This window comes from Xylanimonas protaetiae (assembly GCF_004135385.1).
Taxonomy (GTDB): domain Bacteria; phylum Actinomycetota; class Actinomycetes; order Actinomycetales; family Cellulomonadaceae; genus Xylanimonas; species Xylanimonas protaetiae.
This window is the reverse complement of record NZ_CP035493.1, coordinates 1-115,343: the sequence shown is the minus strand read 5'-3', so window position 1 is coordinate 115,343 and position 115,343 is coordinate 1. Positions and strand designations below refer to the sequence as shown.

The 115,343-nt window shown below is 72.1% G+C and carries 100 protein-coding genes, 3 tRNA genes, 3 rRNA genes and 5 pseudogenes (1 of these 111 running past the window's edge); 57 read left to right on the top strand and 54 right to left on the bottom strand.

Features of this window, described 5'->3' with window-relative positions; translation table 11 throughout:
* Positions 1-529 carry the end of a tRNA 2-thiouridine(34) synthase MnmA gene (gene mnmA / locus ET471_RS00545; protein WP_129186120.1) on the top strand. 623 nt of this gene lie to the left of the window's left edge, so only the last 529 of its 1,152 coding nucleotides appear in the window; its start codon lies off the left edge, out of view; it ends in the stop codon at positions 527-529.
* Complete coding sequence (locus ET471_RS00540; protein WP_129186119.1) at positions 526-1,578, top strand: uroporphyrinogen decarboxylase/cobalamine-independent methonine synthase family protein; 1,053 nt, start codon at positions 526-528, stop codon at positions 1,576-1,578. The genes mnmA and ET471_RS00540 overlap by 4 nt, the downstream gene beginning before the upstream one ends.
* 185 nt (positions 1,579-1,763) lie before the next feature.
* Here the strand turns inward: ET471_RS00540 and ET471_RS00535 are convergent, their stop codons facing one another.
* A complete protein-coding gene (locus tag ET471_RS00535) occupies positions 1,764-3,917 on the bottom strand; it encodes a prolyl oligopeptidase family serine peptidase (protein WP_129186118.1) in 2,154 nt (717 codons plus the stop codon).
* Between the two features lie 116 nt (positions 3,918-4,033).
* Between ET471_RS00535 and ET471_RS00530 the strand changes: the two genes are divergently transcribed.
* Positions 4,034-4,663: a ScbR family autoregulator-binding transcription factor gene (locus ET471_RS00530; RefSeq protein WP_165350339.1), complete on the top strand. Its 630-nt coding sequence runs from the start codon at positions 4,034-4,036 to the stop codon at positions 4,661-4,663.
* Here the strand turns inward: ET471_RS00530 and ET471_RS00525 are convergent.
* Both ET471_RS00525 and ET471_RS00520 read right to left on the bottom strand, forming a co-directional pair.
* Entirely contained in the window at positions 4,635-5,594 is a 960-nt protein-coding gene (locus tag ET471_RS00525) for an AfsA-related hotdog domain-containing protein (protein WP_129186116.1), read from the bottom strand. The genes ET471_RS00530 and ET471_RS00525 overlap by 29 nt on opposite strands.
* A gap of 235 nt (positions 5,595-5,829) precedes the next feature.
* Entirely contained in the window at positions 5,830-6,354 is a 525-nt protein-coding gene (locus ET471_RS00520) for a hypothetical protein (protein ID WP_129186115.1), read from the bottom strand.
* Between the two features lie 68 nt (positions 6,355-6,422).
* On the opposite strand from ET471_RS00520, the gene ET471_RS00515 reads away from it, so the two are divergent.
* From ET471_RS00515 to ligA, 4 genes are all read left to right on the top strand, one after another.
* The gene (locus tag ET471_RS00515; RefSeq protein WP_129186114.1) at positions 6,423-6,971 is read left to right on the top strand and encodes a hypothetical protein; all 549 of its coding nucleotides are present in this window, start codon (positions 6,423-6,425) and stop codon (positions 6,969-6,971) included.
* Positions 6,972-7,120: 149 nt separating this feature from the next.
* Positions 7,121-7,771: an HAD family hydrolase gene (locus tag ET471_RS00510; RefSeq protein WP_129186113.1), complete on the top strand. Its 651-nt coding sequence runs from the start codon at positions 7,121-7,123 to the stop codon at positions 7,769-7,771.
* Between the two features lie 252 nt (positions 7,772-8,023).
* Positions 8,024-10,759, top strand: coding sequence for a bifunctional acetaldehyde-CoA/alcohol dehydrogenase (gene adhE, locus ET471_RS00505; RefSeq protein ID WP_129186112.1), 2,736 nt, complete (start codon positions 8,024-8,026; stop codon positions 10,757-10,759).
* Positions 10,760-11,999: 1,240 nt separating this feature from the next.
* A complete protein-coding gene (gene ligA, locus ET471_RS00500; RefSeq protein WP_242496356.1) occupies positions 12,000-14,573 on the top strand; it encodes an NAD-dependent DNA ligase LigA in 2,574 nt (857 codons plus the stop codon).
* A gap of 16 nt (positions 14,574-14,589) precedes the next feature.
* On the opposite strand, the pseudogene ET471_RS00495 reads toward ligA, so the two are convergent.
* A pseudogene (locus ET471_RS00495) lies at positions 14,590-15,773 on the bottom strand (ROK family protein).
* Positions 15,774-15,897: 124 nt separating this feature from the next.
* Between ET471_RS00495 and ET471_RS00490 the strand changes: the two are divergent.
* From ET471_RS00490 to ET471_RS00470, 5 genes are read left to right on the top strand one after another with little or no spacing between them, the layout of a single operon-like run.
* Positions 15,898-17,418, top strand: coding sequence for a sugar ABC transporter ATP-binding protein (locus ET471_RS00490; RefSeq protein WP_129186111.1), 1,521 nt, complete (start codon positions 15,898-15,900; stop codon positions 17,416-17,418).
* Positions 17,415-18,410 (top strand): ABC transporter permease, encoded by a 996-nt coding sequence (locus ET471_RS00485; RefSeq protein WP_129186110.1) that lies wholly within the window; start codon positions 17,415-17,417, stop codon positions 18,408-18,410. The genes ET471_RS00490 and ET471_RS00485 overlap by 4 nt, the downstream gene beginning before the upstream one ends.
* A 39-nt stretch (positions 18,411-18,449) precedes the next feature.
* Positions 18,450-19,505, top strand: a complete 1,056-nt coding sequence (locus ET471_RS00480; RefSeq protein ID WP_129186109.1) for a substrate-binding domain-containing protein — start codon at positions 18,450-18,452, stop codon at positions 19,503-19,505.
* A gap of 29 nt (positions 19,506-19,534) precedes the next feature.
* Positions 19,535-20,677 carry a Gfo/Idh/MocA family protein gene (locus ET471_RS00475; RefSeq protein WP_129190580.1) on the top strand — a complete coding sequence of 381 codons (1,143 nt, stop codon included), beginning with the start codon at positions 19,535-19,537 and terminating at the stop codon, positions 20,675-20,677.
* Positions 20,678-20,733: 56 nt separating this feature from the next.
* Positions 20,734-21,735, top strand: a complete 1,002-nt coding sequence (locus ET471_RS00470) for a sugar phosphate isomerase/epimerase family protein (RefSeq protein WP_129186108.1) — start codon at positions 20,734-20,736, stop codon at positions 21,733-21,735.
* 5 nt (positions 21,736-21,740) lie between these two features.
* Here the strand turns inward: ET471_RS00470 and ET471_RS00465 are convergent, their stop codons facing one another.
* Positions 21,741-22,328, bottom strand: a complete 588-nt coding sequence (locus ET471_RS00465; RefSeq protein WP_129186107.1) for a GNAT family N-acetyltransferase — start codon at positions 22,326-22,328, stop codon at positions 21,741-21,743.
* Positions 22,329-22,899: 571 nt separating this feature from the next.
* Between ET471_RS00465 and ET471_RS00460 the strand changes: the two genes are divergently transcribed.
* The 3 genes from ET471_RS00460 (at position 22,900) to rrf (ending at position 28,260) form a co-directional block, all read left to right on the top strand.
* A 16S ribosomal RNA gene (locus ET471_RS00460) occupies positions 22,900-24,415 on the top strand.
* Positions 24,416-24,912: 497 nt separating this feature from the next.
* Positions 24,913-28,028 (top strand): 23S ribosomal RNA (locus tag ET471_RS00455).
* A 115-nt stretch (positions 28,029-28,143) separates the two neighbouring features.
* Positions 28,144-28,260, top strand: a 5S ribosomal RNA gene (rrf, locus tag ET471_RS00450).
* The 16S, 23S and 5S rRNA genes sit together here, the layout of an rRNA operon.
* A gap of 86 nt (positions 28,261-28,346) precedes the next feature.
* Here the strand turns inward: rrf and ET471_RS00445 are convergent.
* Together ET471_RS00445 and ET471_RS00440 are read right to left on the bottom strand one after the other, a co-directional pair.
* Positions 28,347-29,978 carry an IS1634 family transposase gene (locus tag ET471_RS00445; RefSeq protein ID WP_129186106.1) on the bottom strand — a complete coding sequence of 544 codons (1,632 nt, stop codon included), beginning with the start codon at positions 29,976-29,978 and terminating at the stop codon, positions 28,347-28,349.
* Between the two features lie 113 nt (positions 29,979-30,091).
* Positions 30,092-30,985: a fibronectin type III domain-containing protein gene (locus ET471_RS00440; RefSeq protein ID WP_129186105.1), complete on the bottom strand. Its 894-nt coding sequence runs from the start codon at positions 30,983-30,985 to the stop codon at positions 30,092-30,094.
* A 124-nt stretch (positions 30,986-31,109) separates the two neighbouring features.
* Between ET471_RS00440 and gatC the strand changes: the two genes are divergently transcribed.
* The 15 genes from gatC to cimA all read left to right on the top strand — a co-directional run bounded on the left by gatC (position 31,110) and on the right by cimA (position 49,385).
* A complete protein-coding gene (gene gatC, locus ET471_RS00435; protein WP_129186104.1) occupies positions 31,110-31,406 on the top strand; it encodes an Asp-tRNA(Asn)/Glu-tRNA(Gln) amidotransferase subunit GatC in 297 nt (98 codons plus the stop codon).
* Position 31,407: 1 nt separating this feature from the next.
* Positions 31,408-32,910, top strand: coding sequence for an Asp-tRNA(Asn)/Glu-tRNA(Gln) amidotransferase subunit GatA (gene gatA, locus ET471_RS00430; RefSeq protein ID WP_129186103.1), 1,503 nt, complete (start codon positions 31,408-31,410; stop codon positions 32,908-32,910).
* Between the two features lie 16 nt (positions 32,911-32,926).
* A complete protein-coding gene (gene gatB / locus ET471_RS00425; RefSeq protein WP_129186102.1) occupies positions 32,927-34,423 on the top strand; it encodes an Asp-tRNA(Asn)/Glu-tRNA(Gln) amidotransferase subunit GatB in 1,497 nt (498 codons plus the stop codon).
* A 67-nt stretch (positions 34,424-34,490) separates the two neighbouring features.
* The gene (locus ET471_RS00420) at positions 34,491-35,090 is read left to right on the top strand and encodes a GNAT family N-acetyltransferase (protein WP_129186101.1); all 600 of its coding nucleotides are present in this window, start codon (positions 34,491-34,493) and stop codon (positions 35,088-35,090) included.
* Between the two features lie 58 nt (positions 35,091-35,148).
* The gene (locus tag ET471_RS00415) at positions 35,149-36,672 is read left to right on the top strand and encodes a peptide MFS transporter (RefSeq protein ID WP_129186100.1); all 1,524 of its coding nucleotides are present in this window, start codon (positions 35,149-35,151) and stop codon (positions 36,670-36,672) included.
* A 90-nt stretch (positions 36,673-36,762) separates the two neighbouring features.
* The gene (gene ilvD / locus ET471_RS00410) at positions 36,763-38,625 is read left to right on the top strand and encodes a dihydroxy-acid dehydratase (protein ID WP_129186099.1); all 1,863 of its coding nucleotides are present in this window, start codon (positions 36,763-36,765) and stop codon (positions 38,623-38,625) included.
* A gap of 95 nt (positions 38,626-38,720) precedes the next feature.
* On the top strand, positions 38,721-40,430 hold the full coding sequence (gene ilvD / locus ET471_RS00405; protein WP_129186098.1) for a dihydroxy-acid dehydratase: 1,710 nt from the start codon (positions 38,721-38,723) through the stop codon (positions 40,428-40,430).
* Positions 40,431-40,463: 33 nt separating this feature from the next.
* Positions 40,464-40,766 (top strand): 4a-hydroxytetrahydrobiopterin dehydratase, encoded by a 303-nt coding sequence (locus ET471_RS00400; RefSeq protein ID WP_129186097.1) that lies wholly within the window; start codon positions 40,464-40,466, stop codon positions 40,764-40,766.
* Positions 40,767-41,020: 254 nt separating this feature from the next.
* Complete coding sequence (locus tag ET471_RS00395) at positions 41,021-42,862, top strand: acetolactate synthase large subunit (RefSeq protein WP_129186096.1); 1,842 nt, start codon at positions 41,021-41,023, stop codon at positions 42,860-42,862.
* Positions 42,863-42,869: 7 nt separating this feature from the next.
* The gene (gene ilvN / locus ET471_RS00390) at positions 42,870-43,394 is read left to right on the top strand and encodes an acetolactate synthase small subunit (RefSeq protein WP_129186095.1); all 525 of its coding nucleotides are present in this window, start codon (positions 42,870-42,872) and stop codon (positions 43,392-43,394) included.
* A 66-nt stretch (positions 43,395-43,460) separates the two neighbouring features.
* On the top strand, positions 43,461-44,486 hold the full coding sequence (gene ilvC / locus ET471_RS00385; protein ID WP_129186094.1) for a ketol-acid reductoisomerase: 1,026 nt from the start codon (positions 43,461-43,463) through the stop codon (positions 44,484-44,486).
* A gap of 103 nt (positions 44,487-44,589) precedes the next feature.
* Positions 44,590-45,144: an ASCH domain-containing protein gene (locus ET471_RS00380; RefSeq protein WP_129186093.1), complete on the top strand. Its 555-nt coding sequence runs from the start codon at positions 44,590-44,592 to the stop codon at positions 45,142-45,144.
* Positions 45,145-45,227: 83 nt separating this feature from the next.
* Positions 45,228-46,271 carry a 3-isopropylmalate dehydrogenase gene (locus ET471_RS00375; RefSeq protein WP_129186092.1) on the top strand — a complete coding sequence of 348 codons (1,044 nt, stop codon included), beginning with the start codon at positions 45,228-45,230 and terminating at the stop codon, positions 46,269-46,271.
* 118 nt (positions 46,272-46,389) lie between these two features.
* Positions 46,390-47,523, top strand: coding sequence for a branched-chain amino acid aminotransferase (locus ET471_RS00370; RefSeq protein ID WP_129186091.1), 1,134 nt, complete (start codon positions 46,390-46,392; stop codon positions 47,521-47,523).
* A gap of 260 nt (positions 47,524-47,783) precedes the next feature.
* Positions 47,784-49,385 carry a citramalate synthase gene (gene cimA / locus ET471_RS00365; RefSeq protein ID WP_129186090.1) on the top strand — a complete coding sequence of 534 codons (1,602 nt, stop codon included), beginning with the start codon at positions 47,784-47,786 and terminating at the stop codon, positions 49,383-49,385.
* On the opposite strand, the gene ET471_RS00360 is transcribed toward cimA, so the two are convergent.
* Entirely contained in the window at positions 49,386-50,318 is a 933-nt protein-coding gene (locus ET471_RS00360) for an EamA family transporter (RefSeq protein ID WP_129186089.1), read from the bottom strand.
* A 129-nt stretch (positions 50,319-50,447) separates the two neighbouring features.
* Here ET471_RS00360 and lplB point away from each other — a divergent pair, with 129 nt between their 5' ends.
* Entirely contained in the window at positions 50,448-51,524 is a 1,077-nt protein-coding gene (lplB, locus tag ET471_RS00355; protein ID WP_129186088.1) for a lipoate-protein ligase small subunit, read from the top strand.
* 5 nt (positions 51,525-51,529) lie between these two features.
* Here the strand turns inward: lplB and ET471_RS00350 are convergent, their stop codons facing one another.
* Positions 51,530-52,303 (bottom strand): YggS family pyridoxal phosphate enzyme, encoded by a 774-nt coding sequence (locus tag ET471_RS00350; RefSeq protein ID WP_129186087.1) that lies wholly within the window; start codon positions 52,301-52,303, stop codon positions 51,530-51,532.
* 88 nt (positions 52,304-52,391) lie between these two features.
* Between ET471_RS00350 and ET471_RS00345 the strand changes: the two genes are divergently transcribed.
* On the top strand, positions 52,392-52,763 hold the full coding sequence (locus ET471_RS00345; RefSeq protein WP_129186086.1) for a YccF domain-containing protein: 372 nt from the start codon (positions 52,392-52,394) through the stop codon (positions 52,761-52,763).
* A gap of 52 nt (positions 52,764-52,815) precedes the next feature.
* Here ET471_RS00345 and ybaK read toward each other — a convergent pair whose 3' ends face one another.
* On the bottom strand, positions 52,816-53,316 hold the full coding sequence (ybaK, locus tag ET471_RS00340) for a Cys-tRNA(Pro) deacylase (RefSeq protein WP_165350338.1): 501 nt from the start codon (positions 53,314-53,316) through the stop codon (positions 52,816-52,818).
* A 40-nt stretch (positions 53,317-53,356) separates the two neighbouring features.
* Here ybaK and ET471_RS00335 point away from each other — a divergent pair, with 40 nt between their 5' ends.
* Complete coding sequence (locus ET471_RS00335; protein WP_129186084.1) at positions 53,357-54,112, top strand: sulfite exporter TauE/SafE family protein; 756 nt, start codon at positions 53,357-53,359, stop codon at positions 54,110-54,112.
* Between the two features lie 17 nt (positions 54,113-54,129).
* On the opposite strand, the gene ET471_RS00330 is transcribed toward ET471_RS00335, so the two are convergent.
* Genes ET471_RS00330 through ET471_RS00315 form a run of 4 tightly spaced genes read right to left on the bottom strand, consistent with a single transcriptional unit; the run spans position 54,130 to position 60,030 of the window.
* The gene (locus ET471_RS00330) at positions 54,130-55,614 is read right to left on the bottom strand and encodes a DUF2809 domain-containing protein (RefSeq protein ID WP_165350337.1); all 1,485 of its coding nucleotides are present in this window, start codon (positions 55,612-55,614) and stop codon (positions 54,130-54,132) included.
* 14 nt (positions 55,615-55,628) lie between these two features.
* The gene (locus ET471_RS00325) at positions 55,629-58,307 is read right to left on the bottom strand and encodes a DEAD/DEAH box helicase (RefSeq protein WP_129186082.1); all 2,679 of its coding nucleotides are present in this window, start codon (positions 58,305-58,307) and stop codon (positions 55,629-55,631) included.
* Positions 58,308-58,318: 11 nt separating this feature from the next.
* The gene (locus ET471_RS00320) at positions 58,319-59,077 is read right to left on the bottom strand and encodes an aminoglycoside 3'-phosphotransferase (protein WP_129186081.1); all 759 of its coding nucleotides are present in this window, start codon (positions 59,075-59,077) and stop codon (positions 58,319-58,321) included.
* Between the two features lie 53 nt (positions 59,078-59,130).
* Positions 59,131-60,030 (bottom strand): 3-methyladenine DNA glycosylase, encoded by a 900-nt coding sequence (locus ET471_RS00315; protein WP_129186080.1) that lies wholly within the window; start codon positions 60,028-60,030, stop codon positions 59,131-59,133.
* Between the two features lie 156 nt (positions 60,031-60,186).
* Between ET471_RS00315 and ET471_RS00310 the strand changes: the two genes are divergently transcribed.
* Together ET471_RS00310 and ET471_RS00305 are read left to right on the top strand one after the other, a co-directional pair.
* Positions 60,187-60,786: a TetR/AcrR family transcriptional regulator gene (locus ET471_RS00310; protein ID WP_129186079.1), complete on the top strand. Its 600-nt coding sequence runs from the start codon at positions 60,187-60,189 to the stop codon at positions 60,784-60,786.
* The gene (locus ET471_RS00305; RefSeq protein ID WP_165350336.1) at positions 60,783-61,397 is read left to right on the top strand and encodes a GNAT family N-acetyltransferase; all 615 of its coding nucleotides are present in this window, start codon (positions 60,783-60,785) and stop codon (positions 61,395-61,397) included. Before ET471_RS00310 ends, ET471_RS00305 begins: the two co-directional genes overlap by 4 nt.
* Here ET471_RS00305 and ET471_RS00300 read toward each other — a convergent pair.
* Positions 61,394-62,515: an FAD-dependent monooxygenase gene (locus ET471_RS00300; protein WP_165350335.1), complete on the bottom strand. Its 1,122-nt coding sequence runs from the start codon at positions 62,513-62,515 to the stop codon at positions 61,394-61,396. The genes ET471_RS00305 and ET471_RS00300 overlap by 4 nt on opposite strands.
* A 10-nt stretch (positions 62,516-62,525) precedes the next feature.
* On the bottom strand, positions 62,526-63,719 hold the full coding sequence (locus ET471_RS00295; RefSeq protein ID WP_129186077.1) for a heparan-alpha-glucosaminide N-acetyltransferase domain-containing protein: 1,194 nt from the start codon (positions 63,717-63,719) through the stop codon (positions 62,526-62,528).
* Positions 63,720-63,939: 220 nt separating this feature from the next.
* On the opposite strand from ET471_RS00295, the gene ET471_RS00290 reads away from it, so the two are divergent.
* The 7 genes from ET471_RS00290 to ET471_RS00260 all read left to right on the top strand — a co-directional run bounded on the left by ET471_RS00290 (position 63,940) and on the right by ET471_RS00260 (position 70,429).
* The gene (locus ET471_RS00290) at positions 63,940-64,752 is read left to right on the top strand and encodes a methyltransferase domain-containing protein (protein WP_129190576.1); all 813 of its coding nucleotides are present in this window, start codon (positions 63,940-63,942) and stop codon (positions 64,750-64,752) included.
* 35 nt (positions 64,753-64,787) lie between these two features.
* Entirely contained in the window at positions 64,788-65,570 is a 783-nt protein-coding gene (locus ET471_RS00285) for a fumarylacetoacetate hydrolase family protein (RefSeq protein ID WP_129186076.1), read from the top strand.
* A gap of 5 nt (positions 65,571-65,575) precedes the next feature.
* Complete coding sequence (locus ET471_RS00280; RefSeq protein WP_129186075.1) at positions 65,576-66,046, top strand: hypothetical protein; 471 nt, start codon at positions 65,576-65,578, stop codon at positions 66,044-66,046.
* Positions 66,047-66,055: 9 nt separating this feature from the next.
* On the top strand, positions 66,056-66,700 hold the full coding sequence (locus ET471_RS00275) for a methyltransferase domain-containing protein (RefSeq protein ID WP_129186074.1): 645 nt from the start codon (positions 66,056-66,058) through the stop codon (positions 66,698-66,700).
* A gap of 349 nt (positions 66,701-67,049) precedes the next feature.
* On the top strand, positions 67,050-67,931 hold the full coding sequence (locus tag ET471_RS00270; protein ID WP_129186073.1) for a hypothetical protein: 882 nt from the start codon (positions 67,050-67,052) through the stop codon (positions 67,929-67,931).
* Between the two features lie 241 nt (positions 67,932-68,172).
* Positions 68,173-69,603, top strand: coding sequence for a glutamate--tRNA ligase (gltX, locus tag ET471_RS00265; RefSeq protein WP_129186072.1), 1,431 nt, complete (start codon positions 68,173-68,175; stop codon positions 69,601-69,603).
* The gene (locus ET471_RS00260; RefSeq protein WP_242496354.1) at positions 69,596-70,429 is read left to right on the top strand and encodes an HAD family hydrolase; all 834 of its coding nucleotides are present in this window, start codon (positions 69,596-69,598) and stop codon (positions 70,427-70,429) included. Before gltX ends, ET471_RS00260 begins: the two co-directional genes overlap by 8 nt.
* 286 nt (positions 70,430-70,715) lie before the next feature.
* Here the strand turns inward: ET471_RS00260 and ET471_RS00255 are convergent, their stop codons facing one another.
* The 4 genes from ET471_RS00255 to ET471_RS00240 are packed head-to-tail and all read right to left on the bottom strand — an operon-like array spanning position 70,716 to position 74,435.
* On the bottom strand, positions 70,716-71,903 hold the full coding sequence (locus tag ET471_RS00255) for an ABC transporter permease (RefSeq protein WP_129186071.1): 1,188 nt from the start codon (positions 71,901-71,903) through the stop codon (positions 70,716-70,718).
* Positions 71,900-72,565 carry an ABC transporter ATP-binding protein gene (locus ET471_RS00250; RefSeq protein ID WP_129186070.1) on the bottom strand — a complete coding sequence of 222 codons (666 nt, stop codon included), beginning with the start codon at positions 72,563-72,565 and terminating at the stop codon, positions 71,900-71,902. The genes ET471_RS00255 and ET471_RS00250 overlap by 4 nt, the downstream gene beginning before the upstream one ends.
* Positions 72,562-73,734: a peptidoglycan-binding domain-containing protein gene (locus tag ET471_RS00245; RefSeq protein WP_129186069.1), complete on the bottom strand. Its 1,173-nt coding sequence runs from the start codon at positions 73,732-73,734 to the stop codon at positions 72,562-72,564. The genes ET471_RS00250 and ET471_RS00245 overlap by 4 nt, the downstream gene beginning before the upstream one ends.
* Positions 73,731-74,435 (bottom strand): hypothetical protein, encoded by a 705-nt coding sequence (locus tag ET471_RS00240; protein ID WP_129186068.1) that lies wholly within the window; start codon positions 74,433-74,435, stop codon positions 73,731-73,733. Before ET471_RS00240 ends, ET471_RS00245 begins: the two co-directional genes overlap by 4 nt.
* Positions 74,436-74,536: 101 nt before the next feature.
* Between ET471_RS00240 and ET471_RS00235 the strand changes: the two genes are divergently transcribed.
* From ET471_RS00235 to ET471_RS19050, 3 genes and pseudogenes are all read left to right on the top strand, one after another.
* Positions 74,537-75,307 (top strand): response regulator transcription factor, encoded by a 771-nt coding sequence (locus ET471_RS00235; protein WP_207207304.1) that lies wholly within the window; start codon positions 74,537-74,539, stop codon positions 75,305-75,307.
* Between the two features lie 149 nt (positions 75,308-75,456).
* Positions 75,457-76,515: pseudogene (locus tag ET471_RS19055) on the top strand (HAMP domain-containing protein); the annotation flags it as partial.
* Between the two features lie 374 nt (positions 76,516-76,889).
* Positions 76,890-77,093 (top strand): ATP-binding protein, encoded by a 204-nt coding sequence (locus ET471_RS19050; RefSeq protein ID WP_425356585.1) that lies wholly within the window; start codon positions 76,890-76,892, stop codon positions 77,091-77,093.
* On the opposite strand, the gene ET471_RS00225 is transcribed toward ET471_RS19050, so the two are convergent.
* Positions 77,062-77,817 carry a class I SAM-dependent methyltransferase gene (locus ET471_RS00225; protein ID WP_129186067.1) on the bottom strand — a complete coding sequence of 252 codons (756 nt, stop codon included), beginning with the start codon at positions 77,815-77,817 and terminating at the stop codon, positions 77,062-77,064. The two genes, ET471_RS19050 and ET471_RS00225, sit on opposite strands and share 32 nt — an antisense overlap.
* 169 nt (positions 77,818-77,986) lie before the next feature.
* Between ET471_RS00225 and ET471_RS00220 the strand changes: the two genes are divergently transcribed.
* The 3 genes from ET471_RS00220 to ET471_RS00210 all read left to right on the top strand — a co-directional run bounded on the left by ET471_RS00220 (position 77,987) and on the right by ET471_RS00210 (position 78,318).
* Positions 77,987-78,058 (top strand) — tRNA-Gln (locus tag ET471_RS00220).
* Positions 78,059-78,142: 84 nt separating this feature from the next.
* Positions 78,143-78,215 (top strand) — tRNA-Glu (locus ET471_RS00215).
* 30 nt (positions 78,216-78,245) lie between these two features.
* Positions 78,246-78,318 (top strand) — tRNA-Glu (locus ET471_RS00210).
* A gap of 100 nt (positions 78,319-78,418) precedes the next feature.
* Here ET471_RS00210 and ET471_RS00205 read toward each other — a convergent pair.
* From ET471_RS00205 to ET471_RS00200, 3 genes are all read right to left on the bottom strand, one after another.
* Positions 78,419-79,273 carry a PH domain-containing protein gene (locus tag ET471_RS00205; RefSeq protein ID WP_129186066.1) on the bottom strand — a complete coding sequence of 285 codons (855 nt, stop codon included), beginning with the start codon at positions 79,271-79,273 and terminating at the stop codon, positions 78,419-78,421.
* 32 nt (positions 79,274-79,305) lie between these two features.
* A complete protein-coding gene (locus ET471_RS17815) occupies positions 79,306-79,473 on the bottom strand; it encodes a hypothetical protein (RefSeq protein ID WP_165350334.1) in 168 nt (55 codons plus the stop codon).
* A gap of 120 nt (positions 79,474-79,593) precedes the next feature.
* The gene (locus ET471_RS00200) at positions 79,594-80,313 is read right to left on the bottom strand and encodes an IclR family transcriptional regulator (protein ID WP_129186065.1); all 720 of its coding nucleotides are present in this window, start codon (positions 80,311-80,313) and stop codon (positions 79,594-79,596) included.
* 98 nt (positions 80,314-80,411) lie between these two features.
* On the opposite strand from ET471_RS00200, the gene leuC reads away from it, so the two are divergent.
* Both leuC and leuD read left to right on the top strand, forming a co-directional pair.
* Entirely contained in the window at positions 80,412-81,935 is a 1,524-nt protein-coding gene (gene leuC / locus ET471_RS00195) for a 3-isopropylmalate dehydratase large subunit (protein WP_129186064.1), read from the top strand.
* Positions 81,936-81,966: 31 nt separating this feature from the next.
* Positions 81,967-82,608 carry a 3-isopropylmalate dehydratase small subunit gene (leuD, locus tag ET471_RS00190; protein ID WP_129186063.1) on the top strand — a complete coding sequence of 214 codons (642 nt, stop codon included), beginning with the start codon at positions 81,967-81,969 and terminating at the stop codon, positions 82,606-82,608.
* 96 nt (positions 82,609-82,704) lie between these two features.
* Here leuD and ET471_RS00185 read toward each other — a convergent pair whose 3' ends face one another.
* Positions 82,705-83,565 carry an LLM class flavin-dependent oxidoreductase gene (locus ET471_RS00185; RefSeq protein WP_129186062.1) on the bottom strand — a complete coding sequence of 287 codons (861 nt, stop codon included), beginning with the start codon at positions 83,563-83,565 and terminating at the stop codon, positions 82,705-82,707.
* Between the two features lie 72 nt (positions 83,566-83,637).
* Here ET471_RS00185 and lpdA point away from each other — a divergent pair, with 72 nt between their 5' ends.
* Together lpdA and ET471_RS00175 are read left to right on the top strand one after the other, a co-directional pair.
* Positions 83,638-85,041 (top strand): dihydrolipoyl dehydrogenase, encoded by a 1,404-nt coding sequence (lpdA, locus tag ET471_RS00180; RefSeq protein WP_129186061.1) that lies wholly within the window; start codon positions 83,638-83,640, stop codon positions 85,039-85,041.
* Positions 85,042-85,226: 185 nt separating this feature from the next.
* Complete coding sequence (locus ET471_RS00175) at positions 85,227-86,513, top strand: tyrosine-type recombinase/integrase (RefSeq protein WP_129186060.1); 1,287 nt, start codon at positions 85,227-85,229, stop codon at positions 86,511-86,513.
* A gap of 55 nt (positions 86,514-86,568) precedes the next feature.
* Here ET471_RS00175 and ET471_RS00170 read toward each other — a convergent pair whose 3' ends face one another.
* Genes ET471_RS00170 through ET471_RS00155 form a run of 4 tightly spaced genes read right to left on the bottom strand, consistent with a single transcriptional unit; the run spans position 86,569 to position 88,792 of the window.
* Complete coding sequence (locus ET471_RS00170) at positions 86,569-86,769, bottom strand: helix-turn-helix domain-containing protein (protein WP_129186059.1); 201 nt, start codon at positions 86,767-86,769, stop codon at positions 86,569-86,571.
* A gap of 42 nt (positions 86,770-86,811) precedes the next feature.
* Complete coding sequence (locus ET471_RS00165; protein WP_129186058.1) at positions 86,812-87,828, bottom strand: class I SAM-dependent methyltransferase; 1,017 nt, start codon at positions 87,826-87,828, stop codon at positions 86,812-86,814.
* The gene (locus tag ET471_RS00160) at positions 87,828-88,346 is read right to left on the bottom strand and encodes a hypothetical protein (RefSeq protein WP_129186057.1); all 519 of its coding nucleotides are present in this window, start codon (positions 88,344-88,346) and stop codon (positions 87,828-87,830) included. Before ET471_RS00160 ends, ET471_RS00165 begins: the two co-directional genes overlap by 1 nt.
* Positions 88,343-88,792, bottom strand: coding sequence for a single-stranded DNA-binding protein (locus ET471_RS00155; protein WP_129186056.1), 450 nt, complete (start codon positions 88,790-88,792; stop codon positions 88,343-88,345). The genes ET471_RS00160 and ET471_RS00155 overlap by 4 nt, the downstream gene beginning before the upstream one ends.
* 141 nt (positions 88,793-88,933) lie before the next feature.
* Here ET471_RS00155 and ET471_RS00150 point away from each other — a divergent pair, with 141 nt between their 5' ends.
* Positions 88,934-89,191, top strand: a complete 258-nt coding sequence (locus ET471_RS00150; protein ID WP_129186055.1) for a hypothetical protein — start codon at positions 88,934-88,936, stop codon at positions 89,189-89,191.
* Positions 89,188-89,655 carry a hypothetical protein gene (locus ET471_RS00145; protein ID WP_207207303.1) on the top strand — a complete coding sequence of 156 codons (468 nt, stop codon included), beginning with the start codon at positions 89,188-89,190 and terminating at the stop codon, positions 89,653-89,655. The genes ET471_RS00150 and ET471_RS00145 overlap by 4 nt, the downstream gene beginning before the upstream one ends.
* Before the next feature lie 145 nt (positions 89,656-89,800).
* On the opposite strand, the gene ET471_RS00140 is transcribed toward ET471_RS00145, so the two are convergent.
* Genes ET471_RS00140 through ET471_RS00130 form a run of 3 tightly spaced genes read right to left on the bottom strand, consistent with a single transcriptional unit; the run spans position 89,801 to position 93,203 of the window.
* The gene (locus ET471_RS00140) at positions 89,801-91,582 is read right to left on the bottom strand and encodes a type IV secretory system conjugative DNA transfer family protein (RefSeq protein WP_207207363.1); all 1,782 of its coding nucleotides are present in this window, start codon (positions 91,580-91,582) and stop codon (positions 89,801-89,803) included.
* 44 nt (positions 91,583-91,626) lie between these two features.
* A complete protein-coding gene (locus ET471_RS00135; protein WP_129186053.1) occupies positions 91,627-92,160 on the bottom strand; it encodes a hypothetical protein in 534 nt (177 codons plus the stop codon).
* Positions 92,157-93,203 carry an ArdC-like ssDNA-binding domain-containing protein gene (locus ET471_RS00130; RefSeq protein WP_129186052.1) on the bottom strand — a complete coding sequence of 349 codons (1,047 nt, stop codon included), beginning with the start codon at positions 93,201-93,203 and terminating at the stop codon, positions 92,157-92,159. Before ET471_RS00130 ends, ET471_RS00135 begins: the two co-directional genes overlap by 4 nt.
* Positions 93,204-93,393: 190 nt before the next feature.
* Here ET471_RS00130 and ET471_RS00125 point away from each other — a divergent pair, with 190 nt between their 5' ends.
* The gene (locus tag ET471_RS00125; protein ID WP_129186051.1) at positions 93,394-93,897 is read left to right on the top strand and encodes an excisionase family DNA-binding protein; all 504 of its coding nucleotides are present in this window, start codon (positions 93,394-93,396) and stop codon (positions 93,895-93,897) included.
* Positions 93,898-93,900: 3 nt separating this feature from the next.
* The gene (locus ET471_RS00120) at positions 93,901-94,464 is read left to right on the top strand and encodes a PIN domain-containing protein (RefSeq protein ID WP_129186050.1); all 564 of its coding nucleotides are present in this window, start codon (positions 93,901-93,903) and stop codon (positions 94,462-94,464) included.
* 136 nt (positions 94,465-94,600) lie between these two features.
* Here ET471_RS00120 and ET471_RS00115 read toward each other — a convergent pair.
* From ET471_RS00115 to ET471_RS00065, 11 genes and pseudogenes are all read right to left on the bottom strand, one after another.
* Positions 94,601-94,846, bottom strand: a pseudogene (locus ET471_RS00115) (transposase); the annotation flags it as partial.
* Positions 94,847-94,993: 147 nt separating this feature from the next.
* Positions 94,994-96,358, bottom strand: coding sequence for an IS1380 family transposase (locus ET471_RS00110; RefSeq protein WP_425356557.1), 1,365 nt, complete (start codon positions 96,356-96,358; stop codon positions 94,994-94,996).
* A gap of 157 nt (positions 96,359-96,515) precedes the next feature.
* Positions 96,516-98,510, bottom strand: a complete 1,995-nt coding sequence (locus ET471_RS00105) for an ABC transporter ATP-binding protein/permease (RefSeq protein WP_129186048.1) — start codon at positions 98,508-98,510, stop codon at positions 96,516-96,518.
* Entirely contained in the window at positions 98,503-99,675 is a 1,173-nt protein-coding gene (locus tag ET471_RS00100) for a peptidoglycan-binding protein (protein WP_165350333.1), read from the bottom strand. The genes ET471_RS00105 and ET471_RS00100 overlap by 8 nt, the downstream gene beginning before the upstream one ends.
* 121 nt (positions 99,676-99,796) lie before the next feature.
* Positions 99,797-100,660: a hypothetical protein gene (locus tag ET471_RS00095; protein WP_129186046.1), complete on the bottom strand. Its 864-nt coding sequence runs from the start codon at positions 100,658-100,660 to the stop codon at positions 99,797-99,799.
* Positions 100,661-100,724: 64 nt separating this feature from the next.
* Positions 100,725-101,123 carry a peptidase inhibitor family I36 protein gene (locus ET471_RS00090; RefSeq protein ID WP_129186045.1) on the bottom strand — a complete coding sequence of 133 codons (399 nt, stop codon included), beginning with the start codon at positions 101,121-101,123 and terminating at the stop codon, positions 100,725-100,727.
* A gap of 128 nt (positions 101,124-101,251) precedes the next feature.
* Entirely contained in the window at positions 101,252-101,638 is a 387-nt protein-coding gene (locus ET471_RS00085; protein WP_129186044.1) for a hypothetical protein, read from the bottom strand.
* Between the two features lie 20 nt (positions 101,639-101,658).
* Positions 101,659-102,309 (bottom strand): hypothetical protein, encoded by a 651-nt coding sequence (locus ET471_RS00080; protein WP_129186043.1) that lies wholly within the window; start codon positions 102,307-102,309, stop codon positions 101,659-101,661.
* Positions 102,293-102,814, bottom strand: coding sequence for an RNA polymerase sigma factor (locus ET471_RS17810; protein ID WP_162616409.1), 522 nt, complete (start codon positions 102,812-102,814; stop codon positions 102,293-102,295). Before ET471_RS17810 ends, ET471_RS00080 begins: the two co-directional genes overlap by 17 nt.
* Positions 102,815-102,879: 65 nt before the next feature.
* A complete protein-coding gene (locus ET471_RS19045) occupies positions 102,880-103,095 on the bottom strand; it encodes a hypothetical protein (RefSeq protein ID WP_425356581.1) in 216 nt (71 codons plus the stop codon).
* Between the two features lie 530 nt (positions 103,096-103,625).
* A pseudogene (locus ET471_RS00065) lies at positions 103,626-104,668 on the bottom strand (ISL3 family transposase); the annotation flags it as partial.
* Between the two features lie 376 nt (positions 104,669-105,044).
* On the opposite strand from ET471_RS00065, the pseudogene ET471_RS00060 reads away from it, so the two are divergent.
* Positions 105,045-105,493 (top strand): annotated as a pseudogene (locus tag ET471_RS00060) (transposase); the annotation flags it as partial.
* Between the two features lie 164 nt (positions 105,494-105,657).
* Here the strand turns inward: ET471_RS00060 and ET471_RS00055 are convergent.
* The 11 genes from ET471_RS00055 to ET471_RS00005 all read right to left on the bottom strand — a co-directional run bounded on the left by ET471_RS00055 (position 105,658) and on the right by ET471_RS00005 (position 114,968).
* Positions 105,658-106,224, bottom strand: coding sequence for a hypothetical protein (locus ET471_RS00055; protein ID WP_129186039.1), 567 nt, complete (start codon positions 106,222-106,224; stop codon positions 105,658-105,660).
* Positions 106,225-106,666: 442 nt separating this feature from the next.
* On the bottom strand, positions 106,667-108,115 hold the full coding sequence (locus ET471_RS00050) for an SCO6880 family protein (protein ID WP_129186038.1): 1,449 nt from the start codon (positions 108,113-108,115) through the stop codon (positions 106,667-106,669).
* On the bottom strand, positions 108,112-109,404 hold the full coding sequence (locus ET471_RS00045) for a conjugal transfer protein TrbL (RefSeq protein ID WP_129186037.1): 1,293 nt from the start codon (positions 109,402-109,404) through the stop codon (positions 108,112-108,114). The genes ET471_RS00050 and ET471_RS00045 overlap by 4 nt, the downstream gene beginning before the upstream one ends.
* A 12-nt stretch (positions 109,405-109,416) precedes the next feature.
* Entirely contained in the window at positions 109,417-109,722 is a 306-nt protein-coding gene (locus ET471_RS00040; protein WP_129186036.1) for a DUF6112 family protein, read from the bottom strand.
* A 13-nt stretch (positions 109,723-109,735) separates the two neighbouring features.
* The gene (locus ET471_RS00035) at positions 109,736-110,056 is read right to left on the bottom strand and encodes a DUF6112 family protein (RefSeq protein ID WP_342586057.1); all 321 of its coding nucleotides are present in this window, start codon (positions 110,054-110,056) and stop codon (positions 109,736-109,738) included.
* The gene (locus ET471_RS00030; protein ID WP_129186035.1) at positions 110,053-111,213 is read right to left on the bottom strand and encodes a M23 family metallopeptidase; all 1,161 of its coding nucleotides are present in this window, start codon (positions 111,211-111,213) and stop codon (positions 110,053-110,055) included. Before ET471_RS00030 ends, ET471_RS00035 begins: the two co-directional genes overlap by 4 nt.
* 4 nt (positions 111,214-111,217) lie before the next feature.
* Positions 111,218-111,691, bottom strand: coding sequence for a hypothetical protein (locus ET471_RS00025; protein WP_129186034.1), 474 nt, complete (start codon positions 111,689-111,691; stop codon positions 111,218-111,220).
* Positions 111,692-111,876: 185 nt separating this feature from the next.
* Positions 111,877-112,860: a ParB/RepB/Spo0J family partition protein gene (locus tag ET471_RS00020; protein ID WP_129186033.1), complete on the bottom strand. Its 984-nt coding sequence runs from the start codon at positions 112,858-112,860 to the stop codon at positions 111,877-111,879.
* Entirely contained in the window at positions 112,853-113,686 is an 834-nt protein-coding gene (locus ET471_RS00015) for a hypothetical protein (protein WP_129186032.1), read from the bottom strand. The genes ET471_RS00020 and ET471_RS00015 overlap by 8 nt, the downstream gene beginning before the upstream one ends.
* On the bottom strand, positions 113,683-114,060 hold the full coding sequence (locus tag ET471_RS00010; protein ID WP_129186031.1) for a hypothetical protein: 378 nt from the start codon (positions 114,058-114,060) through the stop codon (positions 113,683-113,685). Before ET471_RS00010 ends, ET471_RS00015 begins: the two co-directional genes overlap by 4 nt.
* Positions 114,057-114,968 carry a bifunctional DNA primase/polymerase gene (locus tag ET471_RS00005; RefSeq protein ID WP_129186030.1) on the bottom strand — a complete coding sequence of 304 codons (912 nt, stop codon included), beginning with the start codon at positions 114,966-114,968 and terminating at the stop codon, positions 114,057-114,059. The genes ET471_RS00010 and ET471_RS00005 overlap by 4 nt, the downstream gene beginning before the upstream one ends.
* Positions 114,969-115,343: the final 375 nt, after the last annotated feature.

Below are 115,343 nucleotides of genomic sequence, written 5' to 3'. Positions count from 1 at the left end.
CCTGCGCGACCGGCTCGGCTCGCGGCCGGGCGCCGTGGTGGACGCCTCCGGCGCCCAGGTGGGCGAGCACGACGGCGCGTACGCGTACACCGTGGGGCAGCGCAAGGGGCTCGCGCTCGGGCGCCCGGCGGCAGACGGCAAGCCGCGGTACGTGCTCGACGTGCAGACGGCCACGAACACGGTCGTCGTCGGGCCGGCGGAGCTGCTGACGGTCGACCGCATCGCGGCCGACAAGGCCGTCTGGCTGGTCGACCCTGCGCCGGGTACCCAGCAGGAGGAGCTCACGATCCAGGTCCGCGCCCACGGCACCCCGGTCCCGGCCCGGATCGTCCCGTCGGACGACGGGGCCGGCCTCGTCGCCGAGCTCACCGGGACCCCGCTCCGCGGCGTCGCCGCCGGCCAGTCGCTCGTGGTCTACCGCGGCACCCAGGTGCTGGGCCAGGCGACCGTGTCGCGCGCCTGGCGTGCGCCCCGCGCCGCGGCGGGCGCGCAGTCGCACGACGCCGCGTCCGCCGGGGCTCGCCCGTGACCGCCGTCAGCGGCCACGGACCGTGGCCCGGCCGGGAGCGCGACGAGCTCGAGGCCCAGCAGATGGTGCTCGGCGACCTCGCCGAGCTGCCCACGGGCGTCGACCCGCTCCCGTTCCTCACGCAGCTCGCCGACCGCGGCCCGGGCGCGGACGCCGTCGGGCGCACCGCCGCCCTGCTCGCCGGGCTGCCCGTCGAGCTCGGCCCGCACGGCTGGAAGCTCGCGGACCACGAGGGCATGGACCAGCGTCGCGCCGACGCGTTCCTGCGCGAGGACCTCGGGGCGCTGGCCATCGCGGCCCACGGTCACACCGGCCCGCTCACGCTGGAGGTCGTCGGCCCCTGGACGCTCGCCGCGACCCTCTGGTCGGCCCGCGGTGACCGCGTGCTCGCCGACGCCGGCGCCCGGCGTGAGATCGCGGAGTCGCTCGCCGAGGGCGTCCGTGCGCACGTCGCGGCCGTCCGCGAGCAGGTGCCCGGGCTCGGCGACGTCGTCGTGCAGCTCGCCGAGCCGCAGCTCGGGGCCGTCCACGCGGGCGTGCTGCCCACGTTCTCCGGCTACGCGCGCCTGCGCGCGGTGCCCGGCCCGGACCTGGTCGAGGGGCTCCGGCCCGTCGTCGACGCCGTGCACGACGCCGGTGCCACGGCCGTCCTGCACCTGGGCGCGACGTGGTCCGGCATCGCCCCCGCCGTGCTCGCCGGCGCCGACGCCGTCGGGCTGGACCTGGGGGCCCTAGGCTCCGCGAACACGCCCGGCTGGGACGAGCGCGCCTGGGAGCTCGTCGCCCGCGCCGCCGAGAAGGACGTGCGCCTGTGGGCCGGCCTGCCGCCCGCGCAGGTCTCCCAGTGCGCGGGGCCTATGCTGGGTGAGCTCGTGCGGACCGTCGCCGAGCCGTGGCGCCGCATCGGCCTGCCGGCGTCGGGCCTCGACGCCGTGACGCTGCTCGCCTCCCCGCGCCGCACGCTCACGGGCACGGACGCCCACCGCGCGGAGCTGGCCAACCTGGGCCGCATCGCCGAGGCGCTCGCCGAGCGCGCGGCCGGAGCGTAGCGGAGGGTGGGGGCCGAGGAACGAGGCGCCCGCACGTAGCGCAGCGCAGGTCGTGCGCGACCCCTCAGCCCGAGCGCGCGGCCGGAGCGTAGCGGAGGGTGGGGGCCGAGGAACGAGGCACCCGCACGTAGCGCAGCGCAGGTCGTGCGCGACCCTCGTCCCGAGTGCGCGGCCGCCGCGTCGTCCTAGGCTCTGAGCCCCAGTCGCCTGCCCAGGAACTCCCAGGCGAGCGCCGACATGTGCGCGGCCTGCGCGTTGTCGGCGGCGCCGCCGTGGCCGCCCTCGACGTTCTCGTAGTAGGTGACGTCGGCGCCGATCGCCTCGAGCAGCGCGGCCGCCTTGCGGGCGTGGCCGGGGTGCACGCGGTCGTCGCGCGTGGACGTCAGCAGCAGCACCGGGGGATAGGCCGTCCCGGCGGCGATGTGGTGGTAGGGCGAGTACTGCCGCAGGTACGCCCAGTCGGCGGGGTCGTCCGGGTCGCCGTACTCGGCCGTCCACGACGCCCCGGCGAGCAGGTGCGAGTACCGTTTCATGTCCAGCAGCGGCACCTGGATCACGATCGCGCCGAACAGCTCCGGGTAGCGCACCAGCATGTTGCCGGTCAGCAGCCCGCCGTTGGACCCGCCCTGGGCGCCCAGGTGCGCCGGCGTGGTGATGCCGCGCTGCACGAGGTCGCGCGCGACGGCGGCGAAGTCCTCGTAGGCCCGGTGCCGGTGCTCCTTGAGGGCGGCCTGGTGCCAGGCCGGCCCGTACTCGCCGCCGCCGCGGATGTTCGCGACGGCGTACACGCCGCCGCGCTCCAGCCACGCCCGGCCCATCCCGCCGGAGTACGACGGCGTCAGCGAGATCTCGAACCCGCCGTACCCGTACAGCAGCGTCGGGGTGGGTGCCGGCTCCGCGTGCCGCGGCCGGTGCAGCACGTCCGCCCGCCCGACGACGAAGTACGGCACGCGCGTGCCGTCGTCGGACGTGGCGAAGTGCTGCTCGGCGACGAGCCCGCGGGCGTCGAAGAACGACCGCGCGGCCTTGAGCGGGTCGAGCTCCGCCCCGCTCCTCCCCAGGGTGGCGAGCGAGAGCGTCGTGGGCAGCAGGAACCCGGTCGTGGTCACCCAGACGTCGTCGGAGTCGAGCGGGTCGACCGCCCGCGCGCCCACCGTCGCCACGGGGTCGGTCGCGGGGAACTCCGAGCGCACCCAGGCCCCGCCCGCGTCGCAGGGCGGGGTGAGCACGTGGAGGCGGTTGACGACGTCGTCGAGCACGTTGACGGCGAGATGGTGGCGGGTCCAGGTGGCGCCCGCGAGCGACGTCGTCGGCGTCGGCTCGAAGAGCACGTCGAGGTCGCGCGACCCGGCCAGGAAGTCGTCGACGCGTGCGGCCAGCAGGGACCCGCCCAGGTAGGTGCGGCCCTCGGTGTCCCAGTCGTCGCGCAGCTCCACGAGCAGCCACTCGCGGTGCAGGCCCACGTCGGCGGACTCGGGCACGTCGATGCGGCGCAGGACCTGCGCGGGGGTGCCGACGTCGGAGACGAGGAACGTCTCGGAGCGGTAGAACGCGATCGAGCGGTGCACGATGTCGCGCTCGAACCCGGGCGTGCGCGAGCGGCGGCCGGAGATGTACAGGTCGTCCTCAAGGCCCTCGTAGACGACGGGCGCGTCGGCGAGCGGTGTTCCGCGCCGCCACAGCCGCACGGTGCGCGGGTAGCCGGACGTCGTCGTCGTGCCGGGGCCGAGGTCGGTGAACACGTAGACGGTGTCCTCGTCGGCCCAGGCGAGGCCGCCCTTGGCCTCGGCCCGCTCGAAGCCGCCGGCGACGAACTCGCGCGCGACGACGTCGAACTCGCGCGTGACGTCGGCGTCGGACCCGGCGACCGACAGGTCGACCAGGGCGCGGCGCCAGGGCTCGCCCGCCGCGAGCTGCTCGGGGGTGGGGCGCAGCAGCGAGGCGCCGTGCCACACCCAGGCAGTGCCCTCGGCCTCGCCCAGGGCGTCGAGGTCGAGCACGGTCTCCCAGCCGGGGGAGTCCGTGCGGTAGCTCTCGGGCGTGGTGCGGCGCCACAGGCCCCGCGGGTGCGCGGCGTCGCGCCAGAAGTTGTACAGGTGCGGCCCGATCCGGGACACGTCGGGGATGCGGTCCTCGGAGTCGAGCACCTCGAGGATCGCCGCCTCGGTGGCCTCGAACGCCGGCCCCGAGCCCACGGCGTGGTGGGCGTGCGCGTTGCGCTCGCGGACCCACGCCAGGGCGGCCGCGCCCTCGACGTCTTCGAGCCACGCGTACGGGTCGTCGCGATCCGGGTCCAGCGGGGTGCTAGGAAGGGGGTCGAGGTCCGGCTGCGGGCTCATGCTCCGAACCCTAGGTGATCCGGTTCCGCAGGCCACCGGAGCTGGTCGCACCGCAGAACAAGACGACCGGCCGGTATAGTATGCGGCGACTTTTCCGGCTGAAGGGGGACCGACCCGTGGCGACGCAGGCCCGAGCGATTGCGACCAGGAAGGGCATCGTCGACGCGGCCGCCAGCGTGTTCGTGCGCCACGGGTACGCCGGCGCGAGCATCTCGGAGATCGCCGACGAGGCCGGGATCACCAAGGGTGCCGTGTACTTCCACTTCCGCTCGAAGGAGCTCCTCGCGCGGGCCGTCGTCGACGCCCAGGACGAGCTCGCGACGCAGGTGCGCGAGCGCAGCGTCGCGGGCTCGCCGAGCGCCGTCGCCATGCTCGTCGCGATGGTCCGCGAGCTCGGCGTCCTCATGCGCGACGACGTCGTCGCGCGGGCGTCGATGCGCCTCGCCGTCGAGGTGCCGACCGGGGAGCTCGAGGACGTCGGCGGCACCTACGAGGCCTGGATCGGCCCGACCGAGCACGTGATCGGCCAGGCGGTCGCGGAGGGCGACCTGCGCGCCGGGCTCGACGCCGCCGCGCTCGCGCGGTTCCTCGTGGCGGCGTTCACGGGGATGCAGACGGTGTCGGTCGCCACGAGCCAGCTCGAGGACCTCATGCCGCGCCTGCGGGAGATGTGGGCCATCGTCCTGCCGGGGATCGTCGCCCCCGGCAGGGAGCACATCATTCCGGGCCTGCTCCGGAGAGCATAGGGACGGTCCGCCCGGCGCGGCCGGCGGCCGTCTGGGTCGCGGTCGACACGTCGTCGGTCGTCACGACGGTCGCGGCGACGACGCCCGACTGCGCGAACGTCGTCTCCACGCCGCCGTGGGCGGTGCGCACCGCCCGGACGGCGACGTCGCCGCCGAGCTCGACGAACGCCGTGCACCGCACGAGCAGCCCCGTGGGCGAGCTGGCGGGGTCGAGCGCGTGGTGCGCCGCGAGCGCCGTCCGCGCGAGGTGCATGGCCGGCATGTGGTCGTTGCCGTGGTCGAACGTGATGGGGTCGGACGCCGACCACCCGAGGCGCGCCGTGAGCTCGTGGTCGGTCGTGGCGATCCCGAGCAGCGACGACGGGTCGTGGTGCGCGCTGACCTCCGACCACGGCGTCGCCCCGGCGCGCAGCCGCTCGTACACGCGGGCCTCGACCACCTGGAGCGACCCCGTGCCGCGCGCGATGCGGACGCCGTCGCACAGCAGCGCCGCCGTGAAGACGTGCCGGACGAGCCTGCCCCGCTGGTGGCGCACCTCCTCGGTGACGATCGCGAACGTCACGTCGACGGGCGCGGTGCCGAGGAACCCGGGGTCCACGAGCCACGTGAGCCCCATGTGCGAGGCGATGAACCGGTGCCCGACGGGCACGCCCGCGGCGACGTGCGCGTGGGCGATGCCGGCCTGGCGCAGCGCCTCGACGGCGATGACGAGCGCGTCGGCGTGCGCGAAGACCTCTCCCTGGCTCTCGGCGAGGGGCAGGTGGGCGTCGACCTGCCAGACGTCGCCGACCGCGAGCGCGCGGGCCGTGGTGACGCCGCGCGCGGCCGAGGTCGTGACGCTGCGCGCGGCGGTGACGAGGACGCCGCGTGGGTCCTTCTTGTGGACGTGACGGGCGTCGACCCGGATGTCGTCGGGCGCGGTGTGCGGCATGGCCGTCCCCTCCAGCTGGGAGGCGGCGGACCTCGCCGCCACCGGTCTGCTCGGACAGTAGGCCCGCGACCGCCTCAAAACAAGTTGTACGACCGGTTTTTTGCGGGCCGGACGGGGGTGATCCCGGGCCTTGACGGCGCCGAGAGGACCCGCCTAGGGTCAAACAGAACCGGACGACCGGTATGCTTTGTGACTCCACGGTGGAAGGAGGGATCCCATGGGACTGCGCCAGGGGCTACAGCCCGCCGGCGGGGTGCCGCCGGCGCGTCGGACGGCCCCCGCGGGGACCCTCGACGCGCTCCGCGCCACCCGGGCGGGGGAGCGGCTCGACACCCGGCACGCGCTCGGCGACCGCGTCCTCGCGGCCGCCTTCGAGGCCGTCCGGGTCCGTGGGCGGGGGCCGTGCGGGGGCACGGCCCCCGCCCGTGACCTCGTCCGCGACCTCCCGGGCCGCGGCCTCGTGGGCGCCGACCTGCGCCTGGGCGCGCCCGACGGGTCGTCCTGGTGGGTGGACCCGTGGGACCTCGTGCTCCGCGGCGACGGCCCGGCCCCGGCGGTGCCCCACGAGGCGGCCGTCGTCGCGCACCCCGACCGGTACCCGACCGGCTTCGGCACGCTGCGGACGTCCCTCGCGCTGCTCGAGGCGGGCCACGTCGCCGCGACGCTCGCCCTCACGGCGTGGCGCGCGGGCCTCGCCGCCCGCGTCGAGCTCGGCGCCGGGCCGACGTCCGTCGTCCGGATCACGCTCGACGACGCTCACGACGTCGGTTGCGACGTCGTCGGGGGTCTCGAGGCCCGCACGGCTCCGGCGTCCGAGACCCTCCAGACGTGGCTCGACCGGCGGTCGGGCGGGTGGTGGGGGCAGGCCTCGCCATGGGCGACCGCGTGGACCGCGGGCGGCACGACGCCGTCGTCGGCGCCGTGGTCGCGGCCCGGGCGGCGCTCGCGGGCGTCCTGCCCGACGACGACGCGCTGCGGGTCTACGAGCACCACCTCGCCGACGACCTCCCGGCCGTCGGCGAGGTGCGGCGGGTCGACAGGCCGGGGCCCGCCGGCCGCGCGGCGGGGGACCCGGGCCTCATGGCGTCGTCGGGCCTCACGCTGACGGCTCGCGTCGACGCCTGGCTCGACGCCTACGGGGACGGTGCCGCGACGATGCTGAGCACGGCGCTCGGGTGGATCACGCAGTGGGGGGCCCTGGCGGCCACCGCGCACCGCGTCACGGCGCGCCCGGCGCGGGCGCACGAGGACGCGGACTGGGGTCGCCTGCTGGGGCTGCCCGCCGACCAGGTGCCCGTCCACCAGCTCTGGCTGCGCGGGTGGCCCGGCGACGGCGAGCTGCGGGCCGCGCGGCCGCTTGTGACCGCTCGGCCGTGACCGCTCGGCCGTGACCGCTCGGCCGTGACCGCTCGGCCGTGACCGCTCGGCCGTGACCGCTCGGCCGTGACCGCTCGGCCATGACCGCCCCGCCCGGGGTTGCCCGGCCCGGCGCGACGGGGCGCGCGGGACGCCGGTAGGTTGCGAGCGTGCCCGCATCACCGGCCGTCGCGTTCGTCGACGTCGACGACACCCTCGTCCAGGCCAACACGATGGCGCTGTTCCTGCGCCACTACCTGCGCGAGCGGGGCCGCGAGCACGAGCTCGCGGACCGGGTGGCCCACCTCCTGGCGCTCGACGCCGTCGACCCGACGCGCACGCGGACGAACCGGGAGTACCACCGGCAGTTCGCCGGCGAGGGCTACGCGGGCCTGCGCGCGCTCGGCCGCGACTGGCTGCACGCCGCGCTGCCCGGTCTCGTGCGCGCGTCGGTGGTCGCGGAGCTCGACGCCGTGCGCCGCGGGGGTGGGCGCGTCGTCCTCCTGTCCGGGTCGTGCGAGGTGGTGGTCGAGCCGCTCGGCGAGGCCGTGGGGGCGGACCGCGTCGAGTGCACCCGGCTCGTCGTCGCCGACGGGACGGTCACGGGCGAGGTCGAGGTGCCCGTGGTGGACACGGTCAAGGTGGACCGCGCCGCCGCCCTCCTGGACGCGTGGGGCGTGGCCGCGTCCGACGCCGTCGCCTACGGGGACCACCCGAGCGACCTGCCGCTGCTGGCCCTCGTCGGCGCGGGCGTCGTCGTGGGACCTGACCCCCGCATGGCGGACGAGGCCGGGGCCCGCGGGTGGCGCACGCTGCCCTGAGCGGGTCCGGCCCGGCCGGGCGCGCCGCGCGCCCGCTCGCGAGACGCCTTCCGTTTGCCGGGTGTTGCCCTCGCGCGTGACAGTGCATGACGGAGGCGCGACCCCCCTGGCACCACGGTCAGGGTCGCGCAGATCCGGCCGGAGAGGCGTACGTCACACGCCATCCGGGTTGTGGTCAGACCACACATGTGAAAGTCTTCACAAGCAACAGGGACATCAGGGCCGTCAAGGCCCCGCCAGGAGGAGATACCCGTGAGCCCCACCAAGAAGGCCCAGCAGGCCGACGAGGTCGCCGCCGCGCAGCCCGCCGTCGTCGCGCACGACGCCGCCGCCGAGGTCGACGCGCTGGTCAAGCGCGGCCTGAAGGCGCTCGACGCCTACGCGAACTTCACGCAGGAGCAGATCGACCACATCGTCAAGAAGGCGTCGATCGCCGCCCTGCACGAGCACGGCACCCTCGCCCAGCTCGCCGTCGAGGAGACCGGCCGCGGCATCTTCGAGGACAAGGCCACCAAGAACATCTTCGCGTGCGAGCACGTCACGCACTCGATGGCCAAGATGAAGACCGTCGGCGTCATCGGCCGCGACGACCTGCGCGGCATCGTCGAGATCGCCGAGCCCGTCGGCGTCATCGCCGGCGTCACCCCGGTCACCAACCCGACGTCGACCGCGATCTTCAAGGCCCTCATGGCCATCAAGACGCGCAACCCGATCATCTTCGGCTTCCACCCGAGCGCCCAGCAGTGCTCGATCGCCGCCGCGAAGATCGTGCGCGACGCCGCCATCGAGGCCGGCGCCCCCGAGGACTGCGTCCAGTGGATCGAGCACCCCTCGATCCAGGCGACCTCCGAGCTCATGAACCACCCGGGCGTCTCGCTCGTGCTCGCCACCGGCGGCAACGCGATGGTCCGCGCCGCCTACTCGACCGGCAAGCCCGCCCTCGGCGTCGGCGCCGGCAACGTCCCCGCCTACGTCGCCAAGGACGCCAAGCTGGGCCGCGCGGTCAACGACATCGTCCTGTCCAAGGGCTTCGACAACGGTGTGGTCTGCGCCTCTGAGCAGGCCGTCATCCTCGACGCCGAGATCTACGACGAGGCGCTCGCGGAGTTCCGCCGCATGCACGCCTACGTCGTGAACGCCGAGGAGAAGGCGAAGCTCGAGGAGTACTTCTTCGGCGTCACCGCGATGTCGGAGAACTGCGCCGGCGCCAAGCTCAACGCCGCCGTCGTCGGCAAGTCCGCCGTCTGGCTGGCCGAGCAGGCCGGCTTCACGGTGCCCGCCGACACGAGCATCCTGCTCGCGGAGATCTCGGGCGTCGGCCCGCAGGAGCCGCTGTCGCGCGAGAAGCTCTCGCCGCTGCTGGCCGTGCTGCGCGCCAACAGCACCGAGGAGGGCATCCGCCTCGCCGAGCAGATGGTGGAGTTCGACGGCCTGGGCCACTCGGCCGCCATCCACACGCTCGACAAGGCGCTCTCCGAGGAGTACGGCCGCCGCGTCAAGGCCGTCCGCATCCTGTGGAACCAGCCGTCCGCCCTCGGTGGCATCGGCGACATCTACAACGCCCTGATCCCGTCGCTCACGCTGGGCTGTGGCTCCTACGGCGCCAACTCGGTGTCGAACAACGTGTCGGCCGTCAACCTGATCAACGTCAAGCGCGTGGCGAGGCGGAACAACAACATGCAGTGGTTCAAGGTCCCGCCGAAGACGTACTTCGAGCCGAACTCGATCCAGTACCTGGCCGACATGCGCGGCGTCGAGCGCGTCACCATCGTCACCGACCGCGTGATGGCCTCGCCCGAGATCGGCATCGTCGACAAGGTGCTCGACGTCCTGCACCGCCGCGACAACCCCGTCGCCGTGCAGATCATCGACACCGTCGAGCCGGAGCCGAGCGTCGAGACCGTCGAGAAGGGCGCGCAGCTCATGCGCGACCACCGTCCCGACACGATCATCGCCATCGGCGGTGGCTCGCCGATGGACGCCTCGAAGGTCATGTGGCTCAAGTACGAGCACCCCGAGCTCGACTTCGCCGACCTGCGCGAGAAGTTCTTCGACGTGCGCAAGCGCGCCTTCCAGTACCCGACGCTCGGCAAGCTCGCCCAGCTCGTGTGCATCCCGACGTCGTCGGGCACGGGCGCCGAGGTCACGCCGTTCGCGGTCATCTCCGACCACAAGACCGGCTACAAGTACCCGCTGGCCGACTACGCGCTGACCCCGTCGGTCGCGATCGTCGACCCGGTGCTCACCGCGTCGATGCCGGCCAAGCTCGCCGTCGACTCGGGCATGGACGCCCTGACGCACGCCACCGAGGCGTTCGTCTCCGTCTACGCCAACGACTTCACGGACGGCCTGGCGCTGCACGCCATCAAGCTCGTCTTCGAGAACATCGAGAAGTCGGCCCTGAGCGGCGACACCGAGGCCCGCGAGAAGATGCACAACGCCGCGACGATCGCCGGCATGGCGTTCGGCAACGCGTTCCTGGGGATCGTGCACGCCATGTCGCACACCGTCGGCGCGACGCACAAGCTCATCCACGGCCGCACCAACGCCATGTTCCTGCCCTACGCGATCCGTTACAACGGTCTCGTCCCGGGCAAGGTCACCGGCTGGCCGAAGGCGGAGAAGTACGTCGCCCCGGAGCGCTTCCAGGTCATCGCCAAGCACCTCGGCCTGCCGGCCTCGACGCCGCAGGAGGCGGTGGAGTCGTACGCCAACGCGTGCCGCGACCTCGCCACCCGCATCGGCGTCGAGCCGTCGTTCGCGGCGCAGGGCGTCTCCGAGCAGGACTACATCGGCGGGCTCGACGCCCTGGCGATGCGCGCCTACGAGGACCAGTGCGCCCCGGCGAACCCGCGTCTGCCGATGCTGCAGGACATGAAGGACATCATGGTCGCCGCGTACTACGGCATCACCCAGGACACGGTGCGCGAGCAGCGTCTCGCCGGCGTCGAGTACCTGGACATGAACCCGGCCCGCGTCAAGGCCTGAGTTCTTGTTCGGCTTCGCCGCCCGCCCACTCCTCCGGGCGACGGCGGCGGACAGCACCCGGATCGTGGCCCGGGTGCGCACTCCGCACGGGGTGCACCCCGCCCCCGGGATCGTGGCCCCGGGGGCGGGCACCGTGCGAGCGGGATCGTGGCCCCGCTCGCGCCGCGCCGGCCTTCGGGCCAGGCGCGCGGGTGTCCGGATCGTGGCCCGGACGCCCTGACGAGCCCGGCGACGCTCAGCGTCGCCGGGCTTCGTCGCGTCCGGGGGCAGGAGCCGCCCCGCGTCTGCCGGTGTCGGGGGCGTCCGTCAAGATGGACCCGTGACCGAACCTTCGAGCGTGACGATGACGTCGGACCCGGTCGGGGACGCACCGGGTGGAAAGACCTACGAGACGCTGCCGGTCCTCGGCACCCCAGACTTCGCAGAGGTTGCGTACTGGGAGCGCATCCTCGATGCGCACCCGGGCTACCGAGTGATCGGCCGACGTGGCCGCCATCCGCGCATTCCGGCAGGCCCGGGCTGCCTCTACATGGTGACGGCCGACGCCGACCAGATATGTGCGGTGCTCGCTCCGGGTTACCGAGACGCGTGGGAGTACATCGACTCGGGCGAGGAGGTCGTGACCTCGCGACAGCAGGCGATCTGGGTGCCCGGCAGCCACGAGGTGATTCTGCGGGTGAGCCCCATGCTGAAGCACCGCATCGTTAGTAACGTGCTCGCTGCTGGGAGGCCGTTGGTTGCGCGCAACACTGCAGAGCTCCGGTCGAAGTCGCCTCGAGGAGCAGGGATTTACCGACTCTACTGGCTAGACGAGGCAGGCCGTGAGGTCATCTACATCGGGAGGTCAGCAGACCTCCACCGACGTCCCGGCTCGGGGCACAACAAGCTCAAGGGCCGCACTTGGGGCTCGGCTCCCGGAGACATCCTGCGGGTTGAGCTACTGCCTGCCAAGACGCTTGGGTCACGATCCGCCTACACGTCCGTCGGACTGGACGACGCTGAAGAGCGCCAGATTGCACGTGCACGGAAGCGCCACACAGACGAGGGCCGATACCCCGGAGGCGTGGAGAACCAGACATACGGCCGTAACGGACGACCGAGCAACCCGCCGATGCATCTCTACGTGGCAGCGTTCTCCGGTGATGCGTTCGACGGGCGGGGCTCAGAGCAGGAGATCGGTGAGTTCGACGACATCATCGCCGTGACGGAGGCTGCGCCCCCCAAACAGGGCAGTGACGCGATGGCAAAGCCCACAGCGACGACGACGACGACGAACCTCTCCTCCGCGGAGCTCGACGAGCAGGCGGCGCAGCGCCGCTGGGCGGAGCTGCGCGACCTGGTCGAGGCCGACCAGCGCGCCTACTACGAGCAGGACTCCCCGCTGGTGTCCGACGCCGAGTACGACGCGCGCATGCACGAGCTGGCCGCGCTCGAGGCGGCCCACCCCGCGCTCGCGACGCCCGAGTCGCCCACCCAGCGGGTGGGCGGCACGGCGGCCACGGGGTTCGCGACGGTGGAGCACGTCGAGCGGATGCTCTCGCTCGACAACGTGTTCTCGGTCGAGGAGCTGCGCGACTGGGACGCGCGCGTCGCGCGCGACCTGGGGCGGGACGACGTCGGCTACCTCTCCGAGGTGAAGATCGACGGCCTGGCCATCGCCCTGCTGTACGAGCACGGGCGCCTGACCCGCGCCGCGACCCGCGGCGACGGCCGCACGGGCGAGGACGTCACGGTCAACGCGCTGCGCATCGCGGACGTCCCGCAACAGCTCGCAGGCGACGGCCACCCCGCCCTGGTCGAGGTGCGCGGCGAGATCTTCATCCCGACCGCGTCGTTCGCCCGGCTCAACGCGCTCCAGGAGGAGATGCGGTTCCGGGCGGTCGACGAGGCACGGTCGCGGCACGCCGCCCGCTCGGCCGCGACGCGCGGCTTCGACGACGACGCCGCGCGCGTCGCCGCGACCCGCCGGTTCCCGACGTTCGCCAACGCCCGCAACGCGGCCGCCGGCGGCCTGCGCCAGCAGCTCGACAAGAAGGACGGCCTCGAGCTGGAGGCGGGCCTGGCCCGCGTCGGGTCCCTGCGCCTGTACGTCCACGGCATCGGCGCCCTGCAGTGGGAGGCGGGGGAGCAGACCGCCCTGGAGCGGCAGTCCGACGCGTACGCGCACTTCGCGCAGTGGGGCCTGCCGGTCTCGCCCCACAACCGGGTGGTGCCGGGCGTCGACGGCGTCGTCGCGATGATCGAGCACTTCGGCGTGCACCGGCACGACATCGAGCACGAGCTCGACGGCATCGTCGTCAAGGTCGACGCCCTGGCGGACCAGCAGCGCCTGGGAGCGACGAGCCGTGCGCCCCGCTGGGCGACCGCCTACAAGTACCCGCCCGAGGAGGTCAACACCCGCCTGCTCGCGATCCAGGTGGGCGTGGGCCGCACCGGGCGGGCCACGCCGTACGCCGTCATGGAGCCCGTGCTCGTCGCCGGCTCGACCGTGCGGCAGGCGACGCTGCACAACCAGGACGTGGTGCGGGCCAAGGGCGTGCGCGTCGGCGACGTCGTCGTGCTGCGCAAGGCCGGCGACGTCATCCCCGAGATCCTCGGCCCCGTCCCCGCCGCGGCCGACGACGGCTACCCGCGCCACGACTTCGTCATGCCGACGCAGTGCCCCGAGTGCGGCACCGAGCTGCGCCCCATGAAGGAGGGCGACGTCGACCTGCGCTGCCCCAACGCCCGCTCGTGCCCCGCACAGGTACGCGGCCGCGTCGAGCACATCGGGTCGCGCGGCGGGCTCGACGTCGAGGGCCTCGGCGAGGTCGGCGCTGCCGCCCTCACCCAGCCGCTCGAGCCCGCGGACCCGCCGCTCGACACCGAGGCCGGCTTGTTCCGCCTCACGCTCGACGAGCTGCTGCCCATCCGCGTCGTCGTCCGCGACCCCGAGACCGGCCTGCCGCGCCCCTACGACGGCGTGGGCGAGTCCGCCGAGCTGCCGACCGCCGACGGCGAGACGTTCACCGCGAAGGTCGTCCGGCCGTTCCAGCGCCTCGTCGAGCGCACCTACCCGCCGGGCACCGAGACCATGACCGCGGCCGAGCGCCGCAAGGCGGGCATCCGGAAGGACCACCCGGTCTACGGCCCCGCCAAGACGGCCCAGGTGCTGCTCGACGAGCTGGAGCGCGCGAAGACCAAGGACCTGTGGCGCCAGATCGTCTCCCTCAACATCCGCCACGTCGGCCCTGTCGCCGCGCGGGCGCTCGCGGACTGGTTCGGCTCGCTCGACGCCATCCGCGCCGCGACGCTCGAGGAGCTCTCGGCCGTCGAAGGCGTGGGCCCCGTCATCGGCGCCGAGCTGATCGCGTGGTTCGACGTGGACTGGCACGTCGACATCGTCGAGTCGTGGGCCGCCGCGGGCGTCCGCTTCGCGACGCCGGGGCACCCCGGTCCGGCGGCGATGGCCGCCCAGGCCGCGGCGGGCACGGCCCCCGAGGGCCCGCTCGCAGGCCTCACCGTCGTCGTCACGGGGTCGCTCGAGGGCTTCTCGCGCGACGGCGCGAAGGAGGCGATCATCGCCGCGGGGGGCAAGGCCGCCGGGTCGGTCTCGAAGAAGACGGACTACGTCGTCGTCGGCGAGAACGCGGGGTCGAAGGCCGCCAGGGCCGAGGAGCTCGGCCTGCCGGTGCTCGACGAGGCGGGCTTCGTCCGGCTGCTGGCCGACGGCCCGGCGGGGCTGGCTGACGGCCCGACCGGGTTCGACGAGGGCCCGACCGGGTTCGACGAGGGCCCGGCGCAGCCGGGCGACGGGGAGGTCGCCGGCGCGTGAGCGCGACCCGCCGCCGTCAGGTGGCGAGCGCCTCGATCGCGGAGGGCGAGAGCACGTGGTCGACGGCCATCGTGCTGGCCCCGATGACCGCCGCGCGCGAGCCGACCTGCGAGGTGACGATGCGCAGGTGCTGCGTCGCGAGGGGCAGCGAGCGGCGGTAGACGACCTCGCGGATGCCCGCGACGAGCTGCTCTCCGACGCCGGCCAGGCTCCCGCCGACGACGATGACCGACGGGTTGAGCATGCTGACGCACACCGCGAGCACCCCGCCGATGTCCCGGCCGGCCTGCCGGACGGCGTGGCTCGCCGCGAGGTCCCCGAGCGGACGAGCGCGACGACGTCGGCGCTCGACCCGGCAGCGAGCCCCTGGGCCCGCAGCGCCGCGGCGACGGCCGTCCCGCTGGCCACGGCCTCGAGGCACCCGGTGTTGCCGCACCGGCACAGCACGTCGGGGGCGTTCGGGACCGTGACGTGGCCGATGTCGCCCGCGGCCCCCTGGGCGCCGCGGCGCAGCTCGCCGTCGGTGATGATGCCGGCGCCGATGCCGGTGGCGACCTTGACGACGAGCAGGTCGGCCTCGTCGCGCCAGGTCGCGCGGTGCTCGCCGAGCGCCATGATGTTGACGTCGTTGTCGACGAGCACCGGGACGGGCACGAAGAGGCTCTGCAGCAGCTGTGGCACGGTGGCGTTGTCCCAGCCGGGCATGATCGGCGGGTTGATCGGCCGCCCGGTCGTGTGCTCCACGGGTCCGGGCAGCCCGACGCCGACGGCGGCGACGTCGTCGAGCGACCGCCCGGCCGTGGCGACGAGCTTGGCCGCCGTCTCGGCGACCTGCGCGAGGACGACGTCGGGGCCGTCGGCGATGTTCAGGGCCGACTCCTCCTCGGCGAGGATGGTCGAGGCGAGGTCGGTGACGGCGAGCCGGGCGTGCGTCGCGCCGAGGTCGACGGCGACGACGACGCGCGCGCCCGGCCGGAACGCGAACGTGGCGGGCGGGCGCCCGCCGGTGGAGGAGGCCTCGCCGGCCGGGCTGACGAGCCCGACGCTGGACAGGAGCTCGATCCGGGCCGCGATCGTGGACCTGGCCTGCCCCGTGACCGCGGCCAGCTCGGCGCGGGTGCGGGGCCTGCCGTCCCGCAGCAGCTGGAACATCCCGCCGATGCCGGTGGGGCGCGGAGCGAGCGTCGGCGGTTCCTCCATGCGCCCCAGTCAACCATGAATCATCGGCACCCATCCCGAAGTTGGGCGTCCAGTGCGGATAACTCTGCCACCGAGGTGGCAACTTATGGTTGACGTCCGTCAGAAGTCCGGTAACGTGCGTCACATGGTCACTGGCGACCTCGACGCGCAGCCGCTGCTCGCCGTGCGCGGCATCGTCAAGGAGTTCCCCGGCGCCCGGGCTCTCGACGGCGTCGACCTCGACGTCGCCCCGGGCGAGGTGCACTGCCTGCTCGGCCAGAACGGCGCGGGCAAGTCCACGCTCATCAAGATCCTCTCGGGCGCCCACCAGCCGACCGAGGGCGAGGTCCTGCTCGACGGCGAGGTCGTCACCATCCCGCACCCCGTCGCCGGCCTGCGGCTCGGCATCGCCACCATCTACCAGGAGCTCGACGTCGTCGACGGCCTCACGGTCGCCGAGAACGTGTTCCTCGGCCACGAGCTGGCCACGGCCGGGTTCTCCCGGCGGCGCGAGGCGGCCCGCCGCACCCGCGAGCTGCTGACGAGCCTCGGCCACCCGGAGATCCCGCCGCACCGCGAGGTCGCGCGCCTCTCGGCGGCGGGCAAGCAGATCGTCTCCATGGCCCGCGCCCTCTCGCACGACGCGCGCGTGATCGTCATGGACGAGCCGTCGGCAGTCCTCGACGCGGAGGAGGCGGAGAACCTCTTCCGCGTCGTCGAGGGCATCACGGCGCGCGGCGTCGCCGTCGTCTACATCTCGCACCGCCTCGAGGAGATCCGCCGCGTCGGCGACCGCATCACCGTCCTCAAGGACGGGCGGACCGTCGCGCGCAACCTCCCCGCCACCACCCCGACCAGCGAGCTCATCCGCCTGATGACCGGCCGCGCGGTGGAGTACGCGTTCCCCGCCCGTCCCGGCGTCGCCGCCGGGGCGCCCGTGGTGCTCGACGTCGCCGGCCTCGGCCTGGGCCGCACGTTCCGCGACGTGGACCTCCAGGTGCGCGCCGGGGAGATCCTGGGGCTCGCGGGCCTGGTCGGCTCGGGGCGCTCCGAGATCCTCGAGACGATCTACGGTGCGCGCCGCGCGACCGCCGGGACCGTGACGGTCAACGGCCGCCGCCTGCGCCCCGGCGCCGTCGACGCGGCCGTCGCCGCCGGCGTGGGGCTCTGCCCCGAGGAGCGCAAGAGCCAGGGCCTGCTGCTCGCCGAGCCCGTCTACCGGAACATCACGCTGTCCACGTTCGCGCGGTTCGCCCGGGGCGGTGTGCTCGACGAGCGCGCCGAGCGCCGCGCGGCGCAGGAGCAGGTGGCCGCGCTGGACCTGCGGCCCGCGCAGGTCGGGCGCGAGGCCCGCACCCTGTCCGGCGGCAACCAGCAGAAGGCGCTGCTCGCGCGCTGGCTCGTGCACGGCTGCGACGTGCTGCTGCTCGACGAGCCCACGCGCGGCGTCGACGTCGGCGCCCGCGCCGAGATCTACGGGCTCGTCCGCCGGCTCGCCGACGCCGGGGCCGCCATCGTCGTCGTCTCCTCCGAGATCCCCGAGGTGCTCGGCCTCGCCGACCGCGTCCTCGTCGTCGCCGACGGCCGCGTGGTGCACAGCACCGACGCCGGCGCCATCGACGAGCACCGGGTGCTCGACCTCGTCATGGAAGGAAGTGCCGCGTGACCGACCAGACCACGTCCAGCCCGGTGCGCCGCGCGCTCGCCTCCGGCGGCGCGCGCAACGGCGGGCTCGTCCTCGCCCTCCTCGTGCTGTGCATCGTCGGGTGGGCTACCGCCGGCGACAGGTTCCTGAGCGTGTCCAACCTGCTCGTCGTGCTCGGCCTCGCCGCCATCACGGGCGTGCTGAGCATCGGCATGACGTTCGTCATCACCGGCGGCGGCATCGACCTGTCGGTGGGCTCGGTGCTGGGGCTCGCGTCGGTGTGGGCGTCGACGCTCGAGACGCAGCGCATCGCCCAGGAGTCGACGTGGCTCGTCATGGTGTTCTGCGCGCTCGCGGTCGGCCTGGGCGCCGGCCTCGTCAACGGCCTGCTCGTCGCCTACGGCAAGGTGGTGCCGTTCATCGCCACCCTCGCCATGCTCGTGGCCGCCCGCGGCCTCGCGGAGCTCATCGCCAACCGCCGCACCCAGCTGGTCACGGCCACCTCGTTCAAGTCCGCCCTCCAGGGCAACCTGCTCGGCGTGCCGAAGATCGTGTGGATCTTCGCGGCTGTCGCCGTCGCCGGGTGGTTCCTGCTGGCGCGCACCACGTTCGGCCGTCGCACGGTCGCCGTCGGCGGGAACGCCGAGGCCGCCCGCCTGGCCGGCATCAAGGTCAAGCGGCACACGATGTCCCTGTACGCCCTCGCGGGGCTGACCGCCGGGATCGGCGGGGCCATGATGCTCGCCCGCACCGGCGCGGGGTCCTCCACGAACGGCACGCTCTACGAGCTCGACGCCATCGCCGCCGTCGTCGTCGGCGGGACGCTGCTCGTCGGTGGCCGCGGCACCATCGTCGGGACCGTCCTCGGCGTCCTGATCTTCACCGCCCTGACCAACGTGTTCGTGCTCAACAACCTCAACAGCTCGGTCCAGCAGGTCGCCAAGGGCGCGATCATCGTGGCCGCCGTGCTGCTGCAGCAGCGCTTCGCCGCCCGCGAGGGCCGAGGCAGCTGACCCATCCCTGCTCCACGCGCACCGATCGAAGGAGATCCCATGTCCGCACGCACGCAGCGCCGTCGCCTCGTCGCCGGCGTGACGACGGCACTGACCGCGGTCCTCCTGGCCGCGGCCTGCACCAGCAACGAGCCCGAGCCGACCGACGACGACACCGCCGGGGCGGCGGTCGCCCCCGGCAGCGACAACGACGAGCCGGGCGACAAGATCGTCATCGGCTTCTCCGCCCCGGCGTCCGACCACGGCTGGATGGGCGCCATCACGTCGGCCGCCCGCGCCGAGGCCGAGAAGTACTCCGACGTCACGCTCAACGTCGCCGAGGGCACCAACGACGTCAACCTCCAGATCAGCCAGATCGAGGGCTTCATCAACGACGGCGTCGACGCCATCGTGCTGCTCCCGTTCGACGGCGCGGCCCTCACCGACGTCGCGACGCGGGCGATGAACGCCGGCATCCCGGTGGTCAACGTCGACCGCGAGTTCTCCAGCCCGTTCGCCGCGCGTGCCACGATCCTCGGCGACAACTACGGCATGGGCGTCTCGGCGGGCACCTACATCTGCGAGAAGGTGGGCGACGACCCCGACGCCGTGATCGGCGAGATCGCAGGCATCGACTCGCTGCCGCTCACGCAGGACCGCAGCCAGGGCTTCGCCGACGCGCTGGCCGACTGCGGCCAGGAGGTCGACAACCGCGTCGCCGCGGACTTCACCGTCCAGGGCGGCGAGGCCGCCGCGACCAACCTGCTCCAGGCCGCCCCGAAGCTCACGGCCGTGTGGAACCACGACGACGACCAGGGCGTCGGCGTGCTCCAGGCCATCGAGAACGCAGGCCGCGACGAGTTCTTCATGGTCGGCGGTGCGGGGTCCGCCAACGTCATGCGGCACATCCAGGACGGCGACTCCGTCCTGGAAGCCACCGTCATCTACCCGTCCACGCAGGCGGCCGACGGCATCAAGCTCGCCCGCCTCATCGCCCAGAACAAGACCCTGGGCGACCTCGCCTCGCTCGGCGTGCCGCGCCAGATCCAGCTCTACGCCCCGGTAGTGACGGCGGACAACGTCGACGACTACCTGTCGATCGGCTTCGAGTCGTGACGCAGCACGCGCCCGACCTCGGCGTCGGGATGGTGGGCTACGCCTTCATGGGCGCGGCGCACTCCCAGGCCTGGCGCACGGCACCGCGGTTCTTCGACCTCCCGCTGACCCCGCGCCTGCGGGTCGTCGCCGGCCGCGACGCCGCGGCCGTGGCGGCGGCGGCCGAGCGGCTCGGTTGGGAGTCGTCGACGCCGTCGTGGCGGGACCTCCTGACGCGCGACGACGTCGACCTGGTGGACGTCTGCACGCCGGGCGACACGCACGCGGAGATCGCGGTCGCGGCGCTCGCGGCGGGCAAGCACGTGCTGTGCGAGAAGCCGCTCGCCAACACGGTGGCGGAGGCCGAGGCGATGGCCGCCGCGGCCTCCGCCGCGGCGGAGCGCGGCGTGTGGGCCTCGGTGGGGTTCACGTACCGCCGCGTCCCCGCGGTCCAGCTCGCGCGCCGCCTGGTCGAGGCGGGGCGGGTCGGCCAGGTGCGGCACGTGCGCGCGCAGTACCTCCAGGACTGGGTCGCGGACCCGCAGGTGCCGCTGTCCTGGCGGCTCGACAGGGCGAAGGCCGGGTCCGGGGCGCTCGGCGACATCGGCGCCCACGTCGTCGACCTCGCCCAGTTCGTCACGGGCGAGCGGCTGACGGGCGTCAACGGGATCCTCGAGACGTTCGTCCGGGAGCGCCCGCTCCCCGCGTCGTTCAGCGGCCTGAGCGGCGCGGCGGGCACGGGGACGGGCCCGGTCACGGTCGACGACGCGGCGGTGTTCCTGGGCCGGCTGTCCGGCGGCGGCCTGGCGACCTTCGAGGCGACCCGGTTCGCGTGGGGGCGCAAGAACGCCCTGCGCCTCGAGGTCAACGGCTCGGCGGGCTCCGTGGCCTTCGACCTCGAGGACATGAACGTCCTGCACTTCTTCGACGCCGCCGAGGACCCGCAGACGGCCGGCTTCCGTCGCATCCAGGTCACCGAGCCCGTGCACCCGTACGGCGGACACTGGTGGCCGCCCGGCCACGGGCTCGGCTACGAGCACGCGTTCAGCCACCAGGTGGTGGACCTGCTCGGCGACATCGCCGCGGGCCGCCAGCCGGAGCCCTCGTTCGCCGACGGCCTCGCGGTGCAGCGCGTGCTCGACGCCGTCGAGCGCAGCGCCGGCGCGCAGGGCGCCTGGGTCGACCTGCCCTGACCGCGCCGACGACGACCGTCCCGACCACCCGCTCGAACGCCACCCGAGGAGCCACCATGGCGCGTCCCGTCACCCTGTTCACCGGCCAGTGGGCCGACCTCCCGCTCGAGGAGGTGGCCCGCCTCGCCTCCGGCTGGGGCTACGACGGCCTCGAGCTCGCCTGCTGGGGGGACCACCTGGACCCCTGGCGCTGGGACGACGACGCGTACGTCGCCGACCGGCTCGCCCTGCTGGACCGGTACGGCCTGAAGGTCTGGGCGATCTCCAACCACCTCAAGGGCCAGGCGGTCTGCGACGACCCCATCGACCAGCGGCACCGCGACATCCTGCCCGACGTCGTCTGGGGCGACGGCGACCCGGAGGGGGTGCGGCAGCGGGCCGCCGAGGAGATGAAGAACACCGCCCGCCTCGCGGCCAAGCTGGGCGTGAAGACGGTCATCGGCTTCACGGGCTCCTCCATCTGGAAGTACGTGGCGATGTTCCCGCCGGCCTCGGAGGCGATGGTCGAGGCGGGCTACCAGGACTTCGCCGACCGCTGGAACCCGATCCTCGACGTCTTCGAGGAGGTGGGCGTCCGGTTCGCGCACGAGGTCCACCCGAGCGAGATCGCCTACGACTACTGGACGACGGTCCGCACCCTGGAGGCGATCGGCCACCGCGAGTCGTTCGGCCTCAACTGGGACCCGTCGCACATGGTCTGGCAGGACCTCGACCCGGTCTCGTTCCTGTGGGACTTCAAGGACCGCATCTTCCACGTCGACTGCAAGGACACGAAGAAGCGCCTGGGCAACGGCCGCAACGGCCGCCTGTCCTCGCACCTGCCCTGGGCCGACCCGCGCCGCGGCTGGGACTTCATCTCGACGGGCCACGGCGACGTCCCGTGGGAGGACGCGTTCCGCATGCTCAACACCATCGGCTACGAGGGCCCGATCTCGGTGGAGTGGGAGGACGCGGGCATGGACCGCCTGGTCGGCGCGCCCGAGGCGCTGGCGTTCGTGCGTCGTCTCGCGTTCGACGCTCCGGCCGCGGCGTTCGACGCCGCGTTCTCGGCGCGCTGACCGGCCTACGGCCGGCGCAGCATGACGACGTCGTCGTGCGTGTGCCCGCCGACGTCGTACGTCCGCGTCCCGACGACGACGAAGCCGTGCTTGCGGTAGAACGCCTGCGCCCGCAGGTTCTGCCCGTTGGTGCCGAGCCACAGGGGCAGGGGAGCGGAGTGCCCGTGCGCCGCCGAGAGCTCCGCGGCCGCGGCGATCGCCCCGCGCATGAGCTCCGACGACGTCCCGCTCCCGAGCGCGAGCGGGTGCGCGTAGATCTTGGAGAGCTCGACCGACGTCCCGTCGCCGCGCGTCGCGGCGGCGACGACGTGGGCCTCCTCGACGCCGTCGGGCGTCCCCAGGTGGAGCAGCGCGTAGCCCACGAGCTCGCCGCCGCGGGCCGCGACGAGCAGCGCGTGGTCCGCGCTGCGTGCCCACCGCGCGAACGCGCCAGGCGTCAGGTGCATGGCGATGTGGCGCGCCATCTCGTCGACGGCGGTGCCGGGCGGGCAGGCGAGCGGGAAGGTGGTGGCGGCGAGCCACGCGATCTCGGCGGCCTCCGCGGGCTCACCAGGGCGGACGACGACGGTATCGGCGGCGGGACGTGTGGGCACGGGCCGAACCTAGCCCCACGCCGGGCCGGCGGCTTGGGCCGGCGCGCCTGCGGTGTGGGCGCCGTCACCGTCCCTCAGGTTGTCCCCGCCTGGGGGGCCGTGTAATGTTCTCGAAGTCAGCCCGACGGGCCGACGGACTCCACGCCGCAAGGCAGCCGCAAGGTGGGAGGCCGCGCCGGGGACTGAAACTCACACCGCAAGTTTCTGAGGGGCTTAGTGCGCTCTCAGGACGTGTAGTGTGGGGCCCTCCGAACGACAATTCTTGTCGATTCCGGTTCCGGTTCTTCCGGAAACACGGATTAGGCAAGAAGGAAATCGTCTGGTAGGTTAGAGACATCGCCCCGGAGCGAAACGGAAAAGCGAAGAGCTTACCGGTTCGGATGGTGTGCGTCGGTTGTTTGAGAACTCAACAGTGCGTTTGATAGTCAATGCCAAATATAACCCTCGTCGGGTCACCGTTGTGGTGGTTCGGGAGGATTCCTTTGGACAGATGAGCAGTTCAGCTCGTCTGGCCAGTTTTCAAGCACCGTATGGTTGTTATCCTGGGTTTTGTCCGGGGTGGCGATATTCTTTTACGGAGAGTTTGATCCTGGCTCAGGACGAACGCTGGCGGCGTGCTTAACACATGCAAGTCGAACGGTGAAGCCCTTCGGGGTGGATCAGTGGCGAACGGGTGAGTAACACGTGAGCAACCTGCCCTCCACTTCGGGATAAGCCTTGGAAACGGGGTCTAATACCGGATATGAGCTCTGCCTGCATGGGTGGGGTTGGAAAGTTTTTCGGTGGGGGATGGGCTCGCGGCCTATCAGCTTGTTGGTGGGGTAATGGCCTACCAAGGCGTCGACGGGTAGCCGGCCTGAGAGGGCGACCGGCCACACTGGGACTGAGACACGGCCCAGACTCCTACGGGAGGCAGCAGTGGGGAATATTGCACAATGGGCGAAAGCCTGATGCAGCGACGCCGCGTGAGGGATGACGGCCTTCGGGTTGTAAACCTCTTTCAGCAGGGAAGAAGCGTAAGTGACGGTACCTGCAGAAGAAGCGCCGGCTAACTACGTGCCAGCAGCCGCGGTAATACGTAGGGCGCAAGCGTTGTCCGGAATTATTGGGCGTAAAGAGCTCGTAGGCGGTCTGTCGCGTCTGGTGTGAAATCCCGAGGCTCAACCTCGGGCTTGCATCGGGTACGGGCAGGCTAGAGTGCTGTAGGGGAGACTGGAATTCCTGGTGTAGCGGTGGAATGCGCAGATATCAGGAGGAACACCGATGGCGAAGGCAGGTCTCTGGGCAGCTACTGACGCTGAGGAGCGAAAGCATGGGGAGCGAACAGGATTAGATACCCTGGTAGTCCATGCCGTAAACGTTGGGCACTAGGTGTGGGACCCATTCCACGGGTTCCGTGCCGCAGCTAACGCATTAAGTGCCCCGCCTGGGGAGTACGGCCGCAAGGCTAAAACTCAAAGGAATTGACGGGGGCCCGCACAAGCGGCGGAGCATGCGGATTAATTCGATGCAACGCGAAGAACCTTACCAAGGCTTGACATGAACCGGAAAAGTGCAGAGATGTGCTCCCCGTAAGGTCGGTTCACAGGTGGTGCATGGTTGTCGTCAGCTCGTGTCGTGAGATGTTGGGTTAAGTCCCGCAACGAGCGCAACCCTCGTCCCATGTTGCCAGCGGGTTATGCCGGGGACTCATGGGAGACTGCCGGGGTCAACTCGGAGGAAGGTGGGGATGACGTCAAATCATCATGCCCCTTATGTCTTGGGCTTCACGCATGCTACAATGGCCGGTACAGAGGGCTGCGATACCGTAAGGTGGAGCGAATCCCAAAAAGCCGGTCTCAGTTCGGATTGGGGTCTGCAACTCGACCCCATGAAGTCGGAGTCGCTAGTAATCGCAGATCAGCAACGCTGCGGTGAATACGTTCCCGGGCCTTGTACACACCGCCCGTCAAGTCACGAAAGTTGGTAACACCCGAAGCCCATGGCCCAACTCGTAAGAGGGGGAGTGGTCGAAGGTGGGACTGGCGATTGGGACTAAGTCGTAACAAGGTAGCCGTACCGGAAGGTGCGGCTGGATCACCTCCTTTCTAAGGAGCTCACCAACATCCGCCGTGCAGGCTTGCCTGGGGTGGGTGTTCATGGTGGACCACGCGCCGGCCGAACGTGCTGGTGGTGGTGCTCTGGGTGGAACATTGACTAGAAGACTGCTGCTCGGTCGTGAGCTTGCTAGTACGCCTCTCTTGGGGGTGGGAACGCGGGGTGACGGGTTCGGGTGGTGGTCGTGGACGCACTGTTGGGTCCTGAGGCAACCGGCCGCGGGACGTGCCCCTGTCAGGGGTGGGTCTGGTCGGGAGTCTTGGTACAGGTCACCAGATGGCCCGGACCGCTCCACCACGTCTCGAGAGTTCTTCTCGGGGTGGGGGTTGGGGTTGGCGGGTCTGGTCGGTGGGTCTGTCCGTTGCTTGAGAACTGCACAGTGGACGCGAGCATCCAAGATGTTCAAGCACCTTCTCCTTGTGGGAGGGTGTTCCTGAATGTCTCTGTAGTGTGAAACGCAAAGAGTACTTAACGACTCAACGCTTTTGTTGAAGTTTTTAAGGGCACAGGGTGGATGCCTTGGCACTAGGAGCCGAAGAAGGACGTCGTAGCCTGCGATAAGCCTCGGGGAGTTGGCAAACGAGCTGTGATCCGAGGATGTCCGAATGGGGGAACCCACCTGCAGTCATGTGCAGGTACCCGCACCTGAATATATAGGGTGTGTGGAGGGAACGCCGGGAAGTGAAACATCTCAGTACCGGCAGGAAGAGATATTCCGTGAGTAGTGGCGAGCGAAAGCGGATGAGGCCAAACCGTACACGTGTTAAAGCTGTCAGGCGTTGCGTGTGCGGGGTTGTGGGACCTTCTGGGGAGATCTGACAGTCTCCCAACCAGTGAGAAAGCCGCGTCATAGTCGAACCGCATTGAGAGGCGGACCGTAGAGGGTGCTAGTCCCGTAGACGAAATGATGCGGCCTGGTGGAGGGGATCCCAAGTAGCACGGGGCCCGAGAAATCTCGTGTGAATCTGGCAAGACCACTTGCTAAGCCTAAATACTACCTAGTGACCGATAGCGGACTAGTACCGTGAGGGAAAGGTGAAAAGTACCCCGGGAGGGGAGTGAAATAGTACCTGAAACCGTGTGCCTACAATCCGTCGGAGCCTCCCTAGCTGGGGTGACGGCGTGCCTTTTGAAGAATGAGCCTGCGAGTTAGTGCTCGGTGGCGAGGTTAACCCGTGCGGGGTAGCCGTAGCGAAAGCGAGTCCGAACAGGGCGTGATAGTCGCCGGGTCTAGACCCGAAGCGAAGTGATCTAGCCATGGGCAGGCTGAAGCACTGGTAAGACAGTGTGGAGGGCCGAACCCACCAGGGTTGAAAACCTGGGGGATGACCTGTGGTTAGGGGTGAAAGGCCAATCAAACTTCGTGATAGCTGGTTCTCCCCGAAATGCATTTAGGTGCAGCGTCTCGTGTTTCTTGCCGGAGGTAGAGCTACTGGATGGCCGATGGGCCCTACCAGGTTACTGACGTCAGCCAAACTCCGAATGCCGGTAAGTTTAAGCGAGGCAGTGAGACTGCGGGGATAAGCTCCGTAGTCGAGAGGGAAACAGCCCAGATCACCGGCTAAGGCCCCTAAGCGTGTGCTCAGTGGGAAAGGATGTGGAGTTGCACAGACAACCAGGAGGTTGGCTTAGAAGCAGCCACCCTTGAAAGAGTGCGTAATAGCTCACTGGTCAAGTGATTCCGCGCCGACAATGTAGCGGGGCTCAAGCACACCGCCGAAGCCGTGGCAGCGCAGCGACACCCAAGCCGCGAACTTGATTCGTTGGTTCAGGGGCTGTGCTGGGTAGGGGAGCGTCGTGTGGACAGTGAAGCCGCGGGGTGACCCAGTGGTGGAGACTACACGAGTGAGAATGCAGGCATGAGTAGCGAATGACGGGTGAGAAACCCGTCCGCCGAATGACCAAGGGTTCCAGGGCCAGGTTAATCCGCCCTGGGTAAGTCGGGACCTAAGGCGAGGCCGACAGGCGTAGTCGATGGACAAGGAGTTGATATTCTCCTACCGGCGAAGAACCGCCCATACCGAACCCAGGAATGCTAAACGCCCCAAGGGCGCCATCGTGGTCTTCGGACCACACCGGCGCCGGCGGCGCGTGACCCGACCTGGCAGTAGGTAAGCGTATTAACAGGGGTGACGCAGGAAGGTAGCCCGGCGTGGCGATGGTAGTCCACGTCCAAGGCCGTAGCCCGACACCTAGGCAAATCCGGGTGTCACACAGGGTGAGAGCTGATAGTGACCGCGTATGCGGGAAACGGGTGATCCTCTGCTGCCAAGAAAAGCCTCGACGCGAGGTTCTAGCCGCCCGTACCCCAAACCGACTCAGGTGGTCAGGTAGAGAATACCAAGGCGATCGAGCGAATCGTGGTTAAGGAACTCGGCAAAATGCCCCCGTAACTTCGGGAGAAGGGGGCCTGAACCGTCAACCACCTAGCGTGGGGACGCGGGGAGGGCCGCAGAGACCAGGGAGAAGCGACTGTTTACTAAAAACACAGGTCCGTGCGAAGTCGCAAGACGATGTATACGGACTGACGCCTGCCCGGTGCTGGAAGGTTAAGAGGACGGGTCAACCTTTGGTGAAGCCCAGAATTTAAGCCCCAGTAAACGGCGGTGGTAACTATAACCATCCTAAGGTAGCGAAATTCCTTGTCGGGTAAGTTCCGACCTGCACGAATGGCGTAACGACTTCTCCGCTGTCTCAACCGCGAGCTCGGCGAAATTGCACTACGAGTAAAGATGCTCGTTACGCGCAGCAGGACGGAAAGACCCCGGGACCTTTACTATAGCTTGGTATTGGTGTTCGGTGCAGTTTGTGTAGGATAGGTGGGAGACTATGAACCCCGGGCGCCAGCTCGGGGGAGTCAACGTTGAAATACCACTCTGACTGCAACGGATATCTAACCTCGGTCCGTCATCCGGATCAGGGACAGTGCCTGGTGGGTAGTTTAACTGGGGCGGTTGCCTCCCAAAATGTAACGGAGGCGCCCAAAGGTTCCCTCAGCCTGGTTGGCAATCAGGTGTCGAGTGCAAGTGCACAAGGGAGCTTGACTGTGAGACCGACAGGTCGAGCAGGGACGAAAGTCGGGACTAGTGATCCGGCGGTGGCTTGTGGAAGCGCCGTCGCTCAACGGATAAAAGGTACCCCGGGGATAACAGGCTGATCTTGCCCAAGAGTCCATATCGACGGCATGGTTTGGCACCTCGATGTCGGCTCGTCGCATCCTGGGGCTGGAGTAGGTCCCAAGGGTTGGGCTGTTCGCCCATTAAAGCGGTACGCGAGCTGGGTTTAGAACGTCGTGAGACAGTTCGGTCCCTATCCGCTGCGCGCGCAGGAAACTTGAGAAGGGCTGTCCCTAGTACGAGAGGACCGGGACGGACGAACCTCTGGTGTGCCAGTTGTACTGCCAAGTGCACCGCTGGTTAGCTACGTTCGGGAAGGATAACCGCTGAAAGCATCTAAGCGGGAAGCCTGCTTCAAGATGAGGTTTCCATGAACGCAAGTTCTGAAGGCACCCAGCGAGACCACTGGGTAGATAGGCCGGATGTGGAAGGCAGGACCAACGACTGCCGCAGCTGACCGGTACTAATCAGCCAACAACTTCAACACACACACTTACACTTGCTACGCGTCCACTGTGCGGTTCCCGAGAAACGGGCAACCACCCCCACCCCCGCCCCCGACCAGGGCGGGAACACGGGGGCACCCGACAACTCGATACTGTTACGGCGGTCATAGCGTAGGGGAAACGCCCGGTCCCATTCCGAACCCGGAAGCTCAGCCCTACAGCGCCGATGGTACTGCCCTGGAGACGGGGTGGGAGAGTAGGACGCCGCCGGACACCCTTCACGAAAGACCCCGCACCCCACGTGCGGGGTCTTTCGCATTTCATGGACAGGACGTCAGGCCTGACTTGGGTCAAGAGCCTTAGTGCCTTGCGGGCTTCCTGATCGCGTCGAGGATGGCCTGCTTGTCGGCGGGGATGGCGGGTTCGGCGTCGCGGATGACGCCGTTGATCTCGATGGTCGCGGAGCGCAGTGGTCGTAGCTCGCGCAGGACTTTCCGGATGGACAGTCCGGTGCGGTCCTGGATCGTGCGGGAGACGGCCAGCGCGGTGAAGACGATGGTGAGGTGGGCTTCGATCGCGTCGCGTGTCCTCGCGAAGAAGGGTCTGGCCTGCAGGTCTGTCTTCGACATCCGGAAGGACTGCTCGACGTGCCACAGATCGTGGTAGCTGGAGATGACCTCGCCTGGGGCCATGACCGTGGCGGGGATGTTCGTGACGTAGCCCTTGAGGCCGGCGACCTTCCGCGCCCTGGCCAGGGCGGTCTCGTCGAGGGTGCGGGCGGTTCCGGTGGTCTTGACGAACCGGGTGGCGCGGGCGGGCTTGTCACCGTCGATGACTGATCGGGCGCGGTCCTCCTGCGCGGTCAGGGTCCGGTTGTCTCTCGCGAACCTCTTCGCGGAGTAGGCCCACACGGCCCGCCATGACGCCGGGGTCCCGGTCTTCGTCCACACGGGCTCGGCCTTGACGTTGACGTCATTGACGGGCGTCGCGCCGCGGTGCTTGGGGGTGATCGTGTCGATCATCTGCCCGTCGGTGAACACGGTGCCGTGCCACCGGTAGTGCGAGGCCAGGTCGAGGGGCGCGGTGGTCTGGCGGGAGCCGACGATGAAGGAGAACCCGGCGTCGTCGAGCTCGCGCAGGTTCGCACCGGAGAGCATGCCGGCGTCCGCGACGATGACCATGCCCTCGATGCCGTGCCTGGCTTGGAAGGACTTGATGACGGGCAGGATCGTGAGCGTTTCGGCCTTGTTCCCCTCGAAGCAGCCGATCTCGAGGGGGAACCCGGTCCTGTCTACGAGGAGGCCGACGACGATCTGCGGGTCGACGCGACGTTCTTTGGAGTAGCCGACCTTGCGCAGGTCGTCTTCCTTCTCCGCTTCGAAGTAGAGCGTGGTCACGTCATACAGCACGAGGGACACATCATCGCTGGCCTGCGCGAACGTGAAGCACGCCTTCGCGATCAGGTCCCGGTACCGGCCGTCCTGCGCCCGCTTCAACGTCCGCTTCCGCGTGGACAGCGACGCGGCGACCCGGCCCAGGTCGGACAGGACCCGGTCGACGTCGAGCAGCGAGGTCGGCTCCACGATCCGCGCGATCACCAGGTCGCGGAAGGTGTCGTCGCCGACGATGTCGAAACCGAGCTCGTCGAACACGCCCCCGATCGCGTCGTACAGGATCCGGGAGAACGAGCGCCGCAGCAGGGGCGCGGGCATCCACCCACGCGCACGGGAGGGCGTCTGCCCGAACAGGGCCGGCGGCTGCGGGACGGGAATCAACGGGGCGTACCTCGACACGGCCTGCAGGCCAAGGTCGAGCTCCAACTGCTGGTCACCCTTGATCAGATCGGCCGCCTCATCCATCAACAGGCCGAGCGCGACCTCGTCATGCGCCGACCCGACATGCCGCACGATCCGCCGCCGCCCGTTCACGGACTCGACGATCTGGACCGCCGTCGCACCCGACGCCGTCCTCACCCGCCGAACCCACACCACCCCGGCAGCGTACTTAGTGCCTCCAGGAGGACACTAACCCACAGAGCCACGACCATCACCGCAGGTCAGAGAACTGCGGATCGCGGGCTGTGGAGAACCTGACCGAAGTCAGGTCAGGGCACGAACGTCGCCAGCGCGGGCGCCGAACGGTTGCCCGCCGGGTCGACCGTCCGCACCGCCGAGGCGAAGACCCCGACGTAGCTGGTGCCCGGGATGCCGTACGCGGCCGTGAACAGGTCGCCGGCCCACAACTGCAGCACGTCGTACCGGAGCGAGGCCGCGGGATCGACGGGATCGGTCGCCGCGGTCCACGTGGTGGTGAACTCGTAGGTGTCCTCGTCCAGGCGCACGGTCGGTGAGCCGGGGCTGCCGGGTGCGCTGAGGTCGGGGCTGCGAGGCTCGACGGGGGCGGTCACCGGGGAGCTTGCGGCGGTGACGCTCCCGCTGACGTGGAACCCGCGGACGGTGAACGTGTGCGTCCCCGCGGCCAGGCCGCTGAGCGTCACACGCTCGCCCTTGACGACGGCCTCGGCGCGGCCGGCGTCGTACACGAGGAAGCGGTACGGGTCCATGGCGGCGTACCGGTCCCAGGCGAGGGAGACGGAGCCGCCGGAGCGGGCGGTGACCGTCAGGCCGGTGACGGCCGGCCAGGCACCGGTCGTGAAGCGCACGGGAGCGCTGGGGGCGGACACGTTGCCCGCCCGGTCGACGGCGACGACGTCGAGCGTGTACGTGGTCTCGGCCTTCAGGCCGCCGAAGTCGGTCCGCGACGGGCTGGTGGTCGGCTGCTGGCGATCGGCGCCTCGCAGGACGTACCACTTCAGGCCGCCGGCGTCGGTGGAGCCGGTGAACGCGACCGTGACGACGGTGGGCGTCACTGCGAGGACGCGCAGGTTCGTGGGGGCGGTGGGCGGTGTCGTGTCCGCCGCGGTGGCCGTCGGGACGACGGTGAGCAGGAGGAACAGCGCCGCCACGAGGGCGACGGCAGAACGGATGACGGGTCTCATGATCGGCCTCCAGGAGGAGAGGGAGGCGCGGGGCTGCTCCAGGCGCCCCTAAGGAAGACGACGCAGCGCCCGCCACGGTTCATCTCAGGAGGAGCAGAGCAGGTCGCCCACTAGACTGGCGGCCATGTCCACCATCTCTCGTGACGAGGTCGCGCGCGTGGCTGTGCTGGCCCGCATCGACCTGCGCCCGGAGGAGATCGACCGGCTGGCCGGCGAGCTCGACGTCATCGTCGAGTCCATCGCGAAGGTCAACCAGGTCGCCACCCCCGACGTGCCCGCGACCAGCCACCCGCTCCCGATGACCAACGTGTTCCGCGAGGACGTCCCGGTGCCGCCTCTGCCGGTCGAGGACGTGCTGGCGGCCGCGCCGGGCTCGGAGGACGGCAAGTTCCTCGTCCCGCAGATCCTCGGGGAGGAGTGAGATGACCGACGTGACCCGGCTGTCCGCCGCCGCGCTCGCGACCCGCCTCCGGGGCGGCGAGATCACGAGCGTGGAGGCCACGCAGGCCCACCTCGACCGCATCGCCGCCGTCGACGGCAAGGTCAACGCGTTCCTGCACGTCAGCGCCGAGGAGGCGCTCGCCACCGCGCACGACGTCGACAAGCGCCGCACCGCGGGCGAGGAGTTGCACCCGCTCGCCGGCGTGCCCATCGCCGTCAAGGACGTCGTCGTGACGAAGGGCCTGCCGACGACGGCCGGCTCGAAGATCCTCGAGGGCTGGGTCCCGCCCTACGACGCGACGCTCGTCGAGCGCATCAAGGCGGCGGGCCTGCCGATCCTCGGCAAGACCAACATGGACGAGTTCGCCATGGGCTCCAGCACGGAGCACTCGGCGTACGGGGACACGCACAACCCCTGGGACCTCGACCGCATCCCCGGCGGCTCGGGCGGTGGCTCGGCCGCTGCCGTGGCCGCCTTCGAGGCGCCGCTCGCCATCGGCACCGACACGGGCGGCTCGATCCGCCAGCCCGGCGCCGTCACGGGCACCGTCGGCGTGAAGCCCACCTACGGCTCCGTGTCCCGCTACGGCCTCATCGCCATGGCGTCGAGCCTCGACCAGGCCGGCCCCGTGACCCGCACGGTGCTGGACTCGGCGCTGCTGCACGAGCTCATCGGCGGGCACGACCCGCGCGACTCGACGTCGATCCCCGAGGCGCTGCCGTCCTTCGCGGACGCCGCCCGCCTGGGCGCGACGGGCGACCTCACGGGCGTCAAGGTCGGTGTCGTCACCGAGCTGCAGGGCGAGGGCTACCAGGCCGGCGTCCTCGCGCGGTTCCAGGAGTCGCTGACGCTGCTCGAGAAGGCCGGCGCGGAGCTCGTCGAGGTGAGCTGCCCGCACTTCCCGTACGCGCTCGACGCGTACTACCTGATCATGCCCGCGGAGGCGTCCTCCAACCTCGCGAAGTTCGACGGCATGCGCTTCGGCCTGCGCGTCGAGCCCACCGAGGGTCCGGTCACGGCCGAGCGCGTCATGGCCGCCACCCGCGGCCAGGGCTTCGGCGACGAGGTCAAGCGCCGCGTCATCCTCGGCACCTACGCGCTGAGCGCCGGCTACTACGACGCCTACTACGGCAGCGCGCAGAAGGTCCGCACGCTCATCCAGCGCGACTTCGACGCCGCGTTCGCCCAGGTGGACGTGCTCGTCAGCCCCACGGCCCCGACGACGGCGTTCAAGCTGGGCGAGAAGCTCGACGACCCGCTGGCGATGTACCTCAACGACGTCGCCACCATCCCGGCGAACCTGGCCGGCGTGCCGGGCATCTCGGTGCCCAACGGCCTGTCGGACGACGGCCTGCCGGTCGGGTTCCAGATCCTGGCCCCGGCGAAGGCCGACGACCGCCTCTACCGCGTCGGCGCGGCGCTCGAGGGCCTCCTCGAGACCCAGTGGGGCGCCACCCTGCTGTCGAACGCGCCCGAGCTCTGAAGACGGAGAACGAAAAGTGACTGAACTGGTCGACTACGCCGACGCCGTCAAGCGCTACGACCCGGTGCTCGGCATCGAGGTCCACGTCGAGCTCGGCACCCGCACCAAGATGTTCTGCGCCGCCGAGGTCTCGTTCGGCGCCGAGCCCAACACGCAGACCACCCCGGTGAGCCTGGGCCTGCCCGGCGCGCTGCCGGTCGTCAACGGCAAGGCCGTCGAGTACGCCATCCGCATCGGCCTGGCGCTCAACTGCCAGATCGCCGAGACGTGCCGCTTCGCCCGGAAGAACTACTTCTACCCGGACGTGCCGAAGAACTTCCAGACCTCGCAGTACGACGAGCCCATCGCCTACGACGGCTGGATCGACGTCGAGCTCGAGGACGGCACCGTCTTCCGCGTGGAGATCGAGCGCGCGCACATGGAGGAGGACGCCGGCAAGAACACCCACGTCGGCGGCGCCACCGGGCGGATCCACGGCGCGGAGTACTCGCTCGTGGACTACAACCGCGCGGGCATCCCGCTCGTGGAGATCGTCACCAAGCCCATCGAGGGCGTGGGCGACCGCGCCCCCGAGGTTGCGCGCGCCTACGTGCAGACGCTGCGCGACATCTTCCGGGCACTCGACGTGTCCGAGGCCCGCATGGAGCGCGGCAACGTGCGCGCCGACGTCAACGTCTCGCTGCGCCCGACCCCGCAGGACAAGCTCGGCACCCGCACCGAGACCAAGAACGTCAACTCGTTCCGGTCGGTCGAGCGTGCGGTGCGCTACGAGATCTCGCGCCAGGCCGGGCTCCTCGACGAGGGCATCGCCATCATCCAGGAGACCCGTCACTTCCACGAGGACACGGGGACGACGTCGTCGGGCCGCGTGAAGTCGGACGCCGAGGACTACCGCTACTTCCCCGAGCCCGACCTGGTGCCGGTGGCGCCGAGCCGCGACTGGGTCGAGGAGATCCGGTCCTCGCTGCCCGAGCTCCCCGCGGCACGCCGCAAGCGGCTGCTCGCCGAGTGGGGCTTCGCGGACGCCGAGATGCGCGACGTCGTCAACGCCGGCGCCCTGGACCTCATCGAGGCCACGACGGCGGCGGGCACGAGCCCGGCGGCGGCGCGCAAGTGGTGGATGGGCGAGCTCGCCCGGCAGGCCAAGCAGGCGGAGGTCAGCCTCGACGAGGTCGCGATCACGCCTGCCCAGATCGCCCAGCTCCAGTCGCTCGTCGACGCGGGCCGGATCAACGACAAGCTCGCGCGCCAGGTGCTCGAGGGCGTGCTCGCCGGCGAGGGCGACCCGGAGGCCGTCGTCGTCGCGCGCGGCCTGGAGGTCGTCTCCGACGACGGGGCGCTGCTCGAGGCCGTGGACGCGGCCCTGGCCGCCCAGCCCGACGTCGTCGAGAAGGTGCGCGGGGGCAACCTCGGCCCGGTCGGGGCGATCATCGGCGCCGTCATGAAGGCGACCAGGGGCCAGGCCGACGCCCAGCGCGTGCGCGAGCTCGTGCTCGAGCGCATCGGCGTCTGAACCACCCTCCCCGGGGCGCGCTCGGCGCGCCCCGGGGGACCACCCTGAGCAGGACGGAGAGACCAGGATGACGCGCGGCCCGGAGCTGCACGGCGACATGGTGCGGCTGCGCCCTATCGAGGCGCGCGACGCCGAACGCCTCTGGGAGTCCGTCCAGGACCCCGTCGGGATGCGCCAGACGGGCACGAGGGCGACGTTCACGCGCGCGCAGGTCGACGCGTGGGCGGCGACCGTCAGCGACCAGCCCGGCCGGTACGACTGGGCGGTCACGTCGGGGGTCGTGCGCGACGGGGCGTTCGTCAGCGACGTGCTGCTGGGCGAGATCGTGCTCAACGAGATCGACGACGTGTCCCGGTCGGCGAACCTGCGCCTGCAGTTCCTGCCCGACTACCGCGGCCGCGGCTACGGCCGCGAGGCGATCACGCTCGTGCTGCAGTTCGCGTTCGACGGCGTCCGCGTCGACGGCGAGTTCGAGCCCGGCCTGGGGCTGCACCGCGTGTCGCTCGACGTGCTGAGCATCAACCCGCGGGCCCGCGCCCTGTACGAGTCGCTCGGCTTCCGCGAGGAGGGGCGCCTGCGCGACGCGCACCGCGACGGCGACGGCTGGGTGGACGTGCACGTCATGAGCATCCTCGAGGACGAGTTCCGCACGTCGTCGCGGTCGTGACGCCGGCCGGGCTCCGGGCGGAGCGGCGGCGGACGACGCATGGTGCGAGCATCGTGGGGTGAGCACCCCGGAGCTGACTCGCCCTGACCCCGCCGCGGCCCTCGTCGGAGACCGACGGTTCTTCGGCCATCCGCTGGGCCTCTTCACGCTCTTCGGCACCGAGCTGTGGGAGCGCTTTAGCTACTACGGCATGCGGGCCATCCTGGTCTACTACATCACCGACACCATCGCGAACGGCGGCCTGGGGATCGCCGACTCGATGGGCAACGCGGTGGTGTCCGTCTACGGCACGGCCGTCTACCTGCTGTCCGTCGTGGGCGGCTGGTTCGCGGACCGGCTCATCGGGGCGTTCCGGTCGACGTTCCTGGGCGGCGTGATCATCGCCGCCGGCCACGTGTCGCTGGCGATCCCGTCGGCGGGGTTCAGCTGGCTGGGCATCGCCCTGGTCGCGCTGGGCACGGGCTTCCTCAAGCCCAACGTGTCGTCCATGGTGGGGGAGCTGTTCGAGCGCGACGACCCGCGGCGGCAGTCGGCCTTCTCGATCTTCTACATGGGCATCAACATCGGCTCGTTCTTCAGCCCGCTCATCGTCGGGTGGGTGCGGCACCAGTGGGGGTACCACGCGGGCTTCCTCGTCGCCGCCATCGGCATGGCGTTCGCGCTGACGACCTTCGTGATCGGCCGCCGGCTGCTCGCGGGCGCCGGGGACTACGTGCCCAACCCGATCTCGGTGCAGGAGCGCCCGAAGGTCGTGCGCCTGCTGGCGACGATCGCCGTGGGCGTCGCCGCGCTGTACGCGATCGTCGCCGCCATCGACGGGACGCTCGGGCTCGAGGCCGTCATCGACACGCTGAGCTACCTGGCGTTCGTGGTGCCGATCCTGTTCTTCCTCGTCATGTACCGCTCGCCGAAGGTGACCGACCCGGAGCGCAGCCGCCTGCTGGCCTACATCCCGCTGTTCGTCGCCGCGATGCTCTTCTTCATGATCTTCGAGCAGGCCGCGACGACGCTGTCGACGTACGCCCGCGACGAGACGGTGCTGTCGTTCCTCTGGTTCGACCACATCAACCCGGAGTCGTTCCAGTCCATCAACCCGCTGGGCATCATCATCCTGTCGCCGGTCTTCGCGTGGCTGTGGCTCCGGACGAAGGACCGCCCTGGGACGCCGTACAAGTTCGCGATCGGCCTGGCGCTCGCCGCGGTGTCGTTCATCTTCCTCGCGATCCTCTCCGGCGTGGTCGACGGCAAGACGGGCGCCTGGGTGCTCGGCGTCGTCTACGTCATCCAGACCATCGGCGAGCTCTTCATCTCGCCCGTGGGCCTGGCTGTCACGACGCTGCTCGCACCCGTCGCGTTCCGCGGCCAGGCGATGGCGCTCTGGTTCCTCGCCCCCGCGGCGGGCCAGGCCATCACCGCGCAGCTCGTCCAGGTCACCGAGGGCGTCGCGCCGACGCCGTTCTTCGGCGGCATCGGCGGCGTCGCGCTCGTGTTCGCCGGGGTCGTCGCCGCGCTGGGCCCGTGGGTGCTGCGCAAGATGCGGTCGGCCGACGTCGCCGAGGGCGTGCACACCTCGGGCGACTGAGCGCCGGCGCGCCGCCCCGCGACGCCGCCCGCGCGGTCAGCCCGCGGACGAAGTCTGCTCACACCGCGGACGGCGGCGTAGGGTGCGTGCATGAGCCGCCCCCTGCGTTCCCGGACCTCCACCCACGGTCGCAACATGGCGGGTGCGCGTGCCCTCTGGCGCGCCACCGGCATGGGCTCGGAGGACTTCGGCAAGCCGATCATCGCCATCGCGAACTCGTACACGCAGTTCGTCCCCGGGCACGTCCACCTCAAGGACATGGGCGACCTCGTCGCCTCCGCGATCCGCGAGGCCGGCGGCGTCGCCAAGGAGTTCAACACCATCGCCGTCGACGACGGCATCGCGATGGGCCACGCGGGCATGCTCTACTCGCTGCCCAGCCGCGACCTGATCGCCGACTCGGTCGAGTACATGGTGAACGCCCACACGGCCGACGCGCTCGTGTGCATCTCGAACTGCGACAAGATCACGCCGGGCATGCTCAACGCGGCGCTGCGCCTGAACATCCCGACGATCTTCGTCTCGGGCGGCCCGATGGAGGCCGGCAAGGCGATCGTCGTCGACGGCGTCGCGCAGACCAAGCTCAACCTCATCAACGCGATCAACTACTCGGCGGACGACGGCGTCACCGACGGCGCGCTGGCCCAGGTCGAGGAGAACGCCTGCCCCACGTGCGGCTCGTGCTCCGGGATGTTCACCGCCAACTCGATGAACTGCCTCACCGAGGCGCTGGGCCTGTCGCTGCCGGGCAACGGCTCGACGCTCGCGACGCACACCGCGCGCAAGGACCTGTTCCTCGAGGCCGGCCGCACCATCGTCGAGCTCGCCAAGCGCTACTACGAGGACGAGGACGACACCGCAGCCCCCCGCGGCATCGTCACGAAGGCGGCGTTCACCAACGCCATGACCCTCGACGTCGCCATGGGCGGCTCCACCAACACGGTGCTGCACATCCTCGCCGCGGCCCAGGAGGCCGAGGTCGACTTCACGCTCGATGACATCGACGCGATCTCGCGCCGCGTGCCGTGCCTGAGCAAGGTCGCCCCCAACCACCCGAACTTCCACATGGAGGACGTGCACCGCGCCGGCGGCATCCCCGCCCTGCTGGGCGAGCTCGACCGCGCCGGCCTGCTCGACCACGCCGTCACGTCGGTGCACACGCCCACGCTGCGCGCGTGGCTCGACGCGTGGGACGTGCGCGGCGGGTCCGCCACGCAGCGTGCCGTCGACCTCTTCCACGCCGCGCCCGGCGGCGTGCGCACCACGCAGGCCTTCTCGACGTCGAACGTGTGGGACTCGCTCGACACCGACGCCGCCGAGGGCTGCATCCGCGACATCGAGCACGCCTACACGGTCGAGGGCGGCCTGGCCGTGCTCAAGGGCAACCTGTCCGAGGACGGCGCGATCATCAAGACCGCCGGCATCGACCCCGACGTGTTCCACTTCGTCGGCAAGGCCCTCGTGGTCGAGTCGCAGGACGAGGCCGTCGAGAAGATCCTCACGAAGCAGGTCCAGCCGGGCCACGTCGTCGTCGTGCGCTACGAGGGCCCCTCCGGCGGGCCGGGCATGCAGGAGATGCTCTACCCGACCTCCTTCATCAAGGGCCGTGGGCTGGGCAAGGTCGTCGCGCTCATCACCGACGGCCGCTTCTCGGGCGGCTCGTCGGGCATCTCCGTCGGTCACGTGTCGCCGGAGGCGGCCGCGGGCGGCACCATCGGCCTGGTCGAGGACGGCGACGAGATCGAGATCGACGTCGAGTCGCGCCTCATCCGTGTCAACGTGCCCGACGAGGTGCTGGCCGAGCGCCGCGCCAAGATGGAGGCGTCGGAGTTCCCGTGGCAGCCGAAGGACCGCGACCGCTACGTGTCCCCGGCGCTCCAGGCCTACGCGGCCATGGCGACGTCGGCCGACCGCGGCGCGGTGCGCGACGTGAGCCGCCTCAAGCGTCGCTGAGCGCATCCGCACGCCGAGAGGCCGGCCCGCGCCGTCAGCGGGCCGTCCTCTCGGCATCACGGGCGGGCCGGGGAACTCGGCCGTAGGTTGCCCTCATGACGTCCGACGGAGCAGCACCCGGGTCGATCAAGCCGCGGTCGTGGCAGGTCACGGACGGGCTGGAGGCGACGGCCGCGCGCGGCATGCTGCGCGCCGTCGGCATGGGAGACGACGACTTCGCGAAGCCGCAGATCGGCGTCGCGAGCTCGTGGAACGAGATCACGCCGTGCAACCTGTCGCTCGACCGGCTCGCCCAGGCGTGCAAGGCGGGCGTGCACGCGGCCGGCGGCTACCCCCTCGAGTTCGGCACGATCTCGGTGTCCGACGGCATCTCGATGGGGCACGAGGGCATGCACTTCTCGCTCGTGTCGCGCGACGTCATCGCCGACTCGGTCGAGGTGGTCATGTCGGCGGAGCGGCTCGACGGCTCCGTGCTGCTCGCCGGGTGCGACAAGTCGCTGCCCGGCATGCTCATGGCGGCCGCCCGGCTCGACCTGGCCAGCGTGTTCCTCTACGCCGGCTCGATCATGCCCGGCTGGGTCAAGCTCTCCGACGGCACCGAGAAGCAGGTCACGATCATCGACGCCTTCGAGGCCGTCGGGGCGTGCGCGCGCGGGCTCATGAGTGAGGAGGACGTCGGCCGCATCGAGCGGGCGATCTGCCCGGGCGAGGGCGCGTGCGGCGGCATGTACACCGCGAACACGATGGCCTCGGCCGCGGAGGCGCTCGGGATGTCGCTGCCCGGGTCGGCGGCGCCACCGTCCGCGGACCGGCGCCGTGACGCGTTGGCGCTGCGCTCGGGCGAGGCGGTCGTCGGCCTCCTCAAGGCGGGCATCACCGCCCGGGACATCCTCACGAGAGACGCGTTCGAGAACGCCATCGCCGTCGTCATGGCCTTCGGCGGGTCCACGAACGCCGTGCTGCACCTGCTCGCCATCGCGCACGAGGCCGACGTGGACCTGACGCTCGCGGACTTCGACCGGGTCGGGGACCGCGTCCCGCACCTGGGCGACCTCAAGCCCTTCGGGCAGTACGTCATGAACGACGTCGACCGCGTGGGCGGCGTGCCCGTCGTGATGAAGGCCCTGCTCGACGCGGGCCTGCTGCACGGGGACGCGCTCACCGTCACGGGGCGCACGGTCGCCGAGAACCTCGCGGCGATCGACCCGCCCGACCCGGACGGCAAGATCCTGCGCGCCGTCCACGACCCGATCCACACGACGGGCGGCATCACGATCCTGCACGGCTCGCTCGCGCCCGACGGCGCCGTCGTGAAGTCGGCGGGGCTCGCGGCGGACGTGTTCGAGGGGACCGCGCGCGTCTTCGAGCGGGAGCGGGCCGCGCTCGACGCCCTCGAGGACGGCACCATCACGGCCGGCGACGTCGTCGTCATCCGGTACGAGGGGCCCAAGGGCGGGCCAGGCATGCGCGAGATGCTCGCCATCACGGGCGCGATCAAGGGCGCCGGGCTCGGCAAGGACGTGCTGCTCATCACCGACGGGCGGTTCTCGGGCGGCACCACCGGACCGTGCGTGGGGCACATCGCCCCCGAGGCGGTCGACGCCGGGCCGATCGCGTTCGTGCGCGACGGCGACCGGATCCGGCTGGACGTGCGCGCCAAGACGCTCGACCTGCTGGTCGACGACGCCGAGCTCGCGGGCCGGCGCGACGGCTGGGCGCCGCTGGCCCACGGCTACACGCGGGGCGTGCTCGCGAAGTACACCAAGCTGGTGCAGTCCGCCTCCCGCGGCGCGGTGCTCGAGTAGCAGCCCGACCCTGCTGGGGCCAGGCTGGGCGGCATGAGCGACGACGCGATCACAGCCGAGGACTTCCACGCCGCGGTGGGCACCGGCCCCTGGGTGCCGGAGGCCGCCGCGACCGCCGTGTTCCACACGGGCACGTTCGACGTCGGGGCGCGGCTCGTGGCCCGCATCGCCGCGCTGGCGGACGCCGCGAACCACCATCCCGACGTCGACCTGCGCTACGGCACCGTGACCGTGCGGCTCACGTCGCACGACGTCGGCGGGCTCTCCCGGCGGGACGCGGCGCTCGCGAAGGAGATCACGGCGGCGGCGCTCGCGCTGGGCGTCGAGGCGCCCTGACCACCGTCCGACGGACGAACAGCGATCCCAAGATGTGGGAAGAGCGCCACGCAGCATGACACCGCGCGCCGCGCGGGCGTAAGTTCTGGGCATGCAGACGATCCGCCTCGTAGTACTCACCGGGCGCGCTGGCTGAAGCCAGACGTTCCGACGGCATCGTCAGCGCGCTCACCCCTCGATCGTCCCAGCAGCACCATCCCTGGGATCGGGGGGTTTTTCATTGCCCCCGCACCACCGAACGGCAGGAGACACCGATGGCTACGCCGCCCCCGAGCCCCGCACAGGTCGCCGCGCGCAGCTCCGTCGTCCTCCCCGGCGCACCCACGGCCCCCGCGGCCGCAGCCGGCGAGGCGATGACTGGCGCACAGTCAGTCGTCCGCTCGCTCGAGGAGGTGGGCGCGGAGGTCGTCTTCGGCATCCCCGGCGGCGCGATCCTCCCGCTGTACGACCCCCTGATGGACTCCACCCGCCTGCGGCACATCCTGGTGCGCCACGAGCAGGGCGGCGGGCACGCGGCCTCCGGCTACGCCCACGCGACGGGCAGGGTCGGCGTCACCATGGCGACATCGGGCCCTGGCGCGACCAACCTGGTCACGCCGCTCGCCGACGCCAACATGGACTCCATCCCCCTGGTGGCGATCACGGGCCAGGTCGGCGCGTCGCTCATCGGCACGGACGCGTTCCAGGAGGCCGACATCGTGGGCATCACGATGCCGGTCACCAAGCACTCGTACCTCGTGACCGACCCGGACGAGATCCCGCGGACCATCGCGGAGGCCTTCCACATCGCCGCGACCGGCCGGCCCGGCCCGGTGCTCGTCGACATCGCGAAGTCGGCCCTCCAGGGCCGCACGTCGTTCTCGTGGACCAACGAGACCCGCCTGCCCGGCTACCACCCGGTGACCAAGCCGCACGCGAAGCAGGTGCGCGAGGCCGCCCGGCTGCTCGCGACCGCGCGTCGCCCCGTGCTGTACGTCGGCGGCGGCGTGATCCGCGCCGGCGCGTGGGACGGGCTGCGCAAGCTCGTCGACATCTCGGGCGCCGCCGTCGTCACCACGCTCATGGCCCGCGGCGCCGTGCCCGACTCGCACCCCCAGCACCTGGGCATGCCCGGCATGCACGGCACCGTGCCCGCCGTCGCCGCGCTGCAGAAGGCCGACCTCATCGTCGCCCTCGGCGCCCGGTTCGACGACCGCGTCACGGGCCTGCTGTCGAGCTTCGCGCCGCACGCCGCCGTCGTGCACGCCGACATCGACCCCGCCGAGATCGGCAAGAACCGTGCCGCGGACGTGCCGATCGTCGGCGACCTGCGCGAGGTGCTCGCGGACCTCGTCCCCGCGCTCCAGGCGGAGCACGAGCGCACCGGCCTGCCCGACCTGGCCGGCTGGTGGCACCAGATCGACCAGTGGCGCGCCACGTACCCGCTCGGCTACACCGCGACGGACGACGGCCAGCTCTCCCCGCAGCACGTCATCCAGCGCCTCGGCGAGATCAACGGCCCCGAGGCCGTGTACGTCTCCGGCGTCGGGCAGCACCAGATGTGGGCCTCGCAGTTCATCACCTACGAGAACCCGCGCACCTGGATCAACTCGGGCGGGCTGGGCACCATGGGCTACGCGGTCCCCGCGGCCATGGGCGCCAAGGTGGGCCGCCCGGACGCCACCGTGTGGGCCATCGACGGCGACGGCTGCTTCCAGATGACCAACCAGGAGCTCGCGACCTGCTCGATCAACGACATCCCCATCAAGGTGGCGCTGATCAACAACAGCTCGCTCGGCATGGTGCGGCAGTGGCAGACGCTGTTCTACGACCAGCGCTACTCGAACACCGACCTGCACACGGGACACGGCACGCGCCGTGTGCCCGACTTCGTCAAGCTCGCCGAGGCGTACGACGCGGTCGGCATCCGCGTCGAGTCGCCGGCCGAGGTCGACGACGCCATCAAGCGGGCCAACGAGATCGACGACCGCCCCGTCGTCGTCGACTTCACCGTCTCGCGTGACGCGCTCGTGTGGCCCATGGTCGCCGCGGGCGTGAGCAACGACGAGATCCAGTACGCGCGCGGCATCTCGCCGAGCTGGGACCGAGAGGACTGAGCGAGCCATGACCCGTCACACCCTGTCCGTGCTGGTCGAGAACAAGCCCGGCGTGCTCACGCGCGTCGCCGGCCTGTTCGCCCGGCGCGCGTTCAACATCCACTCCCTCGCCGTCGGCCCGACGGAGCACGAGGAGATCTCGCGCATCACCGTCGTCGTCGACGTCGACGCGCTGCCGCTGGAGCAGGTCACCAAGCAGCTCAACAAGCTCGTGCACGTCATCAAGATCGTCGAGCTCGAGAACGACGCGTCCGTGGGCCGCCAGCTGCTGCTGGTCAAGGTCCGCGCCGACGCGCAGACCCGCTCCGGGGTGCTGGAGGTCGTCAACCTGTTCCGCGCGCACGTCGTCGACGTCGTCACCGACACCGTCGTCGTCGAGGCCGTGGGCACCGACGCGAAGCTGGGCGCCCTGATCGGGGCGCTCGAGCCGTACGGCATCCGCGAGATCGTCAAGTCCGGGACCATCGCCATCGGGCGCGGGTCGCGGTCCATCACCGACCGGGCGCTCGAGCGCGTCCGGACCACCGCCTGAACCGGAAGTCTCGGGCGGCAACAAGCACCGCCTAAGTCCCTGACCCACTGTTTGAGGAGTATCGAAGTGGCTGAGCTTTTCTACGACGACGACGCCGACCTGTCGCTGATCCAGGCCAAGAAGGTCGCGGTCATCGGCTACGGCAGCCAGGGGCACGCGCACGCGCTCAACCTGCGCGACTCGGGCGTCGACGTCCGCATCGGCCTCAAGGAGGGCTCGAAGTCGCGGGCCAAGGCCGAGGAGCAGGGCTTCCGCGTCCTGACGCCGGCGGAGGCGGCGGCCGAGGCCGACGTCGTCGTCATCCTGGCCCCGGACCAGCACCAGCGTCACCTGTACGCGCAGGACATCGCGCCGAACCTCGAGTCGGGCAACACCATCGTGTTCGGCCACGGCTTCAACATCCGGTTCGGCTACATCAAGCCGGCCGAGGGCATCGACGTGATCATGGTCGCGCCGAAGGCCCCGGGGCACACCGTGCGCCGCGAGTACGTCGCGGGCCGCGGCATCCCGGACATCATCGCCGTCGAGCAGGACGCCTCGGGCTCGGCCTGGGACCTCGCCCTGTCGTACGCGAAGGCCATCGGCGGCACGCGCGCCGGCGTCATCAAGACGACGTTCACCGAGGAGACCGAGACCGACCTGTTCGGTGAGCAGGCTGTCCTGTGCGGTGGCGTCTCCCACCTGGTCCAGGCGGGCTTCGAGACCCTGACGGAGGCCGGCTACCAGCCGGAGATCGCCTACTTCGAGGTGCTGCACGAGCTCAAGCTCATCGTCGACCTCATGTGGGAGGGCGGCATCGCCAAGCAGCGCTGGTCGGTCTCCGACACGGCCGAGTACGGCGACTACGTCTCGGGCCCGCGCGTCGTGACCCCGGCCGTCAAGGAGTCGATGAAGGCGATCCTCGCGGACATCCAGTCGGGTGCCTTCGCCGAGCGCTTCATCGGCGACCAGGACAACGGCGGCAAGGAGTTCCTCGAGCTGCGCGAGAAGGAGGCGGCGCACCCCATCGAGGCGACGGGCAAGACGCTGCGCTCCCACTTCGCGTGGAAGCAGCAGGACGCCGACTACGTCGAGGGTTCCGCGGCCCGCTGAGGAGTGCGCTGATCCTCTCGTCCTGTGGCCCGGTCCCGTCGAGCGAACGACGGGGCCGGGCCACGGTCGTACCCGGGGACGGGTGACCTGGTTGGATGGAGCCGTGACCGACGACCTGTCTGCCCCTGACGCCGCCGAGCCGCCCGTCGACGACGTCGAGCAGGCGCGGCGCATCCAGGAGTTCTGGGTGGCGAGCCGCACGAAGGCCGGCCTCGGGCGGCTCACGAACGTCGTCGTCGCGGCGTCGTGGGGCGAGGAGGTGCCGCCGCCGGCGTGGTCCTTCGGCGACTCGCCGGAGCTCGCCGACGAGCTGCTGGCGCTCGTGCTGCGGGGCCAGAAGACGGGGACGTCGTCGGCCGTCGTCGAGTACGAGGCCGCGGACGAGCCGGTCCCGGCGAAGGGCGACCTGTCGATCCTCCTCGACGGCCGGGGCGAGCCGCGGGCCCTCGTGCGCACGTCGCGCGTCGACGTCGTCGCGTTCGACGACGTGACGGAGGAGTTCGCCGCGAGCGAGGGCGAGGGCGACCGGACGCTGGCGTCGTGGCGGGCGGACCACGAGGCGTTCTGGCGCCGGACGCTGCCCGCGCTGGGCCTCGAGTTCGACCTCGCGATGGACGTCGTCTGCGAGCGGTTCGAGCTGCTCTACGCCGCGTCGTAGCGCGCCGACATCGGGCGCCACAGCGTTCCAGCATCCGGGACAGCCGTCCCGCATCGTGACGCGGCGGGCGTACTCTCGGGAGCATGACGCGCAACATCGAGCTCGCAGTGGTCGCAGGTGACGGCATCGGGACGGAGGTCGTTGAGCAGGGCCTCCTGGTCCTGGAGGCGGCGCTCGCCGGGTCGGACGCCAAGATCGGCACCACCGAGTTCGACCTGGGCGCACGCCGCTGGCACGCCACGGGCGAGACGCTCACCGACGAGACGCTCGAGGCCATCAAGCGCCACGACGCGATCCTGCTCGGCGCGATCGGCGACCCGACCGTCCCGTCCGGCGTCCTGGAGCGCGGCCTGCTGCTCAAGCTGCGCTTCGCGCTGGACCACTACGTGAACCTGCGCCCCAACAAGCTCTACCAGGGCGTCACCTCCCCGCTCGCGAACCCGGGCGACGTGGACTTCGTCGTCGTGCGCGAGGGCACCGAGGGCCCCTACGTGGGCAACGGCGGCGCGATCCGCACGGGCACCCCGCACGAGGTCGCCACCGAGGTCTCGCTCAACACCGCCTTCGGCGTCGAGCGCGTGGTGCGCTATGCCTTCGAGAAGGCCGCGCAGCGCGAGCGCAAGCACCTCACGCTCGTGCACAAGCACAACGTGCTCGTGCACGCCGGCCACCTGTGGCGCCGCACCGTCGAGGCCGTCAACGCCGAGTTCCCCGACGTCACCACCGACTACCTGCACGTCGACGCCGCCACGATCTTCCTGGTGACGAAGCCGTCGCGCTTCGACGTCATCGTCACCGACAACCTGTTCGGCGACATCATCACGGACGAGGCCGCCGCGATCACGGGCGGCATGGGCCTGGCCGGCTCGGCCAACATCAACCCCGACGGCACCTTCCCCAGCATGTTCGAACCCATCCACGGCTCGGCGCCGGACATCGCCGGCCAGGGCAAGGCCGACCCCACGGCGACCGTGCTCAGCGTGAGCATGCTGCTCGACCACCTCGGCCTGGCGGACGAGGCGAAGCGCGTGGAGCGCGCCGTCGCCGCCGACCTCGCCGAGCGCGGTGGCGTCGTACGCACGACGGCGGAGGTCGGCGCCGACCTCGTCGCGCGCGTGCGCGGCTGAGCCTGGCTCAGCAGCCACAGGCTCGGCTCAGAGAGGCGCCGGAACCCCGCCCACGGGCGGGGTTCTCGCCTGTGGGCGTGCAAGACTCAGACACGTTCACACGGAAAGGCGAAGACCGATGACGAGCACGACCGACCACACGATCCTCTCGGGCGACATCGAGGAGATCGTGTCGCTGTTCGACGTCACCCCGACGGACACCCCGACCTCCGACGACGAGCGAGCGGCGAAGCTCGCGGCGCCGAAGTTCGGCACGGTGTTCACCGACCACATGGCCCGCATCTCGTGGCGCCGTGAGGACGGGTGGATCCACCGCCGCGTCGAGAAGTACGGGCCGCTCCAGCTCGACCCGGCGACCGCGGTGCTGCACTACGCGCAGGAGATCTTCGAGGGGCTCAAGGCCTACCGGCACGCCGACGGCAGCGTCTGGACGTTCCGGCCCGAGCAGAACGCCGCCCGCCTGGCCCGCTCCGCGCACCGCCTGGCCCTGCCGGCGCTGCCCGTGGACGACTTCGTCGCCGCGTGCGCCGCGATCGTCCGCACCGACCTGGCCTGGGTGCCGAGCGCCCCCGACTCGAGCCTGTACCTGCGCCCGTTCATGTACGCCTCCGAGGCGTTCATCGGCGTGCGCGCCGCCGACGAGGTCGAGTTCCTCGTCATCGCCTCGCCCGCCGGGGCGTACTTCTCCGGCGGCGTGAAGCCCGTGTCCATCTGGGTCGACGCCGAGTACCACCGCGCCGGCCCCGGCGGCACCGGCTCGGCCAAGTGCGGCGGCAACTACGCCGCCTCGCTGCTGCCCCAGCAGGAGGCCGCTGCCAAGGGCTTCGACCAGGTGTGCTTCCTCGACGGCGGGACCAACACCACGCTCGAGGAGCTCGGCGGCATGAACGTCTTCCTCGTGATGGACGACGGCTCCGTGCACACCCCCGAGCTGACCGGGTCGATCCTCGAGGGCGTCACGCGCTCCTCGATCCTGCGGCTCGCGCAGGACCGCGGGCGCGAGGTCGTCGAGCGCCGCATCCCGCTCGCCGAGGTGATCGACGGGCTCAGGTCCGGCCGCATCGTCGAGGTGTTCGCGTGCGGCACCGCCGCCGTCGTCACGCCCGTGGGGCGCCTCGCGGGCGAGACGTTCGACGCGACGCTCGGCGACGGCGAGCCCGGCGAGCTCACGATGGCGATCCGCGAGGAGCTCACCGACATCCAGTACGGCCGCACGCCGGACCGTCACAGCTGGATGCGCCGCCTGGCCTGACGGGCTGCACCCGGCACCGTCCGCCCCGGGGCGCTCAGCGCGCACGGGGCGGGCGGGACCGTTCCGGGCCACTGCTTGGACGCCCGACGGCGTCCGAGCCCGCGTGTGGCACGATGGTGGCGTGACCGTGCAGCACCCCCGCACCATCATTGGCTAGCGCGTTCGGCCCACCTGGCCGAGCGCGCAGACCTTCCGTGCCCCGGAGGGTCTTTTTTGTTGACGCACCTCCCGTGCGACCAGCCTTGGAAGAAGGACCCGACGTGACCTTCGACGTGTACGACACCACGCTGCGCGACGGCGCGCAGCAGGAGGGCATGAACCTCACGGTTGCCGACAAGCTCGCGATCGCGCCGCTGCTCGACCAGCTCGGTGTCGGCTTCATCGAGGGCGGGTGGCCGGGCGCCATCCCGAAGGACACCGAGTTCTTCCGCCGTGCGCGCACGGGGCTGACGCTGAAGAACGCGACGCTCGCCGCGTTCGGCGCCACGCGCAAGGCGGGCGTGGCCGTCACCGCCGACCCGCAGGTGCGCGCGTTGCTCGACTCCGAGGCCCCGGTGCTGACGCTCGTGGCGAAGTCGGACATCCGGCACGTCGAGCGGGCCCTGAAGACCACGCGGGCCGAGGGCCTCGCGATGATCACGGACACCGTGGCCTACCTGGTCGGCGAGGGCCGCCGCGTCATCCTCGACGCCGAGCACTTCTTCGACGGGTACCGGTTCGACCCGGCGTTCGCGACCGACGCCGCCCGCGCCGCGTTCGACGCCGGCGCCGAGGTGGTCACCCTGTGCGACACCAACGGCGGCATGCTGCCCGACCGCGTCACCGACGTCGTCGGCGGGCTGCGGGCGACGCTCGGCGACGGGCTCCGTCTGGGCATGCACGCCCACAACGACACCGGCTGCGCCGTCGCGAACTCGCTCGCGGCCGTCGACGCCGGGGCGAGCCACGTGCAGGGCTGCGTCAACGGGTACGGCGAGCGGACCGGCAACGCCGACATCGTCGCGATCGTCGCGAACCTCGAGCTCAAGCTCGGCATGGAGCTGCTCGCCGACGGCGGGCTGCGGGAGGCCACGCGCATCGCGCACGCCATCGCCGAGATCACCAACATCGCCCCGTTCCAGCGCCAGCCGTACGTGGGCGCCAGCGCGTTCGCGCACAAGGGCGGGCTGCACGCCGCGGCCATCAAGGTGGACCCGGACCTCTACCAGCACATCGACCCCACCGCCGTCGGCAACGACATGCGCATGCTCGTCTCGGACATGGCGGGCCGCGCGGCCGTCGAGCTCAAGGGCCGTGAGCTCGGCTTCGACCTCACCGGGCAGGCCGAGCTGCTGACGCGCGTCACCAACCGGGTCAAGGAGTCCGAGGCCGGCGGCTACACGTACGACGCCGCCGACGCCTCGTTCGAGCTGCTGCTGCGCGAGGAGCTGACGGGGGAGCGCCCCGCCTACTTCGAGGTCGAGTCGTGGCGCACGATCGTCGAGACCCAGCCCGGCCAGGGGCAGGGCCACGGGGCGGTGGCGGCCGCCGAGGCGACCGTCAAGCTGCGCGCCGGTGGCGAGCGGTTCGTCACCACGGGCGAGGGCAACGGCCCGGTCAACGCGCTCGACCAGGCGCTGCGCCTCGCGCTCACGCGCATCTACCCGGAGATCGACCGGTTCGAGCTGACCGACTTCAAGGTGCGCATCCTCGACACCGAGCAGGGCACCGACTCGACGACGCGCGTCCTCGTGGTCACCACGGACGGCGAGCGCACGTGGTCGACCGTGGGCGTCGGCCCCAACATCATCGAGGCGTCGTGGGAGGCGCTGCTCGACGCGCACGTGTTCGGCCTGCTCCAGGCCGGCGTCGAGCCGCGCTGATCACCGCCGCGCGGTCGAGGCGGTCCGGGCCGTCTCGACCGCGCGCGCCGGGGGCGTCCGGCCCCGCGTGCTCGCCCCGAGCACGCCCGCGACGACGAGCGCGGACCCCGCGAGCTCGGTCCACGTCGGCGTCTCGCCGAGCAGCAGCCAGGCGGCCGTGATGCCGACGACGGGGACGAGCATCGAGTACGGCGCCACGCGCCCCGCAGGGTGCCGGGCCATGAGCGCGGTCCACAGGCCCGAGCCCAGGAGCGTGCCGAGCACCACGGTGTAGGCCATCCCCAGGACCGCGAGCAGGCCCGTGCGGGTGCCGAGCGTGGCGAACGAGTCGCCGATCGCCGTCGGGCCATCGAACGCGAGCGACGCCGCGAGCATCGGGACCGGCGGCACCACGCTCATCCACAGCACCAGGTGCAGGGGCTTGACGTCGGGCCGCCCCGCGACGGCGAGGCGGTTGCCGAGGTTGCCGAACGCCCATCCCAGGCCGCCGGCCACGACCAGCAGGAACGGGACCAGGCCCGTCGCGGCACTGCGCTCGCGCCCGACGACGACGAGACCCGCCACGGCGACGGCGATGCCGGCCAGCTGCCGCGCGCGCAGCGGCTCGCGCAGCAGGACCGCGCCCAGCAGCACCGTGAAGGGCGCCGAGCACTGCAGCACGAGCGACGCGAGCCCCGCCGGCATCCCGGCCGCCATGCCGGCGTAGAGGAACAGGAACTGGAGCACCCCGAACCCCGCCCCGTACAGCAGCCACCAGCGCACCGGGACGCGCGGCCACGGGACCAGCAGCACCGTCGGCACGGCGAGGAGCGCGAACCGCAGCGCCACGGCCAGCATCGGCGGGAACTGGTCGAGGGCGGCGTCGATCGCGACGAAGTTCACGCCCCACAGGACGGCGACGGCGACGGCGAGCAGGCGGTGCGTCACGGGCATGAGGTCGATGCTGCCCCGACCGGCACGGGTCGCGCCCCGCGTTTCACGCGTCGGCCGCCGCCCGCCCAGGACGGCGCCCGTGAGCGACGCCACCGCCGCGGAGGCGCGCCGCGTCGTACGGTGGGCAGCGTGCGTGGTGAGTACAAGGTTCCGGGCGGCAAGCTGGTGGCCGTCGAGCTCGACGTCGTCGACGGCGCCCTGAGCGACGTCCGTCTCTCCGGGGACTTCTTCCTCGAGCCCGACGAGGCGCTCGCGGTGATCGACGGGGCGCTCGAGGGGCTCCCCACGACCACCGCGACGCACGCCCTCGCCGAGGCGGTCGACGCGGCGCTCGCGGAGGCCGCGACGGCGGGCACGCTGGCCGGGCCGGTCGCGATGGTCGGGTTCGACGCGCGGTCCGTCGCCGTCGCGGCGCGGCGCGCGCTCGGGCTCGCGACGACGTGGGAGGACCACACCTTCGAGGTGCTGCGCCCCGGGCCGCTGCCCGTGCGGACCCTCGCGGCGCTCGACCAGGTGCTCACCGAGGAGCTCGCCGAAGGGCTGCGCGGGCCCACCCTGCGGTTCTGGGACTGGGACGAGCGCGCCGTCGTCATCGGGTCGTTCCAGTCGCTGTCCAACGAGCTCGACCCCGTGGGCGTCGCCAAGCACGGCGTGACCGTGGTGCGCCGCATCTCGGGCGGCGGGGCCATGTTCATGGAGGCCGGCAACTGCGTGACCTTCTCGCTCGTGGTGCCCGCGTCGCTCGTGGACGGGCTGTCGTTCGAGCAGTCCTACGCGTTCCTCGACGCCTGGGTGCTGGAGGCGCTCGCGAGCATCGGCGTCGAGGCGTACTTCTCGGGCATGAACGACGTCGCCTCGCCCGCCGGGAAGCTCGCCGGCTCCGCGCAGAAGCGGCTGGCCGGGGGAGCGGTGCTGCACCACATGACGATGGCGTACGACATCGACAGCGACAAGATGCTCGAGGTGCTGCGCATCGGGCGCGAGAAGCTCTCCGACAAGGGCACCAAGTCGGCCAACAAGCGCGTGGACCCGCTGCGCTCGCAGACCGGCATGGCGCGCGAGGCGATCGTCGACGCGTTCGAGGCGAGCTTCAAGCGCCTGTACCGCACGGTCGACTCGGAGCTGCGCCCCGACGAGCTGGACCGGGCGGAGAAGCTCGTGGCGACGAAGTTCGCGACGCCGGAGTGGATCGCGCGCGTGCCGTAGCCGGCTCAGCGCGGGCCGAACGCCCCCGTGCCCACGCGGACCAGCGTCGCGCCCTCCGCGACGGCCGCCTCCAGGTCGAGCGTCATGCCCATCGACAGCTCGCGCGCCTCGCCGGTGCCGGGGGCGCCGCCCGCCAGCACCTCGTCGCGGATCGCGCGCAGCCGGGCATAGCCCGCCCGCACGACGGCGTCGCCGCTGCGCGCGCCCACGGGTGCCCCGGCAGGCGACGGCCGGGCGCCGATCGTCATGAAGCCGACCAGGCGCAGCCCCGGGAGGGCCGCGACCTCGCGGGCCAGCCCGGCCGCGTCGGCGGGGGCGACGCCCGACTTCGACGCCTCGTCCGAGACGTTGACCTGCACCATGACGTCGAGCACACGGCCGTCGCGCGCGCAGCGCGTCGACAGCGCGGCGGCCAGCGCGAGCGAGTCGAGGGACTCGACGCACGAGGCCGTCGCGAGCGCCGGGTTGACCTTGTTGGACTGGAGGTGCCCGATGAGGTGCACCTCGACGGCTCCCGCCGCGACGAGCGGCGCCAGGGCGGGCGCCTTGGCCACGAGCTCCTGGACGCGGTTCTCGCCGACCAGCACTGGGCCGGCACCCGTGAGGCCGGCCTCGGCCGCCGCGGCGACGGCTTCGAGCACCGTCGCGGCGTCCTGCGTCTTCGTGGCCAGCAGCACCCGGACCTCGCGCGGGTCGCGCCCGGCGGCACGGGCGGCGTCGTCGACGCGGGCGCGCACGGCGGCGATCCGGGAGGCGATCCCGGGGAGGGGTTGCGGCATGGCGCCAGTGTAGGAGCGCGACATCAGGGGACGTCTCAGGGTCTCCCTGGATGACCCGGGAGCGTCCGGCAGGGATCATGGACGCACGATGAAGACCATCCTCAACATCATCTGGTTCGTGTTCGCCGGCATCGAGCTCGCCATCGCCTACGTCCTGGCGGGCCTGCTGCTGCTCCTCCCCATCGTGACGATCCCGTTCGCGCTGGCGTCGTTCCGCATCGCCGCCTACGCGCTGTGGCCGTTCGGCCGCACGGTCGTCGACCGGCCGGGCGCGGGCGCGCCCAGCGTGATCGGCAACGTGCTGTGGGTGCTCCTCGCGGGCTGGTGGCTCGCGCTCGGCCACCTCATCACGTCGATCCCGCTGTTCCTGTCGATCATCGGGATCCCGCTCGGATGGGCGAACCTCAAGATGATCCCCGTGTCGCTCATGCCGCTCGGCAAGGAGATCGTCCGCAGCTGAGCGCTCAGCGCGAGGAGGCCGCCAGCGCTCAGCGCGAGGAGGCCGCCGGCGCTCAGCGCGCGATGTCCGCCAGCGCTGCGCCGGTCAGGCGCACCAGGTCCGCCGGGGCCAGGCCCAGGTCGAGGCCGCGGCGCCCGCCGGAGACGTAGACGACGTCGTACCCCTGCGCCGACGCGTCGACCACGGTGGCGTGCCGCTGCTTCTGGCCCAGCGGGGAGATGCCGCCCACCACGTAGCCCGTCGCGCGCTCCGCCGCGGCGGGCTGCGCCATCGCCGCCCGCTTGCCGCCGACGGCGCGGGCGAGCGCCTTGAGGTCGAGCTGCCTGTCCACCGGCACGACGCCCACGACGAGCCGGCCGTCGACGTCGGCCAGCAGCGTCTTGAACACCTGCGCGGGGTCCACGCCCATCGCCGCGGCCGCCTCGAGGCCGTAGCCGACCGTCGAGGCCGGGTCGTGTTCGTACGTGTGCCGCGTGTGCGCCACGCCCGCACGTTCCAGCACGACGACGGCCGGCGTCCCGCCGTGGACAGACCTCGCGTTCCGTGTCGCCATACGACGCATTGTGCCTGGCCGCGCCGGTTAGCGTGACACCGTGCTCCCGCTCCTGCTCGCCGCGATCCTCGTCGGCGGGGCGTTGCAGCGCATCACCGGCATGGGGTTCGCGCTCGTCGCGGGCCCGTTCGTGGTGCTCATGATCGGCGCGGAGCAGGGCGTGCTGCTCATCAACATCCTGGGCGCGACGTCGTCGCTGCTGATCATGCTGCGCGTGCGCAAGGAGGTCGACTGGCGCTGGCTTGCGTACCTCGCGGCCGCCTCGGTGGTCACGACGCCGGTCGCCGCCGTCCTGCTGAGCGGGGCGACCGGGCCCGCGCTCGAGGCGACCATGGGGCTCGCCGTCGTCGTCGGCATGACCGTGGCGCTGCTCGCGGACCGGCTGCGCACGGACGGGCGGCTGTGGCGCGAGGGCGCGCGCTGGCCCGCGCTGCTGGCCGGGGCCGTCGCCGGGGTGGGGAGCGTCGCCGCAGGCGTCGGCGGGCCGCCCATGGCCGCCTACGCCGTGCTCGACAAGGCCGACCCGCGGCGCTTCGCCGCCACGCTCCAGCCGTTCTTCGTCATCAACGCGACCGGGTCGGCCGTCTCCAAGCTGCTGCTCACCGACGCGCCCATGCCCCCGCTGCGCGGGTGGCAGTGGGGCGTCGTCGCGGTCGCGCTCGTCGGGGCGTCGCTCGTGGGCGACGTCGTCGCCAAGCACGTGCCGCGCGCGGCCGTGCGGCGCGTGCTCATCGTCGTCGCGTACCTCGGCGGGACGGCGACGCTGCTGCGGGGGCTGGGCGTGCTGCCGGGCTGAGTGCCCGGCCGGGCGCCTCAGTAGGTCGTCGGCGTCGACACGTGCTGCCAGTGCCACGGCTCCGGCAGGCGGCCCGTCGGGCGCGCCCAGTCCGGGTTCTCCCAACCGAAACGGCCCGCGTTCGCGTCCAGCCACGCGAGCTGCGCGTTGCCCGGCGTCGAGATGCCGTCGATGTCGATGGCCGTGCCCAGGCCGTGGTTCGAGCAGCCGGGCGGGGCCGCCAGCGGGTTCGGGTCGTCCGGGTTGAACACGGTGGTCTGCTGCTCGAACGAGCGGTACGCCGAGTTCAGGCGCAGGTTCTGGCCGAACCGGGCCCGGAAGGCGGCGTCGAGCTCGACCAGGCTGGGCAGCACGTCGGCCCGGACCCGGTAGGTGGGCGCCCACGGGATCGCGGCCAGGTCGGCGTCGGCGAGGTGGCCCGCCTCCGGGAACCACACCTGGTCCGGGTACGGGCACGTGACGGCGTCCTGCGCGGTCATCAGCGCGACCGTGGCCTCGCGGACCGTCGTGGCCGAGGCGGTGAGCGCGGCCGTGGCCGCCTCGACCCGCGCCGCCTGGCCGGGCGTCGCGGTCGCGAGCGACGTGCTCTCGGTGACGGCGGCGCCCGCGGTGGCGAGGGCGCCCTGGAGGGCCGCGCGGGCGTCGTCGGGCGCCCCGAGGCCCTCGGTGGCCGCGACCACCTGGTCGCCGCGCGCGGTGAGCGGGGCCAGCGCCGTGCGGGCGGCATCGGCGTCGGCGAGCGCCTTGGCGAGGCGGGACGCGGCGACGGCGGCGGCGTCGTCGGCCACCTGGCGGCGGGCGCGGACGGCGTCGCCGGGGCGGCGCTCGAGCAGCGGCGTCTCGTCGAGCAGCGCCGCGGCGTCCGCGAGCGACGCGGCGAGCGCGGTGCGCGTGGCGTCGTCGGCCACGCGGCCCTCCGAGCCGGCGAGCGCCGTGCGGGCGGCCGACAGGCTCGTGCGCAGCGTGCCGGCTTCGTCGTGCACCACCCAGGCGGCGGCGCCGCCGGTCGCGAGCGCGACGGCGAGCACGCCGCCGACGACCGCCGGGACCGCCCGGCGGTGCCAGCGGGCGTGCGGGCTGCGCGTGTGCCGCACCTGGAGGTCACCGAGGTCGGCCCGGGCGAGGCCGACGAGCAGCCCGCCGAGCGCCGCCCCGGCCGCGTACCAGGCGAGGTCGCCGGCCACGAACGTGGTGCCGAGGACGTAGCGGGCGGGGGAGAACCGTGCGACGACGTCGGCGGGGACGCCGGTGAGCTGGAACGCCTCGACCGCGGCGCTGACCATCCAGCCGGCCACCGCGGCGACCCATGCCGTCGTGCGGGGCCGCACGAGCGCGACGACCAGCACGACGAGCGTCGCGTAGAGGGCGTCGCCGAGCGGGCCGCCGACGGCGTCGGGCAGCGCGGCGCGGGCGGCGACGCCGCCCGTGAGGACGAGGACTGCCAGGGCGGCGAGGAGCCAGCGCCGGGCGGGGAGTGCTCGGGGGCCCGACGGGGCGGCCATCCGGCGGTCCCGGCTCATCCGAGCGGGCCGACCGTCAGGACCGTGAGGACGACGGCGCCCGCCTCGTCGCTCGCGGCGAGGTCCACGCGGGCGGTGATGGCCCAGTCGTGGTTGCCGTCGAGGTCGTCGAGCACCTGGCGGACCCACCACGTGCCCGGCTCGACCTTCTCGCCTGCCGGGGTGGCGGCGCCCGGCTCGAGGATCGTCAGCAGCGCCGACGCGCGCGCGGGGGCGTCGACGCCGATCGCGTCGTCGCCCTGCTCGACGAACAGGTCGTCGAGGGCGTCCTCCCACGCGTCGGCGTCCCAGGCGCTCGTGCCCGAGGCGGAGCCGAGGGCGGCGTAGCTCTCGCGCGCGGCGAGCTCCACGAGGCGGAACATGGCGTTGCGGACCAGGCGGCGGAAGGCGCGCGGGTTGCCCGTGACGGGGCGGGTCGGTGCCTCGTCCTCCTCGTCCCGCAGGGACAGGGCGACGTCGTCGTCCACGGGGTTGGCCAGGCGCTCCCACTCGTCGAGCAGCGACGAGTCGGTGCTGCGCACGAGCTCGCCCAGCCACTCGACGATCTCGGCGACCTCCTCGGTGCGGTGCTCGTCGGGCACCACCTGGCGCAGCGCGCGGAAGGCGTCCGCGAGGTAGCGCAGGACGACGCCCTCGGTGCGTTCGAGCTGGTAGCGGCTGACGAGCTCCTGGAACGTCATCGCGCGCTCGACCATGTCGCGCACCACCGACTTCGGCGCGAGCTCGGCGTCGGCGACCCACGGGTTGGACTGCTTGTAGATCGCGAACGTCGGCTCGAGCAGGTCGCCCAGCGGCTTGGGCCAGCTGACGTCCTCGAGCAGCGCCATGCGCTCTTCGTACTCGATGCCCTCGGCCTTCATGGCCGCGACGGCCTCGCCGCGGGCGGCGTTCTGCTGCCCGTAGAGGATCTGCCGGGGGTCGTCGAGGGTCGCCTCGATGACGGAGACGACGTCGAGCGCGTGCGTCGGCGACTCGACGTCGAGGAGGTCCATCGCGGCGAGCGCGAAGGGGGACAGGGTCTGGTTGAGCGCGAAGTCGCGGGGCACGTCGACCGTCAGCCGGACCGACGGCCGCCAGCCGGACGGGCGCGTGGCGTCCGGGACCCGGACGCGCTCGACGACGCCCGCCTGCCGCAGCGAGCGGTAGATGCGGAACACCTGGCGGACGTGGTTCGCGCGGGCGCCCTCGGCGTCGTGGTTGGCGGTGAGCAGGTGGCGCATCGCGTCGACGGGGTCGGCGGTCCCGTGCTCGCCCGAGCGCGTGCGGGCCAGCACGTTGAGCACCATCGCGTGCGACACCCGGAACTGCGACGAGAGCGGCTCGGGGTCGGCGTCGCGCAGGCGCTCGAACGTGGCGTCGGTCCAGTTGACCGACCCGGCGGGGGCCTTCTTGCGGACGATCTTCTTGAGCTTCTTCGGGTCGTCGCCGGCCTTGGCCAGCGCGCGCCGGTTCTCGATGACGTGCTCGGGCGCCATGACCAGCACCTCGCCGATCGTGTCGAACCCGGCGCGCCCGGCCCGGCCCGCGATCTGGTGGAACTCGCGCGCGCTGAGGTGTCGCATGCGCTCGCCGTCGAACTTCACCAGGCCCGTCATGAGCACGGTGCGGATCGGCACGTTGATCCCCACGCCGAGCGTGTCGGTGCCCGCGACGACCTTGAGCAGGCCCTTCTGCGTGAGCCGCTCCACGAGGCGGCGGTACTTGGGCAGCATGCCCGCGTGGTGCACGCCGACGCCGTGCCGGACCAGGCGCGAGAGCGTCTTGCCGAAGCCCGTGCCGAACCGGAACGCGCCCAGCTCGGCCGCGATGGCGTCCTTCTCGGGCTTCGTGGCGACGTTCATCGACAGCAGCGACTGTGCCCGCTCGACGGCGTCCCTCTGCGTGAAGTGCACGACGTACACCGGGGCGCGGCGTGTCTGGACGAGCTCGTCGAGCACCTCGACGAGCGGTTCGACCACGTAGGAGAACGTCAGCGGGACGGGGCGCTCGGCGCCCGTGACCTCGGCGACCGGTCGGCCGGACCGCGTCCCGAGGTCCTCGCGCAGCGCCGTGGTGTCGCCCAGCGTGGCGCTCATCAGCACGAACTGCGTGTGCGGCAGCTCCAGCAGCGGCACCTGCCAGGCCCAGCCGCGCTGCGGGTCGCCGTAGTAGTGGAACTCGTCCATGACGACCTGGGCGATCGCGTCCTCGGACTCCGGGTCGCCCGCGCCGCGGCGCAGCGCGAGGTTGGCCAGGATCTCTGCGGTGCAGCAGATGATCGGTGCGTCCGCGTTGACCGCCGAGTCGCCCGTCATCATGCCGACGTTCTTGGAGCCGAACGCCGCGACGAGGTCGAAGAACTTCTCGCTGACCAGCGCCTTGAGGGGCGCCGTGTAGTAGGTGCGCCCGCCGCGGCCCGCGCGGTGCGCGGCGAGCGCCGCGAACTGGGCGCCCATCGCCACGAGCGACTTGCCCGAGCCCGTCGGCGTCGCGAGCACGACGTGCTCGCCGACCATCGCCGACAGCAGCGCCTCCTCCTGGTGCGGGTAGAGGGGGCGGCCGCCCTCGGCGGCCCACTGCGCGTACGCCTCGAAGAGCGTGTCGGCGTCGGGGCCTTCCCGGTGGGCGGGGGCAGGTACGGGATCAGCGTCCCGGCGGGGCGGGGTGCCGCGGTCGTGGTGGTCATCGCCAGCCATTCTCCCGTAGATCAGGTGTTGTCCCACAGCAGCTGGTAGTAGGCGATGCGCGCGGCGTCGGGCTCGACGCCGTAGCCCTCGTAGACCAGGTGCTCGTAGCCGGGCCCGTAGTTCCACCCCGTGCTCATGGCGCACACGGCGAGGTCGGCCCACGGGTCGGCCACGCCCAGGCGGCCCAGGTCGACGTGGGCCGTCCACCGGCCGTCGGCGTCGAGCAGCGTGTTGGGCGCGCAGGCGTCGGCGTGGCAGACGACGAGGTGGTCGACGTCGGGCCGGTCCGCGAGCGCCGCGCGCACGTCCGTGTCGGCCTCGGGGTCGAGGTGGGTGAGGCGCTCGTCGATGCCCCAGTCGAAGGGGCACCCGGCGACGGGGAGCGCGTCGTGCAGCGCGCGCAGGCCCTCACCCAGCGAGCGGGCGGCCGTGGCGGGCTCGCGCAGCCAGCGCGGGTCGACGGCCGAGAGCCCGTCGAGCGCGGCCGTCACGAGGAGCTCGGCGCCGTCGTCGTCCCGCCGGTGATCGAGCACGCGCGGGACCGGCGTCCAGCGCGCGGCCCAGCGCAGCCGCACGGCCTCGCCCGCGAGCGAGAGGCCCGTCGAGGCGGGGTTCCACTTGACGTAGCGCGCGCCGTCGTCGTCGCCGTCGTTGTCGCAGTCGTCGACGCGGAACGTGACGCCGCCGCGCTCGTTGACCCACACGGGCGTGACGCGGCCGCCCGCCGCGAGCCGCTCGACGGACGCGGGGACAGGGACCTCCTCGGTCGGCGCGGTCATGACGGCGACGCTAGCGCGGCGCGGCCGGCGCCGCGGTGCGCGGCGCCCACCGGTCAGGCGGCCGCCGCCGCCGCGAGCACGGCGTCGCACGCCGCGACGAGCCGCGCGCGCACCGCCTGGCCGCGCTCGGCGAACCCGCGCTGGCGGCGCACGTACTCGGCCTTGCCCGCGGGCGTCTCGACCGCGACGGCGTCCAGGCCGTAGCCCGAGACGTCGTAGGGGGAGGCCTGCATGTCGAGGTAGCGGATGTCGCGGGCGAGCTCGAAGGCGTCCAGCAGCAGGTCGCCGGGCACGGCCGGGCCGAGCTTGAGCGCCCACTTGAACAGGTCCATCCCCGCGTGCAGGTAGCCGGGCTGCTCCATCGCCGCCTGCGTCTCGCGCGTCGGCTGGAGGGCGTTGAGCGGCCGGGCCTCCGGGGTGAAGAACCGGAACGCGTCGATGTGCGAGCACGTGACGCGGTGCCCGGCCACGACGGCGTCGGTGCCGTCGCCGCCCAGGCGCAGGGGCAGGGGGTGGCGGTGGTCCCGGCCCGTGGCGGCGTCCCGGTAGACCATCGCCCACTCGTGCAGCCCGAAGCAGCCGAACGTCCCGGCCCGCGACGCCGTCGCGGCGACGAAGCCGCGCACCCAGCGAACCGTGTCGCCGCGCTCGGCGAGGTAGGCGGCGGCGTCGAGCGTCACGCCGCCGTCGCCCGTGGCCCGGTGCCAGCGCCATGCGAGGCGCTCGTCGTCGGGCGGCACCTCCAGCGCCGCGCCCGGGCCCGGGTGCCAGCGCCGCAGCGTGCCCACGCGCGTCGCGTAGTACGTGAACAGGAAGTCCTCGACCGCGTGCTTGCGCCCGGCGTCGTGCGCCGCCCGCCAGACGGCGGTCAGCGCGTCGGCCCGCTCGGCGTGCGCCGTGGCGCACGCGCGCCACGTGGCGGCGTCGCGCAGGACGGCGGTGAGCACGGGCATGGACCCAGGCTAGTTCCTGCCCGGGAACGCCCGACGGCGACGGCGGTGGGTGCAGGACGCGCCAGGACGCCGGTGCCCGGCAGCCGTGCGCCGCTCCGGCCGCCGTCCCGGTCGATAGATTGTCCGAACCGACAAACAACCGGAAGGAGGGCGGGCATGGGCCGGCCGAGCGTCGCCGCCGAGCGCACCGCCCAGATCCTCGACGCCGTCGGCCGCTGCGTCGCCCGGTTCGGGCTCGAGGGCCTGACTCTCGAGCACGTCGCCCGCGAGGCGGGCCTCAGCCGCAGCCACGTGCGCCACTACGCCGGCAACAAGGCCGAGCTCGTCGCACGGTTCCGCGCCCGGCTCGTCGAGCGCTACAGCGCGCCCGACCTCGCCCGCGCCGCCGCGCTCGGCCTGACCCCCACCGAGTACGTCGTCCACGTCATGTTCGACCAGGCGCCCGACCTCGACGCGGACGCGAGCGTCGACGCCGTCGTGGCCGCCGCCCGGTTCGACGACGCGCTGCGCGCCGAGGTCCACGCCGTCTACGCGGGCCTCGAGGCGTTCGTGGCGGCGGCGCTCGCGGCCGACCGGCCCGGCTGGCCCGCCGAACGCGTCGCCGCCACGGCCGCCCAGGTCGTCGCCCTCGAGTACGGGCACTGGACCATGGCCGCCCTCGGCCTCGCCTCGGCCCGCACGCCCGCCGCGCGCGACCTCGCGCGCCGCCTCCTCGACCTCCCCCCGACCACCGCCACCCAGGAGAACCCGACGTGACCGTCCACATCGACCAGGCCGACCCGAGCGAGATCGAGGCCTGTGCCGCCATCATCGCCGCCGCCCTGCTGGACGACCCCGTGCTGCGCACCTTCGTGCGTGGCGACCACGACCGCCTCGGCCGTCTCACCGACCTGCACGTCGCCCTCCTGCGCAACGGGCCCGCGCACGGCGGCGCGATCGACGTCGCCCGCGCCGACCCCGGCGGCCGCGTCGTCGGCGTCGCCGCGTGGGAGGGACCGGACGGCCACGCCCCCTGGTGGACGCAGGTGCGCGACGTGCCGCGCACGCTGCGCGCGATCGGGCTGCGGCACGCCGCCGCGTCGCTGCGCGCCCAGTCCGCGTTCGACGCCGCCCGTCCCCGCACGCCGCACTGGTTCCTCGCCGACATCGCCGTGGCGCCCGCCGCGCAGGGCCTCGGCGCCGGGTCCGCGCTGCTGCGCCACCGGCTCGGGGCGATCGACGCCGGGCCGCGGCTGCCCGCCTACCTCGAGGCGACCACGCCCGGCAGCCGCCGCCTCTACGAGCGCTGGGGCTTCCGGCGCACCGACGACGTCGTCGTCGACGGCACGGTCGCGACGGCGATGACCCGCCCCGCAGCCTCCGCCTAGCGTGCGCGGCGCGCGCCGCCCGTGAGCGTGGCGAGCGTGCCGAGCACCCGCTCACGCGTCCGGCCGCCGATGCCCTCGGCCAGCGCGACCTGCCCGAGCAGCCGCGAGTTGGCGGCGACGCGCTGCGACCGGCGACGCCGGTGCCTGTCGTACCCCGCGAGCGCCGCCGCGAGGCCCTGGCCGCGGGCCGCGTCGTCGAGCGCCTCGGCCAGCGCGGCCGCGTCCACGAGCGCCTGGTTGGCGCCCTGCCCGAGGTTCGGGGTCATGGCGTGCGCGGCGTCGCCCACCAGCACGACCCGGCCGTGCACGTACGTCCTGAGCGGGTGCGTGAGGTCGTAGGCGTCGGTGCGGACGACGCCGCCCGCGTCCGTCGCCTCCACCACGTGCCGGATGGGCGCGTGCCAGTGCCCGAAGCGGCCCAGCACGTCCGCCCGGGCGTCCGCGACCGTCACGCCGGGCGGCGCGTGCTGCGCCGCGAACCAGTAGGCGCGGCCGTCGATGAGGGGCACCAGCCCGACCATCGCGCCGCCGCCCCACGTCTCGCTCATGCGCCCGCGCAGGTCGAACGGGTCGGTCGTCACGCCCCGCCACGTGGTCCAGCCCGCGTACCGCAGGCCCGTGTCCAGCCCCAGGACCTCGCGCGACGGCGACCGGACGCCGTCGGCCGCGACGACGACGTCGAACTCGTGCCGCTCGCCGTCGGCGACGACGACGGGCGCACCGGACGCCACGACGGACGCCTCGACACCCAGGTGCACGTCGCCGGCGTGCTCGGCCAGCGCGGCGTGCAGCGCCGCGCGCGTCATGGGCACCAGGTGGAGCCGCTTCGCGGGGACGCGCAGGGCGGCGGAGCCGTCGGGCCGCAGCAGCAGCGCCGTGACCGCGGTGCGGCGCTCGACGGCGTCGCCCAGCACGTCCTCGCCGAGCCCGAGCTCGTCGAGGGCCTTGACGGCGCCCTTCGCCAGGGAGATGCCCGCGCCCACGGCCAGGAGCCGCGGCGCCTTCTCGAACAGCTCGACCACGTGGCCCCGGCGGCGCAGCCCTCCGGCCAGCGCGAGCCCGGCGATGCCGGCCCCGACGATCCCGACCCGCAACGGCACGACCGTGGGCGACTCCATGCCAGCGAGGCTAGCGTGGCCGCGCGCCGCGCACCCGGCCGCTGCGCGGGATCGACGCTGCCGCATCGGCGAGCCCTCCCACGACCCGTTCGAGAGGGCCGCGGCCCAGCGCGGCACGCCACGCCGTCGCCGCCGCGAGCGCGACGAGCACCATGACGGCGAGCGGACCGTTCGTCGTCGCGTCGAGCAGGTCCCACCGCCAGATCGCGACGATCTGGAGCGTGTAGACCGTGAGCGCCATCGAGCCCACCGCGGCGAGCGGGGCCAGCACGCGCGACCCGAGGCGGCCGACGCTCAGGCACAGCCCCACGACCATGACGGCGAACCCGCCGGACCCGACCACCTCGAGCAGCGTGTCGTCGTGCGGGCCCGCCAGGAGCTGGCCCTCGGCCGGCGGCCACGGGTCGCCCCAGGCGTGCGGCTCCGGCACCCAGCGGCTCTCCGTCGCCGTGACCGCCTGGCGGACGGCGTCGCTGCCGCCCGCCTGCTCCACGAGCCCGGTCGAGAGCATCGAGGACAGCAGGAACGCCGCCGCCCCGCCCAGCACGAGCAGCGTGCGCGGCCCCGCCGACGTCAGCGCGGCGCTGCGCCCGATCGCGAGTCCCACGAGCACGTACGCCATCCACACGACGGCCGGGTAGTGGCCGGTCAGCAGGAAGTGGGTCACGGCGCCGTCGCCGTCGCGCGGCAGGCGCAGGCCCGCACGGGCGAGCACCTCCGGCCCCCAGAAGGCGAGCGGCGGCCCGACGACGGCGACGACGGCGGCCGCCCGGACCAGCCGCCGCGGCGGCCACCGGAGCACCGGGACGGCCAGCACGAAGTAGACCGCGTAGAAGCCGAGGATCAGGTACACCCGCGTACCGAGCAGGTCGAGGAGCGCGCCCACGGCCAGCAGGCAGGCCGCCCGCACCACGAGCCGCAGCCGCGCCCGGACGAGCGCGTCGCCCTCGGGCGGCCGGTCGCGCCCCGTCACGAGGGCGAGCGAGAGCCCGGCCACCGTGGCGAAGAGGATCGACGAGCGCCCGTGCGCCAGGCTCAGCCAGCCGGACGGCTCCGACCAGTCGCCGGTGGTCACCCCGACGTGCGCGGCGAACATGCCGAGCACCGCCAGCCCGCGGGCGACGTCGACGCCCGGGACGCGGCCGGGACCGCCGAGCAGGCGCCCCCGCCACGCGGGAGGTCCCTGCGGTGCGCTGACCGGCATGCGTCGATCCTCGCACCCGGCCCGCGGCGCCGCCGGGGGCCTGCCCGGCCACCCGTCGTTCACCTGGCGTCCGCACCGTGGGACCGCGCAGGAGGCGACCGCCTCCGCTGGTTAGCGTTGCCCCATGAGCGAGCAGACCTGGCGCACCAACGGCACCGCCGAGGCCCCCGCGGGCGCGGACCTCACCGACGCGATCGAGGCGCCCAGCTCGCACCACACCGTGCCGAGCAAGGAGTCGGAGTCCTACACGCACGGGCACCACGAGTCCGTGCTGCGCGCCCACCGCGCCCGCACGGCCCAGAACTCCGCCGGCTTCCTGCTGCCGCACCTGCGCGACGACATGTCGCTGCTCGACGTCGGCTGCGGCCCGGGCACCGTCACCGTCGACCTCGCGCGCGTCCTGGCGGGTGGCCACGTCGTCGGCGTCGACGCCGCGCCCCAGGTGCTGCAGGCCGCGCGCGAGCACGCCGCGGGCTACGACAACGTGCGGTTCGAGGAGGCCAACGCCTACGAGCTGCCGTTCGACGACGACACCTTCGACGTCGTCTACGCCCACCAGCTGCTCCAGCACCTGTCCGACCCGGTCGCCGCGCTCAAGGAGATGAAGCGCGTCGCCAAGCCGGGCGGGCTCGTCGCCGTGCGCGACGCCGACTACGCCGCCATGGCCTGGTACCCGGAGTCCCCGGGCCTCGACGAGTGGAACACGCTCTACCACGAGGTCACGCACACGTACGGGTTCGAGCCCGACGCCGGCCGCCGCCTGTTCTCCTGGGTGCAGCAGGCCGGCTTCGACGTCGCGCACATGGTGCCCTCGGCGTCGTCGTGGTGCTACGCCACCCCGACCGACCGCCAGTGGTGGGGCCAGGTGTGGGCCGAGCGCTGCGTCGCGTCGAACTTCGCCGTCCAGGCGCAGGAGTCCGGCATGGCCGACGACGTCGCCCTCGAGCAGCTCGCGCAGGACTGGCTGGCCTGGGCGCAGGCGCCCGACGGCTGGTTCGCGATCCTGCACGGCGAGGTCCTGGCGCGGGCCTGACGCGGCACGCCGGCGCGTCGTCGTAGGCTCCCCCCGTGCGCATCGCCAGGTTCACCACCGGAGACGACCCCCGTTACGCCCTCGTCCAGCAGGAGGGGGACCGCACGTTCCTCGCCGTGCTCGGCGGGGACCCGCTCTACATGCCGGCCCTGCCGACCGGCGAACGCATCGAGCTCGGCGACGGGGTGCGCCTCCTGGCGCCGGTGATCCCGCGCTCGAAGGTGGTGTGCGTCGGCAAGAACTACGCCGACCACGCCGCCGAGATGGGCGGCGAGGTGCCGACGACGCCGCTGCTGTTCCTCAAGCCCAACACGGCCGTCGTCGGGCCCGACGACCCGGTGATCCTGCCCGACTGGACGCAGGAGGTCTCCTACGAGGCCGAGCTCGCCGTCGTCATCTCCAAGGTGTGCAAGGACGTCACGCCCGAGAGCGCGCTGTCCTACGTGCTCGGCTACACCGTCGCCAACGACGTCACCGCGCGCGACGCGCAGCGCACCGACGGGCAGTGGGCGCGCGCGAAGGGCTTCGACACCTCGCTCCCGCTGGGGCCCTGGATCGACACCGACCTCGACCCCGAGGACGTCGCCGTGCGCAGCTACGTCAACGGCGAGTTGCGCCAGGACGGGCGGACGGCGGACCTCGTGTTCGACATCCCGTTCCTCATCTCCTACATCTCCGAGGCCATGACGCTGCTGCCCGGCGACGTCATCCTCACGGGCACGCCCGCGGGCGTCGGCCTCGTCGACCACGGCGACCGCATGGAGGTCGAGGTCGAGGGCGTCGGCGCCATGAGCAACCCGGTGTTCCGCCGGCACTGACGCCCGTGGGCGACTGGGGCTTCTCCGTCGTCGGCGCGGTCTTCCTCGCCGGGCTGTTCGTGCCCAACCTGCTGTGGGCGCGGGCGAAGCCCACCGGCTACGACCCCCGCGGCGAGAACCGCTGGCTGGTCGCGCTCGAACGCGTCGGCCAGGTGGCGACGACGGCCAGCGCCCTCGTCTTCGCGAACACCAACCTGCGGCCGTGGACGGCGTGGTCGCTGTGGCTCGTCGCCGCGGTGGCCCTCATGGTCGCGTACGAGGCGTGCTGGGTGCGGTACTTCCGCAGCCCCCGCACGGTGCGCGACTTCTACCGGAGCGCCGCCGGCGTGCCGGTGCCCCTGGCGAGCCTGCCGGTCGCGGCCTTCGTGCTGCTCGGGGTCTCCGGGCGCCTGCCGGTGCTGGTGGGCTCGGCGCTCGTGCTCGGTGTCGGGCACGTGGGCATCCACCTCGGGCACCGGCGTGCGCTGTCCCGGTAACGTCGTCGGATGGACTCCTGCTGCGAGCCGCAGGGCTACGACCGGGTCTTCACGGCCGGCGTCGCCCGGCGGGACGCCGCGCGGTACCGCCGGTCCGGGCTGACCCGGGACCCGCAGCGGGTCGTCGACCTGTACCGCGCGGGGGAGGTGCGCGGCGAGACCGTGCTCGACGTCGGAGCCGGGATCGGCGACCTCGGCCTCGAGCTGCTGCGCGCGGGGGCGTCGCACGTCACCGCGGTGGACCTCTCGCCGGGCTATGACGACGTCGCCGCCTCCCTGGCGGCGCAGGCCGGGCTGAGCGCGCGGGTGTCGCGCGCGACCGGAGACCTCGCCGCACGCCCCGGGCTCGCGGAGCCCGCCGACGTCGTCGCCCTGATGAAGGTGGTGTGCTGCTACGCCGACCCGGGCCGCCTGCTGGCCGTCGCGGCCGGGGCCGCACGCCGCCACGTGGTGCTCAGCTACCCGCGCGACACCTGGTGGCTGCGGCTGTTCGCGCGCGGGTCCGCCCTGGCGGGCCGGTGGCGGCGCACGTCGTGGCGCTTCGCCGTGCACCCGGAGCGCGACCTGCTGGCGGTGCTGGAGCGGGAGGGGCTGACGGTGACGCGCCGGGAGCGGGCGGGAGTGTTCACGCTGGTGGTGACGACGCGGGCGTGAGGTGTGCCGGGGCGGGGGTCGGGTGGCGGGGGTCGGGTCGGTGCGGTCGACTTGCGGGGGTCGGATCGTCGGTTGGCGGTCAGATCGTTGACCTGGGTCGACGATCTGAGCACAGTTCGACGATCTGACCGCGGTGCGCCGACCGGACAGCCGACCGGACAGCGGACCGCGACGGGTTGACGACGTCGATGTGCGGCGCCGTGGCGGGGCTGCCGGAGCGAGGGGTTTTCCACAGGGCGACCGGGCGGGGCGGCGTTGCGCGGCAGGCTGGGGGCGTGAGCGACGGGGTCGTGCTGGTGCGCGAGGAGGATCCGAACGACGTGCGGCGGCGGGTCGCCGCGGGGAGCTGGTGCGGCTGCGCCGGGGAGCCTTCCTCCGCGCCGACGACGCCGACGACGCCGCGCCCGCGCTCGGTGCGCGGGCGACGCAGGCGCGCCGGCTGGCGATCGGCCGGATCCACGCCGTGCACCGGCAGACCCGGGCCCCGCACGTCGTGAGCCACACCAGCGCCGCGCTGATGTGGCGCCTGGGGCTCTGGACGACCCCCGAGCAGACGCACATCAGGCAAGTGTCGAACCCGGGCGGCACGCGCGCTCGCGACGTCGCCCGTCATGTCGGACTGCCGGCGGAGCGTGTCGAGATCGACGGTGTGCCCGTGACGACGCTCGCCCAGACGGTGCTGGACTGTCTGCTGACGCTGCCACCGTTCGAGGCGCTCGTCGTCGCCGACTCGGCGCTCACGCAAGGCCTGCGCCCTGGCGAGGTGTCGGAGCTGCTCGCGGCGGTGACCAGACCGAACGGGAGGGCGAGGGCTGCGCTGGTGCTCGGGCTCGCCGACCCCGGCGCCGAGTCGGTGTGGGAGACCTGGGTGCGGTACCTGGCGCTCCGGGCGGGCCTGCCCCGCCCGCGCACCCAGTACCCGGTGCAGACGCACCGGGGCACGTACCGCGCGGACCTCGGCTGGCCGGAGCACGGCGTCCTCGCGGAGTTCGACGGCCTCGTCAAGTACACCGACGGGTCGTTCGGCCCGCAGTACCGTGGGCGCGACGCCCTCGTCGAGGAGAAGCTGCGCGAGGACGCGATCGCCGAGGCGCTCGGCGCCCGCCCCATCGGGTTCGTCGCCGCTGACGCGCGCGACGTGCGCGCTGCGACGGCCCGCCTGCTGGCCCGCTTCCCAAGCACGCTGACGGCCACCCTCCGCCCAGACCGCCGCCTCCTGCTGCCGCGATGAGGGGGATGGGGACCTCTCATCGTCGGTTGCCGATCGGATCGTCGGTTCAGATCGACGATCTGACCACCAACCGACGATGTGCCCCCCGCCCTCCTCCGGTCAGCCAGCCCCGGCTCTCCGACCGGTCGCGGCCCGGTCCGATCGGCGCCGGTCCGCCCCGCCCGCCCCGCCCCACCCCGGCGCCGGGCGGCCAGGCGGAGGGTCGGCGCCGGGGCGAGGGGTGCCCCGGTAGCCTGGGTCCGTGACTCTTCCTGCTGCCGGCTCGTCGTCCGTCCGTGTTCGCTTCGCTCCCTCGCCCACCGGGATGTTCCACGTCGGTGGGGCGCGGTCGGCGCTGTTCAACTGGGCCGTGGCCAAGCACGCCGGCGGCACGTTCGTCCTGCGCATCGAGGACACCGACGCCGCGCGCAACAAGCCCGAGTGGGTCGACGGCATCCTGAGCGCGATGGCGTCGCTCGGCATGCACGCCGAGGACCCCACGTTCGAGGGCCCGTACTTCCAGTCCAAGAACGTCGCGCTGCACACCGAGGCCGCCGCGACCCTGTACGCCCAGGGCAACGCCTACTACTGCGACTGCACGCGCGACGACGTCGCCGCCCGCACCGGCAACGCCCAGACCGGCTACGACGGCTTCTGCCGCGACCGCGGCCTCACGTACGAGCCCGGCCGTGCCCTGCGCTTCCGCACGCCCGACGACGGCGAGACCGCCGTCGTCGACCTGATCCGCGGCAACCCCACCTTCCCGAACGCCGCGATGGAGGACTTCGTCGTCGCGCGCGGCGACGGCTCGCCCGTGTTCCTGCTCGCCAACGTCGTCGACGACATGGATGAGCACGTCAGCCATGTCATCAGGGGCGAGGAGCACCTGCCCAACACCCCGAAGCAGCAGCTGCTGTGGGAGGCGCTCGGGCAGACGCCGCCCACCTGGGCGCACCTGCCCGTCATCGTCAACGAGAAGCGGCAGAAGCTGTCCAAGCGCCGCGACAAGGTGGCCCTCGAGGACTACCTGGCCGACGGGATCCTGCCCGACGCGATGGTCAACTACCTCATGCTGCTCGGCTGGGCACCCGGCAACAACGAGGAGATCCTGCCGTTCGAGACCCTCGTCGAGCGGTTCGACATCGCCGACGTGAACTCGTCCTCCGCGTTCTTCGACGTCAAGAAGCTGACGGCGTTCAACGGGGAGTACATCCGGGCGCTGCCCCTGGCGGAGTTCAAGGCCGCCGTCGACCCGTGGCTCCACGCCCCGCGCGCCCCCTGGACGCCCGAGCAGTTCGACGCCGCCGCCTTCGACGCCGTCGCGCCGCTCGCGCAGACCCGTGTCGCGACGCTGAGCGAGATCACGGCCAACGTCGACTTCCTGTTCCTCGACGAGCCGGTCGAGGACGAGCAGTCGTGGAACCGCGCCATGAAGGAGCCGGCCGCCGCGCTCCTCGCGGACGCCCGCGCGGCCCTCGCGACGCTCGAACCGTGGGAGGCCGAGCCGCTCAAGGACCTCGTCACCGCCGTCGGCGAGCAGCACGGCCTCAAGCTCGGCAAGGCGCAGGCGCCCGTGCGCGTCGCGGTGACGGGCCGCACGATCGGCCTGCCGCTCTTCGAGTCGCTCCAGGTGCTGGGCCGGGAGAAGGTGCTGGCCCGGGTCGACGCCGCGATCGCGCGCCTCGATGGCTGAGATGCCCGCCCGGACCGCTCCCCGCGGCGACGTCGCCGCCCCGGCGGCGCACGTGCCGGGTGCTGGCGCCGTCGTCCCGGCGGCCACGCCCGTTCGTGTGGACGCCGTCCTCTTCGACGTCGACGACACGCTCGTCGACACGCGCGGCGCGTTCGCGGCCGCCGTGGGCGCTGTCCGGCGCGCGTTCCTGCCGCACGTGCCGCCCGAGCGCGAGCCCGAGCTGCTCGCCGTCTGGCGCGACGACGTGCACGGCCACTACCGCGCCTACACGCGCGGCGACCTCGGCTTCGACGAGCAGCGCCGGCGGCGCGCCGACGAGCTGCACGTCGCGTTCGGCGGCCCGCGCGTCGACGAGGCCGCCTACCCCGGCTGGCTCGAGGTCTTCTGGGGCACGTTCCAGGCGTCCTGGCGCGCGCACGACGACGTCGCCACGGCGCTCAAGGCGCTGCAGGCCGCGGGCGTGCTGCTCGGGTCGGTGACCAACGCGCGCGTCGCGCTGCAGGAGTCCAAGCTCGCCGCCTCCGGCGTCGAGGGCGTGCCGGTGCTCGTGGGCGTCGACACGCTCGGCTTCGGCAAGCCCCGCCCCGAGGTGTTCCTCGAGGGCTGCCGCCTGCTGGGCACCGACCCGGCACGCACCGCCTACGTCGGCGACGAGCCCGACGTCGACGCGCGCGCCGCGGCCGAGGCCGGCCTCGTGGGCGTGTGGCTCGACCGCCCGGGCGTACGCCGCGGGGGTCCCAGTGCGGGCACGCCCGACGACGCCGCACACCCCGGCGTGCACCGCATCACGGGGCTCGACGAGCTGGGCGGGGTGCTCGGCCTGTAGGCCGGTCCCGCCGGCCGCGAGCTGCCAGTCGTCGCGCCCGTTGTCGGTGCCGTCGGCGCGGCCTGGCGGCGGGGCGGCCCGCGGGCAGACCGCGCCGACGGCGGGACGGGCCAGCCGGGGCGCGCCGGCCACGGCACGCTGCCGGGCGCCCGGGCACGACGCGCTGCCGGGCACGACGCGCTGTCGGGCGCGACGCGCTGTCGGGCGCGACGCGCTGTCGGGCGCCCGGGCTACGCCAGCGCCCGCAAGCCGCGGCGACGCGGTCACCGGCCGCGGCGCGCCCCGGCTACGCCGTCGCCAGCGCCTCCGTGGGGGACAGCCGCGCCGCCCGCACCGCCGGGTACAGCCCGGCGGCCACGCCGACGACGACGGCCACCGCGAGCCCGAGCCCGACCGCCGTCGGCGGCACGACGACCGGCCACCCGCGCGCCCGGGCGTACGCGGCGGCCGCGGCCACCCCGACGACCGCGCCGGCCACGCCACCCCCGCCCGACAGCAGCGCTGCCTCGGTGAGGAACTGGGCGCGCACGTGCCCCCGCGTCGCGCCGAGCGCCCGCCGCAGGCCGATCTCGCGGCGCCGCTCCAGCACGGAGACCACCATGGTGTTCGCCACGCCGAGGCCGCCGACCAGCAGCGACACCGCCGCGAGGCCCACGAACAGCCCTGAGAACGTGCTCTGTGCCTGCCGCTTGGCCGCCAGCGCGTCGGACGGGCGGGACACCTGCACGAGCCCCGGGTGCTGCGGGCTGACCGTCGCGGGCAGCACGGCCCGCACGTCCTCCAGGGCGTCCTCGCGGCTCGTCACGTACACGACGGTGGGGTGCCCGTCGAACCCGAGGTAGTCGGTCGCGGCCGCCCAGCCCACGAGGGCCGCCTGGTCGACGGCGGGCACGAGCGGCGCCGGCGCCAGGACCCCGATCACGGTGAACCACCGTGGACCGATGAGCACCTGCGGCGCCGGTCCGTCGTCGGGCAGGCGCGTCAGGCCGAGCCACGCGGCGGCCTGCGCGCCCAGCACGACGGTGGGGTACCCGGAGGTCGCGGCGTCGAGGAACCGGCCGTCGGCCGTGCGCGCGTGGATGACGCCGAGCAGGTCGTCCTGCGCGGCGAGCACGGCCACGCCGACGCCGGAGCCCTCGCCGGCGACGTCGGACCGCCGGACCGACGCCTGCGTGTTCGCGACGGCGCTGGCGCCGGTCACGGGGCCGACGCGACGGGCCATCTCCGCCGCCTCGGGCAGCAGCAGGACCGGGTCTCCGCCGCTCGGCGTGGCGGCGTCGACCTCCAGCAGGTCGGTGCCCAGCCGCGTCAGCTCCGCCAGGAGGGCGCGCTGGCCCGACGCCGGGATCGCCGTCACGACGACGAGCGTCGTGACGCCGATCGCGATGCCGAGCGCGGACAGCGCCGCGCGGCCGGGCCGCCCGGTGACCCCCCGGACCCCGAGCGCGAGCAGGTCCCGCAGCGTGATCCTCATCGGTCGCTCACCACCCGTCCGTCGCGCAGCACCACCCGCCGGGGGAACGCCGCGGCGACCGCGGCGTCGTGCGTGACGACGGCGATCGTCGTCCCGGCGGCGTGCAGCTCGCGCAGCAGGGCGACGACGGCGGCGCCGTTCGCCGAGTCGAGCGCGCCGGTCGGCTCGTCGGCCAGCACGAGGGCGGGCGAGGCGACCAGCGCCCGCGCGATGCCGACACGCTGGCGCTCGCCCCCGGACAGCTCGTGCGGCAGGTGGCCGGCACGGTGCGCCAGCCCCACCCGGTCGAGCGCCGCGGCCGCCAGCGCGTCCCGGCGTCCGCGCGGAACCCCGGCGTACAGGAGGCCGGCGGCGACGTTCTGCACGGCCGTGAGGCGGTCGGCGAGGAACGACTGCTGGAACACGAACCCGAGCCGCCGCGCCCGCAGCCCGGACAGCGCCCGGTCGCCGAGCCGGTCGGTGCGGACGCCGTCGACCGTGACGCGGCCCCGGCTGGGGCGGTCGAGCGTGCCCATGAGGTGCAGCAGCGTCGACTTGCCCGACCCGGACGCGCCGACGACGGCGAGCAGCTCCCCGTCCTCGACGGTGAGCGAGACGTCGTCGAGGGCCGTCACCCCGCCGGGGTAGGCCTTGGTGACCCCGGTCAGCTCGACGGCGCTCATCGCGCGTCCACCACCTGCTGGCCCTCGACGACACCGTCGCCCGAGACCTCGACGAGCCCGTCTGCGAACAGGCCGGTCGTCACCGCGACCAGCGTGCCGTCGGCCTCCTGGAGCGCGTAGCCGCCGCCCGCGAGCGCGAGCAGCGCCGACACCGGGACGGCGAGCACCTGCGAGCGCGTCTGCCCGGTGAGCTCGACGCGCACCGCGTCCGACGTCGCCGCGTCGAGCGCGGCCGGGTCGTCCGCCGTGACGGTCGCCGTGGCCTGCGCGGTCCCGTCCGGGCCCTGCGTCGTCGCGACGGCGGCGACCGTCGCCGGGACCCGGGTGCCGTCGGCGAGCAGGACCGTCACCGCGGTCCCCACCGGGAAGGCGGCGCCCTGCACGGGCGAGAGCGTGACCGTGACGAGCCGGGTCGTCGGCGTCACCGTCATGAGCGGCCCGTCGGCGTCCGCGCCGGGCGCGACCGACACCGCCTCGACCCGCACCGACGTCGGCAGCACCACCGCCCACGCGGGGTCGAAGCTGCCGGTCACGGGCAGCCCCGTGTCCTTCTGCCACGCCCGCACCCCGGCCGCGACTGCCTGGGTGTACACGGGGTCCGTGCGCGTGCCGACCGGGTAGCCGAGCGCCTCGAGGTTCGCCTTGAGCACCGCCACGTCGCCACCGGTCGGGCGCCCCTGGACGTCGACGGCGCCCGACGACGAGGCGCCGTCGCCGGAGCCGCCCGGCCCGCCGGACCCGCCTGACCCGTCCGACCCGTCCGACCCGCTGGAGCCGTCGCCGGACCCGCCCGACCCACCGCCGGGCGGCGGGGCCACGGACAGCGTGCGGAAGAACGGTGTCGCGCCGACGAAGAGCGTGACGGGCCGGTCGTCCACGCGGTAGAGCGTCTGGCCCGCGTTCACGACGGTCCCCGGTGCGGGCAGCGCGGTCACGGTGCCGGTCCCGTGGCCGGAGACCGTCGTCGGCGTGCCGAAGCCCAGCACCGCCGGGACGACCTGGCGGTCGGCCAGGTCGGTCCGCACGACGGCCACCGTGGGCGGTGGCGCGGATGTCGCCGCCGGGGCCCCCGCGCCAGCGCCGCGCGGCAGCACGAGCCAGGCGCCGCCGAGCCCCGCGACGACCACCGCCGCGACCCCGACGGCGAGCGCCCGGCGCCGCCGGCTCACGGCGTGCCCCCGAACGCCTCAAGCTCGCAGTCGTGCTCGATCTGGGCGAGGTCGGCGGGGACCTGGGCGCCGTCGTCGTACGTCCACGACGGCAGGGTCGGGTCGCCGGAGTCCTTCGTGAGGTGCACGGGCGCGCCCCGGTCCTGCATGCAGGCCACCTGGGCGAGGAAGTCGTCCCGGTAGTGCGGGTTGCGGTCGGGGTCGAGCTCGGGAGGCATCAGCGGGAACGCGTGCGTGCACGCGGCCTCGGCCTCGGCGGGCACGGGGTCCAGGACGCTGATGATCTCGGGACCCGGGGCGCCGGCCGGCGCGGCCGCCGCTTCGCGGGCGGTGTTCCGCTGCGCGCCGTGGTCGAGCAGGCACTGGTGGTAGGCGTTCCACAGCGCGGCCTCCCGTTCGGGCGAGTCGTCGAGCCGGCGCTGCGGCTGGGCGCCGCCTGCGGGGGCGTCGCCCGCGGGCGGGACGCCTCCGGTGGGATCCTCACCCGAGGGCGGGACGCCCCCAGGGGACGAGGAGTCGGGCGGCGGTGCGGTGTCGGCTCCGGCGTCGGGTGCCCCGGTGGGCGGTGGTGACGCGGGGAGCGACGGTGCGGCCCCGGACGGCGCGCGGAGCGACGCCACGGGCGGGCCGGACGGTGCCGGCGTGCAGGCGGCGAGCAGCGCCGCGACGGCCAGGACGAGGAGGAGGGGTGTGCGTCTCATGGCCCCGGACGCTAGGAAGCCGATGTCAGGGACTTGTCAGGATCCGGTGAGGCGGCCGTCATGCCTGCCCGGCGGGGCCGCGTCGTCCTTATCCTGACGACGTGTCACGGCTCCTGGTCGCGGAGGACGACCCCAAGCAGGCCGAGCTCCTGCGCCTGTACGCGCAGGCGGACGGGCACGCCGTGACGGTCGTCGGCGACGGGCGCGAGGCCCTGGAGGCGGTCCGGCGCGAGCCGCCCGACGTGCTGGTCCTGGACGTCATGCTGCCGCGCGTCGGCGGGCTGGACGTGGCCCGTATCCTGCGCGCCGACCCCGACCCGGCGCTGTCGGGCCTGCCGATCCTCATGGTGACCGCGCGCTCCGCGGAGGACGACCTGCTCCTCGGCCTCGACCTGGGGGCCGACGACTACGTCGCCAAGCCGTACAGCCCGCGCGAGCTCATGGGCCGCGTGCGCGCGCTCGCGCGCCGGACGCGCCCGGCGCCCACCGGCGGGGGCACGCTCGCTGCGACGGGCGCGACGGGCGCCGTAGGCGCGGCGGGCGCATCGGAGCGCGTTCACGTCGTGGGCCGCCTGCGCGTCGACGCCGTGCGGCACGAGGTGCACGTCGGCGACGTCCTCGTGGACCTCACGCCCGGCGAGTTCGCTTTGCTGAGCCTGCTCGCGGCCGCGCCGGGGCGGGCGTTCACGCGCGAGCAGCTCCTGCAGGACCTGTACGGCACCGACCGCTACGTCTCGCGCCGGACGGTCGACATGCACGTGATGAACGTGCGCCGCAAGCTCGCCACCGCCGCGGACGGCGCGGCGGACGCGACGCCCGCTGTCGTCACGGTGTACGGCGTCGGCTACAAGCTCGCCGGGGGCGCACCGTGACGTCGAGCGCGCCGGCGTCCCGTGCCGCGGGGTCGGGGGCGGGCCCCGAGACGCCGGCCTCCCCGGCGTCGACTTCCCCGGTGTCGACCTCCCGCGCGTCAGCCGCCCGGGTGCCCGCCCGGCGCAGCCTCGTCACGCGGCTGCTGGCCATGTCGCTGGCGGTGTGCGCCGTGTCGGTCGGCGCGACGGCGTGGCTCGTGCTGCGCAGCACCGACGCCGCGATCGAGCAGGTCAACGGCCAGACGCTGCGCGACGACGCCGTCGTGTACGACGCCTTGCTGTCCTGGGCCGCGGCGCACCCGGACTGGTCCGGCGTGCAGCCGGTGCTGACCCGGCTCGCGGACCGGACGGGGTACCGCATCGTGCTCACGGACACGGCCGGTGCACTGGTCGCCGACTCCGAGCCCGCGGCACGCCCCGCCGCCGTCGACCTCGCCGACACGCGCGTCATCGTCGACCCGCACCAGGTGGACTGGGGGCTGCTGCAGCACGCCCCGGGCCGCGAGTCGGCGTCGCCGTCGCCGTCGCCGTCGCCTGCACCGTCGCCGTCGCCGGAGCGCGGCCGCGACGACGTGGTCGCGACGCCCGGCCTCGACGTCTCGCGCGAGCGGGCCGCCGCCGCGCGCGAGGCCGAGGCGGCGCAGGCCGCTGCAGCGCCCGGCTTGGAGACCGACGCCGCCGCTCCCGGCGTGGAGACCGACGCCGGACCGACCGCTCCCGAGACCGAGGCCGCCGCCGCGCCCCGACCGGCGGCCGACGCAGCACCGGTCGCACCTCCCGTGCGGCTGTTCGTCACGGGCCGTGAGCCCGTGGCCAGCACGTTCCTCGACCTCTCGACGCGCAGCCGGGTGCGGATCGCCGGGATCGCCGCGCTGGTGCTCGCCGTGGCGGCGGGTGTGAGCGTCGTCGTCGGGCTGCGGATCACGCGGCCCCTGCGCGAGCTCGCGGGCGCCGCCCGCCGCATGACCGACGGCGATGACGCCGCCCGGGCCGTCGTGCGCAGCCGCGACGAGATCGGCGACGTCGCGGCGGCGTTCAACACGCTCGCGGCCCGGCGCGGTGAGCAGGAGCGGCTGCGGCGCACCATGGTCGGCGACGTCGCGCACGAGCTGCGCACGCCCCTGAGCAGCGTGCGCGGCTGGCTGGAGGCGGCGCAGGACGGCCTGACCCCCATCGACCGGGACCTGGTCGACTCGCTGCACGAGGACGCCGTGCACGTCCAGCACGTGGTCGCCGACCTCCAGGACCTCGCGCTCGCGGACGCCGGCGAGCTGCGCCTGCACCGCGAGCCCGTCGACGTGGGGGCGCTGCTCGACCAGGTGGTGCGGGCGCACGGCGCGGTCGCGGCGGGCAAGGGCGTGCACCTGGCAGCCCGCGCCGCCCCGGGCCTCGTGGCCGACGCCGACCCGGTGCGGCTGCGTCAGGCGGTCGCCAACCTCGTGGCGAACGCCGTCCGGCACACCCCGGACGGCGGCACCGTGACGGTCGAGGGCCGCGGGACGGCCGCGGGCACTGAGGTCGAGGTCCGGGACACGGGCGAGGGCATCGCCCCCGACGACGTGCCCCACGTGTTCGAGCGGTTCTGGCGGGCCGACCGCTCGCGGACGCGCGGCACAGGGGGCACGGGCCTGGGCTCGCCATCGTGCGTCAGGTCGCGCAGCTGCACGGCGGGACGGTGCACGTCAGCAGCGAGCCCGGCGTGGGCTCGGCGTTCACGCTCACGCTGCCGGGAGCGCCCGGGTCGAGGGACGCGGTCAGCGACGCCGCGCGCGGTAGGCGTGAGTGACGTAGGGGAGCGCCACCCGGTTCCGCCCCGCGAGGTCGGGGTGCGTCGCCGCGAGCTCGTCCACCGCCGCCAGCAGCGCCTCGCGCTCCGCCTCGGGCAGCGTGAGGAGGTAGCTGCGCGACGCCGCCAGGGGGCGCAGCGCCGCGGTCGCGATCTCGTCGGTCCAGCGGACCTCGGCGACCTCGAGGTCGCCGTACTCCGGGCCGAGCGCTGGCGCGACGTGCTCGGCGCCCGGCTCGAGACGATCGCCCCGGTGCAGGATCTCGCCGAACCGGGCGACCCAGTCGACGGACGTGTCCCGGTCGTTCCACACGATCCCGAGCGTGCCGCCCTGGCGCAGCACGCGCGCCGTCTCGGCCGATGCTGCTCGCTCGTCGAACCAGTGCCACGCCTGCCCGACGACGACGGCGTCGACCGTGCCCTCGGCCAGCGGGATGGCCTCGGCGGTGGCGATGTGGGTCTCGACGCCCGGCAGCGCGGCCTCGAGCTGCGCGAGCATGGGCGCCGACGGCTCGACGGCGACGACGTCGAGGTCGCGCGCGACGAGGGACGCGGTGAGCTTGCCGGTCCCGGCGGCGAGGTCGAGCACGCGCCGCGTTCCCGCGGGGACCAGGAAGTCGACGGCGGCGTCGGGGTACGAGGGCCGCACGGCGGCGTAGCTGCTGGCGCCGGTGCTGAACGACGCGGCACGCGTCGCGTGGTCGTGCGGGTCCGGGAGGCTCATGGTCCGATCCTGCCGCCCGGGCTGGTCAGCGTCACCCGGGAGGCCGCCGGGCGGGCTCGTGACGGAGGACACGACCGGGAGTCGCGGCTTCGTTTTGGTGGACGGGACCCGCGTCCGGTAGTGTTTACCGCTGTTGGCCCTGAGGGAGACCGCGGGGCTGATACCACCATGGGGTATGGTGTAATTGGCAACACGGCTGATTCTGGTTCAGTTGTTCTAGGTTCGAGTCCTGGTACCCCAGCTCAGAGATCCACCTCGTCCTCAGCATCGCTGAGGGTCGGGTAGGATTCTCCGGCAGTCGGTTCGCAAGGACCGGCAGTCATAGGCCCCCATCGTCTAGCGGCCTAGGACGCCGCCCTCTCACGGCGGTAACGCGGGTTCAAATCCCGCTGGGGGTACGCGCCGTTCGTCCGCGAACGGAGTCATAGGCCCCCATCGTCTAGCGGCCTAGGACGCCGCCCTCTCACGGCGGTAACGCGGGTTCAAATCCCGCTGGGGGTACGTATCGCAAGGCCCGGTCCACGTGGATCGGGCCTTCGTCGTTCCCGGGGACGGCGTCGTTCTCGAGGCCGCCTCCGGGACGGGTCGCGCGGGCGCGGTCTCAGTGCGGGTCCGGGTCGTAGGGCCGGGGTCGCTTCCAGTCCCGCGGCGACTCCCACGGGGGCACGGCGGACCCGGCGGTGCCGGGCCCCGCGGGTGTCGCCGCCGCGCCTGCCGGTCCTGCGGGCCAGCCCGGCGTCCCGGGCAGCCCGGGTGTCACCGCGGGCGGCACGAACCCCGTCCCTGGCTGCGCCGCGGCACCGGAGCGTCCGACGACGGCGATCGGCTGCGTCGTCGGGCGCGGGTCGGTCTGGTCGGGCCGTCCGGGGACGATGACGACCGGCAGCTGTGCGGCGCCGCCCGGCGCGAGCCCGCCGGGCGCCGGCGGCCGCGCTCCGCCATCGGGCCCAGGCCGGCCGCCCGCAGGGCGGAAGATCTCTGCGCACAGCGTGCGGTACGTGGCGTCGGGGTGCGGCACGTAGTCGACCTGCCGCAGCGCCTGGTCCTGGCCGGCGGACTCCATGACGAACCGGCCGTAGCCGAGCAGCTGGCCCAGCGGCGTGCGCGAGTAGCCCATGTCCGTGACCTTGGTCAGCGGCATCATCGCGACCTTGTGGATCACGAGGCCGTAGAGCAGCAGCAGCCGCTTGTCCGTGGACACGAACCACTCGTGACGCCACTCGAACCAGCGGAAGCCCAGCCGGCCCAGCGTGTACAGCCACCCGAACCAGAGCCAGCCGACCACGGGCTGCAGGTCCGGGGGCGCGACGAACACGATGCCGGCGACGGCGAGGAACACGGCGACCGTCGTCGCGATCGGCTCCAGGAGCGACGCCCAGTGGCGGCGCGTGGCGAGCACCACCGTCTCCGAGGGCAGGACGTACCGCCGCAGGTCGTGGTTCCCGCTGATGCTCACGCGTGGCTGGGGCAGCATCGGACGCCCCGGCGTCAGGAGACCAGGTTGCCGAAGAACTGCCCGATCGCCACGAAGGCGTTCTTGATGACGTCGAACAGGGCGAGGACGATCTCGGAGGCGCGGTCGGGGCTCTTCACGATCGCGTAGATCAGGAAGATCACGACGAGCCAGATCAGAGCGGTCTTGGCCTTTGCCGGCATCGGGTCCTCACGCAGGTCGGCACGGGTGCGGCGGTCGCACCGTTCCCCCGCAGCGTACTGACGTCCGCGACGGGGGAACGGCTCATTCTGCGGCGCGCCGCGGCACCTGAGACGTCGCGCTCACTCGCCGGCGCGCCGCAGCACCTCGGTGAGGCGGTTCGCGGCGGCGACGACGGCGGCGGAGTGCAGCCGGCCGGGCTGGCGGGTGAGGCGCTCGACCGGTCCGGAGACCGAGACGGCGGCGACCACCTTGCCGGACGGGCCGCGCACGGGCGCCGAGACGCTCGCGACGCCGAGCTCACGTTCCGAGACGGACTGCGCCCACCCGCGCCGGCGCACGCCGGACAGGATCGTCGCCGTGAAGACGGCGTCGCGCAGGCCGCGGTGCAGGCGGTCGGGCTCCTCCCAGGCGAGCAGGATCTGGGCGGCCGAGCCGGCGTGCATCGTGAGCGTCGCGCCGACCGGGATCGAGTCGCGCAGGCCGACCGGACGCTCGGCGGCGGCGACGCACACGCGGTGGTCGGCCTGGCGGCGGTACAGCTGGGCGGACTCGCCGGTGTGGTCGCGCAGCGCGATCAGCACCGGGTTGGCGGCCGCCAGCAGGCGGTCCTCCCCGGCGGCCGTCGCGAGCTCGTTGAGCCGGGGTCCCAGGATGAAGCGTCCCTGCATGTCGCGTGCCACGAGGCGGTGGTGCTCGAGCGCGACGGCAAGGCGGTGTGCCGTGGGGCGCGCGAGGCCCGTCGAGGCCACGAGCTGGGCCAAGGTGGCCGGACCCGACTCCAGAGCGCCGAGCACGGACGCGGCCTTGTCAAGAACGCCGACTCCGCTAGTATCGTCCATAAGGCGATATTGCCGTCTCGGCACGTGAGATTGCAAGTCCGAGGTAACCGAGCCCCTGGCGACCACCAGTCTGAAGGGGACCTGAGAAGGGATTGAGGATGGCCGGCACTCTGGCAGAGAAGGTCTGGGACGCACACCTCGTGCGCCACGGGGCGAACGGAGAGCCCGACCTGCTCTACATCGACCTTCACCTCCTCCACGAGGTCACCTCGCCGCAGGCCTTCGAGGGCCTGCGCCTGGCCGGACGCCCCGTGCGCCGCCCCGACCTCACGATCGCCACCGAGGACCACAACACCCCGACGCTCGACATCGACCTGCCGATCGCGGACCTCACGAGCCGCACGCAGATCGACCAGCTCCGCAAGAACGCCCAGGAGTTCGGCGTCCGCATCCACTCGCTCGGCGACTCGGACCAGGGCATCGTCCACCAGGTGGGCCCCCAGCTCGGCCTGACCATGCCCGGCTTGACCGTCGTCTGTGGCGACTCTCACACCTCGACGCACGGCGCCTTCGGCGCTCTCGCGTTCGGCATCGGCACGTCCGAGGTCGAGCACGTGCTCGCCACGCAGACCCTGCCGCTGCAGCCGTTCAAGACCATGGCCATCACCGTCGACGGCGACCTGCCCGCCGGCGCGACGTCGAAGGACATCATCCTGGCGATCATCGCCAAGATCGGCACCGGCGGCGGCCAGGGCTACGTGCTCGAGTACCGCGGCGAGGCCATCCGTCGTCTGTCGATGGAAGCCCGCATGACCATCTGCAACATGTCGATCGAGGCCGGCGCGCGCGCCGGCATGATCGCCCCGGACGAGACCACGTTCGAGTACCTCCAGGGCCGCCCCCACGCGCCCGAGGGCGCCGAATGGGACGCCGCGGTCGAGTACTGGAAGACGCTCAGGTCCGACGACGACGCGACGTTCGACGCCGAGGTCGTGCTCAAGGCCTCCGACCTCGAGCCCTTCGTCACCTGGGGCACCAACCCCGGCCAGGGCCTGCCCCTGTCGGCCAACGTGCCCGTGCCGGACCAGATCGCCGACGCCAACGAGCGCGTCGCCGCCGAGCGCGCCCTGGAGTACATGGGCCTGGAGCCCGGCACCCCGCTGCGCGACGTCAAGGTCGACACGGTGTTCATCGGCTCGTGCACCAACGGCCGCATCGAGGACCTGCGCTCCGTCGCCAAGGTGCTCAACGGCCGCACCAAGGCCGAGAGTGTCCGCGTGCTCGTGGTCCCGGCGTCGGCGCGCGTGCGCCTCCAGGCCGAGGCCGAGGGCCTCGACACGATCTTCAAGGACTTCGGTGCGGAGTGGCGCAACGCCGGCTGCTCGATGTGCCTCGGCATGAACCCCGACCAGCTCGCGCCGGGGGAGCGCTCGGCGTCGACGTCGAACCGCAACTTCGAGGGTCGCCAGGGCAAGGGCGGCCGCACGCACCTCGTGTCGCCGCTCGTCGCGGCCGCGACCGCGATCCGCGGCACGCTGTCGTCGCTGAGCGACATCGAGGACCTGGGCGACGTCGACCTCACGACGTTCGACGGCACGCCGCTCGACGGCGTGGGCGCCTCCGGCTTCGACGGCTCCGCGCCCGTCGTCGTCGACCTCGGCCTGCCCGTCGCCGCCCGCTGACCGCACCTCTACGCACGAAGGAACCCGGATCATGGAGAAGTTCACCGTCCACACCGGCGTCGGGGTGCCGCTGCGCCGCAGCAACGTCGACACCGACCAGATCATCCCCGCCGTCTACCTCAAGCGGATCACCCGCACGGGGTTCGAGGACGCGCTGTTCGCCGCCTGGCGCGGCGACCCTGCGTTCGTGCTGAACCAGGACGCCTACAAGACCGGCTCCGTGCTGGTCGCCGGCCCCGACTTCGGCACCGGCTCGTCGCGTGAGCACGCGGTGTGGGCCCTGAAGGACTACGGGTTCCGCGTCGTCCTCGCCTCCCGGTTCGCGGACATCTTCCGCGGCAACTCCGGCAAGCAGGGCCTCGTCGCCGGCATTGTCGCGCAGGAGGACATCGAGCTCCTGTGGAAGATCCTCGAGACCCACCCCGGCACCGAGGTGACCGTCGACCTCGAGGCGCGCACCGTCCACGCGGACGACATCACCGTGCCGTTCCAGATCGACGACTACACGCGCTGGCGCCTCATGGAGGGCCTCGACGACATCGGCCTGACCCTCCAGAACGAGGAGGCCATCACCGCCTTCGAGGCCGAGCGCGAGCCGTGGCGCCCGAAGACCCTCCCGGCCAAGCACTGGGAGAAGGTCGAGATCGAGCCGGCCCGCCCGGCACAGGTCTGACGAGCCGCCACTGAGCGAGATCGGGTCGAGGGTTCCGGTTCGCGTCGAGCGCTTCACGCCTCGACCCGCACCGGGAGCCTCGGCCCGACCGCATCTCTAGCCCCGTGGCAGCCGCCTGCGGGCCAGGGTCAGCAGGTGCTCCGGAGTCACCGTGCCCGGGTCCCACCAGCTCTCGACCCACCAGGTGGCACCGGCGTCCGCTGCAGCGGCGAGCTGCTCGCGCGCCTCGCCGTCGTCGGCGGAGAGCTTGCCCTGGACGACCACCTCCCACGGCGTCGCGGGGTCGCGGCGCGAGGCCGCCCACGCGACCAGCTCGGCGACCGCGTCCGGGCCGGCCTCGGCCTCGTCGGGGTTCGAACCGCGCACCTGCGGGACGACGCCGTCCCAGCGCAGCGCGCGGTCCAGCGAGCGCTGGGGCGGCCTGGCTGCGTCCCACACGGCGACCGGCCACACGGGGATGCGCCCGTGGACGGGCCGCTGCGGGAACCGGAACGGGCCGGTGCTGATGTGGGTGCCCTCGAACGAGAACTCCTCGCCCGACCATGACCGCTCCAGCCAGCCGAGCACGTCGTCGAGCAGCTCGGCGCGGTCGCGCAGCGCGGACGGCTGGCCGTGCACGGAGAGGAACGCGCGGTCGGTCGGCGTCCCGACGCCCACGGGGAGCACCAGGCGCCCGCCGGACAGGTGGTCGACCGTCAGGGCCCGCTGCGCCAGCTCCCACGGGCGGTGCCGGGGCGGGGCGAAGACCATCGCCCCGAGCGTGATCCGCTCGGTGACGACGGCGGCGGCGGCGAGGATGCCGAACGGGTCGTAGCAGGGGACGGAGTCGAAGCCCTCCTCGTCGAGGTTCACCCCGTCCCAGGTGAAGAAGCCGTCCCACCCGTGCTGCTCAGCCTCGCGGGCGAGCCGGACCATCTGGGCGGGCGTGCCATAGCTGCCGATCAGACCGATCTTCATGCGCCCAACGTACGAGCAGGCTGTGACACACGTCGCGTCAGCATCCGCTGTGCGGCGCAATAGGCTAGCGCCATGGCTTCTCACTATGACGTCGTCCTCCTCGGGGCGGGACCGGGTGGCTACGTCGCCGCCATCCGGGCTGCCCAGCTCGGCAAGTCCGTCGCGATCATCGAGGAGAAGTACTGGGGCGGTGTGTGCCTCAACGTGGGCTGCATCCCCTCCAAGGCGCTGCTGCGCAACGCGGAGCTCGCGCACATCTTCCACACGCAGAAGGACTTCTTCGGGATGTCCGGCGAGGTCAGCTTCGACTTCGGGCGCGCGTGGGACCGCTCGCGCGAGGTCGCGGACGGCCGCACCAAGGGCGTCCACTTCCTGATGAAGAAGAACAAGATCACGGAGTACGACGGCCGTGGCACGTTCGTCGACGCGAAGACCATCCAGGTCGCGCTGAACAACGGCACCACGGAGACCGTGACCGCCGACAACGTCATCATCGCCACCGGCTCGGAGGTGCGCCTGCTGCCGGGCGTCCAGCTCTCCGACAACATTGTGACGTACGAGACGCAGATCATGACGCGCGAGCTGCCGAAGTCGATCGCCATCGTCGGCGCCGGCGCCATCGGCATGGAGTTCGCGTACGTCCTGAAGAACTACGGCGTGGACGTCACGATCATCGAGTTCCTCGACCGTGCGCTGCCCAACGAGGACGCGGACGTCTCCAAGGAGATCGCCAAGCAGTACAAGAAGCTCGGCGTCACCATCCTGACCTCGACGGCCGTGCAGACCGTCAAGGACAACGGCTCGTCCGTGACCGTCACGTACCAGGGCGTCAAGGACGGCAAGGCCGGCGAGCTCACCGTCGACAAGGTGCTCATGGCCGTCGGGTTCGCCCCGAACGTCAAGGGCTTCGGCCTCGAGAACACCGGCGTCGCCCTGACCGACCGCGGCGCCATCGCCATCGACGACCACATGCGCACCAACGTGCCCGGCGTCTACGCCATCGGCGACGTCACCGCCAAGCTCATGCTCGCCCACGTGGCCGAGGCCATGGGCGTCGTCGCCGCCGAGACCATCGCCGGCGCCGAGACCATGACGCTCGGCGACTACCGCATGATGCCGCGCGCCACGTTCTGCTCCCCGCAGGTCGCGTCGTTCGGCCTCACCGAGGCGCAGGCACGCGACGAGGGGTATGACGTCAAGGTCGCCTCATTCCCGTTCATGGCCAACGGCAAGGCCCACGGCCTCGGCGACCCGACGGGCTTCGTCAAGATCGTCGCCGACGCCAAGTACAACGAGCTGCTCGGCGCCCACATGATCGGCCCGGACGTCTCCGAGATGCTGCCGGAGCTCACCCTGGCCGCCAAGTGGGACCTCACCGCCGACGAGGTCGCGCGCAACGTGCACACCCACCCGACGCTGTCGGAGGCCATCCAGGAGGCCATCCACGGCATCGCGGGGCACATGATCAACTTCTGATCCCACGCGTATGGCGTGATCTGGATCACACCTGGTCAGAGGCCTGGATCTGCGAGTTTTCGCAGGTCCGGGCCTCTTTCTCGTTTCGGGGAGAGGTGGACACCTAGAGACAGAAGAACCCCTGAAGTCCCGATCTGAGGGGCACGCAGGGGGCACGACCAGAGAAGTGACAGGAGCGGATCACGATGGCCGACACGACGGCGAAGCAGCGGCGCGAGGCGTGGGGACGACTGCGGAAGCTGCCGTCCAAGCGGTGGCAGGCTCGGTACCTCGGTCCCGACGGCAGGATGTACTCCGCCCGGACCGAGGACGACCGGCCGCTGACGTTCCTCACCAAGGGGGACGCGCGCGCATGGCTCAACAGGACGCACGGCGCGATCGCCGCAGGGACGTGGGAGCCGCCCGCTGCCGCCGTCGAGCGGCGTGCGCATGAGGCAGAGCAGGCAGCCCGGCGTGACATCACGTTCGCGCAGTTCGCGGACCAGTGGCTCGAGACCATCCGGACCGAGCCGGGTAAGGGCGGCCGGCGTCGTAAGCCCGGCACGGTGCTCGCCTACAAGGGTCGGATCCACAACTACCTCGTCGGGCCGCTCGGGGACCTCAAGGTGCGCGAGATCGACACCGACGTCGTGCGGCGCCTGTCGGCCAGCATCGTCGCGATGCCGTCGCAGCTTCGCCCGGAGGCGAACCACAACGGTGTCGCGGGCGACGCGATCGACACCCTGAAGCTCGTGCTTCGCGCCGCGGTGCGAGAGGGCCTGCTGGACCGGGTGCCCGACGTCGCCACTCCGCAGCGCAAATCGGTGCGCCATGACCAGACGCACACGCCCGAGGACGACGTCGCCACGCCGATCCAGGTCGACGAGCTCTATGAAGCGGCGCCGCCCCGGTGGCGCATCGGCGTGCTGCTCGCGGCGTGGTGCCAGTTGCGCCGGGGAGAGGTGCTCGGGCTGCAGCGGCGGGACATCGTCTGGAACGAGAAGCGAACCGCTGCGACGCTGTACGTCTGGCGGCAGAAGAACGGCACGACCGGTGAGCTGACCGACCCCAAGTCCGACAAGGGGGTCAGGTCGATGGCTGTCCCTCCGCTGATGATCAAGCGACTGGCCGAGCATCTCGACACCCACGTCGGCGAGGAACCGACGTCGCCGGTCATCCCGCGCACGGAACGCGGTAGGACGCACGTCCCTGCAACGGTGTGGAACGACATGTGGGTGAACGTGCGGTCGAAGGTGGCGGGCCTGCCCGACGGCTACCGCTTCCACGACCTGCGCCACACCGGGCTCACGCGATTCGCGCAGGAAGGCGCGACGCTCGCCGAGCTGATGCGTCGCGGCGGGCACGGAGACATCAAGATCGTGCTGCGATACCAGAAGGCCACGATGGACCGGGACATCGAGCTCGCCTCCCGGATGAGCCGAACGGTTGCCGCAGAGCTCAAGAGAGCGAAGGTGCGCGACACCGCAGGGTGACTGGGCAGCGGGGCCGGGCAGTGCGCCGCCCTCGCGCTGTCGGGAGGAGGCGTGGTCAAACGCCACGCGCCGAGGGGATCTCGACGAGGAGTTCGTGTTCGACGTCGTCGAGGTCGACGCGCACGAGGCGACCGATCCGATAGCCGGTGATGGTGCCGTCGGCGATGCGGCGGCGAAGGGTCTTGATCGAGACATGGAAGCGCTCGGCGGCGTCGTGGAGCGACACGAGCTCGTGGTGGGTGGTTCGGGTGGTCATCGGATTCTCCTGTCGTGTGGCGGTTTGGCGTGGGCTCTTCGCTCAGAGGTCGACCGACGGTGGAGGGGGTGCCGGGGGTTCCGGGTGGGCGTCGAGGAACCCGCTGGCTGCTCCGGCGTCGCGGAGGGCGGCGGGGAGGTAGCGGCGGGCGCCGCCGATGGTCCACCCGCCTGCGACGGCCGCGTCGGCGTTGCGGCTAGCAGGCTGGGGGACCTGGCTGGTGGTGATGGCGTGGGCGACGATGCCGGTCAAGGCGGTGCGGTACTCGGCGAGGGTGGCCTCGCGCCCGGCGCCTTGGAGGGTGTAGTCGGAGGTGTCCCAGATCTGCATCTCGGGGCGGAGCGAGCCGAGCATGTTGTCGGGGTGGTCGTCGAAGTACTGGTTGATCGTGGTGATGAACCGCTCGACGGTCACCTGGACCGTGGGGGTGAACGGCACGGTGCCGGTCGGGGCGCCCATGGCTGGCTTCGCCAGGAGGATCAGGTCGATGACGTCGTCGGTGCCGGCCTGTTCGCGCAGGATGCCGGCAGGGAAGCGGATGGCGCCGAGGAAGTCGGCCTCGTTGGTGATCTCGGTGCGGGCCCGGGTGGGGGCGCGGTCCATGAGGGAGTGGTTCGCGAGGATGGCGGTCAGCCCGCCCGGTTTGGTCAGGTGGACGGCGGCGAGGGTCTTTACGTGGTGGAGCTCGGTGCGCAGTTCGTGGCGGGCGGTCCCGCGGAGTTGGACGTCGAGCCAGGGCAGGGAGGCGATGACGAGGTCGTAGTCGCCGGGTCCGCCCTTGAGGCCGGGGGTGTTCGGGGCGTGGTCGGCGTCGACGCGTGGGGTCAGGTGCGCGGTGATGAAGTCGATGGGGTGGTCGACGGCGGTGGGCAGGTTGAGCAGGGTGGGGGCGCCGTCGCCCTGGACGAGGACGTCGCCGCCGTCGAACCCGAGGGCGCGTAGTGCCTGCCAGAGCGGGGTGCGCAGCGCCTTGTAGTTGTCGTGGGCGCTGGTGCCCATGTGGTCTGCCAGGGCGGTGACGTCGGCTTGTCGGTGCATGTCGGCGTCGGGGTAGTCCATCACGCACCGTCCTCGTCGAGGGTGGTGACGGTGGCGGCGAGGACGGCGTCGCGGTAGGCGACGTCGGCGTTGACGGTGGCGCGGAAGTCCTCGTCGCGGTCAGTCAGGATGCGGTCCGGTCCGGCGTCCACGCCGTCGTTCTGGTCGCCCGGCCAGGTGGGGACGAGGGTCGGGCGGTCCGATGTCGCGGCGGTGCCGCAGGCCGAGACCCATTCGCGCAGCCGCTGGCGTGCCTCGCGGAAGTCGCGGTGCCACTGGAGCGGCGCCGAGAGGGAGGCGCCGTCGCCGTAGCAGGCGAGCCAGTGCTGATGCAGCGCGGACAGCTCCCAGACGAGCTCGTCGTGCCGGTGCCAGAACGGTGGGATTTCCAGGGTCGAGATGCCGTAGGCGCGGCGCAGCCAGGTGACCCAGGCGTCCAGGGTGCACCACTGCTCGGCGGCCTGCCCGGGGCCGAGCTCGTTCCAGTTCACCGGGCCGGGCGCGAACTCGTCGGGAAGCATGCCGCCGCGGCCCGTCATCGCGCCACCGCCACAGTTCGCGCGGTCGCGGCGGCCAGCGCTGCCGGGCGCGAGAGGGTGCGGCGTCGGAAGGGGAGCGCGGTCGGCGGGTGGGTGCGGTCCACCGAGTACGTCGTGGTCCAGGCCTCGTGGCCCCACCAGTTGACGACGAACTCCTCCCCGTCGCGTTCCTCGCCGTCGGACAGGTACTCGTACTCGCGCACGAACCCGGCGGCGATGACGACGTCGCCGTACCGGAGGCGGGTGCGGGCCCGCTCCGCGGGGTGGCCGTATGCGACAAGGTTGTGGAACGACTCGGCCGGCCCGCTCATCGAGCCGTCCGGCTGCTCACGGCGGGCGACGACCTTGATGCGGGCGAAGAACCGGACCTCGCCGCGGTTCGTCTTCCTCCACTGCGGCTTCGAGGCGATCTCACCGACGATGCACAGCCGGGTCGGGATGGTCACGGTGACCTCCGGGCACTCCACGCGGCGCCTGGGGGACGGTCACCGCTCCTGGAGGTCAGGTGTGCATGACGCGTTCACCGACCGGGGACAGCGGGTACTTTGGTACTCTGATACTTAGTGGACTCGTAGGGAGGCACCGCCATGGCGACCACCGCGCCGATCAAGGTCGACACCGAGACGGACGAGCTTGTCTCGCACGCCGCCCATTTCCTGTCGCGCTCGAAGAAGGACATCGTCGACGCAGCAGTGCGTGAGTACATCGACACCCACCGCGACGAGATCAACGCGGGGATCAAGGCGGCACTTGGCCGGTTGAACGGCACCGACGAGACAGCCGTCGCCGTCATGACAGGCCTGAGCGAAGAGGAGCTCGACGATCTCGGCGGCATGCCCGCGTGACGGAGAGCGGTTCGGAACGGGTCCGCCCGACCAGGCGCTGCCTGGGTGATCTCGGCGTGGATGTCCCCGATCTTGGACTGCCTCTCGACGAGGTCGATCATCCAGTCGTCGTGGCTGCGCAGATGGTCCCGAAGCAGCGCGATGCAGGTGGTGTCGAACGGGTGCTCTCGCTGGCCGACCGCGTCTGGTTCAAGGTCAAGACAGGTGACCGGCGTGCGGTGGTGACACACCTCAGTCGTGTGGAACGGCCTGAGGATCTCCCGGATCGGGTTGGCGCGTGGTGGCTGGGCGCTGCTGGTCGCCGCCAGAACGACAGCCCGCAGCGCGACTTCTATGCCTCGATCCAGCGCGAGTCGAGGACGGGTCGAACGGTCTCGACGACCTGGCGATCATCGCTGAAGGCATCCCCGACCCGGCGGTGTTCGCACGCTGCTGGACTGCGTGCCGGGGGTGGCCGCCGATGACTGGCAACCTGAATCGTCCGAGATCGCCGGCATGAACCCTGAGCCGGGCGAGATCATCTGGTCGACGCTGCTGCCCACGGACGTCGCCAGCACGATCCTGGGGCTCGAAGCCGGGTGGGACTCGCCGGGCGCGCACTGACCGCAGTCAGTCCGTACGCGTTGTTCGGCGCGACGCGGCGCGCCCAACCCGCAGCGTCTTGACGCCTTCGGCGAGCCCAACGGCTGGACTCGACCGCAGGAGGCTCTCCGTCTCTGCCTGGTCGGCGAGCAGCTGCTTGCGATCCTTGCGGGACCGCCACGGTCGTAAGTCGGCGACCATCGGCGCGACGGAGCGCAGCAGGATCAGTGCCTTGCCGCGGGGGATGCCGCGCAGCTCCTGCGGGGACATGACCGGCACGCGGCGCAGGGATGCCTGGGTGGATGTGGTCCCGTCGGCGCTGGTCGAGGTGGAGTGGGTGGTCTCGTCGTGGTCGCCGAGGAGGGCGGAGACGTCTTGGAGGTCGCGGGCGACGGCGGAGCCGCCGAGGTTGATCTTGACGATGGCGGCGTCCCAGATGGCGCTGGCCTTCTCGGTGCCCCAGGCGTTGCGTGCCTGTGCCCAGGATTGCAGGACGGGCATGACGGTGATGCCGGACCCGCCGCCGTCGGACATGAGCGTGTGCAGGGTGGGCAGGGGTGCGAGGTTGCCGATCTCGTCGAGCGCGAGGAGCAGCGGCGGGTCCAGTCGTTGGTGTGGGGACCGGGCGGCGATGCGTTTGGCGGTCTCGGTGATGTCCTCGATGAACGCCCCGACGAGCGGTGCGACACCGCCCGAGCCGGCGCTGGTGGCGAGCAGGTAGAGGGTGCCGCCCGCGCGCAGGAACACTTCGGGGTCGAAGTGCTCGCCGGGGCCGGGGCTGACGGCGTCCATCACGGCGCGGGTGTTCAGGGAACCGAGGGCGAGGGAGACGCCGCCCCACACGGAGTCGCGGGTGCGCGGGTCGGCGTTGATCTGCGCGTTGAGGGTCTCGGCCCAGCGGGGTGCCGCGTCGGGGTGGGCGGCGAAGATCGCGACGGCTTCCTGGGCGGCGGCGGGGGTCTTGGACCATAGGTAGAGGTCGGCGGGGGAGCGGGCGGCGAGGGCGGCGGCGTGTAGGAGGCATTCGAGGACGTTGCGGGTCAGGCCCTGCCAGTAACCGGAGTTGTCGGTGTCGTGCCCGCCGAACCCGGTCGTCGACGCAAGGCCTCGTGCCCGTAGAGAGGCGACCTCCTCGTCCTCGCAGCCGCGGATGGGGGACCACCGAAGCGAGGTTGCCAGTCCGGGGGCGAGGTGTTGTGGGTCGAACACGGCGACCGGGCCGCGACGTTCGCGAGCCTGGTACGTGATGGCGAGGGTGTCGGGGCGGGTGGACGTGGTCACGACGGCGCCGGGTGCGTCGAGGATCGCGTTGATGACGATGTGCTCGCCCTTGCCCATGCGTGGTGGGCCGATGACGAGGAACGAGTCCTCGACCGAGGCCCAGAGTTTGCGGCCGCGGTAGGTGCCGAGGAGGTACCCGACATCGGTAGGCCGCCGACGCCGGTCCAGGGGCGGGCGCAGGTACCTCGACCGCTTCAGCAGCGCCCGGGCCGAGGCGTGGCGGGCGACGTCGGCCCTTGTCGCGAAGCCATCTGTGCGCGAGCTGCCCGGCCGGAAGACCCGCCAGCCGAGGACGGTGACCACCCCGACGGCGAGAGCAAGCGCCGCCAGGATCGACCAGTAGGCGAGCGGGCTGAGCCCCGGCACCTCGAACACCCCTGCCGGGTCGCTCGGGTGTGCGAGCACGCGGAAGCCCACGACGAGCCCGCCCCGGGGTTGTGGGTGCCCGGTCAGGTGGGCCGTGAGGGCTGCGGCCGCGCGTAGGAGCCCCGCGAGTGTGAGGCCGACGACGATGGCGCCGAGACCCATGTTCGTCAGGGTGTCGTTGCCGGATCGCGTCGCCCGCGGCGTGGTCACGCGGCGCTCCGGGGTTGCGCGTGGGGGTCGTGGACGACGACGGAGCCGGAGGTGTGCCCGAGGAGCAACATCGTGAACGGCCGCCCCGCGAGGAGCCCGGGCGGTAGGCGCAGGCTCGCCACCCCGTCGGCGTCGGCGTCGGCGTTCGAGACGACGACGGCGATCGAGACGTTCTCCCCGGGCTGGAACCCGCCCTGGGAGACCCCGAACACCGACCCGCCGCCGGTGTACCGGACCGTCTGCGAGGGTCGCGTTGGGACAGGTGGGCTCGCGTGCTGGCGGTGCTCCTCGGGGATCAGGAACTCGCAGTCCTGTGTCCCGTCGGCCAGGCGGATGTCGACGCGGGTCCGCTCGCCCGTGTGCGCTGCCAGGACGTCGAGAACCATCCCGATCGCGGGCTTGCCGATCGGGGCCCACTCCGCGGCGCCGCCGAACGGCCGGCCGTCGACGCGGACGTCGAGGGTGCCGTCGTCGAGCTCGGTGATCGACGCGCGCCGCAGCGTGCCCGGCGAGGACGTCGGGTGCTTCACAGGTCTGCCCCGCTTCGTGCGGGCACGCGCTGCGAGGCCACGGGCGCGGCCGGGGGTTGCCTCGTCGCGGTGCGGAGGCCGGGCGGTTCGCCGTTGCCGACCTGGACCGTGTCGAGCCGGTCAAGGATCGTCACGGCGGCCTTGCGGACACGGTCGGCGGTCTCGATGACAACGTCGACCGGTGTCTTGCCCTCAACGGACGACGCCCACGTCGTCACGTACGGGACCGTGTACGTGCTCGTGTCCAGGCCGTGAGCGGCGCCGACCATGAGCGCGACCGACTCGGCCTCGACCTCCGCGATCCCGCGATGCTGGACGGCGTCCGGGTTGTCCGGGCCGTGGAGCATGACGTGGCCCAGCTCGTGTGCCAACGTCTTGACCCGGGCGGCGTCGTCCATGTCATCGCGGACGAAGACCGACCTCGCGCGGTAGTCGGTCAGGCCGTTCGCGCCACCGATGGTGACCGCGTCGGGGACGCGCTCGACCTGGAACCCTCGCTCGGCGACCTGCTGGGCAAGGCCGTCCCAGAGGCCATCGGGTGCCTGCCCGACGAGGAGCTGCGGCATCGGCGGCTCGGGGAGTGGATCACCGTCGGTCTGCGAGACATCGAAGACCGTCGCCGGGCGCACGCCGACGAGCCGTGACCGCTGCGTCTCGCCCGACGCGGCACGCTCGCCGGGCTCGAGGCGGCGCCACGGGCCGGTCGCCGGATTCGTCGCGACGAGCCGCTGCGTCACGGGAGCCACGATCACGTACCCGTGCTGGCCGCGCCGAACCTGACGACCGAGCGACTGCCACTGCCGGTAGCCGGCCACATACGTCGGGACCGGCTCGGGGACCGTGCCCGCCTCGAACGCCGCGGCATGCTGAACGTAGATCAGCATCGTGTTCGAAAAGCTGCGGCTGGTGAACCGGCTCGCAAACTCCAGGGCCCGCCGCCAGTCAGCATCCGTCGTCAACGCCCCGACGGCCGCCACGAGCTGCTCGTGGACGGCGTCGAGCTTGGCCTCACGCTCGGTGGTTGAGGAACGGGTGACATGCATGACGAGCCTCCACTGATGGGTCTCGTCATGGAGGTGTTCGCGTGGATCACTCGAGGCCCGCGCGTTACCCGGGAGGCGATGGGTCCAGTAACCGCGAACCCGGGGTGCATCCCGGTGTTCGGGGGCGGCGTGTGGACGGCAAGCAGCACCCGCCCTTTCGAATTTTACGAATTCTGGCTACGATGAAACCATGTCGATCGAGAGTGTTGCGCCCGAGGAGCGCCCGGTTCTGCCCCCGGCGGACCTGGCGCAGATGCTAGAGCTCTCTCACTTCCTCGCGGCGCATGCTGAGCCGGCCGTCTTGCTGGGACCGGACGGTGAGCAGGTTCCGCTGCCGATCGAGCTGTACGAGGTCTTGGTCCAGGTCGTCGGCGCGATGAAGGAAGGTAAGGCGGTCACCGTCGCGCCGTTGAGTCAGCGTCTGACGACGCAAGAGGCGGCCGACCTGCTGGGAATCAGCCGCCCGACGCTCGTCAAGCTCCTCGATGACAACCAGTTGCCGTACGAGCAGCCTGGAGTGGGCCGACATCGTCGACTGCGTCTCAGTGACGTCCTTGAGTATCGAGATCGGCGTCGGATCGAGCGTCGACTTCGCCTGGAGGAGATGACACGTCAGGCGGGTGAAGACGGCCTCTATGGCGCGTCCGCCGACGACTACAGCGACGCCCTCGACCGCGCGCGACACGAAGGCTGAGGGGTGGCGCACTTCGCCGCGGTACTCGACGCGAACGTTCTGGTCCCGGTTGCTCTCGCCGATACGCTTCTGCGTCTCGCGGAGCGTGAACTGTTCCGCCCGGTGTGGAGCGAGCGAATCCTTGACGAGGTGCGTCGCGCGATGCGCGCGGTGCGACCCGATCTGGGGCCGTCACGGATCGAGTCTCGCCTACGTGCCATGAACGAGGTTTTCGATGATGCGTGTGTCCGAGGGTGGGAGCCACTCGTGCCCGGACTCGAGCTGCCCGACCCGGACGACCGGCATGTTGTTGCCGCTGCCATCCGCAGCCATGCCGAGCTTGTCGTGACGCGCAACCTCGACGACTTCCCGGACACGGCGCTTGCGCCGCTGGGCATCCATGCACTCTCGCCTGACGAGTTCCTCCTCGATCAACTCGATCTCGATCCCAACAGCACCCTTGCCGTCATCGCCGAGCAGGCATCTGCGATGAGGCGCCCGCCGGCCAGCGTCGGCGACGTCCTTGCCGCGCTCGATCTCGCTGGCGCACCGGACTTCGCGTCGGCCGTGCGAGACCGACTTCTCTGAGGGGCCGGCCCGCAACCGCGTGACGAGATCCGCGACGGTCCATGCATGCGGTCTGGGTGCGCCGAGACCTGCAACTTCTTCCTCGTCTCGTCCGCGCCCCTCTAGAGTGACGACTCGTGGACACTGAACTGGCTCATCACAGAGCGGGGTGTAGTTGCGGTCTGAAGCCTCCGGTCTCGAGGATGGATCTGGCGATGTAGTTCGTCAGGTTCCGGAAGCCGAGGGCGGAGCCGCGTAGGTGCTCGAGCCGTCCGTTGATCGCTTCGGTGGGTCCGTTGCTCGTGCCGGGGCGGTCGAAGAACGCGAGCACGTCGGCGGCACGCTTCTTGAGGGTGGCGCCGAGGGTGGTGATCTCGACGAGCGGCTTCGGGACTCCTGAACCTGAATCCACCGTCGATGGTTCTTGATGGTCGTCGGTGGCGTTTCGGGGAGCGTGGTTGTGGATAACCGGAGATGGGCGTGCGGAACCCGCCGCTCTGGACGGCTCTTCCACTGCGGTTCTCCGGTCGTGCCCGTCGGGGCTGGGTGGTCAGGACGTTGCTGGGGCGGGTGGGCCGACGGCGTGGTCCCACAGGCTGGTCCACGCGGCCTGCCAGGGCCACCGGTCGGGGAGGTGCATGACCAGCCGCCTCCCGGTGGCCGCGAGGCGGGCCGGGGTGGAGATGATCGTGCGGAGCATGGTGGCCATGCGGGCCTTGCCCGTGCCGGCGGCGACGGCCGCGGCGCGGGAGATGTTGAACGCCATGACCGCGAAGGCGAGCCAGGCGGCGTTCGCGGCGAACTTCCCCGAGGGCAGGTGGGCCAGGGGGCCGGCCTTGAGCTCGGCGATGACCTGCTCGACGATCGCATGCCCTCGGTGATACCGGTCTGCTTCTACCGCGGGCAGGGTGGTGTTGGTGATGAAGGCGTGGTGGCGGTAGACGTCGAACAGTTCGCCCTGCCCGGTGGCGGGCGCCTGCCCGAGCCGCTTCACACGCCGCACGACCAGCCGGCAGACCACCTGCTCGGACTTCTTCTTGGAGACGAACGCGGTGAACGAGGTCTCGGCGACCTCGGCCTCGGAGACCCACTGCCCGGTCTCCTCGTCGAGGATCGCGTTCGGGTACTGGATCGCGGTCCACGCCTGCTCGGGGATCTGGGAGATCGCCGTGGTCACGGTCCTCCACGCCGGGATCGTGAAGGAGAACCACGCCCCCGCCTTGAGCGCGGCTGCGACGTTCTTGGCCGTGGCGAACGCGGAGTCCCCGCGCACCCACACCCGCTGGGCGGGGCCGGTCACCGCCTTGACGGTCGTCAGGGTTCGCTTGAGGTGCCAGTCGGCGCTCTTGCCCGACCTCGTCGACCCCTGACGCAGCGAGCACTCCGCGATCAGCGGCGCCGTGGACGGCGTGCTGATCGTCGTGATCATCGCGTTCAGCCCGCGCACCCCGGAATACCCGAACCCGGCACCATCCTTGGCGTACCCGTGGACCTCGCGGATCGTGTCGTCCACGTCGACGAACACCAGGTCGTCCTCCCCGACCAGGGCGGGGACCTTCGCGGCAAGCCCGCCCAGCAGGCGACGGTGCGCGGCGTGCAGTTGCAGCACGTGCCCGTGGGTGAACGAACGCAGGAAAGTCCCGATCGTCGACGGCGCCCGCACCGGACCCAGCACCCGGGCGGTGCCACCCGCGCGCAGCAGGTTCAGGTCATCGATGCTGTCCGCCCCGGCCAGCATCCCCGCAACCACCGTGCGCACCTTCGCCGCCAGGTTCGCGGCCGGCAGCGTGCACGCCTCGTCGATCGCCTCGGACAACCCGGCCGACTCGGCCAGTTCCAGCACCGGTACCAGGCCTGCTGCGGACACGAGTTTGGGATCGTCGAACACCGGCACGACGCCGTGGCATGCTCTCACTTACCGGGTGCCCCTCTGCTTGGACTGATGCTGTCTTCGCAACCAACATCATCCCAGTCAGCGGGGCACTCCGGCGATCTAGGCCCGGCGCGCCACACCGTCCACGGACCCGCCGCGGATCGGGGCTGAAGCTAACGCAATCCGTCCGGTTCGACGGTCAGATGCGGACGGCGTCGGCGGGCTGGGTGCGGGCGGCGATGACGGCCGGGAAGGACGCAGCGGCGAGCGAGAAGACAAGCACCGCGGCGAGGGGGATGAGCGCCAACTTGGGGTCGAAGACCGGCTGCCAGCGGGCGACGGCGGTGACGACCATGATGGCGGCGAACCCGACCGCGAACCCGAGTCCGGCACCGAGCAGCCCGAGCACCCCGCATTCGGCGACGACCAGCCCGACGAGTTCGCCGCGCCTGGATCCCAGTGCTCGGCGTAGCCCGAACTCCGGGATTCGGCTCGTCACCGACAAGATGTTGACGAGGACCACCCCGGCGAGTCCGGCGAGGGACGCGACGACGGCCAGCACCTGCAGGGCCACGGACACCGATGCTTCGAGCTGGCCGCGGTAGGCGTCTGCGCCGAGTACGGGGTCGACGGTCAGGCGATGCTCTTCGAAGGGGTCGGCGAGCAGGCCGATCCGGGTGGCGAGCAGGCTGGCGGCGCCGGGCTCGGTGAGGGCGAACACCGTGGTGGTGTAGGACGGTGGCAGCCCGGAGACGGTGTCCGGGGTGACGAAGGCGGCGCCGACGGCGGTCCCGGGACGGGCTTCGGTGAGGATCCCGGACACGCGCAGCCGTTGGCCGGCGATGGTGATCTCGGGGCTGAGGTCGAGCTGTGTGACGCCGAGCCGTTCGGCCAGGACTTTGCCGAGCACGACCTCCCCGGGCCGCAGATGCGTGTCGGCCGAGGTGGCCCAGCGGATCCGCGCGTCCGAGCCCGACGCCGGGGTCGCGTCGACGGCGTTGAGCTGGGCGTCGGTGGCGGCTACCTCGCCGTTGCTCATCGCGATGAAGTCCCATTGCCGCCACCGCTCGGCTGCCGTCACGCCGGGGAAGGCGCGCACCGAGTCGATGTCGAGGTCCCAGCGCGGGGTGCCGGTGTCGTGGGTGAACGTCGCGGTCACCTGCGAGGCGCGGCGAGCGTCGAACATGGCCGTGACCTGGGTGGCCGCGCTCTGCGAGAGCCCGAGTGCGGTCACCGTGAGGGCGACGGCGAGGGCAGCGGCGAGCATCCCGGCCCGCGTCCGTCCCGGCCCCGCCGCGAAGCCCTGCCGCACGAAGCGTGCCGTGCGGGCGACCTGCCGACGGATCCTGCGAGACGTTCTCGCACCGGCGGGCAGGGCCGCGTGGCGCTCGGGGACGACGCCCGATGAGGCCAGCACCTTCTCGTGCCGCGCGCCCCCGGTGCGGTCACCGGTGTCCGACACCACCCGTCCGTCGCTGAGCGTGATCACACGGTCCAGCAGGGCGGCGATGTCGGGCTCATGGGTGACGACGACGAGCGCTGCGCCGTGCTGGCGGGCGCGCAGGCGCAGCAGCTCGATGATCTCGGCGGACTGCGTGGTGTCGAGGTTCCCGGTGGGCTCGTCGGCCAGCCACAGCCGGGCTCCGCGCACCAGCGTGCGCGCGATGGCTGCCCGCTGCATCTCCCCACCGGACAGGGTCGAGGCGCGCGCGTCGGCGCGGTGGCCGAGGTCGACGTCGGCCAGTGCGGCGTCGACGCGGGAGGTGAGGGATCGTTCGTCGCCGTCCCAGGTGGCGGCGTAGCGCAGCCCGAGTGCGACGTTCTCGCGGACGCTGAGCCCGCCGATGAGGTGCGAGCGCTGGAAGACGAACCCGAGCGCCGCCGCCCGCCACGCGGTGCGGGTCGCGTCGTCGGTGCGGGTCAGCGGCTGCCCGTCGACGACGACCGTGCCCTCGTCCGGGGCGTCGAGCAGGCCGAGGATGTTGAGCAGAGTGCTCTTCCCGCTGCCCGAGCGCCCCACGATCGCCACGGTCTCACCAGGGGCGATTGTCAGGCTCACGCGGTCCAGCGCGACCGTGTCCTGCCCGAAGCGCCGTGTGACACCGTCGAGCCGGATCAGTGCTTCGCTCGCCTGGTCCACCGCCCGTACCTGGCGGCAACCCTCGCCGAGGTCGGCGCCGCGTGCCTCACCCATCGGTGGCGTCCGCCGTGTCCGCGGGAGCACCTGCGGCTTCCGGGCCGATCCGCACGCTCGCCCCCGCTACCAGCCCGGCATCCGGGTCGAGCGCCTCCACCGCGGCCACCCCGCCCTGTTGCCCCGCGACCGTCACGGCCACCTCCCGGAACGAGTCCCCGTCGGCGACGTACACGCTGGACACCCCGCCGCGCGAGACGACGGCGGTCACAGGCACGAGCAACCCGGCCTCATCCTCACCTGCGGGGTTCTCGATGGTCACCGTGTAGGTGATGCCCGCACTGATGACGCCCTCGGACACGGTCAGCACGATGCGCGCATCACCAGTCTCCGCGTCGTGGTCGATAGCCGTGACACTCGCCCTGGCATCCCCCTCGTCGCCGGCGAACACGGCCTCGGCACCGACAGCGAGCACACCAGCCGACGCCCCCGGCACGGTCGTGGCAAGGACAAGGTCCCCGACGGTGACGTCGAAGACCGCGGCACCTTCAGCCAGCTGTGAGCCCACAGCGGCCAACGACCGCACCGTCGCGGGCAGCCCGCCAACCATGAGCACCTCAGAGCGCAGCACCCGCGGCCCGCCCGGCACCGTGCGCGTCCCGGCCGGGTCCGGGACGTCGGCCGGGACGGCGTCAGCCGGAACGCCCTCGGCCTCCGCGGCGTCGCCGCCGCCCGCCGCAGCGCCGGCTTGAGGGTCAGCGGCGGGCGGGACGGGGACCTCCACAGTGGCCCGCGGCACCTCGTACCCCGCAGCCTGGTACATCGCCTTGACCGCCGCCTGCGTCCGCGGCCCGTAACTCCCGTCGGTGCGCCCCGCGAAGAACCCGGCAGCACGCAGCCCTTCCTGCAACGCGGCGACATCATCGCCTTGATCACCCGGCTCGATGTCGCGGTACAACGGGAAGTCGCCCGGCAGCACGAACAACGGCCGACCATCCACCCGCAGTACAGGAGCACCGGGCCGCAGCACATCACCAGGGGCGACCACCTGGGCGGTGACCACTCCCGTGAGCGCCGCAGGCGCCACCTGCGAACGCACCTGCTGCGGCTCCACCGTCACCGCGATCGTGACCGCGCCGTGCAAGTACCCGGCCCGCACGACGGCAGTCAGCGGGGCCGGGGCAGGCGGCTGAGCGTTCGCCGCCGCCTGATCAGGCGACTCCAAGCGGGCCGCCGCAGCCCACGCCCCCACCCCGACAACGACGAGCGCCAAGAGCGCCACCAACCACCTACGCACTCAACTCTCCCTCGTCACGCCGACAGGGCCCGCCCGGGTCGCCCACAGCTCAACCACCGAGCTCCGCAATGACGGCGTCGACGCCCTTCTGATACTCGACATACTCCGCGCGGGCAGCCTCGAACCCCTCGATGTCGGCGCCGATGGCCGCCAGTTCCGCGGTTGTCCGCGAGACGTGCACCGCCCGGTCGTATCCGCTTGTAGTGCGGCAGTGCGCGTCAGCTACTGCGATGCCGCGTTCCCACTCGGAGGCAGCGACCGAACCGCTGTCCGACTCGTCCTGACCCGTCGGCGATGCAGCGTTCCTGATCGAGTCAGTAGGCATGAGCTGAGGCCGATCCGGAAGGTCGATCAGGCCAACGGGAGCCATGCACTCGCGCCATCGGGTGGTCGCCTGAGCCACAGCGTCGTCGTCCTCGACCCCCATCCAGGCCGTGGCTTCGATGGCGTTGAGCAGTCGCTGCGGAGCGACGCCAAGTCGCTCATCGGCTCGCTGCCCGCACTCGACCATCCGGGCCTGAATCTCAGCGGTGATCGTGACCGAGTCAGGTATGGCAGTGTCGGGCTGCGGGATCGTCCGTAGTTGCGGGTAGCCGAACTGCTGTGCGATCTCCTCGGTGAACACGATCTGCATCGTGCGTTCGTCGAATGTGGGGTTCGTGTCCTCACCGGGCCGAGAGGGACGGTACTCGACCACCCCGGCCAGGCACTCGCGTCCGAGCAACTCCCGGGCGTAGATGTCGTCAGGATCACGAAACTGCGGGACCAGCGCGTACACGGGGGTTGTCGTCTCACGGTCGATGTCATAGCCGTAGCGGGCCGCCACCTCTTGGGCCGTGAGAGCTTCGCTGCTCGATGCGGGACTCTGCTCGCACGCGGTGATCAGACCGCCTGCGAGCAGAGCCCCAGCCATCACGAGAATGGCCGGGACTTTGTGCCGTGTCATGTCTTTGCTTGTCCTCTTCCTGGGCCGACTCCTACTGGAACCGGGCAGACTCGATCCGGTTGGCGAACGCGATCGGGGTCGCGTCCGTCCCGTTCGAGAGGTTCGGATCCCGCCACTGGCCCCCGATCACCGGGTTGCCCAGGAAGACGACGGCTCCGCTGTAGTCCAAGTTGTCGTAGAAGTACGCCATCTTCTTGGTGCCGTTGTTGACGATGGAGTTGATCTTGTTGCGGGAGGTGGAGAGTTTGACTTCCATCGAGAACGACGAGTTGGGGCTTCCGGAGTAGCTCGTCGACTGCCACATGCACGCGTACCCGCTGGCGCAGTCGGTGTACGCCGCCTGTGCCGGCGCGGTGCTCAGCACGACTCCGGCGGCTGCGATGCAAGCCGCCACGGTCGTGCGGAGCAGCGGTCTCTTGATGGTGCTCATTGCTGTCCCTCCTTGCCGAGTGACGCCGGGTATCTGACCCGGTGTGAGCGTGGCCGGTTGGCCCGCTCACCCTGTACGTGACATCTGGGCCTCGGATTTACGCAGGATTCCGTATGGCGTGCGTCACATCACGGGCCGGGTGTCCCGATCGTGTCGACCATCCCGGTGCTCAGCCAGACCTCGAACCCGGTCACCGTGGGTTCCGTGACGTCGAGTGCCGGGTCGGTGACGGTGATGGTCTCGGTGCCAATGAGCTGACCGGTGGTCGTCGAGACGTGGAGCACGAAGACCTGGTGCGCGCCCGTGTCGGGCCGGTCCCAGGCGATGGCGAACCCGTGAGCGGGTCGCCCGTCGCGTGCCGTGGTGAGCCCGAGGAGACGGACAGCGGGCTCGTCGGCGAGGACCTCCCACATGGCGGCGGCGAGGTCGGACGGGATGACGTAAAGACCATGAAGGTCCGCGATCTGGGCGGCGAGTGTCCAGGCTCGCTCCGCAGCGCTTGCGGTGGCAGGCAACGCCGAACGGTCCAGGAGGGCTACTCGAAGGGTCTGCGGGTCGCGGGGCAGCGTGTCGGGCAGGTGCGGGTCGAAGGTCCCTGCTTCGGCGGTGTCGGTGGACTCCAGGACACCCGGTGCTGGGGTGTCGGTCGACTTGAGCAGACCGTCCAGGTCGAGGGGGCGCCGCGTGACTGGTCCATGCGGGCCGACCCGTCTGGTCCCAGCCACATTTGCGTGACGGTCGGGACCAGGTCGGCCTCGACGTCGTCGCCCGCGTCCACGGACATCAGCCATCCCGAACGTGCGACATAGTGCACGTCGCCCGTGCCCGACAGCGGGTAGTTCCGTGCGGCTAGCGCCGCCTCGCGGAGCTCCTCGTGTGCGCCGGGAGCATCAGCCGCGCCCTGCGGGGTAGCGATGGTGTACTCCAGGGGCGCCGGGAACGCCATCGCAGGAGCCGACCCGAACACCATGGTCATCGCGAGCGTGACCGCAGTCACCACGGCGGCCGCCGACGCCAGCCACGCCCCCCGCGTGACCTTGCGGCGCCGATCGGCGGCCCGGATCCGCCACAGCATCCGCTCGACGTCGTCGGGGTCCGGGAGGTGCTCGGCAGGCAACGGCAACACGCCTTGCTCGCGAAGGAGCGCGCGCAGCTCGGCGACAACCTGCTCATCGTCCGAGGCCACGACCGCTCCCTTCCATCTGCGTGTTGACCAGCGCCATCTCGGTGTCGCCGGATGCCATCTCGGTGTCGGCGAGCGGGCGCATCCGCCGCAGCGCGCGGGTGACCCGCGCACTGATCGTCGAGGTCGGGTGCCCCAGGATCATCCCCACCTCGGCGAGGGTGAACCCGCAGATCGCCACCAGGTACACCGACGCCCGTTCATGCACTGGCAACTCGCCGAGCCAGCGCTGCACCCGGTCCGTGGCCACGACGTCGTCGACGGCCGCAGACGCGCCAGGCGGCTGGGCCGCGACGGCATCCACGACGCACCGGTCCCGGTCGCGGGCGCGGTACAACTCGAGGACCTTCTTGTGGGCGATCCCGAACACCCACGCCCGGCACCGGTCCCCCGTTGGCGGGCGGTCGCCCCAGCGACGCCACGCCACCGTGAGTGCCTCAGAGACGACGTCGTCGACATCGTTCGGGCCGACCTGGCGCAGCACGTACCCGTGAAGACAGGAGTACACGCAACGCGCAAACTCCTCGAAACCGTCGAACTCAGTCTGAGGACCAGGGCCGTGACGGAAGCGATCTAGCACGACGTCGTGGTCAAGAACCGCACCGATCCGGCGGGCACCGACACCGACGCAGACTGCACCCCGGCCGCGAAGCACTGGGACGTGCCGGTGCCCGCAGCACCCGAGAACACGCGGACGGCTCGCCCAGACCGGTTCCACACCGACTTTGCGCTCGACAATCCAGTCACGTTCTGGTTGCCAGTCGTGCCGTAGAACGTACCGGCATACATGCTGCCCGACCACAGGCAGAAGCGACCGGCAGCACACGAAGCCGAACTCAAGGGCATCACTTCCGGCGCAGATGCCGCCGCAGGGGAGGCAAGACCGAACGACAGCGTGCACAGAACAAGCAGGGCTGCGGCGAGTCGAGGAAGGCGGATGGGCGGACGGCGCATCGAACGGAGCATGGTCGAGTCTCCGACACGCGGCCCGCCCGATGCCGTGCTGACGCTGACCGAACGGTTCGACAAGCGGGAGATCGCTCGGGCGCGGTGGCGGTCAGCCAGTTGTCCGCTCGCGCTGGTCGACCTCGGCCTTCAGATGATCCGTCAAGAGCGACTGGGCAACCTGAGGCGAGAGCCTGCCGCACCGCCAGTGCCGCGATCGCCTGCCCGAAGCCTCTTCACCCACAAGGTGACAGGGCTTCACCGCGGACCAGTCCATGCCAGAGGTACCCATTTTCGCAGATCAGCGGCCACACCCGCGGCTCTCGGGCACAAGACAGACCCACCCGGACAGCCGCCGAGCGGTGGATTTGGGCTGAACTCACGGAGTCGATGAGCGCGGTCATGAGCTTCTTCCCGGCGTTGGGGTCGGGGTGGCGGTAGGCGGCGATCATGCGCTGGTAGATGCCCCAGGTCGCCTCGACGAGCACGTGCTCCTCGAGGGCGAACAGGGCCTCGATGCGGGCGACTTGTTTGTCGGTCAGGAGGCTGGCACCGGTGTGCAGGGTCCGTCGGGCCTTGTAGAGCGGATCGTCGCGTAGCCCGCGGTGCCCGTGTAGGTCTTGCTGGACGCGGCGCCGGCACCGGTCCAGGGCGTCGCCCGCGAGGCGCACGACATGGAACGGGTCCATGACCGCGACCGCGTCGGGCAGCTCTTCGGCAGCGGCGGTCTTGAACCCGGTGAACCCGTCCATCGCGACGACCTCGATCCGCTCCTGCCACGCCTTCGGCCTCTGCGTCAGCCATTCCTTGAAGACGGCCTTGGAGCGGCCCTCGACCATGTCGAGCAGCCGAGCTGGGCCCTTGCCGTCCTTGATCGGGGTCAGGTCGATGATGACGGTGACGTACTTCTCCCCGCGGCGGGTGTGCCGCCACACGTGCTCGTCCACCCCGATGACGCTGACCCCGTCGAACCGGGCCGGATCGGCGATCAGCACGCGGTGCCCCTCGACCAGGACGGCATCGTTGACGGTGTTCCAGGCGACGCCGAGCGCGTCGCGCAGCCTCGCGACGGTCAGGTGCTGAACCACGAGCCCGTTCAGAGCCCAGGACAACGCAGCCCGGGAGAGCTTCGCGCGCGGCTGCGCAGCAGCCGTGGTGTCTTGCCGCCACACCGTTGCGCACGACGGGCATCGGAAGCGGCGAACCCGCAGCAGGAGCGTGGTGGGCCGCCACCCGAACGGCTCGTGCGCCAGCCGCCTCGTGACCGTGTCCCGCACGACGCCCTCCTGCCCGCAGGTCCGGCAGAACTCGTCCCGGGCACGGGCGCGACCCGGCACTCCAGGACGGTCTTGCGGGCGGTGACGTGCTGGCCGACGACGACCAGGCCGAGGTCGTCGAGACGGCAGAACGTGGTCAGGTCAGGCGGGCAGAAGGTAGCGTCGTCCACGTCGAGGTCTTCCCGATGGAGTTGGTGTGAGAACCCCATCATCGGAAGGCCTCGACGCCTTCCTGCTCCCCGACACGCGCTCCGCCGTGGCCCGAGTCTCACAACATCGTGGACACCGCTACACCCTCATCTATGAAGAGCCGGTTTGGGCCGCCGCGGTGGGCCGTCGCCGCCCGACGCCAATACTGGCTACGGCATTCGGCACAGCGGCAGCCCCGACTTGGGCCAATGTGGTGTCCCCTCAGTGGGCTGCCTGCTCGGTCTTGTCGAGGGCTTCGCGTAGGTCGTCGGGTAGCGGCTTGCGGATCGGCAGGGTCTGGGTGCCGACTGAACCGCCCTAGGTTTGATGCCGTTCCTCTCTGAGTCACCGACCAGGAAGGATGGGCTGACGCCCAAGAGAACCGATCCGGAGCTCAAGGCGCGTGCTGTGCGTCTCGTGACCAACCACCTCGGGGAGTACCCGTCGTTGACCGCGGCGTCGGCCGCGGTCGCCAAGCAGCTCGGCGTCGGAAAGGAGCCGGTGCGTCGGTGGGTGGTCCAGGCCCAGGTCGACGGCGGCTCCCGGCCCGGAGTCACGACCGAGGAGTCTGCCGAGATCAAGAAACTCAAGGCCGAGAACAAGCGGCTGCGTGAGGCCAACGAGATCTTGAAGGCGGCCTCGATTTCCTTCGCGGGGGAACTCGACCCCCGCAACCGCTGATCGTGGGCTTCATCGATCAGATGCGCGCCAAGGGGTATGCCGTCGAGTCGATCCTGGCCGTGCTGCGTGAGCAGGGCGTCACGGTCGCGGCACGACCCCGGCCGAGTACGAGGACGCCCACTACGCTGCTCACACCATGCAGGTTCAACCCGCAAAGGAGCGGCAGAGAACCTGGGCGGTTCAACTGTGGAGAACTCGCCTGCTCAGGTGCTGCCGCGGCGCGGAACCCGATCCGACGGTGGGCCGCACAGTTCGGGCTTCAGCGGTAATAGACGTCCGTGATGACCGCCGTGAGTACGTCGCTTTCGCGGGCAGTGCTGACCCTCTCGGGACTGACGGTGTAGTTGCCGCCAGCAGTTACGTCGGTCGTGTTGACGACAGGTCCGTCTTCTCCGCCCTGGATCTCATAGGTCACCCGGAACCCGCCGCGACCCACACCGTCATTGTTGGCCACGATCGACAGAGTGGGCTCGACGGTCACGTTGCATCCGGCAGACCCAAAGCACTTCTTGTCCGTCACACGAAGTTCGATCGCCAGGTGTCCTGGTTCGACATTCGGCGCGTTGGCGGCCGCAAGGGCGGCCGCATCCTCAGCTGCTTGTGCGGCGGCGTCGGCCGCCTCAAAGACGTCCACCTGTGACTGAAGTCGCGCGGCCTCGGCTGCAGATTCAGTGGCTCTTGAACGTGCCTCGTCCCGCTCCGCCACGATCTGTGCGTACTCGTCGGTGGTGGTCGGGTCTCCACTGCCTCCGATGACAATGCCGGCACCCAGGCCGATCAACAGCGCGGCGAGCCCAGCGCGTGCTGGAGCTAGCCAGCGCGGCATGGAGCGCCTTGGCGCCGCGGCTGGCTCTGGTGACGAGGGGCCTGTCGCCTCCTCGGGCGGGGGCGGCGGCGGACCGAACGATTCTGGGCTCGTCGGTGGCTGGACGGTCGACGTCTCGTCAGTCGGGTTCGGGACGGGTTGTGTCACGTCGGTCATCGTTCACGCCTATTCTCGCTCGCGAGCGGGTTGGGAGGGGCTTGCCCCATCTCATCCGAACGCGTGGTCCCGCGACGAGCGTCGCTGGCGCTGTCTGATCGACCACCGTCCGGTCCTCGGGGCGCACCTGGAACAGCGGAGGTGCGACGGTGACGGTCTCGATTTGGGTGATGTCGGCCGGGGATGGGTACGCGTACATGTTGCGCACCGTCGTTGTCGGCGCCGGCACGGCGGACCGGCTCTCGGCTCTCACGCGGTACAACACCGACAAGGGCACACCACCCGGCTACGGCATTCGGCACAGGGGAAGCGCCGCCGACGTGAACGCTTGTGCCTGCTGACCCCACAGGCGCCGTGACTCGCAGGATGACTGGATGGCGGCTTGCTCGATGACCGCGACGGCGCGCTCAAGCTCCGTCGTGTTGGTCGCGCTGACGGTGATGAGCCCGACTGCGCGGAGGAGACCGTGTCCGGCGGTGAGGTCGGCTTCTTGCTGGAGGACGTCGGTGTACTCGGCGGTCTGGGTGGCGTCTTCGACTTGCCCGATCTTGGCGCGTTGGGCGGCGTCGGCGATGTGTTCGGTCTTGGCCTTGCGGATGGCGCGGGCGGCGGCGTCGGCGCGCACGGGCGTGAAGAGGATCGTGAACGTGTGCTGGACGCCGGTGGAGGCGAGCAGCGGCTGCAGGAAGCCGGGCGTGACGTAGGAGCGGGGCCATTCGGAGATCCAGAGCACGGCCTGGTAGGCGGAGTCAGATCGCAGCGAACCCCAGGATTCGGTGACGGCGAGGGGGCCGGCGGTGGCGAGGTCGTGGCCGAGGTCGCCGTGACGATCAAGGGCGGGGGCGACGGAGGGGTCGTAGGCGGTGCGGAGCACGACGGCGAGGTCGGAGGGTGCGAGGACGCGGGTCACAGTGATGTCGGCGGCGCGCAGGGCCAGGATCATGGCGTCGACCTCCTGACGCAGCACGACCGCGGCGCCGCGGAGCCCGCGCCCGGCCGCCCGGATGGTGCGGGCCGCGGCGCGCATTTCGAGTGCGACCGAGATCGTGGACGCGCGCCGGTGCCCGGCGGGCCCGGCGCGTTCGACGAGCTGTTCGTAGGTTTCCGACGCCCAAGAACCGTCGCGGACACCGTGGGTGCGCCACCAGTCGACCAAGGGGCGGCCAGAGTCGGGCAGGGTGCGTTCGAGGACCTGGACGGTGGCGATGCGTCCGGTGCGACACGCGGAGGCCAGGGCGCGGCCCCAGATGGTGACGCGGCGGTTCTGGTCGGTGGCGTCCAGGAGCACGAACGCCGGGTGCTGGACGTCGAGGATCGCGGTGAGGGTGGCGCGGTGCGGGTCGTGGATGTAGACGGCGCCGGTGTCGGGGTCGGTGTACTCGCGCAGGGCGGCGGCGTCGCCGGGCAGGGCGAGGGTGCCCGCGGGGCGGGGCTTGCCGATCCGGGCCCGGAACGTGGTCTGCCCGGTCATGGTGCGTCGGCCCCAGCGGGCGGCGATGGGTAGCCACTCGACTGCCGTGCGACCCGCGACGGGTACGAGGGTGACCGTCAGGAGCAGCACCACCAGTGGTGCGGCGAGCACGGGCGCGGACCCGCCGGTGTAGAGGGCAACCACCATGATGACGGCGGCGGTTCCTGCGGTGAGGAGGCGTGGGCCGGTCAGGCCGAGGATGATGCCGCGGCGGGCGAGGCGGGAGAACTTGACCGGCCGCAGTTCGTTCTCGGGGGTCGTCATCGGGTTCCTCCTTGCTGGGCGGCGTCGGCCCCGTGGTGGGCTTGGCCGGCGATCCACGTGCCGGCTTTGGGTCCGGCCTCGGCGGCGGCCTTCGCGGCGAGCACCCCCGCGCCGACGGGGCCAGCCGCGCCAGCAGCCCCCGCACCCGCACCCGCACCCGCGGCAGCACCCGCACTGGCGGCCACGCCGGAAGCCGCCTCCGGTGCCCAACCGGCACCGGTTGCACCGGCGGGCGCCGTCGTCGTCGGGCCGGGGTTGGTGGGCCATGGGCTGCTGCCCGTGCGGGCGGTGGGTGGCGGCACGGAACCGGTCCCGGGGTCGGCCAGGATGCGGCTGGGCTCACTGCGGTTGAGGAGCTTCGAGGGGACCGGCACCGGCCGGTTGAGGGCTTGTTTGGCCTCTTGTTCCGCGGACATGGCGTGGTACATGTCGAACCCCATGAAGTTGATGGCCTTGTAGGTCAGGTAGGGCGCGAACCCGGCGATGAGGAGGAGCACGACGCCGGTGATCGGGTCCGACAGGGATGCGAGGTCCGCTGAGACGGGGGCGGTGAGCTGCGCGGTCGCGAGCAGCAGGAAGACGACGATGACGATCTTCGAGATGACGAGCGCGACGACGAAGTTCGCCCACCGTCCGAGCCACCCGCGGGTGGAGTCCCAGCTGGCCCCGGCGAGGGCGATGGGTGCGAACACGACGGCGATGAGGATCAGGGCCTTGCGGATGAGGAGGCTGATCCACAGGATCAGGGCCGCGCACCCGGCCAGGATGGACAGCAGCAGGGTCACGATGAGGATGCCGCCAACGCCGCCCGACATGGTGGCGGCGGTGCCGGTGGTGAGCAGGGTGATGCGGTCGCCGACCTCGGTGAGGTTGGTGCCGGCCGCGGCGATGATGCCGGTGCAGATGCGGTCGGTGATCTCGAGGCCGGCCGCGATGATCGTGACGACGACGAAGGATCCGAGTACGGACTTGCCGAGCCCGAGGGCGGCCCTGGACAGGGCGGCGGGCTCGCGGTGGATCATTCCGGTGATGACTTGGAGCAGGAAGAAGCCGAGCATGACCGTGACGGCGACACCGAACACGATGTTGTAGACGGATGTGAACGAGCCGCTGGTGATGTCGACGAACGTCGTCGTCTCGAACAGCGCCCACATGCCCCGCATGAGGGTCGCGACGCCGTCGGAGACCATCGCGGTGATGCTCACGAGGAAAGCGGTGACGGCGCTGCCCGCTGCCGACTGTGCTGCGCCGCAGATGGCGTTGACGCCGGGGATGGTGCACAGGTCCATGACGGGCTCCGATCAGATGGACTGGCCGACGTTCCAGAAGAAGTTCACGAGCGTGACGGCGGCCCCACACACGGCGGCCGCGGCGACGGAGATCAGCACGCCGGACTTGCCGCGGCCCGCGTAAGTCGGGTTCCCGGTGTGGGACCCGAACGCCCACACGATCGCGGCGACGATCACGGCGAGGACCGCGAGGATCAGCCCGACGGTCATCACGGCCCCGACGACGTTGCGCAACTGGGCGATGCCGGGCAGCCCGTCAGAGTTCGGGGTGATCGAGATGTCGGTCAGCATGCGACGGACGACGACGGTGGTGTTCATGGTGGTGCTCCGTTCAGGCGCTGATGGTCGAGCCGACACCGATGCCGGTGCCGGGGAGGAAGAAGGACAGGCCGACCCCGAGGAGCCAGCTCATCCACGCGATGGCCCCGCCGGCCAGAACGGCGCCGCCGAGCGCGACGAGCACACCGGCCCGCGCCCGCTGGGCCAGGTGCCAGGACCCGGCGTTGGACGCGATGGCCCACGTGATCGCGGAGGCGATCAGGACGATGACGGCGACCAAGAGGGCGACCGTCATCAGCGCCCCGATGATGCGGGCGAGCTTCTCGTCCGAGCCCAGGGCGGTGAAGTCGGGTGCGACTGGGATCGGGTTCACGCCGCCACCCCCGCCGTCGCGCAGGGTGCTGGTGCGAACGTCGCTGCTGGTGTCGTGGACGTCGAGGTGTGGTCGAGCCAGCCGGTCGGGTCGATCGAGGGCTGGTCGAGGCCGCCTGGGCGGATCTCGAGGTGCAGGTGCGGGCCGGTGGAGTTGCCCGTGGATCCGACGTCGGCGATGTGCATTCCGGGTGTGACGATCTGGCCGACGGTGACGTGGATGCCGCCGTCGCGGATGTGCCCGTACACGGACACGACGGGGGAGCCGTCGACGAGGTGGAGGATCGCGACCGCGTTGCCGAGACCGCCTCGCGGCCCGGCATGGACGACGCGGCCCGCAGCCGTTGCGAGGATCGCGGTGCCCTCAGGTGCTGCGAGGTCGACGCCCGCATGCAAGGTGCGCAGCCCGGTGACCGGGTTGACCCGCATCCCGTAGCCGCTCGTCCGGGCCCATGTCCCCTCCGGGAGGGGGAAGACGGTGGCGGTGACGGTGGGCAGGCCGGCCTCCGACGCCGACGCCCCGGTGGTGGTGAGCGCGGCGAGGATTGCGACGGCGACCGGCTCGAACCGTGCGTACCGCTCCGGGTAGGCGGACACCTCGACCGCCTGTGCTGCGGCACCGGGTGCGAGGTCGTGCCAGCGGGGGATGTCGAGCAGCCCGCGCGGGCTTCCCCCGTTCGGTCCCGTCGGGCCGCCGAAGAACGCCCGCGCCTGGTAGGTCGGATCCATGAGTTCGGGCACCGAGCCCCAGCCCGTCTGCGGGCGCATCTGGAACAGGCCGAGCGAGTCGTGGTCGCCGCCGTCCCCGTCGTTGGGCAGGGACGCCGACGACGGGTAGGCGCCCGTGTTGGCGAGGTTCCGCAGCCCCGACTCGGTCAGTGCCGCCATGAGCGCGATGACCACGCCGTCGCGTCCGACGTCGGGCGTCTGCTCGCCAACCGTGACGATGACGGCGGCATGGGTGAGCTGTGCGAGCCCCAGCGTGACCGGGCGCCCGTCCGTGGCCGTTGCCGTGATCGTGGTGGGGACCGAGGTCACCACCAGGGATGCGTCGCAGGCGCCCGCGAGGCTTGGCAGGGCAAGCACCAACACCCCGCCGACGAACACGCCTGGGGCGAGGACGAGGATGAGCGCGGTGACGATCAGGATGCGGCGCATGGGGTCACCGCAGCGGGGTGTCGAGTGCGCCGAGGCGCAGCAGGTGACAGGTCGGGTGGGTCGGGCCGCAGACGACGAACATCGTGAACGCGACCGTGAACTTGTCGTGCACGTGCTCGCCCTCCCAGGTGCCGGCCCGGTGGCGGATGCCGTCGATCGTCACCGCCGTTGTGCCCGGAGCGAGCGACCCTGCGGGGGCGTTTGCGGCGATCCCCGGCCAGGAGGCCGGTACAGCGGCGGCGGTGATGTCGAGCCACTGCCGGGTCGAGTACCCGGACAAGAGCTTCCACGCCTCGGCGGTCGGGAGGTACAGGGCGAGGTCGGCCACGAGTCCCGGCGTCTCGATGCCCGCCGGGTCACCGACCGCGATGATCGGGTCCCGGTGCGCGTCGACTGGGCGCCGATCGGTGGTGTCCCACGCGAACAGGGTCGTTGCGACCGCGCGAGCGAACGTGACCGGGTCGTCGGAGGCGGCCACCGGGGGAGCGTGCTCGGGAATGGCCCGCACCGCCGGGGCGGTGGGCGTCGAGGAGGTGATGGCCGCTGTGGCAGAGGTTCGATCCGTTCGCCAGAGTGCTGTCGCCATGACCCCGGCCAGGATGACGGCCGTGACCACGCCGCCGACCAGGGCGGTGCGCCACGTCCGGGTTCGCGGGAGGCCGTTCACGGCGTCACCCGCTGTGCCCGGGCGGCCTCGCGCCCGGCCTTAGCAACGACGGCGAACCGGTCGAGTTGCGCGCGGACCCGGTCGAACCGGTCCCACTCCTCGTCCGTCATGCCGCGCCCGACGTCGTCGGCGTCGAAGGCCTCCGCCCACCCGTCGAGCGTCGCGATCGTCATCAGGAAGCCGCGGATCGTGCCGCGACGGGGCGCGACCGGCCCTGTCGCGCGGGGCGCCGCCTGACGGGGGCGGCCCGGAGCAGCGGTGTGGCCGGTGGGTACCGAGCGACCGCCTGCCGCGGCCTTCGCGGCGAGGTGGGTCTTGATGGTGTCGTAGAGCGGCTGGACCGCTGCGCCTCCCTCGATCCGGGTGAGCGCGTCGCCCGCGGCCTGCCGGATCTGGGGGTCCTGGTTCTCGTCGTCCCGGATCCGTTCCAGGGCGCCGACCTGTTCGTGGCGCTTGTACCCGGCCGACCCGTTGACCAGCAGAGCCGCCTTGTGCCGACTCTTGAGCTCGCCTGCCGGTGGTGGCGATTCGCCACCACCGGCTCCACCTGCGGAAACGCCTTCCATGGGTTCGGTGTCGTCGGGCGAGGTACGGAACTGCGTGGCCGCCTTGCGCTGCGCGGCGAGCCGCTCGAAGTGCGCCTTCGCCGCCCGGTACAAGGCGGCCTGCTCGACCGGGTTGAGCGGCTTGTGCGTCGCGTTCTCGTCCAGTTGCGCAGCCATGAGATCGGCCGGCTCGGAGATCCCCTGACGCACCCACACCCGGGTCGTGCGCTGTCCCAGCTTCCTGAGGGCGGCGAGGCGCCGCTGCCCGGAGACCAGGACGCCGTCGGGGGTCACGGTGATCGGCTGGAGCAGCCCCGTCTTCTCGATCGACGCCATCAGCGCGTCGATGTCGCCCAGATCGGATCGGAACCGGGTCCCGACCTGGATCGAGTCGATGGCCCGCTCAATGTCCGTCAGCGGTCGGGTCTCAGACACGGGACACCTCCACCGCCGTCGCGCTGGTGGGTGCGCCGCCGTTGAGCACGGCGCGCAGTACCGGGTCGGCGCTCAAGGTGTCGTTGCCCTCACCGAGCAGGGCGCGCAGCAGCAGGCCGCGCCCGGCATCTGACGTCTCGGGCTGGCCGGGGTCGCCGAGCAGCGCGGTGAGCAGGGCCAGCCACGAGCGGTGGGGCAGGTCGAGGAGCACCAGGGCGTGCCGGTCGCGGCGCAGGTAGGTGTATGCCCGCCGCCGGCCACCACAGTTCGCGAGCCGGTCACTGACGTAGTCGACGGCGACGCGGGCGACGTCAACCGGCCACCCGTAGGTGGCGAGGAGATAGACGGCGACGTCGAGTGCGCGCGTTGCCTCGCCTGGCTCGACGCGCCCGACGACGGTCCGCACCACGGAGTCGGCGGCGGGCGTCACGGGCAGGGCGTCGGACAGGACGGACCATCCGCCGTCGTCGAGCCGCTTCGCCTCGTGCACGGGAGTGGCCTGGCGGTGGCGGGCGTCGCGTTCGGAGCACAGGCGTTCGTCGGCGAGCTGGTTCGCCTTGAGGTTCGACTCCACCGCCGTGGTCACGTACGCCCACGGGTCACGCTTTGCGGCGAGCGACGGGCGTCGCAGTTCGAAGAACGCGGCCACCGCCGCATCGTGCGGGCTCTGCCCGTACTTGCGGGCCAGACCCGCGTACTTGCGCGCGCAGAACCTCATCAGGTCGGCGGCCTCCGGGTCGCGTGCCCAGGAACGGGTGGGGTTCGTCGCCAGGTCCGTCAGGAGGTGGCGCAGGTGCTCGACATCGCCGAGCAGGGCGGCGGTCACAGTTGCACCCCCTCGCCGGGAGTCGGAGTCGACGGCGGTGCGGGCGGGAGCGTGCCGCGCTCACGGGCCACGGCCCGCCGCTGACGCAACGCCGCGACGGTCCGGGCTGGGGCGCAGTACACGGTGTGCATGAGCGCCCGCTCCAGTGCGATGCCCTTCCCGACCGCGCCCTGGGCCGCGTGGACCGACAGGTCCGCCACCCGCACCCAGTCGTAGTTCCCGTACACGCGGGCGTGGGCACCGATCGTGCCGCCCGACACGATCGGCCTGCGTGACGGGTCGCGGTGGACCGCCAGCGGGTCCGGCGCCTGCGCGCGTGCCGCCTCAGGCTGGGGTGCTTCGCGGTGGGGCAGGTTGAACGTGTCCAGGATCACTGGGTCACCTCCGGGGCGGGGTCCGGGCGGCGCCCACCGCCGCCCAGGTCCGGAAGGGGTGTGGTGGTGCGGAACGCCGAACGGATCGTCCGGTCGATCTCCGGGACGCCCAGGCCGGCGTGCTGGGCCGCGTCGCCGAGGGCGCTCAGGGTTGAGGCCAGGCCGAAGCCGCCCTCGACCATCCGGCACGCCGCCCAATGCAGGCCCGCGTTCCGGCCGCCCTCGGGAAGTCCGGCTACAAACGCGGCCAGGCGCTCAGGGCTCGCACCCATGCCGGGTGTCACGGCCGTTGGGAAGGTCGGGACTGGGCGGGGCGGGTCCAGGAACGCCCTGAGCGCGATCGCATCGACCGGCGACGTCGGGTGGTGGGCCACGGTGATCACCTCGTACCGCCGCGGACCGGACACGGTTACGCACCACGACGGCGGGACGACGACGTACCCGCCATCCCCGCGAAAGTCGACGTGCGTACGCGGGGACGTCCACGAACGCTGCTCGACACCGACCGCATGCTCGAAGTACGCGTGGATCCCGCCCGACGGCGTCCGCACCACCATCGACCACCCCGACACCAGACCCGCCCGCCGCGCTAACTCCCACGCAGGGAACCCGGTGGCGTCCTCACCCTTGAGGTCAACGTCGACGACATCGAACCCCGATGCGGCGCCGGTGGGCAGGCCGATGTTCGCGTCCGGGCGGCGCGCCCACCACGAGGCCACCTGATCCAGGTCGGTTGTCGCATCGCGGAACCCGCGCTGCGTTAGGGGCTGTTTTGCCGTCGGCGCGCACGGGAACACGGGCAAGTCCGCGCGCGCAATGTCGTACGCGGCCGACGGCAGCGAGGGCGCCCTAGTTGCCCGGCGCAGGAGCGCGAGAGAACCCGGGGGAGACGGCGTGGTCGTGGACATGCCGCCCACGCTCCGCGCCGAGCGCTCGTGGAACCGCACCCCGAGCGTTGGCAACTGCTCACCCGAGCGTTGGCCCTATGCGGCGTCCGCACAGGTCAGGCACCGCTCGTGTGCACACGCATCCGTAGCCTGGCGGTGCTCCCTGACGATCACCGGAAGCCCACGACGGCACGGGCCGAGCAGGAGGAGGGCGAGGGGGTGCGGAGGACTCTGCCCGGTATGCGTGGTCAACGCGTTCATCGCTGCTCTGTCGGGCTGCTTCGTCGACGCGCCTCTGCAGCTCCCGCCGCCGGCGTCCCCCGGGGTGCGTGAGCTGCAACGAGCCCAGGGCGGGTTCCTGCATTGGGTGGCTGCGCCGCCGGCTCCGCTGAACGA

Coding starts and splice junctions, on each gene's coding strand:
- ET471_RS00275 (WP_129186074.1), top strand. CDS start 66,056: ATGGACTCCTGCTGCGAGCCGCAGGGCTACGACCGGGTCTTCACGGCC.
- ET471_RS00360 (WP_129186089.1), bottom strand. CDS start 50,318: ATGCCCGTGACGCACCGCCTGCTCGCCGTCGCCGTCGCCGTCCTGTGG.
- ilvD (WP_129186098.1), top strand. CDS start 38,721: ATGACGTCCGACGGAGCAGCACCCGGGTCGATCAAGCCGCGGTCGTGG.
- ET471_RS00370 (WP_129186091.1), top strand. CDS start 46,390: ATGACGAGCACGACCGACCACACGATCCTCTCGGGCGACATCGAGGAG.
- ET471_RS00125 (WP_129186051.1), top strand. CDS start 93,394: ATGTCGATCGAGAGTGTTGCGCCCGAGGAGCGCCCGGTTCTGCCCCCG.
- lpdA (WP_129186061.1), top strand. CDS start 83,638: ATGGCTTCTCACTATGACGTCGTCCTCCTCGGGGCGGGACCGGGTGGC.
- ybaK (WP_165350338.1), bottom strand. CDS start 53,316: ATGGCGACACGGAACGCGAGGTCTGTCCACGGCGGGACGCCGGCCGTC.
- ET471_RS00260 (WP_242496354.1), top strand. CDS start 69,596: ATGGCTGAGATGCCCGCCCGGACCGCTCCCCGCGGCGACGTCGCCGCC.
- ET471_RS00095 (WP_129186046.1), bottom strand. CDS start 100,660: ATGGCTGGGGCTCTGCTCGCAGGCGGTCTGATCACCGCGTGCGAGCAG.
- ET471_RS00170 (WP_129186059.1), bottom strand. CDS start 86,769: ATGACCACCCGAACCACCCACCACGAGCTCGTGTCGCTCCACGACGCC.
- ET471_RS00395 (WP_129186096.1), top strand. CDS start 41,021: ATGGCTACGCCGCCCCCGAGCCCCGCACAGGTCGCCGCGCGCAGCTCC.
- ilvD (WP_129186099.1), top strand. CDS start 36,763: ATGAGCCGCCCCCTGCGTTCCCGGACCTCCACCCACGGTCGCAACATG.
- ET471_RS00055 (WP_129186039.1), bottom strand. CDS start 106,224: ATGCCGCGCTGGCTAGCTCCAGCACGCGCTGGGCTCGCCGCGCTGTTG.
- ET471_RS00040 (WP_129186036.1), bottom strand. CDS start 109,722: ATGAACACCACCGTCGTCGTCCGTCGCATGCTGACCGACATCTCGATC.
- ET471_RS00165 (WP_129186058.1), bottom strand. CDS start 87,828: ATGGACTACCCCGACGCCGACATGCACCGACAAGCCGACGTCACCGCC.
- ET471_RS00300 (WP_165350335.1), bottom strand. CDS start 62,515: ATGGAGTCGCCCACGGTCGTGCCGTTGCGGGTCGGGATCGTCGGGGCC.
- ET471_RS00130 (WP_129186052.1), bottom strand. CDS start 93,203: ATGCATGTCACCCGTTCCTCAACCACCGAGCGTGAGGCCAAGCTCGAC.
- ET471_RS00225 (WP_129186067.1), bottom strand. CDS start 77,817: ATGAGCCTCCCGGACCCGCACGACCACGCGACGCGTGCCGCGTCGTTC.
- ilvN (WP_129186095.1), top strand. CDS start 42,870: ATGACCCGTCACACCCTGTCCGTGCTGGTCGAGAACAAGCCCGGCGTG.
- ET471_RS00440 (WP_129186105.1), bottom strand. CDS start 30,985: ATGAGACCCGTCATCCGTTCTGCCGTCGCCCTCGTGGCGGCGCTGTTC.
- ET471_RS19045 (WP_425356581.1), bottom strand. CDS start 103,095: ATGTATGCCGGTACGTTCTACGGCACGACTGGCAACCAGAACGTGACT.
- ET471_RS00160 (WP_129186057.1), bottom strand. CDS start 88,346: ATGACGGGCCGCGGCGGCATGCTTCCCGACGAGTTCGCGCCCGGCCCG.
- ET471_RS00350 (WP_129186087.1), bottom strand. CDS start 52,303: ATGCCGCAACCCCTCCCCGGGATCGCCTCCCGGATCGCCGCCGTGCGC.
- ET471_RS00255 (WP_129186071.1), bottom strand. CDS start 71,903: ATGAGGATCACGCTGCGGGACCTGCTCGCGCTCGGGGTCCGGGGGGTC.
- ET471_RS00150 (WP_129186055.1), top strand. CDS start 88,934: ATGGCGACCACCGCGCCGATCAAGGTCGACACCGAGACGGACGAGCTT.
- ET471_RS00330 (WP_165350337.1), bottom strand. CDS start 55,614: ATGGCCGCCCCGTCGGGCCCCCGAGCACTCCCCGCCCGGCGCTGGCTC.
- ET471_RS00200 (WP_129186065.1), bottom strand. CDS start 80,313: ATGGACGATACTAGCGGAGTCGGCGTTCTTGACAAGGCCGCGTCCGTG.
- gatA (WP_129186103.1), top strand. CDS start 31,408: ATGACCGACGTGACCCGGCTGTCCGCCGCCGCGCTCGCGACCCGCCTC.
- ET471_RS00250 (WP_129186070.1), bottom strand. CDS start 72,565: ATGAGCGCCGTCGAGCTGACCGGGGTCACCAAGGCCTACCCCGGCGGG.
- ET471_RS00045 (WP_129186037.1), bottom strand. CDS start 109,404: ATGGACCTGTGCACCATCCCCGGCGTCAACGCCATCTGCGGCGCAGCA.
- ET471_RS00050 (WP_129186038.1), bottom strand. CDS start 108,115: ATGACGACCCCCGAGAACGAACTGCGGCCGGTCAAGTTCTCCCGCCTC.
- ET471_RS00325 (WP_129186082.1), bottom strand. CDS start 58,307: ATGGCTGGCGATGACCACCACGACCGCGGCACCCCGCCCCGCCGGGAC.
- ET471_RS00185 (WP_129186062.1), bottom strand. CDS start 83,565: ATGAAGATCGGTCTGATCGGCAGCTATGGCACGCCCGCCCAGATGGTC.
- gatC (WP_129186104.1), top strand. CDS start 31,110: ATGTCCACCATCTCTCGTGACGAGGTCGCGCGCGTGGCTGTGCTGGCC.
- ET471_RS00475 (WP_129190580.1), top strand. CDS start 19,535: ATGGTGGGCTACGCCTTCATGGGCGCGGCGCACTCCCAGGCCTGGCGC.
- ET471_RS00105 (WP_129186048.1), bottom strand. CDS start 98,510: ATGGGTGAGGCACGCGGCGCCGACCTCGGCGAGGGTTGCCGCCAGGTA.
- ET471_RS00295 (WP_129186077.1), bottom strand. CDS start 63,719: ATGCCGGTCAGCGCACCGCAGGGACCTCCCGCGTGGCGGGGGCGCCTG.
- ET471_RS00320 (WP_129186081.1), bottom strand. CDS start 59,077: ATGACCGCGCCGACCGAGGAGGTCCCTGTCCCCGCGTCCGTCGAGCGG.
- ET471_RS00345 (WP_129186086.1), top strand. CDS start 52,392: ATGAAGACCATCCTCAACATCATCTGGTTCGTGTTCGCCGGCATCGAG.
- ET471_RS00480 (WP_129186109.1), top strand. CDS start 18,450: ATGTCCGCACGCACGCAGCGCCGTCGCCTCGTCGCCGGCGTGACGACG.
- ET471_RS00240 (WP_129186068.1), bottom strand. CDS start 74,435: ATGAGACGCACACCCCTCCTCCTCGTCCTGGCCGTCGCGGCGCTGCTC.
- ET471_RS00470 (WP_129186108.1), top strand. CDS start 20,734: ATGGCGCGTCCCGTCACCCTGTTCACCGGCCAGTGGGCCGACCTCCCG.
- ET471_RS00310 (WP_129186079.1), top strand. CDS start 60,187: ATGGGCCGGCCGAGCGTCGCCGCCGAGCGCACCGCCCAGATCCTCGAC.
- ET471_RS00090 (WP_129186045.1), bottom strand. CDS start 101,123: ATGAGCACCATCAAGAGACCGCTGCTCCGCACGACCGTGGCGGCTTGC.
- ET471_RS00175 (WP_129186060.1), top strand. CDS start 85,227: ATGGCCGACACGACGGCGAAGCAGCGGCGCGAGGCGTGGGGACGACTG.
- ET471_RS00005 (WP_129186030.1), bottom strand. CDS start 114,968: ATGTCCACGACCACGCCGTCTCCCCCGGGTTCTCTCGCGCTCCTGCGC.
- leuC (WP_129186064.1), top strand. CDS start 80,412: ATGGCCGGCACTCTGGCAGAGAAGGTCTGGGACGCACACCTCGTGCGC.
- ET471_RS00420 (WP_129186101.1), top strand. CDS start 34,491: ATGACGCGCGGCCCGGAGCTGCACGGCGACATGGTGCGGCTGCGCCCT.
- ET471_RS00315 (WP_129186080.1), bottom strand. CDS start 60,030: ATGCCCGTGCTCACCGCCGTCCTGCGCGACGCCGCCACGTGGCGCGCG.
- ET471_RS00030 (WP_129186035.1), bottom strand. CDS start 111,213: ATGCGCCGCATCCTGATCGTCACCGCGCTCATCCTCGTCCTCGCCCCA.
- ligA (WP_242496356.1), top strand. CDS start 12,000: ATGGCAAAGCCCACAGCGACGACGACGACGACGAACCTCTCCTCCGCG.
- leuD (WP_129186063.1), top strand. CDS start 81,967: ATGGAGAAGTTCACCGTCCACACCGGCGTCGGGGTGCCGCTGCGCCGC.
- ET471_RS00490 (WP_129186111.1), top strand. CDS start 15,898: ATGGTCACTGGCGACCTCGACGCGCAGCCGCTGCTCGCCGTGCGCGGC.
- ET471_RS17815 (WP_165350334.1), bottom strand. CDS start 79,473: ATGCCGGCAAAGGCCAAGACCGCTCTGATCTGGCTCGTCGTGATCTTC.
- ET471_RS00140 (WP_207207363.1), bottom strand. CDS start 91,582: ATGGGTCTCGGCGCCATCGTCGTCGGCCTCACACTCGCGGGGCTCCTA.
- ET471_RS00525 (WP_129186116.1), bottom strand. CDS start 5,594: ATGCCGCACACCGCGCCCGACGACATCCGGGTCGACGCCCGTCACGTC.
- ET471_RS00375 (WP_129186092.1), top strand. CDS start 45,228: ATGACGCGCAACATCGAGCTCGCAGTGGTCGCAGGTGACGGCATCGGG.
- ET471_RS00535 (WP_129186118.1), bottom strand. CDS start 3,917: ATGAGCCCGCAGCCGGACCTCGACCCCCTTCCTAGCACCCCGCTGGAC.
- ET471_RS00400 (WP_129186097.1), top strand. CDS start 40,464: ATGAGCGACGACGCGATCACAGCCGAGGACTTCCACGCCGCGGTGGGC.